Annotated in this window: 95 protein-coding genes and 1 riboswitch (2 of these 96 only partly in view); of the genes, 62 read left to right on the top strand and 33 right to left on the bottom strand. The window is 37.4% G+C overall.

Annotated features, from left to right (window positions below; translation table 11 throughout):
• On the bottom strand, window positions 1-1690 hold the beginning of the coding sequence (locus ACTJIV_RS02960; RefSeq protein ID WP_440625516.1) for a CusA/CzcA family heavy metal efflux RND transporter. The gene continues 2672 nt to the left of window position 1, outside the view; only the first 1690 of its 4362 coding nucleotides appear in the window; its start codon is at window positions 1688-1690; its stop codon lies beyond the left edge, outside the window.
• Window positions 1691-1825: 135 nt separating this feature from the next.
• On the bottom strand, window positions 1826-2149 hold the full coding sequence (locus ACTJIV_RS02955; protein ID WP_223558197.1) for a DUF6660 family protein: 324 nt from the start codon (window positions 2147-2149) through the stop codon (window positions 1826-1828).
• A gap of 132 nt (window positions 2150-2281) precedes the next feature.
• On the opposite strand from ACTJIV_RS02955, the gene ACTJIV_RS02950 reads away from it, so the two are divergent.
• Window positions 2282-2755: a hypothetical protein gene (locus ACTJIV_RS02950; protein WP_440625513.1), complete on the top strand. Its 474-nt coding sequence runs from the start codon at window positions 2282-2284 to the stop codon at window positions 2753-2755.
• Window positions 2756-2760: 5 nt separating this feature from the next.
• The gene (locus ACTJIV_RS02945) at window positions 2761-3372 is read left to right on the top strand and encodes a hypothetical protein (RefSeq protein ID WP_440625511.1); all 612 of its coding nucleotides are present in this window, start codon (window positions 2761-2763) and stop codon (window positions 3370-3372) included.
• Between the two features lie 61 nt (window positions 3373-3433).
• Here the strand turns inward: ACTJIV_RS02945 and ACTJIV_RS02940 are convergent, their stop codons facing one another.
• Complete coding sequence (locus ACTJIV_RS02940; protein ID WP_440625509.1) at window positions 3434-4927, bottom strand: RagB/SusD family nutrient uptake outer membrane protein; 1494 nt, start codon at window positions 4925-4927, stop codon at window positions 3434-3436.
• Window positions 4928-4945: 18 nt separating this feature from the next.
• Complete coding sequence (locus tag ACTJIV_RS02935) at window positions 4946-7876, bottom strand: SusC/RagA family TonB-linked outer membrane protein (RefSeq protein WP_440625507.1); 2931 nt, start codon at window positions 7874-7876, stop codon at window positions 4946-4948.
• An 83-nt stretch (window positions 7877-7959) separates the two neighbouring features.
• A riboswitch (SAM riboswitch) is annotated at window positions 7960-8056 on the bottom strand.
• 244 nt (window positions 8057-8300) lie between these two features.
• Here ACTJIV_RS02935 and ACTJIV_RS02930 point away from each other — a divergent pair.
• A complete protein-coding gene (locus tag ACTJIV_RS02930; RefSeq protein ID WP_336377768.1) occupies window positions 8301-8708 on the top strand; it encodes a type II 3-dehydroquinate dehydratase in 408 nt (135 codons plus the stop codon).
• A gap of 106 nt (window positions 8709-8814) precedes the next feature.
• On the opposite strand, the gene pckA is transcribed toward ACTJIV_RS02930, so the two are convergent.
• From pckA to rimP, 11 genes are all read right to left on the bottom strand, one after another.
• Window positions 8815-10431, bottom strand: coding sequence for a phosphoenolpyruvate carboxykinase (ATP) (pckA, locus tag ACTJIV_RS02925; protein ID WP_440625504.1), 1617 nt, complete (start codon window positions 10429-10431; stop codon window positions 8815-8817).
• 127 nt (window positions 10432-10558) lie between these two features.
• Complete coding sequence (locus ACTJIV_RS02920; protein ID WP_440625502.1) at window positions 10559-11464, bottom strand: GYDIA family GHMP kinase; 906 nt, start codon at window positions 11462-11464, stop codon at window positions 10559-10561.
• A gap of 10 nt (window positions 11465-11474) precedes the next feature.
• Window positions 11475-12350 carry an ACP S-malonyltransferase gene (fabD, locus tag ACTJIV_RS02915; protein WP_111956933.1) on the bottom strand — a complete coding sequence of 292 codons (876 nt, stop codon included), beginning with the start codon at window positions 12348-12350 and terminating at the stop codon, window positions 11475-11477.
• A 70-nt stretch (window positions 12351-12420) separates the two neighbouring features.
• A complete protein-coding gene (locus tag ACTJIV_RS02910; RefSeq protein WP_440625500.1) occupies window positions 12421-14367 on the bottom strand; it encodes a LysM peptidoglycan-binding domain-containing protein in 1947 nt (648 codons plus the stop codon).
• Window positions 14368-14405: 38 nt separating this feature from the next.
• Complete coding sequence (gene bshC / locus ACTJIV_RS02905; protein WP_440625498.1) at window positions 14406-15992, bottom strand: bacillithiol biosynthesis cysteine-adding enzyme BshC; 1587 nt, start codon at window positions 15990-15992, stop codon at window positions 14406-14408.
• Between the two features lie 14 nt (window positions 15993-16006).
• Complete coding sequence (locus ACTJIV_RS02900) at window positions 16007-17944, bottom strand: putative porin (protein WP_440625496.1); 1938 nt, start codon at window positions 17942-17944, stop codon at window positions 16007-16009.
• Window positions 17945-18054: 110 nt separating this feature from the next.
• Window positions 18055-19512 carry a RagB/SusD family nutrient uptake outer membrane protein gene (locus ACTJIV_RS02895; RefSeq protein ID WP_111956925.1) on the bottom strand — a complete coding sequence of 486 codons (1458 nt, stop codon included), beginning with the start codon at window positions 19510-19512 and terminating at the stop codon, window positions 18055-18057.
• 12 nt (window positions 19513-19524) lie between these two features.
• On the bottom strand, window positions 19525-22539 hold the full coding sequence (locus ACTJIV_RS02890) for a SusC/RagA family TonB-linked outer membrane protein (RefSeq protein ID WP_440625494.1): 3015 nt from the start codon (window positions 22537-22539) through the stop codon (window positions 19525-19527).
• Between the two features lie 573 nt (window positions 22540-23112).
• Complete coding sequence (gene infB, locus ACTJIV_RS02885; protein ID WP_440625492.1) at window positions 23113-26064, bottom strand: translation initiation factor IF-2; 2952 nt, start codon at window positions 26062-26064, stop codon at window positions 23113-23115.
• Window positions 26065-26141: 77 nt separating this feature from the next.
• The gene (gene nusA / locus ACTJIV_RS02880) at window positions 26142-27377 is read right to left on the bottom strand and encodes a transcription termination factor NusA (protein WP_111959002.1); all 1236 of its coding nucleotides are present in this window, start codon (window positions 27375-27377) and stop codon (window positions 26142-26144) included.
• 15 nt (window positions 27378-27392) lie between these two features.
• Window positions 27393-27860, bottom strand: coding sequence for a ribosome assembly cofactor RimP (gene rimP / locus ACTJIV_RS02875; protein ID WP_111959000.1), 468 nt, complete (start codon window positions 27858-27860; stop codon window positions 27393-27395).
• Between the two features lie 216 nt (window positions 27861-28076).
• On the opposite strand from rimP, the gene ACTJIV_RS02870 reads away from it, so the two are divergent.
• From ACTJIV_RS02870 to ACTJIV_RS02725, 30 genes are all read left to right on the top strand, one after another.
• A complete protein-coding gene (locus tag ACTJIV_RS02870; RefSeq protein ID WP_440625489.1) occupies window positions 28077-29393 on the top strand; it encodes a UDP-glucose dehydrogenase family protein in 1317 nt (438 codons plus the stop codon).
• Window positions 29394-30473, top strand: coding sequence for a dTDP-glucose 4,6-dehydratase (gene rfbB, locus ACTJIV_RS02865; RefSeq protein WP_440625486.1), 1080 nt, complete (start codon window positions 29394-29396; stop codon window positions 30471-30473).
• A gap of 10 nt (window positions 30474-30483) precedes the next feature.
• Window positions 30484-31347: a glucose-1-phosphate thymidylyltransferase RfbA gene (gene rfbA, locus ACTJIV_RS02860; RefSeq protein ID WP_111958994.1), complete on the top strand. Its 864-nt coding sequence runs from the start codon at window positions 30484-30486 to the stop codon at window positions 31345-31347.
• A gap of 199 nt (window positions 31348-31546) precedes the next feature.
• Complete coding sequence (locus ACTJIV_RS02855) at window positions 31547-31960, top strand: sugar 3,4-ketoisomerase (protein WP_440625484.1); 414 nt, start codon at window positions 31547-31549, stop codon at window positions 31958-31960.
• 53 nt (window positions 31961-32013) lie between these two features.
• A complete protein-coding gene (locus ACTJIV_RS02850; RefSeq protein ID WP_111958990.1) occupies window positions 32014-32541 on the top strand; it encodes a GNAT family N-acetyltransferase in 528 nt (175 codons plus the stop codon).
• A 4-nt stretch (window positions 32542-32545) separates the two neighbouring features.
• Window positions 32546-32776: an acyl carrier protein gene (locus tag ACTJIV_RS02845; RefSeq protein ID WP_223558163.1), complete on the top strand. Its 231-nt coding sequence runs from the start codon at window positions 32546-32548 to the stop codon at window positions 32774-32776.
• A gap of 10 nt (window positions 32777-32786) precedes the next feature.
• Entirely contained in the window at window positions 32787-33758 is a 972-nt protein-coding gene (locus ACTJIV_RS02840) for a 3-oxoacyl-ACP synthase III family protein (RefSeq protein ID WP_440625482.1), read from the top strand.
• A gap of 18 nt (window positions 33759-33776) precedes the next feature.
• Window positions 33777-34877, top strand: a complete 1101-nt coding sequence (locus tag ACTJIV_RS02835) for a DegT/DnrJ/EryC1/StrS family aminotransferase (RefSeq protein ID WP_440625480.1) — start codon at window positions 33777-33779, stop codon at window positions 34875-34877.
• A gap of 258 nt (window positions 34878-35135) precedes the next feature.
• On the top strand, window positions 35136-35981 hold the full coding sequence (locus tag ACTJIV_RS02830) for an ABC transporter permease (RefSeq protein ID WP_111958982.1): 846 nt from the start codon (window positions 35136-35138) through the stop codon (window positions 35979-35981).
• A 39-nt stretch (window positions 35982-36020) separates the two neighbouring features.
• Window positions 36021-37256: an ABC transporter ATP-binding protein gene (locus ACTJIV_RS02825; RefSeq protein ID WP_440625477.1), complete on the top strand. Its 1236-nt coding sequence runs from the start codon at window positions 36021-36023 to the stop codon at window positions 37254-37256.
• Between the two features lie 6 nt (window positions 37257-37262).
• Window positions 37263-38585: a glycosyltransferase gene (locus tag ACTJIV_RS02820; protein WP_440625475.1), complete on the top strand. Its 1323-nt coding sequence runs from the start codon at window positions 37263-37265 to the stop codon at window positions 38583-38585.
• Entirely contained in the window at window positions 38575-40431 is a 1857-nt protein-coding gene (locus ACTJIV_RS02815; protein ID WP_440625473.1) for a DCC1-like thiol-disulfide oxidoreductase family protein, read from the top strand. Before ACTJIV_RS02820 ends, ACTJIV_RS02815 begins: the two co-directional genes overlap by 11 nt.
• 38 nt (window positions 40432-40469) lie before the next feature.
• Complete coding sequence (locus ACTJIV_RS02810) at window positions 40470-41591, top strand: ATP-grasp domain-containing protein (RefSeq protein ID WP_440625471.1); 1122 nt, start codon at window positions 40470-40472, stop codon at window positions 41589-41591.
• A gap of 50 nt (window positions 41592-41641) precedes the next feature.
• Window positions 41642-42274 (top strand): acetyltransferase, encoded by a 633-nt coding sequence (locus ACTJIV_RS02805; protein WP_336377784.1) that lies wholly within the window; start codon window positions 41642-41644, stop codon window positions 42272-42274.
• A 4-nt stretch (window positions 42275-42278) separates the two neighbouring features.
• Window positions 42279-43418 (top strand): acyltransferase family protein, encoded by a 1140-nt coding sequence (locus ACTJIV_RS02800; protein ID WP_440625469.1) that lies wholly within the window; start codon window positions 42279-42281, stop codon window positions 43416-43418.
• Entirely contained in the window at window positions 43415-44566 is a 1152-nt protein-coding gene (gene rffA, locus ACTJIV_RS02795) for a dTDP-4-amino-4,6-dideoxygalactose transaminase (RefSeq protein WP_440625467.1), read from the top strand. Before ACTJIV_RS02800 ends, rffA begins: the two co-directional genes overlap by 4 nt.
• Before the next feature lie 11 nt (window positions 44567-44577).
• Window positions 44578-45192, top strand: a complete 615-nt coding sequence (locus ACTJIV_RS02790) for a DapH/DapD/GlmU-related protein (protein ID WP_440625465.1) — start codon at window positions 44578-44580, stop codon at window positions 45190-45192.
• A 3-nt stretch (window positions 45193-45195) separates the two neighbouring features.
• Window positions 45196-46320, top strand: coding sequence for a glycosyltransferase WbsX family protein (locus tag ACTJIV_RS02785; RefSeq protein WP_440625463.1), 1125 nt, complete (start codon window positions 45196-45198; stop codon window positions 46318-46320).
• Window positions 46313-47167: a glycosyltransferase family 2 protein gene (locus tag ACTJIV_RS02780; protein ID WP_440625461.1), complete on the top strand. Its 855-nt coding sequence runs from the start codon at window positions 46313-46315 to the stop codon at window positions 47165-47167. Before ACTJIV_RS02785 ends, ACTJIV_RS02780 begins: the two co-directional genes overlap by 8 nt.
• Window positions 47167-48033, top strand: a complete 867-nt coding sequence (locus ACTJIV_RS02775; protein WP_440625459.1) for a glycosyltransferase family 2 protein — start codon at window positions 47167-47169, stop codon at window positions 48031-48033. The genes ACTJIV_RS02780 and ACTJIV_RS02775 overlap by 1 nt, the downstream gene beginning before the upstream one ends.
• A gap of 14 nt (window positions 48034-48047) precedes the next feature.
• Entirely contained in the window at window positions 48048-48974 is a 927-nt protein-coding gene (locus ACTJIV_RS02770) for a glycosyltransferase (RefSeq protein WP_111958958.1), read from the top strand.
• Window positions 48975-49049: 75 nt separating this feature from the next.
• A complete protein-coding gene (locus tag ACTJIV_RS02765; protein WP_440625456.1) occupies window positions 49050-49718 on the top strand; it encodes a hypothetical protein in 669 nt (222 codons plus the stop codon).
• A gap of 7 nt (window positions 49719-49725) precedes the next feature.
• The gene (locus ACTJIV_RS02760) at window positions 49726-50646 is read left to right on the top strand and encodes a glycosyltransferase family 2 protein (protein ID WP_336377790.1); all 921 of its coding nucleotides are present in this window, start codon (window positions 49726-49728) and stop codon (window positions 50644-50646) included.
• A gap of 32 nt (window positions 50647-50678) precedes the next feature.
• Window positions 50679-51605 (top strand): glycosyltransferase family 2 protein, encoded by a 927-nt coding sequence (locus tag ACTJIV_RS02755; RefSeq protein WP_440625455.1) that lies wholly within the window; start codon window positions 50679-50681, stop codon window positions 51603-51605.
• Window positions 51606-51653: 48 nt separating this feature from the next.
• A complete protein-coding gene (locus ACTJIV_RS02750; protein WP_440625453.1) occupies window positions 51654-52442 on the top strand; it encodes a class I SAM-dependent methyltransferase in 789 nt (262 codons plus the stop codon).
• A 5-nt stretch (window positions 52443-52447) separates the two neighbouring features.
• Window positions 52448-54046: a hypothetical protein gene (locus tag ACTJIV_RS02745; protein ID WP_440625451.1), complete on the top strand. Its 1599-nt coding sequence runs from the start codon at window positions 52448-52450 to the stop codon at window positions 54044-54046.
• A 5-nt stretch (window positions 54047-54051) separates the two neighbouring features.
• Window positions 54052-55854 (top strand): asparagine synthase (glutamine-hydrolyzing), encoded by a 1803-nt coding sequence (asnB, locus tag ACTJIV_RS02740; RefSeq protein WP_440625449.1) that lies wholly within the window; start codon window positions 54052-54054, stop codon window positions 55852-55854.
• On the top strand, window positions 55854-57002 hold the full coding sequence (locus ACTJIV_RS02735) for a glycosyltransferase family 4 protein (protein WP_440625447.1): 1149 nt from the start codon (window positions 55854-55856) through the stop codon (window positions 57000-57002). Before asnB ends, ACTJIV_RS02735 begins: the two co-directional genes overlap by 1 nt.
• Complete coding sequence (locus tag ACTJIV_RS02730) at window positions 56999-57934, top strand: glycosyltransferase family 2 protein (protein ID WP_440625445.1); 936 nt, start codon at window positions 56999-57001, stop codon at window positions 57932-57934. Before ACTJIV_RS02735 ends, ACTJIV_RS02730 begins: the two co-directional genes overlap by 4 nt.
• Before the next feature lie 2 nt (window positions 57935-57936).
• Complete coding sequence (locus ACTJIV_RS02725) at window positions 57937-58875, top strand: glycosyltransferase family 2 protein (RefSeq protein WP_111958940.1); 939 nt, start codon at window positions 57937-57939, stop codon at window positions 58873-58875.
• A 71-nt stretch (window positions 58876-58946) separates the two neighbouring features.
• On the opposite strand, the gene ACTJIV_RS02720 is transcribed toward ACTJIV_RS02725, so the two are convergent.
• The 8 genes from ACTJIV_RS02720 to ACTJIV_RS02685 all read right to left on the bottom strand — a co-directional run bounded on the left by ACTJIV_RS02720 (window position 58947) and on the right by ACTJIV_RS02685 (window position 65747).
• Window positions 58947-59873 carry a hypothetical protein gene (locus tag ACTJIV_RS02720; protein ID WP_440625443.1) on the bottom strand — a complete coding sequence of 309 codons (927 nt, stop codon included), beginning with the start codon at window positions 59871-59873 and terminating at the stop codon, window positions 58947-58949.
• 1 nt (window position 59874) lies between these two features.
• A complete protein-coding gene (locus ACTJIV_RS02715) occupies window positions 59875-61293 on the bottom strand; it encodes an MBOAT family O-acyltransferase (RefSeq protein ID WP_440625441.1) in 1419 nt (472 codons plus the stop codon).
• Complete coding sequence (locus ACTJIV_RS02710) at window positions 61293-61673, bottom strand: VOC family protein (RefSeq protein ID WP_440625439.1); 381 nt, start codon at window positions 61671-61673, stop codon at window positions 61293-61295. Before ACTJIV_RS02710 ends, ACTJIV_RS02715 begins: the two co-directional genes overlap by 1 nt.
• Window positions 61673-61912 carry an acyl carrier protein gene (locus tag ACTJIV_RS02705; RefSeq protein WP_111958932.1) on the bottom strand — a complete coding sequence of 80 codons (240 nt, stop codon included), beginning with the start codon at window positions 61910-61912 and terminating at the stop codon, window positions 61673-61675. Before ACTJIV_RS02705 ends, ACTJIV_RS02710 begins: the two co-directional genes overlap by 1 nt.
• Window positions 61913-61919: 7 nt before the next feature.
• A complete protein-coding gene (locus tag ACTJIV_RS02700) occupies window positions 61920-63647 on the bottom strand; it encodes an HAD-IIIC family phosphatase (RefSeq protein WP_440625436.1) in 1728 nt (575 codons plus the stop codon).
• A gap of 8 nt (window positions 63648-63655) precedes the next feature.
• On the bottom strand, window positions 63656-63787 hold the full coding sequence (locus ACTJIV_RS02695) for a hypothetical protein (RefSeq protein WP_440625434.1): 132 nt from the start codon (window positions 63785-63787) through the stop codon (window positions 63656-63658).
• A gap of 30 nt (window positions 63788-63817) precedes the next feature.
• On the bottom strand, window positions 63818-64846 hold the full coding sequence (locus ACTJIV_RS02690; protein WP_223558139.1) for an acyltransferase family protein: 1029 nt from the start codon (window positions 64844-64846) through the stop codon (window positions 63818-63820).
• 130 nt (window positions 64847-64976) lie between these two features.
• Window positions 64977-65747: a class I SAM-dependent methyltransferase gene (locus ACTJIV_RS02685; RefSeq protein WP_111958926.1), complete on the bottom strand. Its 771-nt coding sequence runs from the start codon at window positions 65745-65747 to the stop codon at window positions 64977-64979.
• Between the two features lie 105 nt (window positions 65748-65852).
• On the opposite strand from ACTJIV_RS02685, the gene ACTJIV_RS02680 reads away from it, so the two are divergent.
• Genes ACTJIV_RS02680 through ACTJIV_RS02670 form a run of 3 tightly spaced genes read left to right on the top strand, consistent with a single transcriptional unit; the run spans window position 65853 to window position 68449 of the window.
• Window positions 65853-66395: an acyltransferase gene (locus ACTJIV_RS02680; RefSeq protein WP_223558138.1), complete on the top strand. Its 543-nt coding sequence runs from the start codon at window positions 65853-65855 to the stop codon at window positions 66393-66395.
• A 6-nt stretch (window positions 66396-66401) separates the two neighbouring features.
• A complete protein-coding gene (locus tag ACTJIV_RS02675) occupies window positions 66402-67241 on the top strand; it encodes a glycosyltransferase family 2 protein (protein WP_440625432.1) in 840 nt (279 codons plus the stop codon).
• Window positions 67241-68449 carry a glycosyltransferase gene (locus ACTJIV_RS02670; protein ID WP_440625430.1) on the top strand — a complete coding sequence of 403 codons (1209 nt, stop codon included), beginning with the start codon at window positions 67241-67243 and terminating at the stop codon, window positions 68447-68449. The genes ACTJIV_RS02675 and ACTJIV_RS02670 overlap by 1 nt, the downstream gene beginning before the upstream one ends.
• Here the strand turns inward: ACTJIV_RS02670 and ACTJIV_RS02665 are convergent.
• Genes ACTJIV_RS02665 through ACTJIV_RS02655 form a run of 3 tightly spaced genes read right to left on the bottom strand, consistent with a single transcriptional unit; the run spans window position 68403 to window position 70399 of the window.
• Window positions 68403-69161, bottom strand: coding sequence for an SDR family NAD(P)-dependent oxidoreductase (locus ACTJIV_RS02665; protein WP_440625428.1), 759 nt, complete (start codon window positions 69159-69161; stop codon window positions 68403-68405). The two genes, ACTJIV_RS02670 and ACTJIV_RS02665, sit on opposite strands and share 47 nt — an antisense overlap.
• The gene (locus ACTJIV_RS02660) at window positions 69161-69394 is read right to left on the bottom strand and encodes a hypothetical protein (RefSeq protein ID WP_111958916.1); all 234 of its coding nucleotides are present in this window, start codon (window positions 69392-69394) and stop codon (window positions 69161-69163) included. The genes ACTJIV_RS02665 and ACTJIV_RS02660 overlap by 1 nt, the downstream gene beginning before the upstream one ends.
• 30 nt (window positions 69395-69424) lie before the next feature.
• Window positions 69425-70399 carry a 3-oxoacyl-ACP synthase III family protein gene (locus tag ACTJIV_RS02655; RefSeq protein WP_440625426.1) on the bottom strand — a complete coding sequence of 325 codons (975 nt, stop codon included), beginning with the start codon at window positions 70397-70399 and terminating at the stop codon, window positions 69425-69427.
• Window positions 70400-70443: 44 nt separating this feature from the next.
• Here ACTJIV_RS02655 and ACTJIV_RS02650 point away from each other — a divergent pair, with 44 nt between their 5' ends.
• The 8 genes from ACTJIV_RS02650 (at window position 70444) to ACTJIV_RS02615 (ending at window position 81840) form a co-directional block, all read left to right on the top strand.
• The gene (locus ACTJIV_RS02650) at window positions 70444-71007 is read left to right on the top strand and encodes a DapH/DapD/GlmU-related protein (protein WP_223558133.1); all 564 of its coding nucleotides are present in this window, start codon (window positions 70444-70446) and stop codon (window positions 71005-71007) included.
• Window positions 71008-72159, top strand: a complete 1152-nt coding sequence (locus ACTJIV_RS02645) for a glycosyltransferase (RefSeq protein WP_440625424.1) — start codon at window positions 71008-71010, stop codon at window positions 72157-72159. It abuts the gene before it with no gap.
• A gap of 11 nt (window positions 72160-72170) precedes the next feature.
• Window positions 72171-72722: a serine acetyltransferase gene (locus ACTJIV_RS02640; protein ID WP_440625422.1), complete on the top strand. Its 552-nt coding sequence runs from the start codon at window positions 72171-72173 to the stop codon at window positions 72720-72722.
• A 438-nt stretch (window positions 72723-73160) separates the two neighbouring features.
• Window positions 73161-78092: a T9SS type A sorting domain-containing protein gene (locus tag ACTJIV_RS02635; protein ID WP_440625420.1), complete on the top strand. Its 4932-nt coding sequence runs from the start codon at window positions 73161-73163 to the stop codon at window positions 78090-78092.
• Window positions 78093-78440: 348 nt separating this feature from the next.
• Entirely contained in the window at window positions 78441-79109 is a 669-nt protein-coding gene (locus ACTJIV_RS02630) for a carbonic anhydrase (protein ID WP_111959041.1), read from the top strand.
• Between the two features lie 21 nt (window positions 79110-79130).
• Complete coding sequence (locus ACTJIV_RS02625) at window positions 79131-79430, top strand: hypothetical protein (RefSeq protein ID WP_040993425.1); 300 nt, start codon at window positions 79131-79133, stop codon at window positions 79428-79430.
• A 138-nt stretch (window positions 79431-79568) separates the two neighbouring features.
• Window positions 79569-81161 (top strand): SulP family inorganic anion transporter, encoded by a 1593-nt coding sequence (locus ACTJIV_RS02620; RefSeq protein ID WP_440625417.1) that lies wholly within the window; start codon window positions 79569-79571, stop codon window positions 81159-81161.
• A 43-nt stretch (window positions 81162-81204) separates the two neighbouring features.
• Window positions 81205-81840 (top strand): carbonic anhydrase, encoded by a 636-nt coding sequence (locus ACTJIV_RS02615; protein ID WP_111958902.1) that lies wholly within the window; start codon window positions 81205-81207, stop codon window positions 81838-81840.
• A 133-nt stretch (window positions 81841-81973) separates the two neighbouring features.
• On the opposite strand, the gene pth is transcribed toward ACTJIV_RS02615, so the two are convergent.
• The 7 genes from pth to mfd form a co-directional block, all read right to left on the bottom strand.
• Window positions 81974-82537, bottom strand: a complete 564-nt coding sequence (gene pth, locus ACTJIV_RS02610) for an aminoacyl-tRNA hydrolase (protein WP_440625415.1) — start codon at window positions 82535-82537, stop codon at window positions 81974-81976.
• An 85-nt stretch (window positions 82538-82622) separates the two neighbouring features.
• Window positions 82623-83555 (bottom strand): hypothetical protein, encoded by a 933-nt coding sequence (locus tag ACTJIV_RS02605; protein WP_111958898.1) that lies wholly within the window; start codon window positions 83553-83555, stop codon window positions 82623-82625.
• A 98-nt stretch (window positions 83556-83653) separates the two neighbouring features.
• A complete protein-coding gene (locus ACTJIV_RS02600) occupies window positions 83654-84526 on the bottom strand; it encodes a hypothetical protein (protein ID WP_440625413.1) in 873 nt (290 codons plus the stop codon).
• 151 nt (window positions 84527-84677) lie between these two features.
• On the bottom strand, window positions 84678-85421 hold the full coding sequence (locus tag ACTJIV_RS02595; RefSeq protein ID WP_111958894.1) for a hypothetical protein: 744 nt from the start codon (window positions 85419-85421) through the stop codon (window positions 84678-84680).
• A gap of 7 nt (window positions 85422-85428) precedes the next feature.
• The gene (locus ACTJIV_RS02590) at window positions 85429-86244 is read right to left on the bottom strand and encodes a hypothetical protein (RefSeq protein WP_223558126.1); all 816 of its coding nucleotides are present in this window, start codon (window positions 86242-86244) and stop codon (window positions 85429-85431) included.
• Between the two features lie 5 nt (window positions 86245-86249).
• Entirely contained in the window at window positions 86250-87068 is an 819-nt protein-coding gene (locus tag ACTJIV_RS02585; protein WP_440625410.1) for a hypothetical protein, read from the bottom strand.
• A gap of 355 nt (window positions 87069-87423) precedes the next feature.
• Window positions 87424-90792, bottom strand: a complete 3369-nt coding sequence (mfd, locus tag ACTJIV_RS02580) for a transcription-repair coupling factor (RefSeq protein WP_440625408.1) — start codon at window positions 90790-90792, stop codon at window positions 87424-87426.
• 255 nt (window positions 90793-91047) lie between these two features.
• On the opposite strand from mfd, the gene ACTJIV_RS02575 reads away from it, so the two are divergent.
• From ACTJIV_RS02575 to ACTJIV_RS02490, 18 genes are all read left to right on the top strand, one after another.
• Window positions 91048-91440, top strand: coding sequence for a hypothetical protein (locus ACTJIV_RS02575; RefSeq protein ID WP_111958886.1), 393 nt, complete (start codon window positions 91048-91050; stop codon window positions 91438-91440).
• 172 nt (window positions 91441-91612) lie between these two features.
• Entirely contained in the window at window positions 91613-91861 is a 249-nt protein-coding gene (locus ACTJIV_RS02570) for a hypothetical protein (protein WP_111958884.1), read from the top strand.
• A 130-nt stretch (window positions 91862-91991) separates the two neighbouring features.
• A complete protein-coding gene (locus tag ACTJIV_RS02565) occupies window positions 91992-93491 on the top strand; it encodes a GH3 auxin-responsive promoter family protein (protein WP_440625407.1) in 1500 nt (499 codons plus the stop codon).
• Between the two features lie 68 nt (window positions 93492-93559).
• Window positions 93560-93922, top strand: coding sequence for a hypothetical protein (locus ACTJIV_RS02560; protein ID WP_111958880.1), 363 nt, complete (start codon window positions 93560-93562; stop codon window positions 93920-93922).
• A 92-nt stretch (window positions 93923-94014) separates the two neighbouring features.
• On the top strand, window positions 94015-95250 hold the full coding sequence (locus ACTJIV_RS02555) for an MFS transporter (protein WP_440625404.1): 1236 nt from the start codon (window positions 94015-94017) through the stop codon (window positions 95248-95250).
• Window positions 95251-95341: 91 nt separating this feature from the next.
• Window positions 95342-97480 (top strand): T9SS type B sorting domain-containing protein, encoded by a 2139-nt coding sequence (locus ACTJIV_RS02550; protein ID WP_111958876.1) that lies wholly within the window; start codon window positions 95342-95344, stop codon window positions 97478-97480.
• 97 nt (window positions 97481-97577) lie between these two features.
• The gene (locus tag ACTJIV_RS02545; RefSeq protein WP_440625402.1) at window positions 97578-99698 is read left to right on the top strand and encodes a T9SS type B sorting domain-containing protein; all 2121 of its coding nucleotides are present in this window, start codon (window positions 97578-97580) and stop codon (window positions 99696-99698) included.
• Between the two features lie 275 nt (window positions 99699-99973).
• Window positions 99974-101563: a replicative DNA helicase gene (dnaB, locus tag ACTJIV_RS02540; RefSeq protein WP_111958872.1), complete on the top strand. Its 1590-nt coding sequence runs from the start codon at window positions 99974-99976 to the stop codon at window positions 101561-101563.
• Between the two features lie 85 nt (window positions 101564-101648).
• Window positions 101649-102125 (top strand): ribonuclease HI, encoded by a 477-nt coding sequence (gene rnhA, locus ACTJIV_RS02535; RefSeq protein ID WP_111958870.1) that lies wholly within the window; start codon window positions 101649-101651, stop codon window positions 102123-102125.
• Window positions 102126-102283: 158 nt separating this feature from the next.
• Entirely contained in the window at window positions 102284-104536 is a 2253-nt protein-coding gene (locus tag ACTJIV_RS02530; RefSeq protein ID WP_440625399.1) for a T9SS type B sorting domain-containing protein, read from the top strand.
• Window positions 104537-104784: 248 nt separating this feature from the next.
• Window positions 104785-107046, top strand: a complete 2262-nt coding sequence (locus ACTJIV_RS02525; protein WP_440625397.1) for a T9SS type B sorting domain-containing protein — start codon at window positions 104785-104787, stop codon at window positions 107044-107046.
• A gap of 125 nt (window positions 107047-107171) precedes the next feature.
• On the top strand, window positions 107172-107798 hold the full coding sequence (locus ACTJIV_RS02520; RefSeq protein ID WP_223558117.1) for an NAD(P)H-dependent oxidoreductase: 627 nt from the start codon (window positions 107172-107174) through the stop codon (window positions 107796-107798).
• 30 nt (window positions 107799-107828) lie between these two features.
• Window positions 107829-109400, top strand: coding sequence for an L-aspartate oxidase (gene nadB, locus ACTJIV_RS02515; protein ID WP_111958862.1), 1572 nt, complete (start codon window positions 107829-107831; stop codon window positions 109398-109400).
• Between the two features lie 10 nt (window positions 109401-109410).
• Window positions 109411-110271, top strand: a complete 861-nt coding sequence (gene nadC, locus ACTJIV_RS02510; RefSeq protein ID WP_440625394.1) for a carboxylating nicotinate-nucleotide diphosphorylase — start codon at window positions 109411-109413, stop codon at window positions 110269-110271.
• Window positions 110272-110480: 209 nt separating this feature from the next.
• The gene (locus ACTJIV_RS02505) at window positions 110481-113159 is read left to right on the top strand and encodes a TonB-dependent receptor (protein WP_336377816.1); all 2679 of its coding nucleotides are present in this window, start codon (window positions 110481-110483) and stop codon (window positions 113157-113159) included.
• Window positions 113160-113243: 84 nt separating this feature from the next.
• On the top strand, window positions 113244-113675 hold the full coding sequence (locus ACTJIV_RS02500) for a hypothetical protein (protein WP_111958856.1): 432 nt from the start codon (window positions 113244-113246) through the stop codon (window positions 113673-113675).
• A 75-nt stretch (window positions 113676-113750) separates the two neighbouring features.
• Window positions 113751-114743 carry an aspartate-semialdehyde dehydrogenase gene (locus tag ACTJIV_RS02495; RefSeq protein ID WP_111958854.1) on the top strand — a complete coding sequence of 331 codons (993 nt, stop codon included), beginning with the start codon at window positions 113751-113753 and terminating at the stop codon, window positions 114741-114743.
• A 53-nt stretch (window positions 114744-114796) separates the two neighbouring features.
• Window positions 114797-115343, top strand: partial view of a cation diffusion facilitator family transporter gene (locus ACTJIV_RS02490; RefSeq protein WP_440625391.1) — the 5' portion only. It continues 455 nt past the right edge of the window; only the first 547 of its 1002 coding nucleotides appear in the window; its start codon is at window positions 114797-114799; its stop codon lies off the right edge, out of view.

Raw genomic sequence — 115343 nt, 5'->3', positions numbered from 1 at the left:
GGATAAATTCGCCTCCCATATTTTTGAAAACAAAGGCGCTGATGACGAAAATGAAAATCGTGACCGAAACAATGATATATTTTACTTTAACAGCTTTCTGCAGCATCGGCTGATAGATCTTTTGCAGGAAGTTCATCATCTTATCTGAAAAGGTTTCTTTGTGCGAAATCTTTTTGGACAAGAACAGGGCGCTCATCATCGGAATATAAGTCAGTGAAAGGATTAACGCTCCTAAAATGGCAAATCCTACTGTTTTGGCCATCGGGGTAAACATTTTTCCTTCTACTCCGGCCAGTGTAAGGATCGGGATATAAACGATAAGGATAATAATTTCTCCAAAAGCCGCACTGCTTCTGATCTTTGATGCGGAGAGGAAAACTTCCTCGTCCATTTCATTTTGGGTAAGATTCCGTACCGATTTTCTTACACCTAAGTGATGTAAAGTGGCTTCAACAATGATTACGGCGCCATCCACAATCAATCCGAAATCTATGGCCCCGAGGCTCATCAAATTAGCACTGACTCCAAAAACATTCATCATTCCCAAAGCAAAAAGAAGGGATAATGGAATGGCAGACGCTACAATCAATCCTGCTCTCAGGTTGCCAAGGAAAACCACCAGGACGAAAATAACTATCAGCGCACCTTCAATAAGATTTTTTTCTACGGTATTGATGGCTCTTCCTACAAGATCTGTTCTGTCTAAGAATGGTTCTATCACCACATCATCGGGAAGTGATTTCTGAATAGTCGGAATTTTAGCTTTAATGCGGCCGACAACATCGTTACTGTTAGCTCCTTTCAACATCATGACAACACCGCCTACCGCATCTACTTTACCATTGTAGGTCAGTGCTCCGTAACGTACTGCACTTCCAAGATGCAAATCTGCAACATCTTTTATAAAAATCGGAACGCTTCCTGTTTCATTTTTAACAGAAATATTTTTAATGTCCTCCAATGAGGTTACAAAACCGATTCCACGGATGAAATAGGCATTCGGTTTTTTGTCTATATAAGCCCCACCGGTATTCTGATTGTTTTTTTCTAGGGCTGTAAAGATATCGGAAATGCTTACGCCCATTGCTTTAAGGCGGTCAGGATTTACCCCTACTTCATATTGTTTCAATTCTCCTCCGAAGCTGTTGATTTCTGCAACGCCCGGCGTTCCGTTCAGCTGTCTTTTGACAATCCAGTCCTGCATGGTGCGAAGCTCTTTGGCAGAATATTTTTTTTCGCTGCCTTTTTTCGGATGGAGAATATACTGATACACTTCCCCAAGACCTGTACTTACAGGGGCAAGTTCCGGCGTTCCCACTCCTTTGGGGATTTCTTCTACGGCCAGCTTCAACTGTTCATTGATCAGCTGTCTGGCAAAATAAACGTCTACATTTTCTTTGAATACCACAGTGATCACGGAAAGCCCGAATCTTGAAATACTTCTGGTTTCCTGAATATCCGGAACATTGGCAATACTCTGCTCTATGGGAAAGGTAACAAGCTGCTCCACTTCCTGTCCTGCAAGTGTAGGACATACTGTGATGATCTGCACCTGATTATTGGTAATATCAGGAACCGCATCTATGGGTAGCCTTGTAGCACTCCATACTCCCCAGATAATGAGAAGCAGGGTCATGATACCCACTACCACCTTGTTTTTGATACTGAATTTTATGATTTTATCTAACACGATCTGTATTTAATTTTTTATTGGTAATAACTGCATACGACGATAATGCCGTTGCAAAAATATCACGGAGACCTCTGCAATGGTATTGCAAAGTTCAATAGATAGAAAGCCTAACTTTCTAATAATCAATAAAAATTAAATTTTAGGAGGTTGCCAGATATGGTCGTACATCTGGTAAGCAAAATTGTTTTTCTGGAAAAGAATTTTCTTTGAAAAGTAAGCCTGAACATGACTCGGAATTTCAAACAATGGATCCATTTTGAAAGAAGATACCGTCATTTGACAGCAACTGCATGTACACATTGGTGAACAGATATCTCCTTTATCTTTTGAATGGGATTCCTGAATATTGAATGATAGTTTGATTTCTGAAGGCCCTGAAGGACGGTGCACATCTTCGCAGGGCATCAGTGATAATGCCATGAAATAGAATGCGAGTATCCATCTTAACAGGTTCATATGGACAAAGGTAAAGTTTTTTTCTAAAACGGGAGATTTATATGGGGTATTTAATATATTCTTGACATTGCAGTGTTTTTTGAAAGAGCGGTATATTTTCTTTATTTTTGGGAGTAATTATTCTCATCAGTTATGAAGAATTATATATACATAATAATTTTCTTTAATATTTTCCAAGCTTGTACAGCTCAAAATAAAGTAAATAAATACTTTATATATCATACGGCAGATTATGACTCAGGAATTGCTCAGGAAGAACGTCTTTACAACAGCTCAACAGGAATATATGAATACAAGAAATACTCTAAAAATAATTTAGAGAAAAATATAAAATTATATATAAGATTTACACGAGAAGATTTAGAAACCATTTACGAATTATATGCTTCTTCAAAGTCAAAAATGAGTGATTGCTATTTTGAGAATTATGTAATTGTACATAAATCAACGCTAACATTCAATTCAGAGAAGGATAATTTCAATAAAATAGAATGCGATAATAATGGTAATTCTATTTTTACTAAAATTGAAAATAAGATTGAAAGTCATATTACTTCTTCTGAAACCTATAAAACGAATTTTTACAGGGAGTTTTATAAAAAATAAAAATCATGATAAAACTTAGATGGAAAGATGAAACAATATTAAAGTTGAGGCTTCTGCTATTAGCCATTCTTAGCTTCTTTTTAGGTTGTAAAAAAGAACATAGCAGTATAAATAGACAGCAATCAAATAAACCTGTTGAACAAAAATTCATTCCAAAGCATGGAAAACTATACTTTGATTATGATGCGATAGATCATTATCATATTAGTATTGATGAAAATGCAGTTATGATTTTAGATAGTAGTCAGAATCGCTCAAAAAAAGATCAGTTAAAACTTGACATACTTATTAACAAGACTCCCAAGGATATAAATGATACGGAGTTTATAAAAAGTCTGGAAAAAATTGGTTTCAAAAAATCAGTAATAAAAACTCAAAGCTTTAAAAAAATCAATGAAATATTTATTGAAAAGACTGTAAGTGAAAATATTGAATATGCATGTGTTCCTATTTATCGGGATATTTTGATTTTCAAAAAACAAAAAGCAATTATTGGGATAGCAAAAATATGCTTTGATTGTCATCAAAAACATATCGTCGGAACTAATGCAAATACAGAAAATTTTGGACAAGATGGTGACTATCCAAAACTCCTTCAAGTTATTAATACCAATTAGTTTAATAGAAAAGCCGTAATGTTTGAACATTACGGCTTTTAAAAAATCAAATCTAAATAAACTACAAATTCGGATTATTCTCCACCTCCTTCTGCGGAATACTAAACAGATAATACTTACTGTTCGGTGCAAAAGCAGACTGATCAGGGAAATTAAAGACAGAATGTCCTCTACCATTCACCGTTTTTACCGTTCCGTCCGGAGTGGTAATCTGTACTTTTATCGGCTGGCCGCTGACATCTACATACGGTTTTCTTACTACGGTTCCCTGTGTTCTGATAATATCTGAAAGAGAGAATCCTTCCCCGAAAAGTTCTTTTCTTCTTTCAATCAGGATTTCTTTTACTACATCATTCTGGGCAAGAGTTCCAGTGTAAGGATTGGCATTTCTAGTTGTTTTCAATTCATTTAAAACTGTAACGGCATTGGTAATATTTCCGTTTCTTGCCTCTGCTTCGGCTTCAATCAGGTACATCTCTGCGGCTCTCATCAATACAATATCTGCAATGAGACCGGTTTTAAATTTAAATTTGGAATACCTCAGCAGACCTTCTCTGCCTGGAAGTCCATCCCACTGAAACAGCTGGGATCTGATATCATTGGTATCAAATAAATTTTTGAAAAACGGATCCGCCATGAAACTGTAGTAATAACTTCCCGAAGAAGATACATCCAGATAGTGGAAAGCATAGCTTGCCCCTGACTGTTCCTGAGTCTGTCCATGTCCCCAGATCCATTCACCATTGCTGATGTCATTGAAACCCTCCTTATATTTTTCAGCTGTCATTAGCGGATAACCTGTTCTGGCAACCTTTGCAGCCGCAACCGCTTTACTCCACTCTCCGGTATTCAGATAAGTTCTGGCTAAAAGTCCGTTTACCACAGCTTTGTTGATCTTATCTTTATTATTTCTGGTATAATTGGCTAATAAATTATCTGCTTCCGTAAGATCGCTTTTAATCAGGGTATAAATTTCCTCCAGACTTGCTCTCTTCTTCGGAACTGAGCTGATGGTTGAAGGCTCTGTGTAGATAGGTGCTGTAAGGGTTGTTTTGTCTTTTAAATAGCTGAACTGGTAAAAGCTGGCTAGGTTCAGATAACAGAAGGCCCGCAATGCTTTAGCCTGCCCTTTCACCTGGTTCTTTTTCTCCTGGCTCCCTTCGGTCTGGTCAATACGGGTAATCACATTATTCATATTATTTATGGTTGAATATAATGTCGACCATATGAACTGTGGTCTCGAAGCTGTATTGTTGATCATTTCCGTAAAAGCATAGGCAGACGGAAACCCATATTTATTGGTCAAAACCGCCACATCACTTCCCATGGCATCACTTGTCCTCAAGACTGTTGAGTAACCGATATTGGCATAAGTGGGCCCGTCATCATTCAGTTTTGCCCAGGCACCATTGATTACCGTTTCTGCGCTTTCGGCCGTTTTGAAAACCTCTGCACCGTTAGCCTGATCTGTAGGAGCCGTTTCCAGTTCGTTTTCACAGCTTGTCAGTGACCATGCTGCGATCAGGGCAAAAGATATGTATTTTAATTGTTTCATTGTTTCAATTTTAATAGGTTAAAGAGTCGCCTGAAGACCGAACGTTATCGTTCTCATGGCAGGATATCTGTAATAGGTGGTTCCATCCAGTGCCTGTTCCGGATCCATTCCTTTATGCTTGTAGAAAGTGAGAAGGTTTTCGGCCTGAACATAAATCCTGAATTTCTTCAATCCCAGTTTTTCAAAATAATCGGAAGGAAGTGTATAGCCCAGGCTCACATTTTTAAGTCTGGCATAGGTTCCGGAATATAAGAATCTTGAAGAAGTGGAAGTCCAGTTATTCGTTGTTGTACTTAACGCAGGAACATCGGTATTGGGGTTTTCCGGAGTCCATCTGTTCAGCATTTCTGCACTCCATGCGCGTCCCCCGGCGCTTCCGTTAGACATTAATGATGTATAATCCGTATCAAGGATTTTCCCACCGATACTGAATGTCAGCAATCCTGAAAGATCAAAGTTTTTATAAGCAATACTTGTGTTAACCCCTCCCATTACTTTAGGCAGTGCGGATCCCTGCACCGTTTTGGTTGCTTTGGCATACTCGGAAGTGGTTCCGTCCACTGTATTTCCATTCGCATCCTGGTAAATGTATCTCCAGAGAGGCTTTCCGTTGGATGGATCTACTCCCATCCATTCAGGAATAAAGAAATCATAAATAGAACCGCCTACTTCAAGACGTTTTGTTCCTGTAATGAAGGATCCTTTAGGAAGCTTTGTTATTTTATTGGTCAGGGTACTCAGGTTAACATCCACATTCCATTGGAAATTATCATTTTTAACCGGTGTTGTGAAGAGTGAAAATTCAAAACCGGTGTTCTGTATTGTTCCAACGTTAAAAGGAAAATCACTGATTCCCAGAGATGGGGCAACCGGCATATTAAACAAAAGGTCCTGGCTCTTACGTTTAAAATATTCTACATTCCCCTTCACTCTGTTATTAAGAACGGCAAATTCAAGACCTACGTTTAAATTAAGATTGGTTTCCCATTTCACATCATTGGTCTGTACTTTTTCCAGAACAGTTCCCGGCTCGCCAAGATTATTATAAAATTTATACAATTCCTGATAAGCATAGTAAAGAGAGGATCCGTTAGGTCTTCTTAATTTATCATTCCCCTGACCTCCATAACTTGCTCGCAGTGTCAACTGGTTGAATATATTTAAATCCTTGATGAAATTTTCATTTGAAACTTTCCATGAACCTCCAACTGACCAGAATTTCCCCCATCGGTTATCTGCAAAGAACCTTGAAGAGCCGTCTGCCCTTCCGGATACTGATAAAAAGTAAGTATTGTTAAAATCATATTCTGCTCTTCCCAGGAAACTCAACAAAGAGAATTTGTCGCTGTTGCCACTAAAGCTTCCCAACAGAGCTGCTGCATCAGGCTCATAATAATAAGGAAGCGAAAACTGGCTTCTGGAACCGGATATCGTCTGGTAATCATATTTATAGAACTCCTGTCCTCCTAAAACATTAAGGTGATGCTTCCCGAATTTTTTATCGAAAGTCAGAATATTACTGGTTGTATAAGATAATGTTCTACTGTTTGATTTCGTTACAGAACCACCGATCTCACTGCCTTCTCCGATAAGAGGATTTGAATAGTAATGACCATTATAATTCACCAAATCAACAGAAAAGCTGGTTTTAAATTTCAGTTCCGGAAGGAAAGTAAAATCTAAAAATCCTTTTCCTGAGAAATTGTCTTCTTTATTCTCGTTCTTGTCCAGAGGCAATGTTGCCGCTGCATTCTGGTTCTGCAATGCACTTGTAGGCCTGTATTTCCCGAAATCATAAATTCTATTTCCTCCAGCATCCAGCACATAGCTTCCATCTGCATTTCTTTCATAATATGGATAGAAAGACGGAATTACCCTGGCCGCATTAATGATATTGTCAGTTCTCGAATCTGAAGACGGCGGCGCATTCTGAATACTGTTGGTATAGCTTAAATTAGCACCTGCATTCAGCCATTTTTTTACTTCCGAATTAATTTTTAACCTGGTGGAAAATTTTTGAAATCCAGATTCAATAGCAATTCCTTTGTCATCAAGATACCCTAATGAAAAGAAATAATTGCTTTTCTCGCTGCCTCCACTGATATCAAAATCCACCTGGCTTCTGGAAGCTGTTCTTTGAAGAATATCTCTCCAGTCATCATTCCACAATGCTTTTGCTCCGAGAACAAGCTTTCCGTCTGTCCCTACAGGGTTGGGAAAACCGGCTCCGTAAGGATTGATTCCCAAAGCAGTTGTCAGGTTATCACTCGCCATCTGTGCTGCCTGCTGAGAAGTAATCTGTCCCGACTTATACCCGTTTCTCAATGCTTCCCAATACAGCTGAAAATATTGATCCGTGTTTACCTGCTTATAATCCTTTACCGCTCTGCTGGAAAATCCCTGACTGATATTAAAATTGATTCTTGATTCTCCTTTCTTACCAGATTTTGTTGTGATGATAATAATCCCGTTAGCTCCTCTTGAACCATATAATGAACTTGCCGTTGCATCTTTCAAAACACTGATGGATTCAATATCATTGGGGCTGATGGAATTGATGTTTCCGTCAAAAGGAATTCCGTCTACCACATACAACGGATCACTTGAAGCACTTATGGAGCCAACCCCTCTTATTCTCACAGAAGCAGTAGAACCCGGCTGTCCGGAGGCACTTACTGCCTGAATTCCCGGAACCTGCCCCTCCAGCGCTTTTGTAATATTGGTAACCGGTCTGTTATTGATTTTATCACTGGATATGGTAGCTACTGAACCGGTATAACTTGTTCTTTTAGCCTTACCATAAGCAATGACAACCACTTCATCGATTTCCTTTTCGTTAACCGTATCTTTTTTAGTTTGGGTCTGAGCCTGTACGCCCATTATTCCTAAGAAAAATACAGCAACAGGTGGAATCCAAACTTTAGAATTAATTAAATTCTTACTAATCATAATCAATTTTATTTATCATATATTAAAAAATCGCCCTTTGCAGAAAAGACAGCAAAGGGCATCGCTCAATACGATAAACCAAGTGCTTATTTTTCCTTTATAGGCTGAATGTAACACCTTGCTCAAGGCAGGTTGTTAAGATTTCACAGGGTCAGTTCCCTCCATCTTTCTTTATAAGCCGATCGAAATATGTTTGCAAATCTAAAAACAATTAGTCTACAAAACAAGTAGACTTTAAATTTTATTATGAAATATTTCCAAAAATTAACTTAATTTTTATTCAAAACTTAGAATTTCAAAGAGTTATAGAATTACGAAATATTTAAACATGACAAATATCATTACATATAATACAAAGAATCAAAATGGATAATTAGTACAAAAAAAAGTTCTATAATCAAACTAAACTATTTAAATTTATAACATGAAAGTTTTAATTATAAACGGCCCGAACCTTAATTTACTGGGAACAAGAGAACCTGAAATCTATGGAAATATTTCTATGGAGGATTATTTGGAAAAATTAAAAACTGAATTTCCATCTCATGAATTAAGCTATTATCAGTCCAACATTGAAGGAGAGATTATCAACAGGTTACAGGAAGATGACTTTGATGCTTTGGTAATTAATCCCGGAGCCTATACTCATTATTCGTATGCTATCTCGGATTGCCTGAAAAACATCAGAAAACTGAAAATAGAGGTTCATATCAGTAATATTTACAAAAGAGAGGAATTCCGTCAGAAATCTGTTACGGCAGCTAATACGGATGCAGTATTGTCCGGCTTTGGAATGGATGGGTACAGACTGGCGATTTTAAGCTTGAAATAATAAACAGAATTGCAATGTTTTTGGATAAGATGCTTCGGCGCTCAGCATTACATTTCTGATATCATTAAAATAAAAAGCCTCATCGGGTGATGAGGCTTTTGCTGTATTAAGTAGTCTGCTGCTGAAGCTGTGGTCCTGAAGCAATTAACTTCTTCCCTTCTTCAGTATCGCAGTACTGTTCAAAGTTTTTGATATATCTTGTCGCAAGATCTCTTGCTTTTTCTTCCCATTCTGCAGCACTGCTGTATGTTTCTCTAGGATCCAGGATGCCCTCAGAAACATTTGGAAGCTGTGTAGGAATTTCAAGGTTCATAATCGGAACCTGAGTTTTAGGAGCATTTTCAATAGAACCGTCAATGATTGCATCAATGATTGCTCTGGTATCTTTAAGGGAAATTCTCTTTCCAGTTCCGTTCCATCCCGTATTTACCAAGTAAGCTTTAGCTCCGTGCTCCTTCATTTTTCCGATCAATGTTTTAGAATACATGGTTGGGTGAAGGGTAAGGAAAGCTTCTCCGAACGCAGGAGAGAAAGATGGTTCCGGTTCAGTAATTCCTCTTTCTGTACCCGCCAGTTTGGAAGTGTACCCGCAAAGGAAGTGGTATTGTGCCTGGTTTTCATCTAAAATAGAAACCGGAGGCAATACTCCAAATGCATCGGCAGAAAGATAAACGATCTTTTTAGCATGTCCTGCCTTAGAAGGAAGAACAATTTTGTTGATATGATAAATCGGGTAAGATACTCTTGTATTTTCTGTGATAGATCCGTCTTTATAGTCAGCAATTCCGTTGTTTACCACTACGTTTTCAAGAAGTGCATCCCTTTTGATTGCTCTGAAAATATCCGGTTCTTTTTCTTCTGAAAGGTCAATAACTTTAGCATAACATCCTCCTTCATAGTTGAATACACCATTATTGTCCCAACCGTGCTCATCATCACCAATCAGGAATCTCTTAGGATCTGCAGATAAAGTTGTTTTTCCAGTCCCGGAAAGACCGAAGAAAAGAGCTACATCGCCTTCTTCACCTACATTGGCAGAACAGTGCATTGAAGCCATTCCTTTTAATGGAAGGTAATAATTCATCATGGCAAACATCCCTTTCTTCATTTCACCTCCGTACCAAGTACCTCCGATGATCTGTAGTTTTTCAGTAAGGTTGAACATAATGAAGTTCTCAGAATTCAGTCCCTGAGCTTCCCAGTTCGGGTTGGTGGTTTTGGAACCATTGATTACTGTGAAATCCGGCTCTCCAAAGTTTTCGAGCTCATAGTGAGACGGGCGGATAAACATATTAGTAACGAAATGCGCCTGCCACGCTACTTCTACAATAAATCTTACTTTTAATCTGGTATCTGTATTGGTACCACAAAAAGCATCAACGACATAGATTTTTTTAGCTTCAGAAAGCTGGTTCAGCACTAATCCTTTACAAGCATCAAAATTTTCTGCTGTAGTAGGAAGGTTTACTTTCCCATCCCAGAAAATTGTGTCTCTTGTAACATCATCCTGAACTATGTATCTGTCTTTAGGTGAACGACCTGTGAAAATTCCGGTTTTTACTGATATTGCACCAGATTCCGTAAGTTCAGCTTTCTCAAAGCCTTGATTTTCAGGAGCTACCTCAGCCTGATATAACTCTTCGTAAGACGGGTTATAGACGACTTCATAATTCCCTTTAATCCCTAATTTTTCTAAATCCTGGATGATTTTAGCGTGTTTCATTTTACTTATATTTTCTATTTCTTTATTGGGCTCAACAAAATTAATATTAATTATTTGTTAAAGGTGGTTTAAATATAATGATATAAGTCAGAATGACAAATAAAAAAACAGGATTGTAAATTATTGATTATAAATCAATTATATCACACCATTCGAAAACAGTATTGAAACCTTTTCCCCAAAAATAGTCCTCATAGCCGTGAAATTTGGCACTCATTACAAAATCTCCGCCCCAGGCTCCCAAACTTTTGACAAAAACGGGACAGTCTGAAAAAAACCTCTGCTTAACTGTGGGTATTTCAAGGAATTTTGAAATTTTTTGCTCATGAATCATCATCAGTTCAGAAAATTTTTCCAATTCATCGCATAACAAAACTTTTCTTGTGATATCCGAAAATTCTTCAACGAGTATCTGTGACTTTTGTTTTGACTTGTAAAAATTGATCCCTTCACGGCTGTCCTGCTTCTGATTTAGATGAATAAAAATCAGCTCATTTTTAAATGGTGGATTAAAGTCTGCTTTTTCATAGCTTACTTCAGGTTTACTTCTGAAAAGAACAGCAGATTTCTCTTTTGCAACCGCAATATCATAGCCGCTTCCGCCCAGACTTATGCTGTTGAGATGGAAAGGATCAATATCCGCCCACTCTGAAAGATTGTTCATTAAAGTAGAACTGCTACCCAGCCCGTAGTCTGCAGGGAACTGAAGATTAGTCTTCAGATAATAAGTATGATCGTTCTTAAATTTAGATTTAGAAAGCTGCTGAACATTTTGAAGGGTTCTCAGAATAAATTCAGCGCTTGAAGAAAGATTGGTTTCGAGGATCTGCCATTTTTTATAATCAATGACGGCCTTCAGCCATAACTTGTTTTGATGATGGGCTTCCCAAAAGATCAAGGATTTTTCGTCGTCTTTTTCATCAAAAAAAAACTCTTGTCCAAGCTTGGTTGGTACCGCCAGGACAAGAGCTCCGTCTATCGCGAAATATTCTGAAGTAAGCATAAGCTTTCCCGGTGAAAATATTCCGCTCATATTTTTTTAATTAGATTGCAGAAGCAACATCTACAGAAGCGTCAATTTTCTTGATCAATCCCTGTAGGGTTTTTCCAGGACCAACTTCTACGAAATTAGAGGCTCCGTCTTTGATCATATTCTGAACAGACTGCGTCCATTTTACAGGACCTGTAAGCTGAGCGATCAGGTTTTGCTTGATCTCCTCAGGATTAATCACGGCTGTAGTCGTAATATTCTGGTAAACCGGAATAGTTGCTTTTCTGAATTTTGTTTTTTCAATGGCTGCTGCCAGCCTTTCTTGCGCTGGTTGCATTAATGGAGAATGGAAGGCTCCATTTACAGGAAGTAACAAAGCTCTTTTTGCTCCTGCTTCTTTAAGCTTTATGCATGCTTCTTCTACAGCAGGCGTTTCTCCTGAAATTACCAATTGTCCGGGACAGTTGTAATTGGCAGGTACCACAATACCGCTGATCTGTGCACAGATCTCCTCAACTTTAGCGTCTTCAAGACCTAAAATTGCAGCCATAGAGCTTGGATTGGCATCACAGGCTTCCTGCATTGCTTTTGCTCTCTCGAATACTAATTTCAGGCCGTCATCAAAGGATAAAACTCCATTGGCGACTAAAGCTGAAAATTCTCCTAAAGAATGTCCTGCAACCATTTCGGCTCCAAGACCGTTCACTGCTTTTAAAGCAGCTACTGAATGTATAAAGATTGAAGGCTGGGTAACCTCTGTTTTCTTAAGATCTCCATCCGTACCATTGAACATCAAGGAAAGAATATCGAAACCTAAAATTTCATTGGCAGATTCCATTAAGTCCTTTATGTCTTTTCTAGAATCGTACAATTCTTTTCCCATTCCTACGAACTGAGAACCCTGCCCAGGAAATACAAGTGCTTTCATGTATTGAATTAAATATTATGCAAATATAAAGATAATGTTAAAAATATCCTTTTAAAAAGGCATAAATCGGTTAAGGAACTAATCTTATCACTCGGTAACCGGTGTTTACATAGGCCCCGTTTGCTTTAGATTTTACAAATTCAAACTTGGTAGCAAGCTGGGTCTGAACTTTATTCATCTGCTTAAAGATTTCTCCTTTTTTATTTTCTCTGGTCAGCATGTCATTCACGACATCAAAGCCTACGATGGCATATTTTGGAGGTATTTTGCAGTATTTACTTTTATAAGCAGCTAAGATTTCTTTCTCGAAACTACCATCTGCATTAATCTTTCTGTCCATCAGATATACAAGGCTTGCCTGGCTCAGCTCATCTACTTTCTTCTCGAAAACGGGAGAATAGTACATGCTGAATGCTTTTACTCCCTGTACTTCTTTGGAAAGAGCAATTGTTTTATTGGCAAAAGCTTCTCCGGCAGCATCGTTATCGCTGGCCAGGATTGCAATAACCGGAGCGGATTGTCCTGTCATCATATTCTGATCCAACTGAATTTCTGCGGGAGAGTTCACTACCATTATATTTGGATTTTTAACTGCTTTTTCAAGACCTCCTTTAATGTAGTTTGCAATTTCTTTTTTGCTGTCTGCCACTACATATATTTTCTGATCCGAATATACCGCTTTTACTTCTTCAACAATTTTATCTGCATAGGTCTGGTCATTGGTTTCAACGATGATCAGGTTATTATAATTGTAGAGTTCGGGAGAATTCGCAAAAGGTGCTACAACCGGTATTTTCTGATTTTTGGTAAAATCAAGAACATCAATCACATTGGATTTAAAGAATGGGCCGATGATAAGGTCTGTATTATCAGGATTGATCTGCGCCATTGAATTTTTAAATGAGGCTTCGTTTCCTGAATCCACAATTTTGATATCAAGCTTCTGACCGCCTCTTGCATTTCTTTCAATCGCCAGTTTAGCTCCGGTAAGGAAATCCAGCGCCATTGCTCTGTACTGGGTTTCGTTGGTACTGTATCCGAAAGGAAGCATTAAAACAACGCTCAATGCATCTCCACTCTTTTTCACGTAAGCCGGATCCTGCTTTTTGATCTTTAAGACCATTCCGGTTTTCAGTCCTTTGGAAAGATCGGGATTCAGAGCAATCAGCTCATCGATTGAAACACCGAATTTATTAACGATAGAGAATACAGTATCTCCCTGCTGAACGGTGTAGGTAACGTAATCATCTGCCACAGCAGTTACAGTTACTGTAGATTTTTCGCTTCCTGAATCTATTTTTGTTTTCGGATTTACGGGTTCGGAAACCACAGCTGCATCCGTATTTGTTCTTTTTATTTTGATGGTTTCGCCCGGCTTAAGGCCTTTTTCTTCCAATCCCGGATTCAAGACAAAAAGTTCCTGCTGGCTAATTCCAAACTGTTTTGTAATTCTGTAATAATTATCTTTTGACTGGATCACATACGCTTCTCCTTCTGCAGGTGTTGTAACTGCCGCGGATGTCTCTGTATGAGTTTCTGTAGATTTAGTAACTACAGCCGCAGGAACCGCCTGCTGTTCTCCGCCATACTTTTTGATACTTTCAAGAGGTAAAGTGATCTCATCCCCTATTTTCATATGGGCGTCAAGTTCCGGATTCAGCTTTCTTAAATCGGTTTCAGAAATACGGTATTGTTTTGTAATTCCGTAAATCGTTTGTTTAGGCTGAAGAATAATTTTTCCAACCTGAGCATTTGCATGACCTGGTTTTGCTTTTTCCACGACTGCAGGTTTGGCAGCCGGAGCAGTATGCTTTTCAGCTTTTACCATAACCACGTCTCCTATAGCCAGCTTACCGTCTTTGAATTTTGGGTTCAGCTTTAGCAGTTCATCTACAGTAATCCCGTATTTTTTTGCAATATTATAAGGATTGTCTCCTTTTACAACGGTGTGCGAGTTCTGGGCAGATACCCCCAAAACCATACATAAACTGGACAAAATAAAAAACCTTTTTATCATACTCGATAATTATAATTTACAAAAATACTTCTTTAAAATTAAATGGCAACAATTATTAATTTGGATTCTTGAACCACCATTTCTTCCCAACAATTTTCAAGCCATGAATAACCATAGTCTGAAAAGAATACGCTAAAATTAAAGACTCTTTCCTGCCATGTTTTTGAAGGATGAACATCTAAAAACAGGTTTTCCAGTCTTTCGAGCAGCTCCCCTTGCTTTATTTTTTCTGCATGCAAAAGACGTTTTTTCATTCTTTTAAATGATTTCAGCTGTCTTACTTCTTCTGCTTTTACCATGTTCCCAAAAGAGCGTTCTGTAGTTTCTGCTATCGTTTTGAGTTCGGAAAAGCTTTTTTCTAAAAGTATTTCTTTTTCTTCCAATATTGATAATACATTGCTGTCTTTTAGGATTTTCTGATTGGTAATAGCAGTGAAATTCCCAAAAAAATCTTCGATATTCAGATCCAGTTTTTCAATTTTCCCAACTGTTTTTTCTTTAATGAAAAGCATGGAGTTCCTTGGAATTAAAACAGGAAAAGGAATATTGACTGCTGTAAAATAGTCTTTAAGTTCCAGCCAATACATGATTTCCGCATTTCCCCCGATGTAAGCAAGGTTAGGAAGTACTTTTTCCTGATAAACCGGACGCATTAAAGCATTCGGGCTGAATTTCTCAGGATGGCTTTCCAGCTCATGAAGTATTTCTTCCTGCGTAAATCTTTTATTGGTGTCTACTGCAATATATTTTTCACCGTCAAAATCGATTCTGTCTCTGGTTTCAGAAAGATAAAAAAGATTGATATCACGGGGATTAACCTGTACTTTTCCGTACTTTTCTGTCAGAAAACTTACTTTTTCTTTTGAATTCTTTTGTAAGCTGAAATCCAGCAGCTCATCTTTGAAAATATCTTTGATCTGGCTTTTAAGTTCTTTGGAATCACCATCAATAATCAACAGTCCAAATTCAGAAAAAAGTCTGTTCACTAAAATTTTAATAGCTTCTGTCAATGTATTCCCAGGCTTATAAGCTTCTTTCATCATTAAAATCAGCTCTGTTCCGAATACGGAATCTTTAAATTCTTTTTCAAATTCAGAAATAAAGAATGTATCGCTGATCGTTATCCTGCCTACCGGTCCACCGGACTTCTCGTTGATTTCGTAATAATTGTGTTCTGTTTTAAAATGGTTGATCTCTGCAAAATCATGATCTTCAGAAGCCATCCAATATATTGGAACAAAATTAAAATCCGGGAAATTTTCCTTAAGATAAGTACAGGTTTTAATGGTCTGTAAAATTTTATAGACGAAAAAAACAGGTCCCGAAAAAAGGTTCAGCTGATGTCCCGTGGTAATAGTAAATGTATTGGGCAACTTTAGGTTTTCCAGGTTCTCTTTCTGTTTTGAAGAAAGGGTAAGTTCCGAAAGCTGCTTTTCCAGTACATCAGAAAGAATATTTCTCTGATCCTGTGTAAAAGAATTCTGTTTGAGATGAATCTGATCTTTAAAGTGATCTAAAGAAAAGGTATTTTTTTCAAAGCCTTCAATTTTCTGATTCAGGAAATCTTTTACCAGTTGTGGAATGCTTTCTATATCATTAAATGATATCTTATTTATTGTTTTCAACGTTGTTTTTGCTTTTAGTTGAACAAATACCACACAATACCAATATTCAATCTAAAATCGTAAACCGGATAGTGTGGAAATGCGTAAGCTTTATTATTGGAAATTACCGTTCCTATCTGCTGGCCTTCTACATAGAAGAACATTTTTTTAACCTTCATATTAATATACAGATCTACAATAGGCTGTCCTCCGATAGAAAATGAATTGGCATCTGGCAGAATATATTCGTTTAAAATCGGGAAGTAATCTCTTGAGGCAAATTTTGAGAAATAATATACCTTCAAACCTGCCTGAATTTCCGCCGCTTTTTTAAATGCCTGACTTTGGAAGAAGAAATTGGCTCTTCCTATAAAACTAGGCATTGGAAGAAGTTCTTTATTCGTCAAAGCATTTTGGAAATGAAGCCTTGTATTAAGATGAAATTTACCATAACTAAATGTAGCATCTCCCCCGATTTGGGAAATGTTTAATGAATTGCCACTTTGTTCCGGCGCTCCATCAGCATTGAAATAGGTGTAATTATCTATTCTGAAATAGTTGGCAAAAATTTCTGTTTTGAACCATTTTAGATTAACACTTCCCCCAATCTCTGTTACAGTCTGATTCTTTGCATTCTCCAGATAGTAGTTGTATTTATTGTAAACGGAAGTATTTAAAAGATAATTAAATGACGGATAAGCACTTTGAAAATTTACTTTTGCATTCACAAAATAATCTTTCACCGGCTCAAACTTTATGTTATTGGCAGTTCTTAGATAACTCCCGAACTGGCTTCCATTGGAAAATTCTAAAAAGGATTTCAGCTGGAACTTATCCCAAAGTTTCACCTGAAGATTTCCTACCGCTCCAATTCTATTTTCTTTAAATTCGCCAGGAAGAGCAACTCCATTTACAGTCGCAATGTCTCTCACTCCAAATTTCAGCATCTGATAACGTACTCCACCATCAAGCTTGAATTTTTCATTATTGAAAACAAGACTTAATGTATTGCTGAAGTTATCTGAATATTTTTTTGTGGTAAGAGGAAAACCGTTGGTTAATTCTGAAACGTTATCATACCAGTAAGGTTCTACTGCTCCCTGATTGTAAAAATATTTATTACCCTGATGAGACAATGTATGTCTTATACTGAATGGAAATTTTTCTGAATTGAACGGTGTAAACTGATGACTCAGATAGTATCTTCTGTATGAATACTGAGAACTTGATGAAGCCAGATTAACCTGAGCATTTTGCCTGTTCTTATAGTTGCTGTCACCATTCTGAAAAAGCTCATCTTCTGTGATTCCTCCACTTTCCTGATTGTTGACATTCTGGTGAAGATAATGAGCAAACAATTCATAATTTCCACTCTTGGAAACATAATGTCCGGAAAATAAAGTATTGTTATTCGACGCTAATGAATTTCTATAAAATCCCTGGGAACGAAGTCCCATATACTCAAGAGCAAAATTAAATCTTTTCCCAATATTCTGGGTATAGGTAGATTTCAATGCGGCACCATTTTTCATGGCAGTATGGTAAATAAAGGCGGCAGTAGGTGTTTTTACATCATAATATTTTACATCATCAGCTCCGATGATCATATATGACTTGTTGGAAGGAAGTAAGGCTAGGTTCTGCTCCGGATTCACTTCATACACCAAAGGATTGAATCCTGCTCCTATATTGGCTACCTGAGCTCGACCAAAATTATCTGTATTGTTATATTGTGAAAAGATATGGGTCTTATCAAAAGTCAGTACGGTATCAAAAACCTTCTTCTCAGAAAACTGGGTCTGATACTGATAATCATTAATAGTAGGCTTAAAGATTTTCAGTGAATCTTTTTTACCGGTGTCTATGACAAGGGTGTCTTCTTCTTTTTGCGGGCTTTTAATATCTGTTTTATTAACGACCTGGGCCTTCGCCACAAAACCTAAGAAGATTATTATAAAAAGGATGTACTTCATTATTCATTTTTGTATGGCAAATTTAATAAAAAAAAAGCGGTCTCAATTTTGAGACTGCTTTTTACTTAAATAAAAAAGAGACTGTCTTTTAGACAGCCTCTTTATATTTATTAGAAGTTAGGATTATTTAAAATTTCCTCTTGTGGAATTTTTAAAGATACCCTGTCATCATTATAAGGGAATGACTGACCTACATAGAACAAGTGGTTTGATCCTCTTGTAACTGTAGCTTTATTTCTCTTGAATGCTAAGTAAGATTTACCTTCACCCCAGAATTCTAAACGAGTATTTTTATAAATCTCATTCTGTAAAGCAGTTCCGCTTAATGCATCAATATATGAAACATCTGTCATTCTATTTGTCAAATAATTCTTCAGAATTGTTTTAGCTTCAGCTTCCTGGCCTGATTTAGCTAGTGATTCTGCTGCTAGTAAGTAGAACTCATCAACTCTCATATAGATATAGTCTGAAGTAATCTGTCTTTGTCCTTGTACAACTCTGTTTGGATCAAAGAATTTATTCCCTGGATAGTTTTGTGCAGGATTTGTTACAACAAATTGATTTCTTCTGATATCATCAGCTCTCATGCTATTATATAACCCTAGATCCATTCCTTTTCTAGTTCCAACAGAAGCATAACTATATGTGAAAACATCTACCTGCCCCCACCAGCTTACTAGGTCTAAACCATTAACAACCTCGATATCGAAGCCCCACATCCAACTTGGAGTCTCTAAAGAGTTAAATCCACCACCACTAGGCGTTGCACCTGGAGCCTGAACCATTCTTACAGCCTGAGTTTTAGAAGTTACAGGGTATCCATAATTAGCAATAATATCTTTAGATACGGTAGCAGCCTGTGCTGATTGTCCTGTAGCAGCATAAGCATAAGCTAAAAGACCTTTGGCAACACCCTGATCAATCATTCCTTTATTCGCTCTTTCGAAACCTTCCAAATATTCAACAGCCTTATTCAAGTCACTTATAATAAGATCATATACTTGCTGTTGAGAAGATTTAGGAGCTGCTGGCATTTGTGACTTTGTATATACTGGTATTGCAGCTTCCGATGGATTATATCCTTTCGTGTACAACTGCATTAGGTAGAAGTAAGCATAAGCACGAAGAGCTTTTGCTTGTCCCATAGCGTACTTATCCTCATCACTAGCTGGCACAGAGTCTGTTCCACCAAGTCCATCAATTACATCATTTGCTCCTGCAATAACTCTGTAATAATATCTCCATGGCTTATAGTTTACTGTATTGGTAAAGTCAGCCTGAGCTGCCATATTAGCTATATTTACATACCACCCGTAGCTTGTTGCTTCAAGTGCCATATCCTGTGAAAGTAGGTCACTATAAATATCATACCCTTTCTGACCAAAATCATCATGATCCAAATCAGTTCCCCCAGTTCCTGTATTGATCATCATCAAATACAAACCGTTTAATTTCGTTTGTACAGGTGCATCTCCTACAGTCTCAGTTGGTGTACTTTCAAGAAATTCTTCGCGACATGAAACAGTTAGGGTCGCTAATGCTATACTTAATAATAATATCTTTTTCATTTTATTTTCTTGTTAGAAGTTAATTTTTGCTCCAAATGTAATAGTTGATAATGGTGCATAAGCGTAAGTACTACTACTTCCAGTTTCTGAAACACTTGGATTAAACCCTTTTCTCTTACTTGCAATCCATAGGTTATCCCCGCTCACAAATAAGTTGAAACCTGTAATACCGATTGATTTTACAAAATCTTGAGGAAGATTATAACCTAAACGAACGTTATTAAGAGCAAGATAATCTGACTTAACCAAGAATCTGCTTGATCTTGATGCAGTATTAACGTCAGCTGCATAGTTTGAAGACATTCTTGGAACATCAGTAATATCTCCAGGATTTTGCCATCTGTTTAAAATATCTTTATGCCAGTTGTTAGTTCCGATTACACCGTTACCCATTAATCCAGCATATAGTCCATCATATGAATAACCTCCTAAGCTGTATAAAAACTGTACGCCTAATGTAAATGATTTATATCCGAAATCAAGATTAAATGCTCCTCTTACATCTGGTATAGCAGATTTATCTAAGAATTTCTGAGTCGCCTGAGAATACACTTCAGTAACACCCGTTCTTATATCTGCATTAGGATTTTGAGATTGGTATTCATAAAGTGATGTAATTTGCTCACCAACATCAAAAGTTCCATTTCCGTTATTATCGGTATAGTTTACATACCACTGAGCAGCACCAGTCGCAGAATTAACTCCTGCATATTCTCTCATATAATAATCATAAAGAGACTTTCCTTCAGCTCTACCAAAGCCTGCTTCAGATAAATCAAGAATTTTTCTTTGTCCTGAACCAGCATCCATTGGCATTCTTGTAAGTTTATTACGTAAGAGCTCTCCATTTACACCAAAGTCAAGGAACATATCTTCTTTATTAATGATATGAGCTTTTAAAGTAAACTCAATACCTTGGTTTACTAGGTTTCCATCATTAACTTTCAAAATTGCATTACCTGTAGATGGAGCAAGTCTGTTATCAAAAATCAGGTTATCAGTAGTTCTGTGGTAGTAATCAACGTCAAGTTCAATTGCTCTGTTTTTAAACAATCCTAATTCCACACCTGCCTGGAAGATTTTAGCTTTCTCCCAAGTTAACTCAGGGTAACCACTTCTGTCATATGTAGCTCCAGGAAGCCCCATAAAGTTTCCAGGGTTATATACATTATATCCAGGATAGTAACCTACTCCGGCCTGATCCCCTACCGTACCAAAACTTCCTTTTAACTTTAAGTTAGTGATGATTTTGTTATCTGATAAGAAATTTTCTTTGGTTACTAACCATCCTAAACCTGCAGAAGCAAATGTATCCCATTTGTCATTCAAGAATCTTGAAGATCCATCTCTTCTTACTGTTCCGTTAAAGAAATATTTCCCTTTGTAATCATATGTTAATTGACCAAAGAAACTCTCAAGAGCATAGCTGTTCAGATATGAGCTTGATAAAGATTCACCAATTCCTAAATTTAATTCAGGAATCATATCGATAATATTTGGTCTTCCTGCCGACATGAACTTCTGTTCCCAGCTGTTATTTTCATGAGCAACAAAAGCCATAATATTATGATCACCAAACTTTTTACTGAATCTTAACAACTGTAACCAGTTATAAGACATCAATTCTGTTTTAGTTTTATAGATATACCCATTTTGACTAGCTGCATTACCATAGAAAGGATTATCTACCTGATCATTACTATTGTTATAATACTGACCCCCAATTCTTGTTTCAAAGCTTAAGAATTTAGTGATGTCAGCTTTCAAGAACATGTTAGCATTGATCTCGTGCTTGTAGAATTTGTTAAGATTGTTAGTTGCATCTGCTATTGCATTTGTTAATGCTCCAAAACCTCTTCCTCCTTCACCATAATCAAACTGATTCCCTCCAAAATGAGGATCAGGAACTTTATTTCCTGCTGCATCACGTAAGAATAAAGGATAAATTGAAGGGATGTTATCTACGAACCAGAAGATACTTCCTGAGTCACTGCTTTGTCCATTTCTGTTTGCTTTTGAATAGGCATATCCTAAGTTAAAATCCCCTTTCAACCAAGGTCTTGCCTGGTGGCTTAGGTTTAATCTTCCGGTATATCTTTCAAAGTCAGAATTTATAGAATACCCTTTATCACTTAGGTAACCAATATTAGTATAGTATGTTGTTTTACCTGTACCTCCACTAATACTTAAATTATTTTCTGTTCTTGCAGAAGTTTGAAAAGCATAGTCTTCCCAGTTTTCCGGATCGTATAATCTATTAGTTCCAGGTCTAACCTGTCCTGTAGTTGGATCAATCAACTGAGCAGCTGAAACTCCCCACATATTATAATTTGGGCTAATACCCGCATTACCAAAAAGGTTATTATTTGCGTATGCAGTTGGATCAGCATTGCCTAATAATCTACCACGGTTTCTCATAGCTTGCCAGCTTAATCCAATATACTCCTCTGGAGATTTTATTGTTTCATATCTTGGAAGCAATGCCATGTTGAAACCTACTTTAGATTCAAGCTGGATAACAGATTTATTAGATCTTCCTTTTTTAGTATTAATAACTACAACACCATTAGCACCTCTTGCTCCATAGATAGAGGTTGCAGTAGCATCCTTAAGGATCACCATATTTTCAATATCCTCAGGGTTGATTGCACTAACATTCCCTGTATATGGCATTCCATCTAATACATATAGTGGACTTCTGTTTCCACTAACGGATCCAAAACCTCTGATACGAATTGTTGCATCTGTACCAGGTTGTCCTGAAGTGTTAATAACTCTAACACCAGCAGCTTCTCCTGCAAGTGCCTGGCTAACACTAGATACGTTTTTTGAATCAATCGACTTAGCATCTACTTTAGATGCAGTACCCACATAAGTTTCCTTTGGAACCTGGCTATAACCAATTACAACTACTTCTTCAATTGCTGTTTCCGTAGTTGTTGTATCTCCAGGCTTCTGCTGTGCGTAAGCAGCTTGTCCAAGAAAGAACAAGGCACCTGCACTTAATACACGTAGTTTAACATTCATATTAACAAATTTTAATATATTTAATTCGCAAATATGTTAATAAATATTAACACTCGCAAGTCTTTCATGTATATAAAAATTTGCTTTTTTCTTAATAGTGTTTTTAAAGATTTAGCGAAATAGCATAGTTTAAATAATTATATCAGCTTTATTTGTATAAATATTATTTTTTCATGCTTGTTATTTTTTTTAACAAATTATTACCAATATAAAAAATATTATTTAGAATAATTATAAATTAAATTATTAATAATATATCCAAAAAAAAATTATAAAAAAGTGGTTTTCATGCATTTATAATTATAAAATAATTTCTTCAATTTCTTTTAATAATAGATTATAAGAGCTAAAGATACGATTTCAATAGTATTCATAACTCACTATTATTTTACAAATAGCATTCATCAAATTTATTATTTAAAAGATTTAATTTGTTAAATTACTACTTAGTCCACCATATACTAGTTAACCTTAATTCATCTATATCAATTATATCAATAAAAAAATTCCATAATTGCCTAAAAAAAACCACTTTTCGAAAAAAGTGGTTAAAATTTTATGATTAATTAACTATTATTTCAGCTTCTTCTTAACAGCTACCTGTTCGTAAACTTCAAGAATATCTCCGACTTCAATGTCGTTATAACCTTTCAGGTTCAATCCACACTCGTAACCTTTGGTTACTTCTCTTACATCATCTTTGAAACGCTTCAAGCTTTCCAGCTCTCCGTCAAATTTAACGATACCATCTCTTAATACCCTTACTTTAGACTGCCTGGTTACTTTACCTGAAAGAACCATACATCCTGCAATGGTACCTACTTTAGAGATTTTAAATACCTCTCTGATCTCAACATTACCGATTACCTGTTCTTTGATCTCAGGAGAAAGCATGCCTTCCATCGCTTCTTTAACCTCATCAATAGCAGCATAAATTACTGAATAGGTTCTGATCTCTATTTCTTCTTTATCTGCTAATTCTTTAGCATTAGCACCGGCTCTAACATTAAATCCGATAATAATTGCGTCAGAAGCAGTTGCTAAGTTAACATCTGATTCAGTGATCTGTCCAACCCCTTTATGTAAGATATTAACGTTGATTTCTGCTGTAGATAATCTCTGTAACTGATCAGATAATGCTTCTACTGAACCATCCACGTCACCCTTAAGAATAATATTCAATTCTTTAAATTCACCTAAAGCAATTCTTCTTCCAAGTTCTTCAAGTGTAGTATGCTTCTTAGTTCTGATTGAAAGTTCCCTTTGTAACTGCTCTCTCTTATTGGCTATTATTTTAGCTTCGCTTTCATCTGCATATACCTTAAATTTATCACCTGCCGTTGGTGCTCCATCAAGACCTAAAATAGTAACAGGAATTGAAGGACCGGCTTCTTTAAGGTTTCTGCCTCTTTCATCAAGCATAGCTTTTACCTTACCGTGGTTCTTACCTGCCACTACATAATCTCCAACTCTTAGGGTTCCGGTCTGTACCAACATAGTAGCTACGTATCCTCTTCCTTTGTCCAGTGAAGCCTCAATAACAACTCCTTGAGCCGCTCTGTCAGGATTAGCCTTCAGATCAAGCATTTCTGCCTGAAGTAATACTTTTTCCAAAAGAACATCCATGTTGTTACCAAATTTCGCAGAAATTTCTTGCGCCTGAACATTTCCACCCCATTCTTCTACCAGGATATTCATCCCAGAAAGTTGTTGACGGATATTATCAGGATTAGCATTTGGTCTGTCCACTTTGTTCAAGGCAATGATCATTGGCACTCCTGCAGCCTGTGCGTGAGAAATTGCTTCTCTCGTTTGAGGCATCACATCATCATCAGCAGCAATTACAATAATTGCAATATCGGTGATCTGAGCACCTCTGGCTCTCATCGCGGTAAATGCTTCGTGACCCGGCGTATCTAAGAATGTAATTCTTTGTCCGTTCTCCAATTTTACGTTGTAGGCTCCAATGTGCTGAGTAATTCCTCCTGACTCACCAGCAATAACGTTAGTTTTTCTGATGTAGTCAAGTAAAGACGTTTTACCGTGGTCAACGTGACCCATTACCGTTACGATTGGTGCTCTTGGAGAAAGATCCTCCTCAGTATCCATATCCTCTTCAGATTCCACCTCTTCAAGGTCAGCATCTGAGAATTCTATTTTATAACCAAATTCATCTGCAACCAATAACAAAGTATCAGCTTCCAGTCTTTGGTTCATTGTTACCATTACACCTAAAGAGAAACAAGCAGAAATAACTTCTGTTGGGGAAACATTCATTAAACTTGCCAATTCACCTACTGTGATGAATTCGGTAACTTTTAATGATCTGTCCTGAGCATCAATTTCCTGCTGACGTTCATCTTGTTCTCTACGGTAGGTTCTTTTATCTTTTCTGTGTTTAGCAGATTTGGATTTACCTCCTTTATTGGTTAATTTTTCAAGAGTTTCCTTGATCTGATTTTTAACCTGTTCGTCGGTAAGCTCAACAGGCATAGTTCTCTGCCCTGGTCTGTTGTTGTTTCCGCCTGGACCTTTTTTGAATCCGCCTCCCTGACCTGGTGGACGGTTTCCTTGGTTATTTCCAAAACGGTTACCTCCCGGACCTCCTTGACCTGGCGGACGGTTCCCTCCCGGACCTCCCTGTCCTGGTGGACGGTTTCCTCCTGGGCCTCCCTGACCTTGCGGCCGATTACCCTGACCTCCTTGGTTATTGTTATTATTTCCTGAGTTTTGATTATTCCCTTGACCTTGTTGATTTGGTCCTCCGGGTTTCTCAATTCTCTTTCTTTTCTTTTTAGCACCAGAACCCGGTTTTGGTGCAAACTGTGTTAAATCAATTTTTTCACCAACGATCTTAGGACCGTCAAGCTTCTGATAAACAGTTTCTATTTTCTGAGGTTCCTGAGATTCAGGCTCAGCTGGTTTTTGAGGCTCTGCCTTATTTTCAGCAGGCTCAGGCTGCTTTGGAGTTTCTTTCACAGGTTCTGCCGGTTTTTCCTCTTCTTTTTTCTCCTCCATTTTGGGTTTATCTTTTTTTACAGGTCTATTTCTAGATTCTATTTGGGACAGATCGATTTTATCCAGAACTTTGAATTCCTGTTTTTCAGGAGCTGCTTTAACTTCCGGCTCAGCCACAACTTCTTCTTTCTTTTCTTCAACCGGTACTGCTACGGGTGCTGGCGCCGCAGGAGTTTCTTCAACTTCAGTAGTTTTAGATTCAAGATCTATTTTACCTAAAATTTTAGTTTCCGGTTTATTTGCTTTAGCTCTTATTACTTCAGGGGTTTTCTTTTCTTCAATTTCCAGTTTTTCTTCCGGAACTTTAGTGATCACCACCTCATGGGAAGCCTTTCTCTGTTCGCCGTCTTTGGCAAACTCAGCCTCCAATGCAGAATATGCCGCTTCTTCTAATTGAGCGTTAGGATTGTTTTCAACTTCGAAATCCTTTGACTGTAAAAACTCTACTAATCTGGACATCGAAATATTGAATTCCTTAACCGCTTTATTTAATCTTATTTTTGGCATCTATATTATTTACTATTTTTTTTAATTCTTAAAATTAAAGTATTCTTTTTTACTGTTTATTAAAATTCATTAAAATCTTAATCTTCAAATTCTTCTCTCAGAATACGTTTTACATCTTCGATGGTTTCTTCTTCAAGATCTACCATATTCAGAAGGCTTTCGGTATCCTTATCCAATACTGATTTCGCAGTAGTAAGACCTACTTTCTTAAATTCATCTAAAATCCACTGCTCAATATCGTCATTAAATTCTCTCAAATCAACATCGTCATCCTCGCTGGATTCTCTATAAACATCTATTTCATATCCGGATAACCAAGAAGCCAGCCTGATATTCTGTCCTTGTTTTCCGATCACTTTGGAAATCTCTTCAACCGGAGTATAAACCAGTGCATAGTTTGCATCCTCGTTGATATCAATTTTGTTGATGGTAACATTTCCTAAAGCTCTTTTCACCATGATTTCAGGGTTTTTAGACCACTGAATCACGTCGATGTTTTCATTTCTCAACTCTCTTACAACCCCATGAATTCTGGATCCTTTCACTCCCACACAAGCACCTACAGGATCTATTCTGTCATCATAAGCATCTACTGCAATCTTTGCCTTCTCACCAGGAATTCTTACTACTTTCTTAAGCATGATTGTTCCGTCCTGGATTTCAGGAATTTCCAGTTCCAGTAATTTCTCTAGGAATTTAGGTGCAGTTCTGGAAATAATAATCTGTGGTTTTGAACCTTTAAAATCTACTGTCTCAACAATAGCTCTGATATTTTCGCCTTTTTTAAAGAAGTCGGATGGAATCTGATTTTCTTTTGGCAAAATAAATTCGTTCTCCTCATCATCCAATAAGATCACATGTTTGTGACGGATGTGGTGAATCTCTCCAATAACAATTTCCCCAATTTTATCTCTGAACTGCTCATAAAGCATTGCATTATTATGTTCCTGAAGTTTTGTGGCCAGGATCTGCTTCAAGGTAAGAATATTTCTTCTACCCAGTTGGGCAACAGGGATTTCCATTGTAAAATCTTCACCTACTTCAAAAGTAGGGTCAATCTTCTTAGCTTCAGAAAGCTCAATTTCCAGATCGTCATCTTCAGACATTTCGTCCTCAACAATCGTTTTATTTAAAAATATCTGAAAATCTCCTTTATCAGGGTTCACAATTACATCAAAATGATCATCTGAATCGAATCTTTTTCTCAAAAGGGTCTTCAATGAATCTTCAATAATTGCCATAAGATCAATCTTACTGATCCCTTTTTCGTCTTTAAAATCACCAAAGGATTCAATCAACGCTATATTATCCATCTATTTTTTTTTCTTTTAAAATTTAATTATTACTAACGCTTTTTTTATCTCAGAGTAAGGAATTTCTTTTTCCTCCTCCACATCCACTTTCCCTTTTCCGACTTCTTTCGGCTTTCGGTAGCGTAAAATAAGTGTGATCTTTTCCTCATCCACTTTTGCCAGCTCACCTTCAATTTTGGAAGAATCATTCAGCAATACTTCTATTTCTCTTCCGATATTCTTCCTGAACTGTCTCGGAGCGGCGAGCGGCTCACTTAGTCCCGCAGACATTACCTGAAGGCTGAAATCATGTTCCTCACGATCCATGTTAAACTCTATCGCACGGCTTGCATCAAGGCAGTCCTGAAGAGTCACCCCATTATCACCATCCAAGATCACAGTAATATCATCTCCTGCAGAAAATTTCAGATCAACAAGAAATAAATCCTTTCTGGTCTCAAGGAATTCATTTAATAATTCTTCAATTCTTTTTCTAAACTCCATACATTAATTATCTTGATTTACCAGTACGAAAAAAGGCTTTCTTCCGAAGCCTTCCCATTTTTCCTGTAAATCCACTGCAAATATACGCATTTTTTCTAAAAAAGCAAAATCTACTTAATTATCAAGTAAATACCTTAAAATTTCGATTAAGGTAAATTAAACAGGCAGGTGAAAGTATTTTTATTATTTTTGTCCTGAAATTTAAAAACATACATTTTGAATATAACAATTGTAGGAACAGGTTATGTAGGGCTGGTTACAGGTACTACCCTGGCAGAACTTGGCAATTCAGTATACTGTGTTGATATTGATGAAAAGAAAGTAGAAGGTATGAAAAACGGCATTGTTCCCATCTATGAGCCGAACCTTGAAGAGATGTTTCTTAGAAACATTCAATCCGAAAGATTATTTTTCACTACCAATCTTAAAGAAGCCTTAGACAAAAGCGAAGTCATATACCTCGCACTGCCAACACCACCGGGAGAAGACGGCTCTGCAGATCTTTCATATGTCATCCAGGTTGCCAATAATATTGGAGAAATGATGACAGAATATAAGGTCATTGTAAATAAAAGTACTGTTCCCGTAGGAACCGCGGATAAAGTAAGAGAAGTAATTGCTTCTAAAACGAACATCCCTTTTGATGTAGTTTCCAATCCCGAATTTTTAAGAGAAGGGTTTGCCGTGGAAGACTCCATGAATCCTTCAAGGGTCGTTGTGGGTGCCAGCTCTGAAAAAGCAAAAACTATTATGGCTCAGATTTATCAGCCATTTACCAATACAGGAATTCCGATCATCTTTATGGATGAAAAATCATCGGAGCTTACGAAATATGCCGCCAACTCATTCCTTGCCGTAAAAATCACTTTTATGAATGAAATTGCCAATTACTGTGAGAAAGTAGGTGCTGATGTAGATAAAGTGAGACTTGGGATGGGAAGTGATGACAGAATAGGACACCGTTTTTTATTTCCAGGTATCGGATATGGCGGAAGCTGCTTCCCTAAAGATGTAAAAGCCCTTATCAAATCCGGAATCCAGGAGGATTTCAATTTCCAGATCCTTGAGGCTACTGAAAAAGTAAATACTTCACAAAAAGTAATTCTGGTTTCAGAGATTGAAAAATACTTCGGAGGAAATATCAGCGGAAAGAAAATTGCCATGTGGGGTCTGGCATTTAAAGCTAACACAGATGATATCCGTGAAGCATCTTCTTTGGACAATATTGCTCTTTTATTAGAGAAAGGCGCAGAAATTGCTGCGTATGATGCGGTAGCAGAAAGTAATGTAAAGAAACTTCTTGGTGATAAGATCCATTATGCGAAGGGAATGTATGATGCTCTTGAAGATGCAGATGCTTTATTCATTGCTACGGAATGGCCTGAGTTTAAAAATCCGAATTTTGAACTGATGGCTAAGAAAATGAAAAACAAAGTCATTTTTGACGGAAGAAATATGTATCCGTTAGAAATCCCACAACAGAATGGGTTTCATTATAAAAGTATAGGAAGAAAGACCATAGAAAATAAATAGATGAAAAATATAATTATTACCGGAGGAGCCGGATTTATAGGTTCTCACGTTGTAAGAGAGTTCGTAAAAAATAATCCGGAAACAACGATCATCAATCTTGACGCCCTTACTTACGCCGGAAATCTGGAAAACCTTAAGGACATTGAAAACGAGCCTAATTACGTTTTCGAAAAGGCAGACATTACAAAACCTGAAGAATTAAGAAAAGTATTCGAAAAATACAACCCTGACGCTGTAGTGCACTTAGCGGCAGAAAGCCACGTAGACAGAAGCATTACAGACCCAATGGCATTTATTAATACCAATGTGAACGGAACTGCCAATCTTCTTAATCTATGTAAGGAATTCTGGACTCTCAATCCGGATCACACGCATGGCAGATTTCCTGATGAGAAAAGAAATAATTTATTTTATCATGTTTCTACGGACGAAGTATATGGAAGTCTTGGCGAAACAGGATTCTTTTTGGAAACTACAGCTTATGATCCACAATCTCCGTATTCAGCTTCAAAAGCAGCGTCTGACCACCTGGTAAGAGCTTATGGAAATACTTACGGAATGCCATTCATCATATCTAACTGTTCCAACAATTATGGCCCAAATCATTTTCCTGAAAAATTAATTCCTCTGTGCATTTCAAACATTATTAATGAAAGACCATTGCCAATTTATGGTGACGGAAAATACACAAGAGACTGGCTATTTGTAATCGATCATGCAAAAGGTATTCATCAGATTTTTAATGAAGCTAAGACCGGTGAAACTTATAATATTGGAGGATTCAACGAGTGGCAGAATATTGATTTGGTGAAAGAATTGATCAAGCAAATGGATTCGAAGTTAGGAAAACCGGAAGGTCATTCTGAAAAATTAATCACTTTCGTAAAAGACAGACCGGGACACGATAAGCGTTATGCTATTGATGCGACTAAACTTAATAAAGATCTAGGCTGGAAACCATCTGTGACTTTTGAGGAAGGACTTTCAAAAACTATCGATTGGTATCTTGAAAATAAAGAGTGGTTAGAAAATGTTACCAGTGGCGATTATAAGAAATACTACGAAAATCAATATAATTAACACACAAAAGATGAAAGGCATTATATTAGCCGGAGGATCCGGGACACGACTTTACCCTCTTACCATTGCAGTAAGTAAACAGTTGATGCCTGTTTACGACAAACCAATGATATATTACCCTCTTTCAACTTTGTTGCTTGCTGGAATTAAAGATATCCTGATCATTACAACCCCTCATGACCAACCAGGATTTATCAAACTTTTAGGTGATGGATCCCAGATTGGATGTAATATAGAATATGTTGTACAGCCGAGTCCGGACGGGCTTGCCCAGGCCTTTATTTTAGGGGATACATTTATTGGCAATGATCCCGTTGCATTGGTTTTGGGAGATAATATTTTCTATGGCTCTGAAATGGGCACTTTGCTGAAGAATAAAACCAATCCGGATGGCGGAGTGGTTTTCGCTTATCACGTTTCCGATCCAGAGAGGTATGGAGTTGTAGAATTTGACAATGATTTTAAAGCTATATCTATTGAGGAAAAACCTTTAAATCCTAAATCGAATTATGCAGTTCCCGGCTTATATTTTTACGATAATGAAGTAGTGGAAATCTCAAAAAACATTCAGCCTTCTGCGAGAGGAGAACTTGAAATTACGGATGTCAATAATGTTTATTTAAGCAAAGGAAAACTTGAAGTAGGCGTTTTGGACAGAGGTACAGCCTGGCTTGATACCGGAACTTTTGACTCCCTGAATGATGCTTCTGAATTTGTAAGTGTTATTGAAAAAAGACAGGGCTTCAAAATAGGCTGTATTGAAGAAATTGCATTCCATAATAAATTCATCAACGAAGAAAAATTGCTTGAAACTGCTGAAAAATATGGCAAAAGCGGCTACGGCGAATACCTTAAGAAACTTGTCAGAAAGTAACATTATCATATTCTGAACTTTATAACAACTATTGGCTTTATAGCCGATAGTTTTTTAATGTAAAAAATCTTATATTTTCTTTAATCCGAAAGACTTATTTGATGTAAATTTCCATACATAATTACATAATATTAACAGGCTGTACTCCGATAGTAATTTTATAATTAACTTTGAGGGCTTAAAGAATTTTATAACATTAATGGAATACAATAAACCGCAAATTATTACATTCGATAAAATAGGATCATCCCATTTGGGTTATATTACTATAGCAGAGACTCAGAAAAATGTTCCTTTTGAAATAAAACGTGTCTACTGGACGTATTACACGCCTCATGATGTAACGAGGGGAGGACATGCCCATAAGGCGCTGCAGCAGTTCATATTTGCTGTTTCAGGAACTATTACCTTTAATACTGAGGATAAAGATGGTCATAAGGAAACTTTTACTTTAGACCATCCTACAAAAGGTTTATATATCCCCAAACTGGTATGGCGAGATATTCAGTTTTCCCATAATGCAGTTCTGCTGTGTCTGGCTTCGGAAGTATATGACGAAGAAGATTACTTCAGGGACTATGAAAGCTTTAAGGAAGCAGCGAAGAAGAAATAAGCTATCCTACACTTCACCTGGATGGTGGCGGTACTAAATATAAATAATATACGATGGTAATTGAATATAAAGGAATTAAACTAAGATTTGTTGAGGCTGATGATGCTTCATTTATAGTATCCATCAGGAATAATGAAAAAAAATCCAGATTTATCTCAAAAACTTCTCAGGATGTAGAAGCTCAGAAACAATGGATCTCGGATTATAAAAAACGGGAACAGCAGAAAAAAGAGTTTTATTTTATTGCAGTTGATGAAAACAATGAAGATTATGCAACCTACAGGGTTTATAAAATAGATTCCGGACTTCCCGAAATTGGCAGCTGGGTTTCCAAACCGGACTATTCCAACATCAAAAATTCAATAAAAGTAGATATTGCGGTGAAAGACTTTGTGCTGAACGAATTAAATTTTGACATCCTGCAGTTTGAAGTAAGAAAACAAAATGCTTCAGTCAACAGTTATCACAAACTCTTTCAGCCGGAGCTGATAAGAAGCGACGACGAAAATAATTATTACTTATTAAAAAGAGACACTTTTAATACGATACTTCCAGATATTCTGAAAAAATTTAAAATATAAACTTATGTCAATAAATGAATTTATAAAGAATTTCCAGTCACAGCTGGAAAATACAGATACAGTTATAGAACCTGAAACAGCATATAGCCAAGAAAGCTACTGGGACTCGCTTACCGCAATGGTGATCAAAGTAATGATAGAAGACGAATATGGTGTAGATATTGAGCCTGAACAGATTACCTCCTTTAAAGATATCAACGAACTATATTCTTTTATTGTTGAGAAAAAACAGTAAATATTAAATAATGGCTTTTATAAAACATATTTCAACATATATTCCTGAGAAGGTCATTTCCAATGAGGAGATTTCAAAAAAATTTCCTGACTGGGAAAGTGATAAAATTCTTGAAAAAATAGGGATCAGAAACAGGAATATTACCGGAGAGGATGAATTCACTTCAGATATTGCTGTTAAAGCTCTTAATAAACTTGTTGAAGAACATCAAATTGATAAGTCTGCGATAGATTATCTGATCGTATGCACGCAGAGTCCGGATTATTTCCTTCCCGCAACAGCCTGCCTTGTACAGGCTCAGGCCGGCTTAAATACAACTTGCGGAGCCATAGACATCAACCAGGGATGTTCAGGATACATTTACGGACTATCTCTGGCTAATGCCCTTATTGATTCTAAGATGATGAAGAATGTTGTTCTGATAACGGCAGAAACCTATTCAAAGCACATTCATGAAGATGACAAAGGAAATATCAGCCTTTTTGGGGACGCAGCTGCTGCAACCCTTATCTCCGAAGACGGGGACTATGAAATTCTGAAGTTCTCCGTAGGAACGGATGGAGAAGGTGCCAAAAACCTGATTGTTAAAAATGGTGCTGTCAGAAATAAAAATACTGGCGATCCGGAAGACAGGGATAATTATCTTCATATGAATGGTCCTAAGATCTTTGATTTCACTTCAAAAGCCATTCCCGGCCTTGTAGAAGAAAATTTAAAATTAAACGGATTTGAAAAAAGCGACATTGATACTTTTATATTTCATCAGGCCAATACATTCATGCTCGATTTCTTAAGAAAAAGAATTAAAATTCCTCAGGAAAATTTCGTCATCGACATGCTGGATTACGGCAATACCGTATCTTCTACCATTCCTATTGCTTTTAAAAATTCACTTACGGCAAGAGGTCCCAAAAATGTAATGCTTGTCGGTTTTGGAGTAGGATATTCCTGGGGAGCAGTGTGTTTAAGAAAAAATAATTGAGCGTTAAAAAATAGCATTATGATAAAATTTCTTGATCTTCAGAAGATCAATTTACAGCATCAGGAAGAAATTGAGAACAAACTTTTAAGTGTATTCCGTAGTGGTTGGTATTTGTTGGGAAATGAGCTTAAAAATTTTGAAACCAACCTTGCCTCATATATCGGTTCAGAATATGCTTTAGGTGTAGCCAACGGGCTGGATGCCCTTCGTCTTATCTTCCGTGCTTATATAGAACTAGGGGTAATGAAACCGGGCGACGAAGTGCTTGTTCCGGCCAACACATATATCGCTTCAGTTCTGGCTTTATCAGACAATGGGCTTATTCCTGTATTTGTAGAACCGGATGTCAATACGTATAATATTGATGTTTCAAAAATTGAAGAAAAAATAACACCGAAAACGAAAGCCATCCTCATTGTTCATCTTCAGGGAAGAATTGTTTTTTCTGAAGAGCTTAAAAATATCGCATCAAAGTACAATCTAAAGATCGTAGAAGACAATGCACAGGCAATAGGCGCAGAGTGGAACGGTATTAAATCAGGAAACCTTGGTGATGCTGCAGGTTTCAGCTTCTATCCCGGGAAAAACCTTGGAGCTTTAGGTGATGCAGGAGCCGTAACCACGAATAACAAAGAAGTATTCGATGCCATACGTGCTATAGCCAACTACGGTTCAAACCAGAAATATATTAACATTTATAAAGGATTAAACTCCAGGCTGGATGAAATTCAGGCCGCTGTTTTGGATGTGAAGCTGAAGTATATCGGCCACGAAAATGGTACCCGACGAGAAATCGCCAAAAGATTCATCGCAGAGATCAACAATCCAAAGATCATCCTTCCTGAAAATCCTGCAGACGAAAAAGAACACGTATGGCATGTTTTCGTCATAAGAACAGAAAAGAGAGATGAGCTTCAGGCTTATTTAACGGAAAAAGGTATCAGTACCATTATCCACTATCCTATTCCGCCTCACAAGCAGGAAGCATACAAAGAATACAGCCACCTTTCATTCCCTATTACAGAGAAAATGCATGATGAAGTACTGAGCCTTCCGATTTCTTCTGTTTTGGAAGAGGAAGAAATACAGGCTATTATCAAAGCTGTTAACGAATTTTAAATTAAAGAATATCTGTAATGCGTTTAAAACCTATTTCAGGCAAGATGCTTCACAATGAATATCCTAAACAATCCGTCAACAAATAAGATTCTTATTATAAATTTCAAGAACTATTAGCTTTATGGCTAATAGTTTTTTGTTCATAATAACAAATATTAATATATTAGTTGTTGTTTTCGGATTTATGTGAATAATTATTCACTAATTAAAAATACTAAATAAGAATTAAATATTTTAAATTTGCAAAAACTTACACAAATGAATGAACCACAGCAGAAGTGGACAGAAACGATTGATGCCGATCATTCTTTATTGGACTTAAAACTTAAAGAGGTCTGGAGATATAAAGATTTAGTCTATATGTTCATTAAAAGAGACTTTGTTTCCAGCTTTAAACAAACTGTATTAGGCCCGGTTTGGTTTTTTATTAACCCTATTTTGACTACGGTTGTATATCTTGTAGTTTTTGGTAAAATAGCTAAACTTCCCACAGATGGACCTCCCCTCTTATTTTACCTTGCAGGAGTTACCCTCTGGAATTATTTTTCGACCTCACTTATTGCAACGTCTAATACATTTGCCGGGAATGCGGGTATTTTTGGAAAAGTTTATTTTCCAAGACTCGTAACCCCTTTGTCAATAGTAATATCCAATCTGATGCGGTTTACAGTACAATTCCTTTTATTCATCCTGGCCTGGATATATTACCTTACCAAAGGAGAAGTTCATCCTAACATCTGGGTTCTTGCCACACCATTCCTTATCATCCTGATGGCTTTTTTCGCTTTAGGAGTTGGAATGATTTTTTCTTCACTTACTACCAAATACAAAGACCTCAGCATGTTGTTGGGATTCGGGATAAGCCTGTATATGTACGCAACTCCGGTAATTTATCCGGTATCTGCCTTACAGGGTATTTTCAGAAAACTGGCTTACTATAATCCACTGACAGGCATTTTTGAATGTTTTAAATATGCATGGATCGGTTCCGGAGATTTTTCACCTGCAATGCTGGGAGTCAGCTCAGTGATCATTTTGGTCCTTCTGATGATAGGCGTTGTTGTTTTTAATAAGGTTGAAAAAACTTTCATGGACACCGTTTAGGAACACCATCTTTTATTAATTTTAAATTCCAATTAAACTATGCTGGCTTTAAAAGCAGAAAATATATCAAAACAATACCGTCTCGGACAAGTGGGAACAGGTACGCTTTCTCACGACCTGAACAGGTTTTGGCACAAAGTAAGAGGTAAGGAAGATCCATATTTAAAAATCGGAGAAACCAACGACAGAGCAACAAAAGGAAATTCTGAATATGTATGGTCACTCCGTGATATCGATTTTGAAATCGAGCAAGGCAGTGCTGTAGGAATCATCGGAAGAAACGGGGCCGGAAAATCTACCCTGCTGAAAATCCTGAGTAAGGTAACCAAGCCTACCACCGGAAGAATACACACCAACGGCAGAATTGCTTCTTTACTGGAAGTTGGTACAGGTTTTCACCCTGAAATGACGGGGCGTGAAAATGTCTTTCTCAACGGTGCTATTCTCGGAATGACTCGAAAAGAGATTACCAGAAAATTTGACGAGATCGTTGCTTTCTCAGGAGTGGAAAGATATATAGACACTCCGGTAAAAAGATATTCTTCGGGGATGTATGTGCGTCTTGCATTCGCAGTTGCCGCACACCTTGAATCTGAAATCCTGATCGTTGACGAGGTTTTGGCCGTAGGAGATGCGGATTTCCAGAAAAAATGTATTGGAAAAATGGGCGATGTTACCAGAGGAGAGGGAAGGACCATTTTATTTGTAAGCCATAATATGGCTGCCGTAAAACAGTTATGTAATAGCGGTATTCTTATGAAGAACGGTATGCTTGCAGACCAAGGAAGTATCAATCAGGTTCTGGAAAACTATATCATCCATGAATTATCTCCAAACTCTGAATTCAAATACATTGAAGACCTGAGTAAAAAGGCTCAGATTCACAATGTCAAAATTTTCAATAATAAGAATATTGAGACCATGGAGTTCAGTCATACCGATGATATTAACATCAATATAGACTATATCAACAGAAGCGTTACTAAGGGAGTACGCGTCAATATTGCCATCTTAGACAAGTTTGAAAATGTTATTTTCATTACAAGAAAAACATTTGACGATATGCATGAGAACAGCCTGTCTATACAGATCGAGGGCAACAAGCTTATCCCCAACACGTATATACTTTCTGTAGCATTAGATACTCCGGGGGTCGAACTTTATGATTATATAAAGGGAGGCATCCAGATCAGTATCGTTGAAACAGGGCATGAAAACTTTCTTACGGGAGATACTGATAATGGCATCATTCATCCTCCTGTACTATGGATGTAAGTACTTATGAAAAAGATATTAGTTTTATCTACAGGCGATGTAAACGGCGCCTATGAAGCCATGTACAAAGTAGCTCATATTTTAAAAAATATGGGACATGAAGTGGTGATGTGTGTAAAGAATAAAACGAAAGCGGATGATTTTATAAAACCTTATATTCCTATACAGCATCCTCCTGTTACTAAAAATTTATCTTTAACAGAGAGGGCAATACGGAAAATAAAAACAAAATTGACACAGCCTCAGGCTGTAGTAAAAAAAGCATTGATAACAGAAAGTAAGTATTCTTTTTTGAGCAAAGATGAAATTACAGAACATATCAATGTGGAAAGTCTGTTAAAATCTGTGGGCTTCGTCCCGGATTATATTTTTACCGGTATGACCATTGATTTTCTTAACAGTACGGATCTTTTCAACATTCAAAAAGCCACGCGGGCAAAAATATACAATATCACAGTGGATATGAACCATTTTACAGGAGGATGTCATTTTTCCTGGGGATGTGAAGGCTATATGAACAATTGTGATCACTGTCCGGCAATTCCCGATGAATCTCAAAAACACGTGGCAAAGGATAATCTGGAAAGAAAATATCAAAATGCCCAAAAAGCTTCTTTTCAAATTATTGCGGGATCGGGTTTAACCCTGGAACAGGCAAAAAAATCAAAAATCTACAGGGAGCAGGAGATCATCTACAATATCAACAGCCTGATAGATACTACCCTGCTCAACGATAAGAACAAAAATATCGCTAAAAATATTTTCTCTTTATCGGAGGATAATTTTTATATCCTTACCGGAGCACAGAACATGGAAGATCCCCGTAAAGGTTTTAAATATCTTCTTGAAGCTTTAGAAATCCTGGATCAGGAGCTTCCGGAAGATCTGAAAAATAAAATAAATCTTTTAGTTGTTTCCAACAGTATAAATAAAGAATTCGACAGGGTTACTTTTAAGAAGCAGAAAATAGATTATATCAAGGATTACAGACTGTTATCATTATTGTATCAGGCAACGGACGTTTTTGTCAACTCTTCTATTGAAGATTCCGGCCCAATGATGGTTTCGGAAGCTTTAGCCTGTGGAACTCCCGTTGTAGGCTTCAACACAGGAGTATTAACCAATATGGTCATTGACGATTACAACGGATATAAAATCCCTATGAAAGACAGCCGCCAGCTGGCAGAAGGGATCAAAAAAATATTTGATCTGGATAAAAACCAATATGCAGCTTTTTCAAAAAATGCGGTACAGCAGGTTCAGGAATTTTCATCATATGAATATGCAGAAGAAATTTTTACAAAAATTTTAGGACAGAATGATCAATAGACTTTATAATAAAAAAATTTCCGGGCTTGGGCTTTCCATTTTCAGAATTGCCTACACATTGGTGTTATTCTGTGAAGTCGTCCAGTTCAATTATTTCAAACATCTGATCTTTGACAAGATTCCTTTTATAAGACCTGCCGAAATCGACTTTGGAATTCCTATAAAAATATGGATGATTGCCATTATTTTTGTCACGCTCGGACTTTTTACAAGATTGGCAACCATCATTAATTATTTAATGACCATTATTCTGTTGGGAAGCATAAATACTTATGAATACCATATGTTTTATGCTTATCTCGGAATGAATTTCCTCCTGATGTTTCTTCCTATATCCAGGAATCTTTCCCTGGACCGCCTTCTGCTGAAATATAAATATTCAAATACCAGGTTCCAATATAACCCTCCTAAAAAAGTAAGTGTTTTAGCTTACCTTATACCTGTTTTTGTTGGAATGGGTTTTGTGTATTTCGATTCCATATTTTATAAATTTACATCGGCATACTGGACAGTAGGGTTGGGAATGTGGTATCCCAGCAGTATTCCGTTTACCAATTATATCTCTATTCCCACTATACTGGATCAGAAATACCTGATGCTTTTCCTTGGGTACTTAACCATGGGTTTTGAATTAATTTTCATTTTTACTTTTTTTAGAAAGAAATGGCGGATCCCCCTACTCCTCATCGGATTAGGCTTACATCTGGGTATATTGATTTGTTATCCCATTCCCTGGTTCGGATTGGGAATGTGTGCCATTTACCTTCTGATGGTTCCCGTTTCCTGGTGGGAAAAATTATTTAAAAGCTCCGAAAAACCGGCAAAACTCATCTTTTACTATGATGGAGACTGCCCTCTGTGTAACCGTACCAAGATAACAATACAACATTTTGATGTTGCAAAAAGAATTGATTTCAAAACGGTACAGTATTATGCAGAACAAAATGAGTTATTGAAGAATATACCCACAGCTACTCTTCTGGATGACATTCATTCAGTACGAAATGGGAAAGTGTATAAAGGACTGGATACCTATATTCAGGTTTTAAATGCCATTACTTACTTAAAACCGCTAAGCTGGACCTTACGTATCCCCGGAATTTATCACACCGGAAGGGCAGTCTACCAATATATAGCCAAAAACAGAAATACAGAACGCTGTACAGAAGAAAACTGTGGCTATACCCCTCCAGTAACTCCTCCTGATGAAGATCAATTAAAAATCCTTCAGAATTATACCCTTAAAGACCTTAAAATTTCTCTTATCAAAACAGGTCTGTACATCATCATATTGCTGCAGGTGATTGTTTCTTATAATTCGATACAGAAAAAAGGAGGTTTTGAAAACACATTTTTAGGAAAAGAAATGGCCAAAACCTCAGATGCAGTAGAAAAACCATCAAAAACCTATCTGGGAATTACCCATCATGCTGTTTTTATGGATTATCATTTTAATGCATACAATCATATTATTTCCGTTGTTTACGTTGATAAAACAGGCCGCGAAGTTTGGCTGCCTATTATTGACAAAGACGGTACCGCCGGAAACTATCTTAAGGGGCCCACATGGATCAAGTGGTGCTTCCGTACTGCAGACAACAATATTAACCAGGAAAATCTAAAAAGGGGAATCAGAGACTTTACAGCATTTTGGGCTAAGATGAATGGAGTAGGTTTAAAAAATGCCAAGTTTATAATAAAAGTCAAAAAAATTGATACTCTGCCTAATCACTGGGAAAAAGGATTCTTAAAAAGACAAATGGAAAAGCCTTGGATGGATGTGGGTATTGTAACATGGCTTAATAAGAAATATTCTATAGACATTAAGGAAATTGAAAGATTATAACATTTTCTAAACATCATCTCAAATTTAAAAAATAAACAATGAAAAAAATCGCAATCTTAGGAGCTAGCTATTTACAATTGCCTCTCGTTCAAAAAGCAAAAGAAAACGGACTGGAAGTTCATTGTTTTGCATGGGACGACGGCAAAGCTGTTTGTAAAGATATTGCTGATTATTTTTATGATATTTCTGTTTTAGAAAAGGAAATTATTCTCGAAGAATGTAAAAAAATAGGAATACATGGAATTCTTACGATAGCTACGGACATCTGTATTCCCAGTATAGCTTATATAGCCAGCAATTTGGGATTACCCGGAAACAGTATTGAATGTTCATTGCTGACCACCAATAAATCCTTAATGAGGAAATGCTTTAAAGAAAATAATATAGAATCCCCTCAATCTGTTACTGTTTCCGAATTCAACATAACAGACTTTGAATCGTTCACTTACCCTATTATTATAAAGCCCTCTGACAGATCAGGAAGCTTGGGTGTGATAAAAGCAACCTCTCCAGAAGAATGCAAAAAAGCAATAGAAAATGCAGTACATGTTTCTTTTTCTAAAACCTGTGTAGCGGAGGAATTTATCAAGGGAAAAGAAGTAAGTATAGAAACAATTAGCTACAAAGGTAAGCACCTTATAATTACCATAACAGATAAAGAAATAACGGAAGAACCTTATTTTGTAGAGTTGGCACACCATCAGCCAAGTGCATTTTCTGAAGAAATTAAAAATAAAATCCATGAGGTCAGTTATCATATACTGAACGCTACAAAAGTTGAAAATGGAGCATCTCATATAGAACTTATGATTACTGAAGACGGAAAAGTTTACCCAATAGAAATAGGAAGCAGAATGGGAGGAGATTTTATTGGCTCCGATCTTGTTCAGCTATCCACAGGATATGATTATTTGCAGGCCGTACTGGATATAGCACTAGGTCAGTATATTTTACCTGAAAGCGTGCAGTCAATAGCTTATTCCGGTGTTTACTTTTTATCGGAGGAAACAGAGTTTCTTCTTCCTGTTATCAATAGTGATAATGTAGATTATATTGTCAAAAAAGAAATTTTATCAGACATTCTTAAACCCGCTCACTCTAGCAATGATAGATCCGGCTATCTGATTTACAAATCTGATCATAAAATAATTTTAGAATGATAAAATTGATGTAATTTACCACACAGTATCAATATAAATCTATAAACATCATGAAACGAATTGCCATCATAGGATCGGGACATTTAGGACAGCAGATTGCGTATCATATCCATCATGATTCCAGCGATAAGGTGGTTGCTTTCTTTGATGAGTTTCAGCCGCTGAATACTATTATTGATCAAATTCCAGTTATTGGAGGAAACCAAGATGTAATTACAAAATATCAGCAAAATGAATTTGATGTAATTCTAATCGCCATTGGCTATAAGCATCTTGATGCAAAAAAAGAACTGTTTCAAAGCCTTGAAGGAAAAGTTCCGTTTCATACATTTATTCATTCCTCCTGTTATAGAGATCAGTCTGCATCCATTGGACAGGGATCGGTCATATATCCCGGCTGTGTTATTGACCAGAATGTAACGATTGAAGATAATGTATTAATGAATATTTCATGCACAGTGGCTCATGACACAGTGATAGGAAAACATTCTTTTCTGTCTCCATCTGTTGCTATTGCAGGTTTTGTAAACGTGAAAGAACAGTGCATTATAGGTATTAATTCCACTATTATAGATAATATTACAATGACTGCCAAAACCCAGATCGGAGGCGGCGGTGTTGTTATCAAAGACATTGATGAACCGGGATTATATGTAGGAAATCCTGTAAAATTTATACGATAAGTAGATGGACTCAAAAAAACACATTTTTTTTGGTGGATTAAATGAATTAAGAGCAATTGCTGCTTTTTCTGTCATTATGCACCATATTGAGTTATTCAAATATCGGGACAAATTAGCTTCCTTATTTGATTCAAAATATACAGCCTATTTCATCGAACACTTAGGTAAGAACGGTGTACATCTATTCTTTGTACTCAGTGGTTTTCTGATCACGTATCTTTTGTTATCAGAAAAAAAGAAAAACAACCGCATAGATTTTAAAAAATTCTATCTGAGAAGGATATTCAGAATATGGCCTTTATACTATATTATCTTTCTTATATCTTTTATTTTAATACCCATTTTAGTCAATTCTTTTACACTATTTTCCAACACTTCCTCTTACTATAGTTTAGTTATTAGCTTATCGGATTATGATTTAAAAACGATACTTCTTTATGCTTTATTTCTCCCTAATGTTGCTTTACACCAAGGAAAAGTTATTGTAGGAGCATCCCAATCCTGGTCTGTAGGGGTAGAAGAACAATTTTATATAATATGGCCTCTCATCGTTTCTTTTTTTAGCCGGAAAATTATCGCAGTTGTTTTTGGAGCTATTTTGATAACCTTCATGATGATTAATTTTAAGTTTTACAATTCTATATTTAGTACAATAGCCGCTATTATTCCATTTGAATATATGGCCATTGGTTCATTGGGAGGTTATTTTTATTCAGAATATTCTGATTTTATAACAAAATATACAAAGAGTAGATTTATCTATATAGCTGCACTGCTGTTGATAGGATTCTTCATTACAGTTCCTGTTTTCAAACTGTATATTCAGAATCTTATTTTAGGGTTTATATTTCTACTGTTGATCCTAATAAGCATCAATCAGTATAACCCACTTAACTTTAGAAACAAATATTTTTCATATCTGGGAAACATTTCTTATGGAATTTATATGTACCATCCTTTTGTGATGTTTTTGCTATTCCCTATTTTTTATAAGATATTAGCATTTTATAATAATATATTTGCATTTAATATCGGAATATATATTGGTATTCCGGCTTTAACTGTTTTCATCAGTTACATTTCTTTCACCTATATTGAAAAAAGATTTATAAAAATTAAAGATTCAAAATTTAAAACACTATGATCCCATTTAATAAGCCATTTATAGTAGGAAACGAACTTAAATATATTGAAGAAGCGGTAAAAAGCGGTAAGATTTCCGGGGACGGAATTTTCACAAAGAAGTGCCATTCCTTTTTTGAAGAAAAATTTGGCTTTCAAAAAGTACTGCTTACCACATCATGTACCGATGCATTGGAAATGGCTGCTATTTTATGTGATATTCAGCCCGGAGATGAAGTAATTGTTCCCAGCTATACCTTCGTTTCATCTGCCAATGCTTTCGTTTTGCGTGGCGCCAGAATAGTTTTCGTAGATTCATATCCCGATAATCCCAATATAGATCCTGCAGAAATAGAAAAGTATATTACTGAAAAAACAAAAGTAATCGTTCCTGTACATTATGCGGGTATTGCCTGTGATATGGAAAAAATCATGGAACTGGCCAAAAAGCACAACCTTTTCGTTGTAGAAGATGCTGCACAGGCTATTGACAGTTATTATACTTTTTCCGACGGCACCAAAAAAGCATTAGGCTCCATTGGAGATTTCGCTGCTTTCTCATTTCACGAAACCAAGAATATCATTTGTGGAGAAGGGGGAATGCTCGTTATCAATAATCCTGAATATAATGTACGTGCTGAGATTATCCGTGAAAAAGGGACTAACAGAAGTGCATTTTTCAGAGGGGAAGTCAATAAATACGGCTGGGTAGATCTTGGATCATCATTTCTCCCGTCAGAAATACTCTCTGCTTTTTTATATGCACAGCTTGAAAACCTGGGTACCATCCAGGAAAAAAGAATCACGATCTGGAATGAGTATTACAGCAATCTATTACCGTTACAAGATAAAGGATTTATAACACTGCCGGAAATACCGGCTTATGCGACCAATAATGCACATATGTTCTTTATCATCTGCAGAAGCTATGAAGAAAGATCCAACCTCATTCAGTTCTTAAAAACAAAAGATATTCATCCTGTGTTCCACTATCTGAGTCTGAACAAAAGCGAATTCTTTTTAAAAGATAACTCTCCTATTGATATTCCGAACTCAGATCATTTTACAGACTGCCTTTTGAGACTTCCGTTCTATTATGAACTCGAAGAAGCAGAACAAAGAAATATCAACAGCCTGATTCACGAGTATTATTCATCACTGGAAAAGTAGACCTGAAAAATATGAGCTTTATAAAAAAACATATCATTAAATTTTTATTCGGAATTTTGCATTCTGAAGCTTATAAAAAATATAAACAGCAGCAGAATAACAATTGGGCAAAAACTCATTTCAAAGCTTTCGGAAAGCAATCAAGCCTTCCAGAAACATATTGGATCAAAAATCCTCAATATATTAGCATAGGTGATAATTTCAGCTCATTATTCAACTTAAGGCTTGAGACCTGGGACCGTTTTTACGGAAAATCTTTTCAGCCGGAAATTCATATTGGAAACAATGTGAATTTTAATTCTGATGTTCACATCGGAGCCATTGATAAGATCAGTATTGGCAATAATGTGCTTATGGCAAGCAGGATATACATTTCGGACCATTATCATGGAAATATCAGTGCTGAAGATCTGGACTGGGTTCCTGCTGAAAGACCTCTGTCTTCCAAAGGTCCGGTAATTATTGAAGACAATGTATGGATCGGAGAAGGAGTCTGCATATTACCCGGGGTTACTATTGGTGAAAACTCTATCATAGGAGCTAATTCTGTTGTTAACAAAAGTTTTCCAAAGAACTCTGTGATTGCAGGAATACCTGCCAAACTGATAAAAACACTAGAAAAATAATTTATGAAACAAATAAAAACGCTTGCATTTTACCTTCCTCAGTACCATCCCATCCCTGAAAATGATGAATGGTGGGGAAAAGGATTTACAGAATGGACCAATGTAGGAAAGGCGAAACCTTTATTTGAAGGACATGAGCAGCCTATCTGCCCTGCAGATCTGGGATATTATGATCTGCGCGTTCCCGAAGTGAGAGAACAGCAGGCCCAGATGGCACGCGATTATGGAGTACACGGTTTTATTTATTACCATTATTGGTTTGGAAACGGAGTACAGCTGCTTGAGCGTATTGCCAATGAAGTACTGGAATCCAGAAAACCGGACTTTCCATTCTGTTTCTGCTGGGCTAACGAAACCTGGTCGGGAATCTGGCATGGCTTAAAAAATAAAATACTAGCTGAGCAGGTATATCCTACCGATGAAGATTTAACAGCCCATTTCCAATATCTTCTGCCTTTCTTCAAAGATGAAAGATATATTAAAGTAGATAATAAACCTGTTTTCATCGTTTATGATCCAATCAACATCCATGAAAAGGCTCCGGACTATCTTGAAAAATTCAGAAGTCTCGCCAAGGAAAATGGATTTGATGATCTTTATTTAATAGGGAGCAACAAAACAGAAGACGATTACGGATATAAGACATTAGGATATCAGGGGAAGATATCAAATGCCTTTTTACGAGCATGGCGCCCGTACATGAATAAAAAGCCTTTAATTACTGCAAAACAGTATTACACCAACAGAATTAAAGGTCTTTTGGGACTTAAAACAACTGACTTTCAAAAACCTGTGGATATTCAGAATGCACCGGATGTAATTAATGATCTTCATTTTGATGAAACGGATGTTGATACTTTCCCATGTCTTATTTCCAATTGGGATAATACCCCGAGAAGTGGTAACCGCGGTATTATTTTAGGTAATAACAGCCCGGCACTTTTTGAAAAACAGGTAGAAAAAGCAACAACTTTTCTGAAAGATAAAAATTATCCCGAAAAATTTTTAGTGGTAAAATCCTGGAATGAGTGGGCAGAAGGAAATATCCTGGAACCGGACCGTAAAAATGGATTCGGTTATCTAGAAGCCCTGAAAAAAATATTATCAAAAGAAAGCAGCAATGACTAAAATAACTGTTTTAATCGCCAATTATAATAACGGACGTTTTTTCAAAGAATGTTTTGACAGTTTACTTTCCCAAACCCTTACAGACTGGGAAGCTATAATTTTAGATGATGCTTCTACAGACGATTCTCTGGAACTTATCAGAAATATAACTGAAAAAGATTCCCGCTTTAAGATTTTAACCAATGACAGCAATAAAGGAATAGGATTTACGAAAAGAAAACTTATTGAACTAAGCGGTTCCGAAATATGTGGTTTCCTGGATCCTGATGACGCACTGATCAGTACTGCACTCGAAACGGTATTTAATGTACACATACAGAATCCGGAGGTAGGTTTGGTATATTCCAATTTTGTTTACTGTGATGACCAGTTAAACAAGGTAAGAGTTCACAAGGCAGCTCAAATTACCGCCTTAGATAAAAAATACCTGAACTTTAATGCTGAGATCACCAGTTTTGCCACGTTAAAAAAATCTGTTTACAATAAAACATCAGGGATAGACCCTTATCTCAAAATTGCCGAAGATAAAGACTGGTACATGAAGATGTGTGAGGTAGCTCCCGTAAAATACATAGACGAAGACCTTTATCTCTACAGGGTGCATAAAGGAGGAATCTCCAACAAAAGTGAAGACCAGGCGGCTTTCTGGCATTGGGTGGCCCTTATAAAGATGGCCGAACGGAGAGGGATTAATATAGAAGAGCAATTTTTAGAAAGTTATGTACTCCGCAGAAAATACGATAAGGAAGTCACCCACAATACCAATCTGAAAAAGCAAATCAAAAACTCCCGATGGGTAAAGCTGGGCAACATGCTGGGTTTATGCAAATTTTATAAATACCTGTAATGAGCAATACTGCAATCTCCATAATCGTTCCTTGTTACAATCAGGCAGCCTATCTTGATGAATGTCTGCAGTCTTTGGCAGATCAGACCTTTACTGGCTGGGAGTGCATTATTGTGAATGATGGTTCCGGTGACAATACTGAAGAAATTGCCCAAAGATGGGTAGAAAAAGACAGACGTTTTCAATACATCAGTAAAGAGAATGGGGGAATTTCCTCCGCAAGGAATGCAGGGCTTCAACAGGCTTCAGGAGACTATATACAGTTCCTGGATTCTGATGACACTTTACACCGTGAAAAGTTTGCAAAAAGCCTTGCCGGTGCAAAAAAATATCCATTGATTCTAAGCCAGTTTACGATTTACAAAAACAAAACTCATTTTCCGGGATACAACCGCATTGAAAAAGATTTTGCCACCTTTGAAAATATCGTGTTCGGGTGGAACCTTAAATTTACAATTCCCATACACTGTGCTCTGATTTCCAGAAAACTTCTTGAAGGATTTACGTTTGATACTTCCTTAAGTATTAATGAAGACTGGCTGATGTGGATGTATATTACCAGAAACAATCCTGAGGTACTTCTGATTGATGAACCACTGGCCCATTACCGTAAAGAAGACGATAAAAAAAGTTTATCTTCCGATCCTTATAAAGTTCTGCGTCAAAGAACAAGCCTCCTTCCCATATTAAAAAAATTATATGGAGATGAGCTTCACGACAGGCTTGCCTATCATATGATTGACGTTCATATGACCCAGCTTTCACAGCTGAAGCATGAATTCAATAAAGCAACCGGTGGTAAAGTTGTTTCGGGATATCTTGCCCTGAAAAGATATTATTACACTCTTTTTCAGAAAAAAAACTGAGAAATCTATATACTATGACCTCATCTGTAGCACTATGTACCTATAATGGCGAAGCTTATATTGCCGAACAGCTGGACAGTATTCTGAACCAGGCTCTGTCGGTTTCTGAAATCATTATCTGTGATGATGGCTCTACAGATAATACATTGCCAATACTTTCCGGCTATGCAGAACAATACCCAGAGATCATCAAGGTATATCAGAATATGGAGAATCTGGGGTATGTACGTAATTTTGAAAAAGCCATGAGCTTATGTTCCGGTGATATTGTATTACTATGCGATCAGGATGACCGCTGGTATGACAATAAAACGGAAGTGATCACAGAAATTTTTGAAAAACATAAGAAGATCAATACGGTATGCCACAATATTAAACTTTTCGGTGAATCCCTGGATAACAAGGAAAACCTGAATTATTGGGACATCGAAAACTTTAACCCCGAACATTTCAGAGCCCTCCAGGAAATAGTCAAACGTTTGCTATATCAGGGAAATGTATTCCCCGGAATGAGTATGGCGGTCCGTAATACCTTTCTAAAAAAACATCTGCCGTTAAAAAGAGTAAATGAAACAATTATCCACGATTATGAACTTCTTCTTTTGGCTGCCGATACCAATTCGGTTTGGATAGAAGATTCGGTTCTGGGAGAATACAGGATTCATCCACAGCAGAATATCGGATTTAATAAATTTTCAAAGTTCACTGCCGAAGAAGAAAATCCATTGACCCGTGAAGAGGTTTTTGTTATATTCAAGAGGTATTCTTTTGTGAAAAATGCAGTTTCCGGATTAAATTTAAATACTGAACTGAGTAAAGAATACATCAATTACTGCCACAGGAAGTATAAAGACTATCTGATGAAACTCTCTTTTCCTGATCGTTTTATAACCAGGATAAAAATGAAATACTATTTTCATATCTTTGATTTTTTAAGATAAAGCCATTTGATTCACAAGTCATAATATGAAATTTTGCTCCCCTTATATAACACATTTAATGAAAAAACACAACGTATGATTATCGGAAATGGTATGATAGCCAATGCTGTAAAATCTTATGACAGAAACGACACGGTTTTCTTTGCTTCCGGAGTGTCAAACTCACTGGAAACAAGAGCTGCAGAATTTGAAAGAGAGTTTTCTCTTTTAAAATCTGTATATGAAGAAAATAAAGAAAAAAAATTGGTCTATTTCTCTACATTAAGCATTCATGACCAATCTAAACAGGACAGTGCTTATGTAATACACAAAAAGTCAGTGGAAAATTATATCGAAAACAATGCTGACAGCTTCCTTATCCTTAGGGTAGGAAATGTGGTAGGTAAAGGAGGAAATCCGAATACCCTTTTTAATTTTCTTAAAACACAGATTGCAGACAAAAAGGAATTTTCCCTGCATCTTAAAGCAAGAAGACTTCTTTTAGATATTGAGGATATTTCAAAATTTCTGGATTCCCACTGTTTAGGTTTTAGCAACAGAACAGTCAACTTTGCCTTTCCTTATTATTATGACCTGAAAGAGATTATCTCTTCCATTGAAAAAGAAACAGGAAATACAGCGCTCTATTCACAGGTAGATGAAGGAGATTTTTATAAAGTAGATTTTGATGAAGATACACAGACATTTTTCTCAGGAATACATCCCCAGGAATATCTGGAATCTATAACCCGAAAGTATATTTAGAACCGCCATGCTCAGTATTCACGTTATTATCGTTACCTACAATGCCATGAAATGGGCCGAAAGATGTTTTACCAGTTTAAGACAGTCATCAGTTCCGTTACAGTGCATCGTTGTGGACAACGGCTCTTCGGACGGAACTCAGGATTATATAAAAAAACATTTTCCTGAAGTACATTTCATACAGTCTGAGCAGAATCTTGGATTCGGGAAAGCAAATAATACCGGTATAGAAGCAGCCTACCAAAAAGGAGCAGATTTTTTTTACCTTATGAATCAGGATGCATGGCTCTATGAAGACAGCATTGAAAAACTTCTGGAAATATATCATGATCATCCCCATCAAGAAGAAGTTGGAATCATAAGTCCTGTCCATGTAGATGGAACAGAAAAGAAGCTTGATATATTTTTAGATAAATATATTGCTCATAACTGGGAAAAGACCAGACTGATATCTGATCTGTATTTCCAGACACTGAAACCTTACTATGAAATCAGTTTTGTGAATGCCGCACACTGGCTATTGCCTAAAAAAACGATAGAAACCGTTGGAGGATTCAACCCTTATTTCTTTCATTACGGTGAAGATAACGAATATGTGAACAGGCTACATTTTCACAAAAAGAAAGTGATTCTCGCCCCGGGCAGCAAGGTAGTACATGATGGTAAACAGTTTCTTGATAAAGTAGATTATACCCGATATAAAGATCTGACTCTTGAAACCAAAATCATGAATCCCAATCTTCCGGATGCACTGAAATTAGAAAAAAAAGCTTTGATCCAAAGTATCTTTAAAAATTCGGCACTGGGTAAACTTAGTGTTTCAAAGCAGCTGATGGAAAAATATAAAAAAATATCCGGAGAGGCCGATATTCTGAATAAAATAAAAGCAGAAGTAAGTCAGGAAGGACCTACGTTTTTAAAAATATAATTATTTTATGTATTTTTAAACTTTATTACACAATGAATCGAAAAATAACCCTCGTAATACCGGTTTATCGTTCGGCCAAATTTCTTCACAAAACCATAGAAGCCGTTGACATCCAAAAAAAGGAGTCCGGCTGGGATTTGGAAGTTGTTCTGGTAGAAGACGGAAGCCCGGATAATAGTTTCGAAGTGGTAGAAGAGCTTTCCAGGAAGTACCCCTATATCAAAGGAATTAAACTTTCAAGAAACTTTGGCCACCAGATCGCTGTAAAAACAGGTCTCCATTATGCTACTGGCGATTATATTGCTATTATTGATGATGATTTACAGGATCCCCCATCCTTGCTTCCCCGTTTTTTCACCCAACTAGATCTGGGGTATGAAGTTGCCTATGGCATTAGAAAAAAAAGAAAGGAAAGCAGATTAAAAAAATTGGCCTATACGGGATTTTACAGACTCCTTGATTCGATAAGTGAAACAAAAATACCCTTAGATTCCGGCGACTTCTGTGTCATGACAAAGAATGTAAAAGATAAAATGCTAACCCTTAATGAACAGAATCCTTATCTGAGAGGAATAAGGGCCTGGGTGGGCTTTAAACAGATCGGTCTGGAATATGACAGAAGTGGAAGAATAGAGGGCGAATCTGGCTATTCTTTAAAAAAACTTATTAACATTGCTAAAGACGGAATTTTTTCTTTTTCATCCCTTCCTCTTCAAATCATTAGTATATTAGGAAATATCGGTTTGCTGATCTCAATAGTATTCAGCCTTTTTACAATCATAAGATATTTTACAAATGAGATTGAAGTAGCTGGTTATACCACTATTATCATTATTATTCTTTTCTTCAATTCTATCCTGCTGATCAGTTTAGGAATTATTGGAGAATATATTTACAGAATTTATAATGAGGTGAGAAACAGGCCGTATACCATTATCGAAAAAACGGTCAACACTTAAAATTATCAGTATCCCCAATATTATATATCCCTTAAACGTTAAACACAGATGAAAGACAAAATAGAATCAATTATTGATACCGCTAAGTTTAATTATGAATACAAAAACGGAAAATTTGTATTTCTTGAATTCGATGAAGACATTGTTTCTGATTCTTTAGACAAGATCAAAACATTTTTCAAAAAATATGTATGGTTATATGAACTTCTCATTTATATCATTGCTCCTTTATATCCTTCAAGATATTTTTTCTTAAGTAGGGTTCTTAAAAAAACCAAAAATACTGATAAAGTTGTTGTCAATCTAGGAAGCGGATATACGGACCTAAGAGATGATATCATCAATGTTGATCTTATCCCCTACAATCCGGTAAATGTCGTTTGCGATATTACCAAGCTTCCTTTTAAAGATAATTCTATAGATCAGATCATCAATATTGCTGTTCTGGAGCACGTTCCGGATCCTCAGGCGGTAATTGCAGAGATCCACAGGGTTTTGAAGCCTGGCGGAGAACTCTTATGCGAGATTCCTTTTATGCAGGCTTTTCACGCCTCTCCATATGACTTCCAAAGATATACCTATGAGGGGATCAAAGTACAGTTCGCTGCCTTTAAAAACCTTAAAATCCACTCCATAAGCCCTACAGGAGGAATGCTCTGGCCTTTACAGGAATGGATTGTCATGTTATTTTCTTTTGGTATTAAACCTCTGCACAATATTTTACTAATCATTGTGATGTGCCTTACCTTCCCTATTAAATTTCTGGATGTAATTTTACAGTATCACCCGATGAGTAAGAATATTGCTTCCGCCTTTATTTTTGAATGTAAAAAATAGCCGGTATGAATAAATCACTTCCCAATCCCCTTCAGATACTTATTTATTTTGTATTTGCGGCTGGGGCCGTATTATTGGCATATCTTACCTATGCCAATCTTGACAAGGGATTTATTTTTAATGATGAAGCTTATTATTTGTCATATTATAAAAATAAAGGAGAGAGCCTAAGTTTTGACAGAACCAATTTTTTCAGAATATTTAAATTTCTCTATACCCCGAATATTTACCATTTCAGGATTATCTCTATAACCACGTTGGTGCTGAGCAATTTTTTGCTTTGCTTCTCCGTCTTCAGATACCTTAATTTAAAAGGCAACATTTTTATGGTAAGCCTTTTAGGTATTTTTCTCGGATTTGAAAGCTGGTCTATCAGTAACCTTATTATTCATCAGTATATTGGCAATACCATATTGGTCAATACCGGCGTTTCACTGATATTGATCTCATTGATGACCAAAAAACAGGTTATTCAGGTTTTAGCCGGATTTGTTCTATCCTTTGTTTTGTTCAACGGGAATTCTCACAGCATTGTTATAGCCCCTATATTTGTTTTTATCATTCTGTGTGACCTGAAGCGCTGGAAAGCTAATACCATCTGGTTCCTGGCAGGTTTTATTACCGGAATCATTGTATATTTCACTTTTCTCGATACTCTGGATAATTTTATTTATCAGTTCAGATTCCTTAAAGACTATCTTGGCTTTCATAAAAAGCAGCACTCTAAAACCTTCATGGTATTCTGGTGCATTTATCTTTTCCTGAATGCAGTATTACCTGCTGCAATAACTTATTTCTTATTATGGAAATCCAGATTTTCGGAGAATTCCGTTAAAATTCTGGATAAAGTTTTAGCAGTTATAGGGATCATTACTTTAGGATTATTTATATGCTCAAGCGAGTATTATATTTTTGCTTTTATTGTGTTCACCCACCTCCTTGTTGTAAGGTTCTGGACCAGCAAAACAGAATCCAGAGAAAACAAATACCTGGTTCTGCTAATTCTGATCATTCCTTATTGTCTGGCATTTGGTTCCCAAACCTGGTTTCATTTGCGGCTTCCTGCTTACAAATATTATTATTTCGTCCTTATATTCATATGCCTGATAAGACTGTACAAAAATATACTTTGGATTTCAGGCTACCTTCTTGCAGTTTCTTTTATGATCTATAGTTTTCCGGATACTCTTAAAACAAAAGGCTGGAAAGATTTCATATTTACGGAGCAGACAGAAAAGGTAAAAGTGAACGGCTACGATCTGTATCTGGATAAACAAAGGAAAAAAGACCTTGAAGATTTGCGTCCTTACCTGCAGAATCAGTCCAACGTAATTTATTCCAGCAATCACCTGATAGGATATCTGTATATTCTTGATGCTCATCCTCCTATCTTTTATTACTTCCCATTAAAAGATTATATGCATTATATCATTAAAAAAGTGGGGAAAACCCCGGACGATTATATTTATCTTGAAAGTAACGACTATCCTTTCAGCCCGAAAGAATTCGTACCTTTAAAATTTGTAAATCATCCTGAACAGTATAAAGTGATAAAAGCAGGTAGATTTACCTTATATCTTCCCTCTCAATATCAAAAAAAGTAAAACAAATGTGCGGAATAGCCGGAATCATAACCCATAATGCCAGAAACTATCAAAGTGAAATTCAAAGGATGACAGATGCCATCGCATATCGTGGTCCGGATTCTTCACACCATGAATTTTATGATAATGCGGCTTTAGGCCATCGCCGACTTTCGATTATAGATCTGTCTGAAAACGGAAAACAACCCATGTTTTCCAGTACAAAAAAAGAATGTATCGTGCTGAATGGCGAAATTTACGGTTATCAGGCCATAAAAGATCAGTATTCTGATTATTCTTATCACGGAAGTTCAGATACCGAAGTGGTGCTTGCCATGTATCAGAAAAAAGAGAAAAATCTGATCCATGATCTTCCGGGAATGTTTGCTTTTGCAATCTGGGATGAAGAAAAACAGGAATTGTTCTGCGCAAGAGACCGTTTCGGAGAGAAGCCATTTTATTATGCTGTCGGAAAAAACGGTGAGTTCATTTTCGCTTCCGAAATTAAAGCCATTCTTGCATCAGGATTAATAAAACCTGAGATTGATAAAGCACAGATCGCCTATTATTTAAAAAACGGTTACATTCATCCTCATAAAACCATTTACAAGAATATTTTCAACCTCAAACCTGCTCATACGCTGGTCTATAAAGAAGGAAAAATAGATATAAAACCTTACTGGACCATTCCTACCGAAACTTCCAAACTGAGTATGGATGAGAGTATTGAAAAATTTAAATATCTTTTAGATAATGCTATAAAAAAACAGATGGTAGCTGATGTTCCCGTAGGTTCTTTCCTTTCAGGAGGTTTGGATTCCAGTACCATTGTTGCCGTTGCCTCAAAATATAAAGAAAATATAAAAACATTGGTGTACGGTTACGAAAGTGGAGATCTTAACGAGATGCCTTATGCACAGGCTATTGCAGATAAATATAAAACCGATCATCATATTCTTTTAGATAAAAAACAGAAGATTTCCGAAACTTTACAGGAAGTTTACTCCTATATGGATGAGCCGCTAATGGACTCTTCCCTACTCCCTACCCATCTCATTTTCAAAGAAGCAGCGAAAGATCTTAAGGTGATCCTTTCCGGTGATGTAGGCGACGAGCTTTTTGGAGGCTATACTTTTTATAAATACAACATCAACCTTTCCCAAAAAGGCTTTTACCCGGACTATCTTTCAAAGATGATTCTTTTAGCCGGTAAATTCAGGGATATGGGTTCCGAAAGACGCATAAGGGCAGAATATCGCGACACTATAGATTACCATCAGAATAAGGTCCGGAATTACTTTACCGTTTCTGAAATCAGACAACTGGGAATTACCGAGGAAATTCCAGGACAGGAATTCAGCTTTAAGCCTACTAATACAGATTTTAATGATCTGATGCGAATCGATTTGGAGAAGTATGTTCCGGCCAATATGCTATTGAAAGGCGACAGAACTTCCATGTATAATTCTGTAGAGGTAAGGATCCCTTTTCTGGATATTGATTTTGCGGAATTCTGTATTCAAATGCCATGGCAATACAAAGTTAATTCTACAGAAGATAAAATTATATTGAGAAAGGCTTATTCCAAAGCCTGGACAGAAGAAATTGCAGTCCGCAAAAAGAACGGCTTTGGAGCTTCTGTAAAAGAATGGTTCAAAGAAACTGAACTTCAGGATCTAAGTAAAGAACTTCTTGAAAATAAGGAAAGCTATATATTTAATTTTTTAGATTTTAACGAAGTGCAGAAAAAGCTTAACAGACATCACCAACATTGGAATCTGTTGATTCTTGCGCTTTGGTTTCAGAACAATAAAAATCATTTACAGTAATGAAAATAGGACTGACACAAAATGACTATCCCATTAAAAGAAATATTTTAAATAAAGTTTCTGGATGTGAATATGTTTTTTTAAGAAAGAACAACAATCTTTTTCATTCACTGTCTACCGTAAAAAAAATCTTATTAAGAAAAAAGACGGATATTGAAGGAAGATATTTCTTTTATCAGAAACCTAAAATTGATATTCTTCACCTTTATAATGACATCAATTATTCTTCCCAGAAATGGGTGACTTCTTTTGAAACCCTGGTACCACGTTTTCCTGAAACCAAAAATGATCATCAGAAAACCGAACCTCAGCACATTCGCAATGAGAAAACAGAAAATGCTCTCAAACAGATTGGCAAAAGGAACTGCCTGGGAATTATCTCAATTTCAAATGCAGCTGCCAATATTCAGCTGGAGCTTCTAAAAAATTACCCTGAATTTCAGGAAATCATAAAATCAAAGCTTTCAGTAATCCACCCTTCTCAGGAAATTATTCCGAGAAATTCACAGGAGATTTACCAAAACACAGAAATCTTTAATCTTATTTTCGTAGGAACACAGTTTCACCTAAAGGGAGGCCCTGAAATGATAGAGGTTTTAAAGAAATTAAGACAGAAATACAATTTCAGGCTTAGTATTGTTTCGTCATTTAAAACAGACAATTATGTAACCAAGGTAACTGAAAAAGAAGCGCTGGAAACTAAAGAAATGTTGAAAAAAGAAGACTGGATTGAAATTTTTGAAAATATCCCTAATGAAAAAGTGCTGGAACTGATTAAGCAGTCTCATATTGGTCTTTTGCCCACCTGGTCGGATACCTATGGGTTTTCTGTTCTGGAGATGCAGGCAGCCGGCGTTCCCGTGATTACAACAGATATACGTGCCTTGCCGGAAATCAATAATGAAGACTGCGGCTGGCTTATTCATCTTCCCCAAAACCGTTTGAAACAAGCCCTTTACTTTACGGATGAACAGCGTGAAGAACTAAAAAGAACCTTGAAAGTACAGCTTGAAAATATTTTGGAGAGTATTTTTACCAACCCGGAACAGCTGCCTGAAAAATCAGCCAATTCTCTGGAAAGAATCAAAAAGAATCACGATCCCCTTATGGTCAGTGAAAAGTTAAAAGCCATATACAGCAAGGCATGAATATCTCTGTAATTATACCTGTTTACAATGCATCCGAGTTTTTGGGGAAAGCGGTAGATTCTGCTTTACAGTTTGAAGAAGTAAAAGAAATTCTATTGGTTGAGGATAAATCCACCGACAATTCATTAGAAGTCTGCCAAAAACTGATCTTAAAAGATTCAAGGATTCAATTATATCAACATCCGGACAAAGGAAATCATGGAGCTGGAGCCACAAGAAATTTAGGCCTTGAAAAAGCCGGCTGTGAGTTCATATCTTTTCTGGATGCTGATGATTATTATCTTCCCACTCGTTTTGATGTGGAAAAAGAAGCTTTTAAAGAACAAAAAACCGAAGGCGTTTTCGGAGCTATCGGCGTAGAATATTTATCTGAAAAAGGCAGAAAAGAGTTTCAGGATAAGTTTAAAGATGTCTCATTGACCACCGTTAATTTTCCTGCGGAAGGTGAAACTGTTTTGAAGGGATTATTAGGGCTGACTTCTCAAGTCTTTGGAACATTCTTCCATCTGAATACACTTACCCTCAGAAAATCAGTGCTGGTGAAGAACAATCTGCGCTTCAACGAAAATCTTCGTGTACATCAGGATTCTGATTTTATCATCAAACTGGCCTATCACGGTTATTTAAAATCCGGAATTATAGATAAAGCTATTGCCATAAGAGGGGTCCATGATCATAACAGGATTACAAAAATTATAAGATATTCACTGCAGTATAATCAGAGACAGTTTCTTTTATGGAAATCATTACATGAATGGGCAGATTCCAATCCATTGCCTTCAGACTGTAAAAGAAAGATTTATTTAACTTATAAATCATTTGATTTATCCTTAAAAACAGGATTAAATAAATATTTTTGTATCTTTTTAGAGGTAATCAAAAACCCTCAAATATTAAAAACACAATACCGTTTTACGTATCTTAACCGATAATAATGAAAATATCCGTAATCATTCCCGTTTATAATGCTGAAGAATATGTCTCACAGGCTGTAGAATCAGCTCTTCAGTTCGAAGAAGTATATGAAGTTGTTTTAGTTGAAGACAAGTCTCCGGATAATGCTCTTCATGTTTGCCGGGAACTCGCCGCAAAATATGACAGGATTAAGCTTTTCCAGCATCCTGACAAAGGAAATCATGGTGCGGGAGCTTCCAGAAATTTAGGAATGGAAAAAGCAACAGGAGATTTTATCGCCTTTCTGGATGCGGATGACTATTATTTGCCCAACAGATTCGATGCGGAAAGAGAGCTTTTTAAAAATCCTGATGTAGAAGGTGTGTATGGGGCAATCGGGGTAAAATATTATTCAGAAAAGGCCAGAGAACAGTACTACCCTATTTATAAAGATAAACTGGATACCGTATATAAAAAAACCAATCCCGAAGATGTTTATCAGGGACTGATAAGTTTACGCGGAACTTTCGGGCTTATTCACCTAGATACTTTAACTCTAAGGAAATCCTCATTGTCTAAAATGGACAGATTTTTCGAAACCTCTCTCCGACTTCACCAAGACTCGGAGATCGTGATAAGATTCGCTTATTACCTTAAGCTTTATACAGGTATTAATGATGAAGCTATTGCCTTAAGAGGCGTACATGAGAACAACAGAATTACTAAAGTAGATTCAGGGAAAATAAATCCTGCCAAAACGCGTGTTATGCTTTGGAGAGAATTAAATAAATGGGCTGAAAATGAGAAAACCGTTCCACAACATGTAAAAATTCACATCAATAGAATGCTTCGCAGTTTTGAGATCGCCATTGCACCGACTTTCAAAAAATGGGGAATGATTGCTAAATATCTGGTTACAGATTACCCAAGTATCCGTTCAGGCTTATTTAATATTAATTTCCGGAAAAACCTGTTTTAAGCAGGAAGCCTACAGTAACTTCCGGCATCCATCTTCACTCTTCCAGCCTTTATTCAAAATAGGATAGGATATCAGTTATTTTTTTTCTTATCCAGAAGAATAGAATCGGCTATCTGAGCAGTAAATATTTTACCGGATTCTTTGTACATATGATTTCCGTCTGTATAGACATACTTATCATATTGTGAAGAAAAGTCAAGAAATTTCACATTATTTTTCTTAGCGATAGATCCTATTATTTCATTAAAATCCGGAGAAAATGCATTTTCTATATCCATAACTCCCTTAAATCCTGGAATTCTGACAATATAAACAGTCCCTTTAGTCTCAAGGTATTGAATGATGTCTTGCAGGGCATCCAGTCTGTATTGTGATATTTTTTGGGTGCTTGCAAATTCTTTGTACTGGATTATTTTACTGGCCTCTCGTTTCCTTAAATCAGCAGGATTGATATCAACCGTTACTTCCATCCAACCATTTTTATGCAGATAGGTATTGGACCTTCCCCCTGCTTCCCTGTCTTTGTAGATATTAAACCAGCTTTTAGGATAATGCTTTAAAAGATACTCATAATTAGGTGCCATTTCATAAAAATGCATATCTGCCAATGCGGAAGTATTCTCAGTATATTCTTTAGCATCTTTTACATCTTTACCTGTAGATACATTCCAGGGATTAACAGTCAGGATGAAGATGCCATCCTTTGTATCAGGATGAAGCTTTTTCTTTACCGCTTCAAGATAGATCTGGCCGTAAGGTGACTCAGTAAGATTGAGAGAAAAATTATCAAATTTCCTGTCCTTAAATTTCCTGTCCAGAACATCCGGTACCAAAGCCTGGGAACCGCGGGAATCTCCCATAATTATATTGGAAGGTTTAGGACCTGTAAAATGTCTGTAATTATCATCCGTATTACCATCTGCATAACTTCCCAGCAACAATAGAACGGCAACAATTGCAACAATATAAAAGGATATTTTAAATAAAAACTTTTTCATATCAGAACTGTTCATAGATGAAACTACTATTACCAAATACACCGAAATATAAAATCATGAAAATAAGACATACGTAAAAAACTCTTCTCGTAACAGGCTTAAACCTGCTGATTTCAAGACCGTGTTCTTTATCTTTATTCAGCCAGTCCATCAATATTATAATTCCTATTAATCCTAAAATTTTAATTTTTATATACTCCGGAACTGAAAAAACGGATAAACTGAAAATTCTTCTATACATTCCCAATGCATCACTAAGTGTTGGGGCAACGAAAAGGACCAAGGCAAAACAAACCATCGTCATCGTCAGCAAAATATTTCCAAATTCCTGAAAGGTAGGAACAGTCTTTGAAAACTTTTTCTTCTTGTTCAGTTTATCTTTTAAAATCAATGGGACATAATAAAGCCCGTGCAGCAGTCCAAACAGTATAAACGTAAATCTTGGTCCATGCCAGGCTCCGATTAATATAAAGTTTAAAATAATGGCAGCAATCAGTCCCTTCTTTTCATAATCTCTGAACTGAATGACCAAGGGAGTAAAAACATATTCCGTCAACCAGGAAGTGAGTGAAATATGCCATTTTCTCCAATATTCAGCAATATTCTGCGCAAATAGCGGAAAGGCAAAGTTTTTCGTGATCTTGAATCCCAAAAGCTTGGCAAAGCCAATTGCCATATCAGAATATCCGGAAAAATCCGCATACATCTCAAAAAGGAATAAAATCATTCCATAAGCAACAGTACTGCCTGAAAGATGATCATAGTTCTGAAATATTTCCTGAGTAATGGGGCTGATACTGTTAGCAACAACTAATTTTTTAAATGCCCCCAAAAGAATCTGCCGGGCAGCATCTGAACCGTTTTCTAATGTAAAAACCCTATCTTTCTTCAGTTGTGGTAATAGCAAACCGGCCTTATCAATAGGTCCGGAAGTCATACTCGGAAAAAAAGCGATATAATTAAAAAATGCAAGCACATCTGTCTCTGCCTTCAATTTATTATTCTTGATATCAAGCAGATAGCTTATCATCCTAAAGGTATAAAAACTGATTCCCAAAGGAAGAATTATTGTTAAAGTAAGTGTACTTTTAATATTGAACAGCTGTGCAAAAGAATCTATGAAAAAATTAAAATATTTAAAGTAAAACAGGGTTCCAATGGAGAAAAGAAGCCCGAGATTAACTAAAAATTTCTTTCTTCCAGGAGTTTTACTCTCAGAGATTTTTAATCCCAAATAATAACTAACCCCCGAGCTTATGATCAAAAGTATTAAAAATCTCCAGTCCCAATTTGCATAAAATACATAGCTGGCCAATAATAAAAATATATTCTGAGCTTTAAGCTTTTTACCTAAAACCCACCAATACACAGCAAATACAACTGAGAAAAAGAGGATGAATACTAATGATGTAAACTGCATTAGTTACTGTTTAAAAGTTCAACAATTCCATAAGAAAGCATCAGGAAAGCCACTTTCCGGTTATTAAAAAGAATAGCTTCTTTAGGAGGAGAAATAAGCATGCCTCCGTTTTGGGTAAGATGTTCTATTGTTTTTTCAATATCTTCAACTTCATAGCAAATATGGTAATATGAAATTCTCTTTTTCAAAAGATTTTCTACAGGTTTTCCGGAAACCAACTCAATGTTTAAACCATCTTCCACGGTTACCATGCAAAGCTCCGCTTGCTGATTGACATCAAAAACCACAGGAGTTTCTTCAATAATTTTATGGAGCGTTCGTATATTCTGGAGCTCTGCCTGTATATTTTTACAGGCAACTCCAACATGATGAAATTTCATTATAGTTTTGAAGCTATAGAATCAGCCATTTCACCTACATTATTCCATCCCTGAATTTCAGAAGAGGTAAAACGGATTCCAAAAGCTTTTTCCACCGCAACAATTAACTGAATGTGGGAAAGGGAATCCCATTCTTCAACATCTTCGGCTGTAGTTTCTGCGTTTAATACAATATCTTCATTATCCAATTCGTCACGGAAGACATTGGTAAGCTTAGACAAAATTTCGTTCTTATCCATGTTTTATTTAATTTTTATTAATAATATATACTTCTTTTGACTGATATTCGTCGACATTTAGAATCCACTGTCCATTATGCTCGGTAAATCCTAATCTTTCATAATGATCTTTTACCATCTGGTTTTTTGCCGTAGGAAGATATTCTCCCACAACCTTTTTAAATCCATGTTTTCTTGCGGTTTCCACAATAGTATTGAGCGTAAAATCTTCCATTCCTCTCTTCAATACACGGCAGCTCATCAGCCACGTATCTATAAAAAGAGTTTCCGGATCTTTCTTTTCCAAAACAATTACACAGATCAATCCATTATCGCCATATTTATCTTCCAGTGTGAAGGAAATGGTGTAATGATTCCCGGAATTGATCAAGCTGTCGATATCCTGTTCCGTGTATCTCACCGTTCTTAAATTAAACTGATTGGAACGCTGTGTCAGCTGTGAAACTCTAGGTTTTGAAAAGCTGTTGAAAGATTTCACATCTGAAACCATATTCATGCTTTTCAGGAAATCTTTCACATTGGTAAAGCTGTCCAGATCAACCGCTCTCTGTGCTTCAACCTGGTATTGTTTGGTCCGTTCCGCATCATTCTCCGAGAAGCTGGATGTTTCAAAAAGGTTCAGTCCGTATAAATATTCCAGATATTCTGCCGGATCTTCAGGCAATTCGGGAACGCAGACTTCAGGAAGGTTTTCGCGTACGATATTTCTTTCAAACGGATTGTCATCAAGAAACACCATGGAATCAAATCCGATATTAAGAATACTTTGGATTTTCCTGATATTATCCGCTTTATTGTCCCAATTAGCCACAAAAACAGCAATATCATCCAGTTTAAGGACCATATCGGGATGCTTTTCAAAAGGCTCTTTAGCTTTATCTTCATCATTCTTGCTGCAAACAGCCAGGATTACACCTCTTCTCTGAAGTGCTTTGATCCAGTACTGAAACTCAGTGAATGCTTTTCCTATTCCCAAACTCCCTATCTGGATCTTTTCCAGGCCGTCATCACCAATAATTCCGCCCCATGTGGTATTGTCCAGATCCAGAATCAGACATTTCTTAAACTTTCCTTCAAGAGAGGAAATAATATTGTTAATATGGTGGGCAACAATTGGAAGGGCATCCAGAGAAAGTACCATTTCTGTGTTCACATAAATGTTCGGAGAGAACATAAAATCTCTTCCCCACTTATTCTGGATCGAAAGTAGATCTGCAATAAAAAAATTATCATTCTTGATCGCCAGTTCCGCCGAAAGCAAGTAATTGAGTTTATTCAGCTGAAAAACAAAGGATGACTCTACCTTATTGGAAAAGTTACCAAAGATCTGATTATTGATCGCCGGAAAATTACAGTAAATCACCCTGCTTTTAGTTCTGTTCTGAATCGTGCGGTAAAGATCCTCAATATAAGAAATCTTGGTTTCCGCAAAAGCAGTCTGTGTATCGTAGGACTTATAATATTGGTTCAATAATTTATGAGAAGACTCAAAGATGATGGTATAATCTGCGTTGAACTCATAATATTCCGAGGTAGGATCTAAGATCTGCCGTGAAATCTGACCGAAATCAGCTTCAAAAATTTCAAGTTCAAAGCCTTCGTTCATAGCGGTCCCTTTCAAAGCAACATTGAGAAACTGTGTAGCAGTATCGCCCAGTAATGCCACCTTGATCTTTTTAAGATGTGGGATATCTCTTCGGAGGCCTTTTTTCAGTTCTGAAAACGTTTTGTACATGAATTCTTTTATTTTATTAAAAATATGAATGTACCAGTTCTCAATGCTGCCAGTTCCGTATTATTTCTTTTAAAGGCTTCCGGATCTTTAGTGTATCTGTATACTCTACATGCTTTGGGAACATTCGTATTTTTTTTCATTGTGTTTGTTTTGCTGCAAAAATAAAGATTTTATCTGAGATTTAATTTTTTAAGATAATCTCTAAGTGGTTTTTCAATAAATTGATAGAACAGCATCGAGGTAATGATAAGTACAGCCAGATAAATCCAGAACACACTGTTAATATCAAATTTATAATTTTGTCGTTTCAGAATTTCCCTCAGAATATACAGAATAGGGATATGGGTAATATATACCGCATAACTCGCTTCACCCAAATATTCCAATGGTTTTAACGCCAAAATTTTTGTCACCAGCCCGTTATTCCAGGAAATTAAAAGAATCAGCGGAATAAAAAGCACTGCCATAAGTCCGTTATGATAAAAAAGAGGAACAAAGATGAGTGAAAGCATTACAGATGCAAAGACCAGAATGACAGGAATATCATAATTTTTCTGCTTAAAATTATTCACAAAGAATAATCCGGCAAGGTTTCCCACCAAAAATTCACTTACATGCATCAGCGGGAAATAATATAGAAATTCATGGCTTTCCGTATGTGGACCTTTGTAGGATGGTGAAGCTTCATAGAGATGGGAGAATACCTGGGTAATAATCCACAGCACGATACCTGCCACCCAAATGCTTTTATTTTTTTTGGAGTAAAAATAATTATACAGCGCCGGGAAAATCAGATAAAAAAGAAATTCCACAGAAATAGACCATCCCGGAAAATTCAGGATCATTGCCTTACCCGGAATCCAGCTCTGCAGCCCGAACAGATATAAAAAAACATTGATAATGCTGAAATTTGAATATCTGGTGACCAGGTAGAGCAGCAGTCCCACTACATATAACGGATAGATCCTTGCAAACCTGTTTTTATAATATTCAATATACTCTATTTTCTCTTTTTTATGATAGGCTACGATCATAATAAATCCAGAAAGAATAAAAAAGTAGCTTACCCCAACATTCGCCTTTAAAAAGATATTTGAAATATAATCTGTTTTATAAACAAACATATCTTTATTAAAATGAGAAATAACTATAGCTATAGCTGCAAGGAATCTGGTAAAGGTAATCTGGCTTATCTTCATTCACAAGAACTGTTCAACAGTTTTATAATAATATTAGTTAAGGATAAAAACATTAGAAGACCTTTAAACACTTTCCCGCCCGTCATGAAAATACGGCCGGACATCCCCGAACAATTAATCTTCTCTAAAACTATTTGACAAAAACCCCGATATACTTCCCTTCATATTCCACTACCGTTGTTTCTATACTGTTTTTTTCACAGAAATCCTGGTAAGCAGAATTGTCACCAATATCGTCACTGATGAAAACGCCTCCTTTTTTCAGATGCTTATACAGCTCATCATAGGCCCACATTCTCCCATTGTAACTCTTATCAGAATCGTAATGAAGGACATCAAAAACTGAGTTTTCAGCAAAAATCTTAGGCAGCGATTCTTTATCTGCAAAACGGAATAATTTCCAATTTTTTTTAAGGTTTTGCGGTACCACATAGCCTACATATTGATCTCCATCCTGTGCCAGGTATGGCATATCTGAACTATACAGTGTTCCGTCTCTTTTTGTAAGAGACAGAAGTGAGGCCAGCGATGACCATCCATATGCTACACCAGTTTCCACGACATGCTTTGCATTGGAAAATTCACATGCATAATACATCAGCTCCAAAGCACCGGGACCACCCATTTTTACAGGACATGCCTTTTCCTTTTGTTCTGCAGTTTTTAATACTTCTGCATAATCTTTACGAAAAGCATCTATATCAAACCCAAACAATTTTGAAACAGCCTCTGCCTGGGAAACAGCTTTTCCGGCAGCCCAGGAATTTGTTTTTTCCTTCCCTTTGAAAGCATTGCCTCTGTTGACTGTATTTTTAATTATTTTCCGGCCCAGTTCCGGATAAAGATCGGGTCTTTTCAAATACCCTATAAATGTCTTGAGAACCCTTGTTATTTCACTCACTGTGTTGTATTTAATACCGCAAAAATAAATATTTTTTTCTCAATTATGTAAAAACAGATTATATTTGTGAGGCCCAAGTGAAATAAAAAAATTAAAAACTCCTGTATGTTCTACAATTTTTTCGAAAAAATATACAGAAGGCAGCAGCTTTCTATTCTGAAAAAAAACCCTAAAGTATTTTTTGAAAATATCAGATTGGGCGTGGGTGGACGCTTTATCCTGGATAAGGATATAAAAAGCATGAGCATCGGAAAGTCTGTGGAATTCAGAAATTACACTTGTATCCTGATGATGAAAGATGCCAACTTAGAAATAGGTGACCATTTTTTTATGAATAACTTCTGCTCGATCAACTGCCTTGAACATATTTCAATTGGTGAAAATACATTGTTTGGTGAAAATGTCAGACTTTATGATCATAACCATACCTATGACACTTCTCCTACCTTCAAGCTCCATTCTTCTAAATTTACTAAAGCTCCCATAAAAATAGGCAGCAACTGCTGGCTGGGAAGTAATGTTACAGTACTGAAAGGTGTTACAATAGGTGACAACTGCATTATAGGAGCAGGATGTACCATATTCAAAGATGTTCCTGCCAATACGCAAGTTGTTAACAAGCAGGATTTAGTATTCAATTCCCTTTAAATTCAGATGAAATTCTCAATACTTATTGCCCATTACAATAATGCTATGCTGTTCAAAGACTGTTACAGCTCATTACTTGCCCAGACCTACAAAAATTGGGAAGCCATCATTCTGGACGATGCCTCGTCTGATGAAGAAAAGACACAGATAAAAGCCATCATTGCCGGTGACGAACGGTTTAAATTCTTCGAAAATGAACAAAATTCCGGCGTGGGAGTTACCAAAAGTAAACTTATTGATCTTGCTTCGGGAGACATCTGCGGCTTTGTAGACCCTGACGATGCTATTCTTCCTAATGCTATTGAAAAGGCAGTAAATGTATTCGTGCAGAAAAAGAACGTAGTATTGGCCTATTCGCGATTTATGAGCTGTGATAAGGATCTGAAGCCTATCGCTCCGTTTAAATCTGCCATGCAGGTTCAGAATAAAGATCCGTATTTTTTTAATTATCCTATTCAGATTGCTCATTTTGTGACGTTCAGAAAAGATATTTATGAACAGACTGAGAAAATGAATGCTGCGCTGAAGATTTCTGAGGATCAGGATCTCTATTTAAAGATGTATGAAAAAGGCGATGTTTATTTCATCGACGACACCAATTATCTTTACAGAACCCATACAGGCGGAATTTCACAAAACGAGAATAAAGCAAAATCTTACGAATATTTTGCCCAGGTGGTTTTCAATGCGATGAAACGAAGGAATATTAAAAGCATAAACGGGATGGAAATTCCGGAAACTTATACCGGACAGCAGGAAATTTTCAAACTATTGGAATACCAGAATTCGGTTCCATATAGGATAAAAAGAAAAATCTCTATTACTTTACAAAAACTTTTCAGGTAATGCCAGCAGAAAATCATAAAATAAAAGTCCTTTTCAGACACCGTTCCATGGAAATGGGCGGCGTGGAAAAAGTAATCCTCAGTATTCTTAATAATCTCAGTCCTGAAAAATTTGATATAACCGTATGTCTGAATCTGAATCAGGGTGAGCTAAGGGATGAATTCCCTAAACATGTTAAAAAGATATATTTTGCTGACGGAAAAGAAGATTTATCCAAAAATCCTTTGATCCAAAAAATCCAATTGATTCGCAGAAGGTTAAAACTTTCCCGCGCACTGAAAAGCCATACAATCTCTGACCGTCTTTTAGGAAACAAAAAATTCGATATAGAGATCGCTCCTACTTATTCAGCATTTTCATCTGTTATCAATTCCAGCAACAAAGCCTCTAAGAAATTAGGATGGTTTCACTCTGAAATTAATCTACCTAAATTACAGCCGCTGGTTCCTGATATTCTGGATAGTTTCTCACAGTTTGACCATATGATTTACTGTTCGCAGAAAATCAAAGATCTGATGCATACCTATTATCCGGAACTGAAGTATCCTGAAGAAAGTGTAGTGATCAATGCCATTCCTATTGACGAAATCAAGAGAAAAGCACAGGAAAAAATAGAACCTCTTCCTCAGGGCCCTGTTTTTGTTTCCGTAGGACGTCTTCACGACAGAAAAGGATACCATAAACTTATTGATGCCCACAAAAGATTAATTGATGAAGGCTACCATCATAATATTATCGTTATAGGCAGCGGTGAAGAAATGAAAAACCTTACCGAGCAGATCCGGATAAATAATGTTCAGGATACGTTTATTTTGAGTGGTAATAAGATGAATCCCTATCCTTATGTGAAAAATGCGGACTATTTTATTCTGCCTTCCGAATCCGAAGCCTGGCCGCTGGTAATCGCTGAAGCTTTAATCCTTCAGAAACCTATTATTGCTACCGATACAGGAGATGTAGGAGTGATGATCAAAGACCGAGAAACCGGTTACCTCATCAATTATGAAACGAATGAGATGTATGCTGCCATGAAGACTTTTCTTACAGATCCGGAGCTTATTGCCAGGATCAGAAAAAACCTGGAAACTATAGAAGACCAGTTTGACAATCAGAAAATCTTTAGTGCAGTGGAAGGAATTCTTGAAGATCTCTACAAAAAAATTAATGGGCGGAATATCCTCCGTCCACGACAAGATTCGAGCCTGTAATCCATTTTGAGGCATCCGAAAGCAGGAAAATACAGGCGTTGGCTACATCTTCAGGCTGCCCTATTCCCAACGGATGTTTTTTAATGATCTCTTCTGCAGCCTCCTCACCAACGTTTTCAAACATTTTTTCGAGCAACGGAGTATTTACCATAGCCGGGCTTATGCTGTTCACCCTTATTCCACTTCTTGAAAGCTCCATAGCCATGGACCGGGCGCCTGCGATCACGGCACCTTTACTTGCTGAATAAGCTGATTTTCCTATTTCGCCCACCATTCCTGCTACTGAAGAAATGAAGACAAAACTGGCAACTTCACTTTTATATTTTTTGAGGGATAAAATTTTGGCAATTTCAAAACCTGACATGACATTGACTGCAAAAATATCTGCATAAAGCTGGGGAGTATGTTTTTTCAGAGGAAGTGTTTTTTCTATCCCCGCACAGTGAATGAATCCTGAGATTTTACCTAAAACCGATACTTTTTCAGCGATCAGTTCTTCAAGATTTTCAGCTCTGGTGATATCTGCAATAATGGTTTCAGCTTTGCTATCCGGAGTCAGCAGAGATACTGTTTTCTGCAGCTCTTCTTCGTTTCTGGCAATAAGGATAAGATCTGCTCCGCTCTTGCTGCATTCTACAGAACAGCTTCTCCCAATACCGGAAGAAGCTCCTGTAATAAGAATTATTTTGTCTTTTAAAGAAAACTGATTCACTAATCTTCGAAGTTTTCTTTACCGATAATATTCATAAGATCAGAAACAGTTTCTATATCTTTAAAATAATTTGAATCAATTTTCTTATCGAAACTCTCATCAACAAATGCAATTACAGAAAGCAGGCTGATGGAATCATAGCTTTCCAGCTGTTTTAAGTTTGTTTCGATTGTTAATGTTTCCTTTTCTTCTAATTCTTCTTGCAATTTCTCTAAAAAAACGGATGTCTTCATATATTTTATTTTACTACATTATATTCTATTTCAAATTTCCAGCACGGTTGCTCCCCAGGAATATCCTACTCCAAAACCTGCCATCAATACCCTGTCTCCTTTTTTCAGCATTCCCTTTTCCATCATATCTTTCAGGGCAATTGGAATGGTTGCCGAAACAGTATTTCCAGTGTTTTCCATATCGATATAAAACTTTTCTGCCGGTATTTTAGTTTTCTTCCTTAAATAATTCAGCATAAAAGAATTGGCCTGATGGAAAACAAAATGATCAATATCTTCTATCGTCAGCCCATTTGTTTCCAAAGTTTCCTTTACCAGTCCCGGAATATTTTCGATGGTAAAATTAAAAATTTCGGGTCCGTTCATGTAAAGATTCTCCGGATCAAAATCATTTTCAGGATTAAGTACAAAATCTTTTTTGAAAGCTCCTTTCTTTACAATAAGATTTTCGGCACCACTCCCGTCTGTACCCAGGCAGAACTGATAATCCTTAGCATTTTCATCCTTCTCTACAATTACAGAAGCTGATGCGTCCCCGAATATGCTTCGGTTGGCTTTATCTTTTGGATTGATATGCTTTGTATAGGTTTCTGATGTGATCAGTAAAATACTTTTCGCAATACCGGCTGCTACCAATCCTTTAGCAAAAGCCAGTCCATAAATGAATCCGGAGCACCCAAGATTAAAATCCATTGCTCCGATATTCCTTCTAAGGCCCAGTCTATCCTGAAGAATACAGGCGGTAGTGGGAAGAAAATAATCCGGACTCTGGGTACAAAAGAGAATAAAATCGACCTTATTCCTGTCATAGTTCGCGAAAAGTTTTTCTGAAGATTTTACGGCAAGCTCAAGAACAGTTTCGTTGTCTGAAGAAATATGGCGCTGTCTGATCCCTATTTTTTCATGAATTCTATCAGAGCTCCAGTCAGGAAATTCTTTCTCAAGATCCTCATTGGTCAGAACCTTGGCGGGCAAATAATATTCTATTTTGGAAACTTTTATCATAGAAATTCTTTTTCTTTGTAAAAATAAAAAACAAATTCACAATAATGATGCTCCTATTTAGAATCATATTGAAAATCCGTTCCCTGTATGAAGACTTAGTGAAAAATGCTGCTATAAAAGTAGCCATTCATCGAGGAATGAAAGTTGGTGACAATCTGTATGTTCAAGGTATTCCAAACTTTGGCTCAGAATGTTTTCTTATAGAAATGGGTGATAATGTAACGATTGCAGAGGGTGTTTCTTTCATCAATCACGGTGGAGATGGCCGGGTAACCAAAAGAATTGAGAAATATAAAAACGGGAGAACTTTCGGAAGAATAAAAATCGGCAACAATACTTTTATTGGAAAAGGCACTATTCTTTTACCCGGGGTTTCTATCGGAAGCAATTGTATTGTAGGTTCATTAAGTGTTGTCAGCAGTTCCATTCCTGATAATTCAGTGTATGCAGGAGCTCCTGCAAAATTTATCTGTACCATTGAGCAGTATGGCGAAAAATTATTAGACAACAACACGGTTTACCCTTTAGAGCTGGAAGCTGACCGATCTGCTTTAGAAAAATACCTCATCAAAAATCTCCCTCACAATTATAAACCCGTAAAAAAATAAATGTCACAAAAAAAGAAAGTTCTTATTCGTATAGGCTCTCTCCGGCATGGCGGTGCAGAAAAAGTTCTCATCAACTTTCTCAAAAACCTTCCTGAAGATAAATATGAAATAGATCTGCTGATCAATCTTTATACAGGAATGTATATCAAGGAGGTTCCGTCATGGGTCAATCTGCAATATCTTCTTAAGGGCGAGATGATTACCACCAACAGACCTCACGAAATCCCTGTGAAAGCCTTCAGAGTGCTTTATCAGAAGCTATTTCTCTGGTTTCCGGCTCTTCTTTACCGGTTTATTCTGAAAAATAAAAAGTACGACGTGGAAATAGCAGCTATTCACGGAATGTACAGAGAACTTCTTTCCAGTCCTCAAAAGGATTCAAAAAAAATTATCTGGATACAAAACGACATTTTTAATCTGAAAGAATATACGCCGGATGTGATCAGACAGCTTTTCCGCTTTGACAGGATACTGGTTATTTCCAATAAACTGAAAGAGGAAATGCAGAAGGTGGCAAAAACTGATATGGAAAAGCAGGCGGTTATTAAAATTTATAACCCGATAGATAAAAATGATACTCTCAACAAGGCAAATACAGCAATTGATGATTATCCTTTTTCCAGTAGTCTTCCTACTTTTATCACCATTGGGACGGTTTATCCGCAGAAAGGCTACGACAGGCTTCTGGAAGTACATAAAAAACTGATCGACGAGGGACTTAAACACCAGATTATCATTATTGGTGATGGTTTTGATTTTGAGAATATTCAGACCAAGCTTAACCAATTGGGTCTTCAGGAAACTGTAAAAATGCTAGGCTTCAGAAGTAATCCCTACCCTTATCTGAAAAGGGCAGATTTTTATGTGATGTCTTCAAGACATGAAGGTTTCCCTACCATTATCGCGGAAGCTTTGATTTTGAACAAACCGATTGTTTCTACAGATGTTTCAGGAATAAAAGATCTTCTCCAGGAAGGGAAATTGGGTGTCATTATTCCAAATTCAGAGGATGGAATTTATGAGGGAATGAAGAAGCTTCTTACCAACCATGAACTTGCAGCCCATTATGAAAAAGAAATTGCAATGACTGATCTGCCTTTTGTACTGCAGAAATCTGTGGCACAGCTTCAGGAAATCATTGATGAATTATAAAAAAGCTTAAAATGGATTATACTGTCATACAAAAGGATTTTTACAGGGAAAGCGGAAAATGGCTCTCTTCATTTGATATCTTGAAAAAATGTATCAATCCGAATCTGCATTTTATTTATATCCTAAGAAAAGCTCAGAAATATAATAAAAAGCCTGTTTTAGGAATATTCTGGAAGTTTGTCCTCAGACATTATCAAATAAAATACGGCTATCAGATTTATCCCGAAACGGAAATTGGAGAAGGGTTTTACTTAGGCCACTGGGGAAGCTTAGTGATCAATCCTAAAGCTAAAATCGGGAAAAACTGCAATATTGCGCAAGGCGTTACGATCGGCCAACAAAACAGAGGTAAGCTTCAAGGTTTCCCTACAATTTGTGATGAAGTATGGATAGGAGCCAATGCCGTAATTGTAGGTGGAATTACTATCGGAAACAATGTTTTAATTGCACCCAATTCGTATGTTAATTTTGATGTTCCTGCCAATTCTGTGGTAGTTGGAAATCCCGGAACAATTTACCCGACAGAAAGTGCTACAGAAGCTTATATCAATAATAAAATATAAAAAATCCTTGTTATAAATTTATAAATCTATATAACATTTTCCTTAAAAATTAATTTCCCTATTGTAGGGAAATATTTTTTTATCGACTTTTGTTAAAAAGTTTTTAAGATTTGAGCAAGCTTAAAATTTTAAATTCTTTTTCAAAAAAACACAATATAACTTTAAAACACAACAACATGGAAAAAAATTCACTTTCTAAGCATGGCGCAGTTTTCTATATTGCCCCATTTTTATCATTCCTGAAACCGGTTTTCACGAATCTGATCTAAATCACCAACCTAGTCTTTAATATAAGAAACGGTAAATATTTTATTTATTGCAAAGCTCCATTTACCAATAACCAGGTTGGGATTGGAATATTGCTGTTTTTAGTTATTCACTACAGCTTATTAAGCCTAGTATCCTATTTCGCACAAAAACACTTTTAATTTTATACGTATGAAAAAAAAATCGACACTAAAGATTTTTGCTGCAGTATTTTGTATTGCATCGTCTCATGCTTTCCCGAGGGCAATTCCCGTCCCCGGACATCATGAGACCAGTATTGGATTCAAATACAGGGCACCTCTCCCACCGAGTGCCTATGATCTGGATCCTCTTATCGTCATTCCACAAAATGTGAATGAAAAGGGGTTAGTGGTTATTAAAGGAAACTTCCAGAAACCCAATACCGCCGGAGATGTAAAAGTTACCATCAAGTACAAAGACGCCCAAAACAACTGGGTCTCTTTATGGTGTAAGACTTTCGCCGGCAACTATGAATATAATGAAGAGCTTACAGCCAATTTTGAATTACCTCAATCGGCTTTGAATACGCACTCCGTTAAGGTTGAATTAAGCTCAGACGCCACCATTACCAACTGGCAGTCCGTCATTTGGGACAAAACTGTAAGCCATTACAAACAATCGAATTATGCTTACGCCAATTGCGACCTGGATGAAAATCAATACACTATTCTATTCACGCCTAAAAAAAACGGAACCGTTTTATACAACTCTAACGGAACCGTTTCGGGAGTAAAAGACAGGGTGACTTCCCAGCATTTGGCAAGAAAACTGGATGATATTGTTTTATCTTTCCAGGGAAATGCAGCATTGGATAATGCCAACGCCAATTCACCCGTTGTTAATATTACAAACCCTAATAATCTTGCTACTATTGCAAGTTCCCAAAAATATATTTATCAGAATAGTGATACAAGTCCCTTTGAGTTCTCTTATCACGATCCTGTTTATATGTTTGCAGGAAAATTTTCTAATGAAAGTTTCTTTATTAACTTCAGTAACTGGTTCTTACCTCCGGAAGAAGGAGGAGAAGACTGGGGAAGAGGATATTTAGACTTTACCAATCCTAATTCTCTTCTTAACAGATACTACAATCTTTATAATTACATCAATGAAAAGCTGGGTGATGTTTTCGCCAATCAGCAGCCGGTAGTTATTGTAATCAGTAAGATTACTGGATTAAGAGTTTATAAAGCTAATGGACAATACGTTTCCCTTACTGCCATAAGCAACTATAATACTACTGATGATTTTGGCTACCCTCCACTTAATAACAAACAAAGAGGGCCGGGTTCTGAGAACTTTTCATTAAGTAATACTTCCCAGGCTTCGCTGTATGGTGTTGGAGCTATTAGAAACCGAAAAGTGATCACTGGCTGGAATGGTCCGTCCAGACCTTTGATGGATATAGAAAGTGAGATCAACAAATTTATAAAATATGTAGGAATTTTCGGAAATCCAACCACGGAGGATTGTCCTGTTACCTGCTTTACTATAAATGCCGGCGCTCAATCTGATTATGCAGACTGGACCAAAGCTCCGAACAGTTATATCTTCACAGGTAAGGATCCAAAAAACAATACTAATGTGGACGGTCTTTATATTCCTGTGAAAAAAGCTCACGAAATGTGGTCCAAAGGTGGAGATTTTATGAAGGATGACAGTGGCAACTATACACCTATTCCTGAGCAGGGACTTGCAAAGGCAGGACTATATTGGGAAGATGAACCAGGACTTATAAAATCCGTTGCTTTAGAAGGGACAGGAGAAAATGCCAGGATCAAGGTAGTGGTCAACAAAGTAAAAGAAGGTAATGCAGTAATATCATACAAAGTAAATGACAAAATCTACTGGTCATGGCACGTATGGGTTACCGATGATCCGGGAATCAATGGAAGTACCTACCATCATGGATTTGAAAAGAATAAAGATGGAAATACCGTGACAAACTGGAAATGGATGGACAGAAACCTGGGTGCTACCAATGCAAGTTTCGTTGGAAACGACTGGCATAAATCCGCCGGACTTCAGTATCAGTGGGGAAGAAAAGACCCGTTCCCGCCATTCGGACTTAAAGACTTAAGCTTATACCCTATTAGCGGAGAGATTAATCTAAATTATAATGATCCGGCATTCCAGTCTAAATTCATAAAAGTAAGAGGTAATAAATATTCTACCCAAATCAATACAGGGACAGATACGCCAAACGGAAACATCCGGTTTTCCATTCAAAACCCTATCAGCTTTATTGCAACACCAATTTTTGTTGCTACAAAAGACCAGACATTATCAAATGATGGTGAAGACTTTTTAAAACAGAACGGTGATAACAGCTGGACATCAGTAGGAATTACTACATGGTTCTCGAAACAAAAATATAAGAAATATGAACCTCCTTACCGTGAAAATATAATCGCGTGGGATCTTTGGGGAGATACACGTCAGGGTAACTATTCCGATATAGACGATGCTGTTGTTGGGGAAGCCAGTACCAGATACGCATTGAAATCATCATATGACCCATGTCCGTGTAACTGGAGAGTCCCTTCAAGTTATTTTTCAGGAGGAAGAAATTCCGGAACTCCAATGCCGGATGAAAACAGATACAGCCCTTGGGGAAAACATACCGGAAATACCGTTAACCCGGAATTCAATGCTACTACATTAAATGCAGACTATCCGGGCATAAAGGTTTATCCTCAGTTTGGATTCGATTTTTCAGGGGTTTCAGGAATGAATCTGGGCAAATTCCCTATTAATGGAAATTATGAATCATATCCAAATGGAACAGGTCCATTAAAATACGGAACTGGATGGATCACACCGGTTCTTAATTTCCAGGACCAAAGTGCTGATGGAGGTTTATTAACTTCTACATTCATGACTGCCTCTGAAGTTATCAATGGCGTACGTTATCCTTCATTCGGAGCTGCCGGACTGGCTTTAATATCAGATCCTTTGAGCGGATCCAAGCCAAGACCGGGATGGCACAGATTCTCAAGCAGTGCTTATACAGGCAGCGGTGGTGTTCGTTGTATTTATGACCCTAACGCCGCCTCTATGTCGCAGGAATTTGACACTCAATATGTTTATTCAGGAAGCGAGATTTATTCTACTGAAACTTTAAAATCATGGACCAAACTTCCAAACAGTTATGTAGAATATACCAATTCTGACCTGGTAACACCCAATCCAAACGGAAATAATATAGATCCAAACAGGGATAATGACAGGATTATTGATATCCCTTTAAGAAAGGCATATGCAATGTATAAACTCCATTTAAGTACGGACTTCTCTTTCCCGGCAGACGGCACGAAAACCTCATCCGTAGTCTGGACCACCAATACGGGTCTGATCAAAACAATGGAAATTATAGGTGGAGACGGCCCTATAGAGAGCGCCATATTAAGAGTTACCTTAAATTCAAAAACATATGGTAATGCTGTGGTTGCGTTCCACATGGGTAGTGGAACCTGGTCAGCAAACAAGCATAATGATCCGGTATTATGGAGCTGGCATATATGGGCACCAAGATCTATAATCACAAAGTATGATGTAGATCCTGAAAACGCTGGGAATGGAGGGGTTATTCCTGCTAACGAGCAGTTTGTAGATCCAATGACCAGTGCAGGTGTACCTATGAAAACGACCTTTATGGACAGGGATCTCGGAGCCAAAGATAAGCTGGTGAATGAGCATATTTATGAACCTTCCGGTTCCGTATTTGCATCAGGTCTGGCTGCTCCTACTACAGCTAGCTTTCCTACAGGAAATCCTGCCGTACTAGCCAGATTAGCTCAAATCAGTGAAAGTGGAGGTTTACACTATCAATGGGGCAGAAAAGATCCATTGCCAGTGTTTTACAATCCGGGACCGTCTTATTATAACTATGGGACCAATTACGCTGCATATAATGTATTCAGACAAAATAACCCTGCCAATGCTACTACCGGGGCAATACCTTATACAGCTAATATGCCTGAATCAGATTATTTAACTTCTTATACTCAGGCTTATCCTACCTATTCAGCTGCCGCTAATGTTTCCACATCCGATTCAAAAGCAGATAAACTGAAGAAAATAGTAAAGTATTCTGTTAACAACCCACTAAATTATCTATATCAAACCGATACAGCAAAATTAGACTGGGTTTCTGATGAGAATGGAAACATGCCGGAAAGATGGGGGCATGCTACCGAAAAATCTGCATACGATCCATGTCCTGCAGGCTGGAGAATAGTAGATCTTGAAAGCGTTTCCACTGGAATTATCCTTGGTAATTTTATTTCAAAAGGAAATACACCTTGGTTCTATAATAAGCAATTTAATACTGCTTATGGTATAGATCCGGGAGATATCAATGCACTGGTGAAGTATGAAAATTATGACCCGGCTAAATATAACTATATCGGCGGTACTCTATATGCCTATTATTCAGGAAAAGGGGCCGTAGCTTATGGATTTATATTAAATAGACCAGAATACAATATAGGTTTATTTCCTAATACGGGTATAAGAGGTTTTAACGGAGGTAATGCGATGAGCGATTATCTTAATGGCACCTCAGGTTTAAAGGCTTTCCAGTATTCTGGTATCTGGACATCCGCCAGCCAAGGTAGTGGTGGAAGCTCTTTAGGGATGCTATTTAAAACAACTTCCAATCCTTATTATTTCTTAACGCCAACTTTCGGTTTCCGTCCGCAGGCAGCTATGTCCTGCCGTTGTGCTGAAATTAAATACGATGCCAATGGAAATGAAATAGGAAGGTATGAACCCTTCACCATCCCAGTTGCGCCAAATGCTTTAGCTAAGGCAAACAATGTTCTTGCAAAATCAGTGATCGAGGAAAAAGTAGCTCAGAACAAACTTGAGTTCTTCCCGAATCCTGTGAAGAATATGCTGTATATCAAAGGAAATGATATCGCTAAAGAATATTATTATCAGATTTACAACCTATCCGGTCAGCTGATAAAATCAGGTAAGTTTGAAAACGAAAGAACAGATCTTTCATCTTTAATATCCGGAATTTATTTAGTAAGAATCAATAATTCTGAAACAATAGTGAAAATTATTAAACAATAACAGATAACAACTGTTTAAAATTTGAACCGCCTCAAAAATGAGGCGGTTTTTTTATAGAATTAAGAATATTTTAATCCTCAATTTTAATTTTTATCATTTATAGTTTGTAATTTTATCAAAGTTTCTTGAAGTGTGAATAATCATTTTTTCTAAAGAAATTGTATGGAAACACCATGTAGCAGCCATTTTAAACATGATTTTAAGCATATTTTAATATTAAATTTTGTTAAAAGTAGCTGCTTTTTCGGCAAAAATTATATTTTTGCATAATTATTGATTTAATCTATTGAATTTGAAAATAATTTAAACGAAATAAATAATTATAAACCTTTTTTAATTTTTAAAATTATGTCACAGTCGTACGAAATTATTTTCGAAAACAATAGAAAATGGGTAGAGTCTAAAATTTCACAAGACCCGGAATTCTTTCACGAGCTGGCAAAAACTCAGAATCCTGATTATTTATATATCGGATGTTCAGACAGCAGAGCTACAGCGGAAGAGATTATGGGTGCAAAACCTGGAGAAGTTTTTGTCCACAGAAACATTGCTAATGTTGTAAATACTTTAGACATGAGCTCCACAGCCGTCATTCAATATGCTGTAGAACACCTTAAAGTAAAACACATTATCGTATGTGGACACTACAACTGTGGCGGAGTAAAAGCAGCGATGACCCCTCAGGATCTTGGGTTATTAAACCCTTGGTTAAGGAATATCCGTGATGTTTACAGATTGCACCAGACTGAATTAGACGCTATCGAAGATGAAGGAAAACGTTATGACAAGCTTGTAGAACTGAATGTTCAGGAGCAGTGCATCAACGTGATTAAAATGGCCTGCGTACAGGAAAGATACATCATAGATGAATATCCTATTGTACATGGCTGGGTATTTGACCTTAGAACAGGTAAGATCATTGATTTGGAAATTGATTTCGAGAAAATTCTGAAAGACATCCAAAAAATCTACAACCTTACAAGTTCTGATTGGGTAATGAGCAGAAAAACAGATTAGTTTTTCTAAAATGAATGTAAGATGAAATTCTGGAGTATTATTGTATTGACCTTCTTCCTAAACTTCACAGCACTGCCGGGCATTGCTGCGGTTGCAGGCTGGGATATAGCAAGGACCAATGTAATCATCAATGAAGAAGAACCACATTCTCACCCATCATCCTTTATTGTTTACGAAAAGACCCTTCCGAAAACTTTGGACGTATTCGATTACGTGAAGTTTTCAGAACCTGATCTTCAGGGCGTATCTTTTGAGCTGATAGATGATTCCTTTCATCTGTCGCCACTACTTACCATATTTTCTCCGCCTCCGGAAGCTTAATTTTTAAGTATCATTAGATTTCATAGTATTCATATCAACGCTGATATCGTATACCTGTGCTTTAAAATTAAATTTCCAATCTTTTATAATTGATTATCTGAAGACAGATCAATCAGTTATAGTATTTTTCAAAACATCATGAAAAAAACATCATTTATAGGAGGAATCAAGGAGAATTTCCCTTCAGGACTCGTTGTATTCTTAGTCGCACTTCCATTATGTCTCGGAATCGCTTTAGCATCAGGGGCACCACCTTTGTCGGGTGTAATTGCCGGAATTGTAGGGGGAATAGTAGTGGGATTTCTCAGTAATTCAAATATATCGGTATCTGGTCCTGCAGCCGGTCTTACAGCTATTGTTCTAACAGCTATTACAGATCTGGGAGCTTTTGAGCTTTTCCTTTGTGCAGGAATCATTGCCGGACTTATCCAGCTAATCCTGGGATTCATCAGAGCCGGAAGTATATCCAATTACTTCCCGAATAATGTCATTGAGGGAATGCTTGCCGCTATCGGTATCATTATTATTTTGAAACAAATCCCTCATGCCATGGGATTCGATCAAGATTACGAAGGTCATGAATCTATTTTTGACAATGGTTTAAATCTCGGATACTTTACAGAATTATTCGGAGCCATACACGTGGGAGCTATCCTGGTAACGCTGGTTTCTGTAGGTATCCTTATTGCATGGGATAGAATTCCAGCTTTAAAAAGAATGAAAATGCTTCCCGGAGCATTGGTTGCAGTAGTGGCAGGAATACTTCTGAATGAAGCATTCAAACTGTCCGGCAGCTCTTTGGCGATCAATACTCAGCATTTGGTTTCATTACCGGTTCCGCAGTCCTTGGATGATTTCAAAAATCTTGTTACGATACCTGATTTTAATGGGTTCACCAATCCTAAGGTATGGATAGTAGGAGCAACTATTGCCATTGTAGCTTCTATTGAAACCCTGCTTTGTATTGAAGCCTCAGATAGGTTAGATAAGCAGAGAAGAATTACCGACACCAATCTTGAGCTTAAAGCACAGGGAATCGGAAATTTAATAAGTTCATTTATCGGAGGACTGCCAATGACATCTGTAGTGGTAAGGAGTTCTGCCAATGCCAACGCCGGTGCCACTTCAAAACTTTCAGCTATGATCCACGGTGTCCTTTTATTGGTATGTGTGCTTACTATTCCATTCATACTGAATTTAATACCGCTTGCTACACTTGCTGCAGTATTGATTCTTGTAGGATATAAACTGGCAAAACCTGCTACATTCAAGCATTTCTGGCATTTGGGTAAATTCCAGTTCATTCCTTTTGTCGCTACTGTTGTAGCTGTTGTAGCAACCGATCTTCTTAAAGGAGTGGGTATTGGCCTGGCTATTTCCGTATTCTATATCCTACAGGGAAATATGAAGCGTGCTTATTATCTGAGCAGAGAAAAGCTGAATGATGCCGATGAAATCAATATTAAGCTTGCTGAAGAAGTTTCTTTCCTGAATAAGGCAGCCATCAAAAAAACATTAAAAAATGTGAAGCCTAATTCTACTGTGACCATCGATGCAAGGGGAACTTCATACATTGCTACAGACGTACTGGAAATGATCCAGGATTTCGCCAATATCCGGGCCAAAGAAGAAGATATTAATGTGGAACTTTTAGGCTTCAAAACTTCATACAAGGATTATGAAACAGATGAAGACTCTCACATCCTTATCACCCACAGAAGAGCTATGTAAGCTCATTACAGTAATTTTTAATTTAAAAGAATAAATCAATCATATGAAAGCACATACATACGAAACCCAATCTACCATTAATCCTGAAAAAGCATTAAATTTTCTAAAAGACGGAAACCAAAGGTTTGTGAACAACCTAAAAGCAAACAGAGATCTTTTAGAACAAGTTAATGCAACACGTGAAGGCCAGTGGCCTTTTGCAGTAGTTTTAAGCTGTATAGACAGCCGTACTTCTGCGGAACTTATCTTTGATCAGGGATTAGGAGATATTTTCAGTATCAGAATTGCCGGTAATTTTGTCAATCAGGATATTTTAGGCTCAATGGAATTTGGCTGTAACGTTGCAGGTTCCAAGCTTGTTGTCGTTTTAGGACACACTAAATGCGGTGCATTAAAAGGTGGTCTGGATGCTGCACAAATTCAGGGGATGGGAATGGATAATCTCAACCACTTAATCAATCATTTCGATCCCATCATTAATGAAATCATTGAAGAAGGCGAAGAACGTTCATCAAAAAACGGTTCACTTTTGGAAAGACTGAATCAGCAAAACGTAAAAAATGCCATCGAAGATATCCGTACGCAAAGTTCAACACTTAAAAAGCTTGAAGACGAAGGTAAAATCAAAATAGTCGGAGCCAATTATGATGTTGAAACCGGAGTTGTTACCTGGCTTTAAGAAATAGAAATCTGTACATTTTTATTACATATAAATAAAAAATCATGTTATAGTTAGATTGGAAATTGATTTTTAAAATACAACAAAAGACCATCGGAACATCCGATGGTCTTTTGTTGTATTTTAGTTATTCCTATTTTCCGTTGAATGCTGACATTGTATTGTTAATTCCGGCAAATACAAAAGACAGACTGGCCTTAGAAAATTTTTCAATTCTTTCGCTCAGCTTTTCAGATTCTTCCTCATTCCAGGTCCCCAGCACATAATCTACCTGGCGGCCTTCGGAAAAGTCTGCAGAAATCCCGAACCTCAGCCTTGCATAATTCTGGGTATTAAGTGTTTCATTAATACTTTTCAGTCCGTTGTGGCCGGCATCAGAACCTTTCATCTTCATCCGTAAGGTCCCGAACGGAAGGGCCAGATCATCTGTAATGATCAGCACATTTTCCAATGGGATATTTTCTTTCTGCATCCAGTATCTCACAGCGTTTCCCGAAAGATTCATATAGGTATCCGGCTTTAGAATGAGAACCTTTCTTCCTTTATATTTCCCCTCTGCCATCCAGCCGAAATTGGTCGTATTAAATGAAGCTTCCAATGTTTCAGCTATTTTCTCAGCTACTTTGAATCCTATATTGTGGCGTGTATTTTCGTATTCAGGACCTTTATTTCCAAGTCCGACTATTAAATATTTCATTCAGAAATTTTTTGCAAAATTAAGGGATAAAAAATAAAAAGCCCAATCTTACAAAAGATTGGGCTTATATATTGTAAAGATTCTTTTAAAAAGGTTTATAAATGTAGTTTACACCAAATCCTTTTGTCATATAAGTCTGCGGATCGTAGTTGTAGTTGGTTGTCCAGTTAATCGGGGACGGAATAGGAGGTATAAGATCTGTTACCGATCTTTTCTTAGGGTTGTTCGGGGATAAGATATGACTTTCCTTATCATTAATTTCAGTTGATAAAAGCCTTGAAATTTTGTATGCTGAAGGAAGCAGTGTAAATGGACTGATCTCAGTATCGTAATTAACAAAATCGTATGCAAATCTGGTGGTAGGTCTTCCAAATACCCCTGCGGCCATAGGTCCATAATTTCTTACTACCCTAGATACATTATCTCCCAAATAAGTATACCCGGTTTTAGAATAACTGATAAATGCAAACTGCGTTCCTGAAACATCAGGACCATTTTTCATAATAATAGAATCCAGTTTAGCAGTAGAACCGTTATACTTTAGCTCATAATGGGTTTTTGTTTTTCTTAACAGAGTCTGTGGACCAGGATTAGTTGCCGGTGGCACCGGTGGAGGTCTTCTGAAAACAGAACGGTTTTCAGAAATAACTACCAGTTTATCATTAGGCCCATAAGTAAATAACTGGCTGTAAGAAACGCTATCTTTATCAAGCTTTCCGTTTCCATCCAGATCCAAAAATCCATTGAAGTCAATTTGGCTTACTTTGTCGCCGCTGTATGCAATATTGGTGATTGAAGCACTGTCTGTGATTACTTTCGTTACCAAAAGTCCACTGTAGTGATATTCTGCTAATGTATCCTTATCTGTAATTTCTCTGTATAATGCTCTTGGACCAATAAGCCCTCCTGTTTCATTCAGGTCCAATAAAGGATCTCCGTCTTCGTCTAGCATGTCTTTACAGGAATGTATTGATGAAAATCCTGCTATTAATAAAATAAAGTAGAAAAGCTGTTTCATTTCCAGGTAATTGTTTATTTTTTGACAAATATAACTTTTTTTTGAACAAAAGTTATGTTTTTATTTATATTCCAGTAAAACTGATAACCAATTGGGCTTTACAGAGTTCTGTAAGTATATTTAAGAACTTGATCTTTATCCGAAATGGGATAGTTATAACCATCGTAAAGATAGGTCATAAGTGTATTTACTGCCGGTGCGGGAGATGGCGGCATCACATATACCGAGGTCGGGTTATTCGGAGAAATTCTATAAAAATTCTCAGGGCGGACAAGACTCCAGGCAGTAAAGAATGTTTTAGGAAGCGTAGAGAACGGGTTAATTTTAGAGTCATAGTTCTGATAGCTGTAAACAGTCATTTTTGCAGTAGCCATATTAGGCGCTCCGGTTGCTGTCAGTGTTCCTTTCGCACATTCAGCTTTAAAAATATTATCTCCCATATAGGTAAAGGTGCTTTCCGTGAATAAGCTGTATGCTGTATTTCCAGCCACCTTTCTTTTTTCAAGGATTTTCACAAGTTTTTTACCGCTGGCATCATAAGTAAATATGTAATCACTTACAAAAGAGTCTATTGCAGTAGCAGCGGTACCGGTACACGTTGCACTGTAAACATTGCCTTTACTGTCTTCACTTACGCTAAAATCATAAGTCATGCTTCCTGCCAGACTTCCAAGGAACTTTATTTTTCCAATTTTATTGCTGATGTAGGTTACAGTGCCCGTATAATAATTACTGGTATTCCCATCTCTAAGCATGCCTTTCTGAAAAGCAGTACCGTTGACTGTATATTCTTCCTGGATAGCACCATTTAACGTAATCTTTTCCAGAACTCTTGCTGGAGGGGGTGGTGTATTCCCATTGTTTCCTGTATTGGCACTGGGCTCGAATTGATCTGAAGAAGAATTGTCACATGAAACCATTAGTCCGAAAAATACCCCGGCAATGATTTTAAAAAGGTAGTTTTTTCCCATGAAAAAATATTTTAGTGAGTTGACAAATATAATTCATTTTTTTGACGAAAACATTTACTTATTCAACAAATTCATAACAATCTATATCTTTTTACAAAAAAAACCTAAAAACATAGTGTCTTCAGGTCTTTATTTATGATATATCATGAAATTAATAAGGCTGCAGGACAGATGTCGTTAAAACAGACTGAGCCATTTCATTGTTCAGGTAATCTGTGTTTACTGCCCTTCCTATTCCCAATGTTCCTGAATTAAGGTTTCTTTTTGTACAGGCCACCTTCACGTTATAATTATTTTTAGGTGTAAGGTTGGTAAGTGTTGCGTTAAGGTTGAAAATCTTATAACTTCCTTCCGAGCCTATTAAAACATCTGTCCTCACTGCTCTGAGTGAATTGTCTACGAAGATACCGCATGCAAAACCTGTTGAAGCATTCGAGTTTCCCGTTTTTTGGGCGGTGGTCTGAAAGGTAAACGCCACTTTATTCACAGCATTGGTAATGGAAAAAGTGTCAACAGTTCCCGGAAGAACCGTCCATTCAGAGGTAATCGTTGTCCCTTCCGAATAAGGAGAGGTGGAACCGTTAGGATTAGAAAAGCTTGCTCCAGTCTGATCTGCAACGGTATTCAATGAAAACACAGACATACTTCCCTGCCCATCGGCAATTTTTATACTTTTCCAGTCATTCACATTCAGCTCTGAATTGTTATGAAGAATAGTTCCCGCAGATCCGGCAGATCCTCTCAGCAGATTCGTTCCACCGGTTCTGATTTCTCTTGTAACATTTAAGTCGCCGTTTATATCCAGCATGTTCACAGGATTTGGCGTGTTCACTCCTACTTGCGCAGTTGCCCATACTGCAAAAAATAAAGACTTTATGATAATAATTTTTTTCATGCCTGGATTAATTTATAATTGGATTAAATACCTGAGGAACCTCATACACATCAACTTTCAGGGAAGACTGAGTAATAAAACTGTTAATGTTGGTATCTGCATTTATTCCTATAGCCAATACAACATCACTTGCTGTTCTGTAAGATCCTAGCCTTGAGCAGGCAACACTTACATCGTGCTGTCCTTTGGAAAGATTGGTTACTATCCCGATCTGATTGTGAGTAATAAAGGTACTTCCGGCACTACTTGCCTTTAGGTTTCTCTGTCTGAGATTAACCAGCTTATTATCCACAAAAATACCGCATGCATAATCTATGGAAATATCGGGTGTCCCGTTTACAGGAAGATTAGCCTGTACCACAGTTTCAAACTGAAAATACGTTTTACTTTCCGTACTGAATACACTGATAGGCTGTGACAGGCCTGTGATTTTCTTAAATCCCGGGAGGCTTGAAATGTCTGCTCCTTTAGTAAAAGCCGTATTTTTGGCAGTAATACTGGATTGTTCACTATTGGTAAATTTTACTCCGGTTCTGTCTGAAAAGGAGTTATTGAAGATAAGATAAAACTTATTCGGCTCATATTCAGGAATACGCAGTGACTTCCATATCGGAGGATAACCTTCTCCCTGAGAAACAAGAATCTGGTCATTATTACCCTGAGACAGAGTATTATCTGTAACGTTAAGAACAACGATTTTATTCCTTAGATTCATATCACCGTTTACATCAAGCTTCGCTTTTGGTGAATCCGTTTTAATTCCCACTTGAGCAGAAAGAGATAGCCCTGTCATAAAAAACAGGATCGAAATAATATTTTTCATCACAATTAATTGCTTTTATAAGTTACGTATTCAATAACATCAATCTTCATAATAGACTCAAGAGTAAATGCATTGGAAACCGTATTGGTATCGGATACATTACGCCCAATTGTAAACTGTGAACTTAGATTTGAGGAATTGATTTTTCTACAGGCCACCTCAAGCTTCTGTGCGCCTAGCGGAACATTCTGCTCTGTATAATTAAGGGTGAAAATATAATCCTGAATCCCCAGCTTCTCTGTATTATTGTTCGAAACGATCTTATCCGGACGTACCGCTACCAATTTGCCATTTCTGAAAACCCCACAGGTAAAAGTGACAGACTGGGAAGTTGTTGCAGATGGAGCCTTCATTTCAATACCTGTCTGAAACTGATAGGTAAGCCTGTTTCTTCCGTTTTTGATAATAAAATTGTTTTCAAGTCCGGCAATTTTTGACCATTTCCCTTTCGTGACATCGGTAATATCATCCCCAACATTGTTCTTGTAAACATTATCTGCTGCAATACCATTTGAAAGTTCTGTAATACCAGCCTGATCGGATGACAGGTATGAATTGATCAGTTTGTACTGTCCTTCCTCCATAAAGGAAACATTCAACGATTTCCAGGCTGGGGGCAGACCTTCTCCCTGTGACACCAAAACCTGGCCGTTCAGTCCTGCATTTCCAACCTGGGCGGATGTGCCGCCTACTCTAAGTTCTTTTCTTAAGGTGGTTTTCCCGTTGACATCGAGAGTAGATTTAGGAGCAGATGTCCCAATTCCCACCTGCGCGTTCACACAAAGCGATAAAAGCCCGGCTGCGCAATAAATAATTCTTTTCATAATAAGGGCTGCAAAGGTATGAATTTAAATCATAAAAAACCATTTACAAACCCGTAAACCCGTACTAATAAAGCGATTATGCTGTAGAATTTAATGTACTAAAAAGTAGAATTATTACTACAAAAAATACTTTTAAAACCGGTCCTGATGAGATTGCATCAGTTAAACCCAATGTCAGCCGATGATTCAGCATTATTTTTTATCATCATATTGTGACTTCAAATGCTTCTAAATCCGCATGATACCCTATTTTTTTCGTGTAAAAATCATGTTTTTTTTCAATAAAAAAAGACCTTAAAAAGTAAATTTTCAGGTCTTCCTTGTTTTTTGATTATTAAAATGAGGTATTTCCCTTTTAATTATGTCCGATAATCGTTTTCAAAAGTACATTAACCTCATCTACATTTTTCACTTTTTCCTTTCTCATCATCAGCAGATTTCCATCTTTCCCGATCTTCTCTTTAAGCTGAGCTTCCTTTGGATTTTGGGTTAAATAACTGATAATATGCCTGAACCTGTCTGTCTGATAGAACTTATCCTGGGGATTTGCAGGAAAATATCCTAAAAACACACCATTTTTCATGACGATCTTTTCAAATCCTATGTCTGCAGCAAGCCATTTCAAGGCAACACTCTTCAATAGATTCACCGCTTCTTTTGGCAAAGCTCCGAAACGGTCGATCAGCTCAAGCTCAAATTTATAGAGCTCCTTTTCATTATCAATCTCTGCAAGCTTCTGATACAGCAATAACCTTTCTTCCGTATTGGAGATATAAAAATCCGGAAGCATTAGTTCAAGGTCAGTATCAATATTGACATCTTTTACAGATTTGAACAGCTTCTGTCTGTCTTCCTCATTATCGAACAGGTTTTCAAAATCCGCATCATCCTTTAATTCTTCCAATGCTTCCTGCATCAGTTTCTGGTAGGTCTCAAAGCCCATTTCATTAATAAAGCCACTCTGTTCAGCCCCGAGAAGATCTCCCGCTCCACGGATTTCAAGATCCTTCATAGCAATCTGGAAACCGCTTCCAAGGTCTGAAAACTGCTCAATAGCCTCAAGACGCTTTCTGGCATCAGAGGTTATCATATCATAAGGAGGCGTGATTAAATAGCAGAAAGCCTTTCTGTTGCTACGCCCTACCCTTCCCCTCATCTGGTGAAGATCTGCCATTCCGAACCTTTGGGCATCATTAATGAATATGGTGTTCGCATTAGGAACATCCACTCCACTTTCAACAATCGTTGTAGAAACAAGAACATCATATTTGCCTTCCATGAAATCGAGCACATTCTTTTCCAGCTGCTTGCCCTCCATCTGCCCGTGCCCTGTAATAACTCTTGCATCCGGAACCAGCCTCTGGATAAGTCCGGCAATATCTTTAAGGTTTTCAATCCTGTTATTGATAAAATATACCTGCCCGTCCCTCTGAATCTCATAAGAAACAGCATCCCTGATGGTTTCCTCATTAAAACCTATCAGCTGTGTATCAACAGGCTGCCTGTTAGGCGGTGGTGTTTTGATCACTGAAAGATCTCTAGCCGCCATCAGGGAGAACTGCAGTGTTCTCGGGATGGGAGTAGCCGTTAGCGTAAGGGTATCTACATTGCTTTTCAGTGTTTTCAGCTTATCTTTCACCGAAACCCCGAATTTATGTTCCTCATCAATGATCAGCAGTCCAAGATCTTTGAACTTTACGGAACTGCTTACCAGCTGATGGGTTCCTATTATAATATCCACCTTCCCGTTTTTAAGGCCGTCTAAAGCCTCTGCTTTCTGTTTGGCTGTTCTGAATCTGTTGACATAAGAAACGTTCACCGGAAAATCTTTCAGTCTTTCTTTAAAGCTTCTGTAATGCTGAAACGCCAGAATCGTTGTAGGAACCAATACAGCGACCTGTTTCCCATCTGTTGCCGCTTTAAATGCGGCACGGATTGCTACTTCAGTTTTTCCGAAACCTACGTCACCACAAACCAGCCTGTCCATTACTGTATCAGCTTCCATATCCCGTTTTACATCTATGGTTGCTTTTTCCTGGTCCGGAGTATCTTCGTAAATAAAACTGGCTTCCAGCTCATTCTGCAGATAGGAATCCGGAGTATAGGAAAATCCTTTTGCCGTTTTCCTTTCAGCGTATAATCTTATAAGGTCAAAAGCAATCTGTTTTACTTTTGCCTTTGTTTTCTGTTTTAATGATTTCCAGGCCGGAGATCCCAGCTTACTCAGCACAATTTCTTTTCCGTCCGGACCGTTATATTTTGAAATTTTATGCAGGGAGTGAATACTTACATATAATAAGTCTCCGTTTTTGTAAGTCAATTTGAAGCATTCCTGGATTTTTCCATCATTATTTACTTTGACAAGCCCCATGAATTTACCGATTCCGTGGTCGATGTGGGCAATATAATCGCCTATTTTCAGAGACATCAGATCCTTCAGGGTAAGCTGTTCGGATTTTGCAAAGGTGTTTTTTGCTTTATATCTTTGATAACGGTCAAAAATCTGATGGTCGGTATATACTAAGAGCTTGTGGCCATTATCTACAAAACCTTCATGCAGCTCGGATTTGAAACTTTTAAAAGGAAGTTCGTGCTCAAGCTCTTCAAATATAGATTCCAGTCTTTCTTTTTGTTTTTCTGTAGAGAAAGAGATCCAGGTATCAAAACCTTCGGCCTGTCTTTCTTCAATGTCTTCTATCAGCAGTTCAAAGTTTCTGTGAAAGGAAGGCTGCGGAACCTGCTCAACTTTTATTTCAGTGATTTCTTTAAGCCCTTCAATAGGAATTCCGGCAAAATCAATTGTTTTAAATTTTTTAAAATCAAACAGAAAATCCTGATCTGAAATAAAGAGGTCCTGTGGTGCCTTGTGAGCAATATCTTTATTCAAAGTATCATATTTTTCCAGTGCTTTCTCATAGAAGTTTCTGATCTTCTGCATTCCAACGGCACCATTTCTGGAAACAACAAAGCTTTCTTTAGGCAGCAGCTCCAGCAGCGAAACCCGGGTTCCGGTTACTGAAAAATTCATATTGGAAACCAACTGAAAGTCTTTCACCTTATCTATGGAAAGCTGTGTTTCTATATCAAAGGTTTTAATATTCTCCACTTCATTTCCAAAGAAAGTAAGACGGTAAGGCTTTTCATAGGAATACGAAAACACATCAACGATTCCTCCTCTTACCGAAAACTCTCCCGGTTCGGAAACAAAATCTGCCTGCTGGAAGTTATAATGATTCAACAGCTCATCTACAAAATCAAAATCCAGCTGATCACCTACTTTTATGTGATGGGAGATCGCCTTAAAGTCTTCTTTTTTCAAAACCTTTTCAGACAAAGAGCCCGCATAAGCCACAATAACTTTAGGAGCTTTCCCGGAATTGATTTTATTCAGAACTTCAGTCCGAAGTACAAGATTTGCATTCTGTGTCTTTTCTACCTGATAAGGTTCAAGATGTGTTGCCGGAAAGTACAGCACTTTGTCCTTTCCAAGCAGATCTTCCATTTCAGTATTGGCATACAGGGCATCTTCTTTATCATCCACCAGATAAAGAATGGTCTTCTTCTGAGTTAGAAAAAGTTCGGCAACAAAAATAGAAACCGAAGATCCTGCACTTCCTTTCACGGAAATATGCTGGCTTTTCTCTAACTGGGTAAAGATCTCTTTTCCAAATTCTTTTTGAAGCAGGTCGGGAAGAAACTTTTCGTGAATAGGTTTTAGCTGCATAAATAGTAATAGTATAAACGACAAAAGCGATTTCGGGAGTGTTCCGAAACCGTTTGCTTACAACAAAGATAAGGATATTTTTTTCTTCCCTCAGAAATCAGGGATTACTAAAAACACAATCAAAATACGCAACACCTACCCAAATCTTAATTTTTTACCAATTTATCTAATTAAAAGTTAAAAAAATACGGATATTCTGGCATGGCATAGTGTTTGAAAATTTCAACCTATCAAACTTTTTAAAGAAATAAAATTATGAAAAAAGCAATTAAAATCTTAGGAATTTTTATGTTGGTCTTTGTTACCGCATTATCTTTTGCATCTTGTAGTGATGATGATGATCCAGTAAACAACGATTTCTTCGCAGGAACATATAAGGGAAGCATTTCTTATAATGATGGATCTACCAACAACAGCACAGATAACGGAAGTGTATTTGTAACCAAAATCGCGAGCGGTACGAAATATAATTTCGCATTCTCGAACGGCATTCCGGATCTTAACGGAGTAGAATTTCAACAGCAAGGAGACCATACGCTTGTAATGGTTGGTTCCAATGCCACAACTTATATTAGAATTGACAATAATGAATTGAAAATTCTATACAACAAGGACGGTAAAACCTGGACTGCCAACTGTACACGTTAACCCAACTATTCATACACATGAAAGCCTGCTTTATGAAGCAGGCTTTTTTTCTTTTAAAAGCTTTCATTAAGTTTTTTTTAAGCAGTAATAAACTTTAGTTAAGGTTGAAAATTCTGGATTTCCAGCCTGCTTTTTGTATATCTTTACTCAAGGAAAAACAAACCGTACACCTATGAAAAAATTATTAACAGCAATGTCCCTGGCTCTAGGACTAGGCTTTGCAACTGCTCAACAGACTGCTCCGGCAACACCTGCTGCCCCTCATCATCAGACAGCAAAAACAGTAAAAGCTCCTGAAGCTAAAACTGCAAAACCTGCAGCAAAAATGAAAAAGGACGGAACCCCTGACAAGAGGTATAAGGAAAACCAAAAACTTAAAAAAGACGGCACTCCAGATAAGAGGTACAAAGAAAACAAGTAAACTTTAACATATAGTTGTTATTTTCATAATCAAATTTCGAAGAACCGGTGAACTCATTCGCCGGTTTTTTTTGTGGCATATATGGCTGAAAAATAATTTTATATTCTATACTTATTTATAAATTTGAGGCATGTTAAATTTCTTCAAGAAAAATGTGGCACTTGTCTGGGCAAAAAAGCATGTTCAGAAAACCGGGGAATTCAAAAAAAACTCAGTAAAAAATCAGGAGGCCCTTTTGCTGGCTTTGGTGAAAACAGCTCAGAAAACTCTTTTCGGAAGGGAACATGACTTTGAAAACATTCAGTCCATCAAAGAATTCCAGGACAGAGTTCCTGTTTCGGATTATGAAGATCTGAAACCTTATATTGAGAGGGTAAAAAAAGGACAGGCCAATATTCTCTGGACGGAAACTCCTGAATATTTTGCAAAGACATCAGGCACAACCTCCGGTTCGAAATATATTCCCATCTCAAAGGAGGGAATGCCTTTTCAGATTGCAGGTGCACAGAGTGCACTGTTCCATTATATCGCCCAGAAAAACAATGCTGATTTTGTGAACGGAAAAATGATCTTTCTGCAGGGAAGTCCTGAAATGGAGGAAGTTTTCGGTATTAAAACGGGACGGCTTTCCGGAATTGTGGCTCACCATATCCCAGCCTATCTTCAAAAGAACCGCCTTCCAAGCTGGAGCACCAATATTATGGAGGATTGGGAAGCGAAGGTAGATAAGATTATTGAAGAAACAGAACACGAAAATATGACGCTGATCTCCGGAATTCCGCCATGGCTGATCATGTATTTTGAAAAGCTTACTGAAAAACACGGTAAAAAGATCAAGCAGCTTTTCCCCAACCTCCAGCTTCTTGTAACGGGAGGTGTCAACTATGAGCCGTACCGGGATAAAATGAATGACCTGCTGGGTGGAAAAGTGGATATCATCCAGACGTTTCCGGCATCTGAAGGCTTTTTTGCTTTTCAGGATGACTACACTAAGGAGGGCCTGCTTCTTTTAACGGATCATGGAATTTTTTATGAATTCATTCCTCTGGAAGAGTATGGCAAGCCTGCTGCAAGAAGATTAACATTAAAAGATGTAGAGCTTAATAAAGATTACGCACTGATCCTCTCTACGAATTCAGGTTTATGGGCTTATTCAATAGGTGATGTTGTAAGGTTTATTGATAAAGATCCATACAGAATCCTGGTGAGTGGCAGAACCAAACATTTCACCTCTGCTTTTGGAGAACATGTGATTGCCTTTGAGGTAGAGGAAGCAATGAAGGCTACTGTAGAAAAATATACATCACAGATCACAGAATTCCATCTTGCCCCACAGGTAAATCCTACGGAGGGTCTTCCATATCATGAATGGCTGATAGAATTTGAAAGGGAGCCGGAAAATTTAGAATTGTTCAGAAATGAACTGGACCGCCAGCTTCGGGAGAGAAATACGTACTACGATGATCTTATTACCGGAAATATCCTTCAGCCACTGCATATTACCCCACTTAAAAGGAATGCTTTCCATGAGTATGCAAAATCGCAGGGCAAACTGGGAGGCCAGAATAAAACACCAAGACTTGCCAATGACAGAAAAATTGCAGATCTGTTGGAAATTTACAAACTTTAGAGATATTTTTTCAATTCCCAAAACATATATTCGAAAAAAATTATAAATTTGAAAAAATAAAAATAATAATGAAAGCATCTGTACTTTTAAAGTCATCTTTACTAACATCCTTATTTGTCATTTCATCCTGCGCTACAACAAAGTACAGCGAGGACATTTCAAAAAACAATTATTCTAATCTTCAGGCTGGAAAAATGTATGTTGTTACCATGAAAGATGGTTCTGCCAAACAGAAAATGCTATTCCGAAACATAGATGGTGACAACCTTATAGGAACTGCAGGCAAAAAGGACAGTACAGAGGTAATTATCCCGAAATCCAATGTAGCTGCCGTAAAAGACAGATCTAAAGCAAGAGTAACAGCAGGCGCTACTGTTATTGGCGCAGCCGGTGTTGCAGCCATCGTGATCAGTGCATTGAGAGCTGACTAAATAGATTTTATCTTTCGGTACCTATTTGATTTATCATTCAGAAAAACAGTATATAAGCAGCCTTAAATAAATATTTAAGGCTATTTTTGTGCATGATTTCCTTTACACCGTTAAAAACATTGCAAAATGTTGAATTCAGGAATCTTCTTACGGGAAGATTTTTTATTGTTTTAGCCTTCAGAATGCTCGCGACTTTATTGGGATGGTGGGTGTACCAGTTGACAAAAGATCCTTTTTCAATAGGCCTTATCGGACTTTCGGAAGTAATTCCTGCGGTAAGCTGTGCTTTATATGCGGGCCATGTCATTGATATGAATGAGAAAAAAAAGCTGCTCCTGATCTGCAATTATGCATATATTTTCCTGATTGGCCTGCTGCTGATCCCTGCATTTTTCAATGTCGAAATGCATTTTAACGGACATGAAATCACTTATTTTATATACACCGTTATATTTTTCACCGGAATTGCAAGAGCCTTTATTGGGCCTATCGTTCCTTCAATGATTCCTAAAATAGTAAAGAAGGAAAATCTTCCGAATGCAGTAACCCTGAACCAGGCTACATTTTTGATCTCTTCTGTATGCGGGCATGCTGCGGGAGGACTTCTTATAGGATTTTTCGGTGTAAAATGGACATTAATAGTTATTATCTCTTTAATATTTATCGCTTCTCTGTTCTTCTGGCAGCTGAAACAACAGCATTCCGAGTATATAAAGGCGAATGTAAATGTGGTGGAAAGCATGCGTGAGGGTATTTCCTATATCTTTAAGACGAAAGAAATTTTAGGGGCATTATGCCTTGATATGTTTGCCGTTCTGTTTGGTGGGGCCGTTGCTATGATTCCGGTATTTGCCACTGATATTTTAGATGCAGGAGCAGAAGGTTTCGGTCTTTTGAATGCTGCTTCAGATATAGGTTCTATGTGCATCATCACTCTTCTGGCGGTTATTCCGTTAAGGAAAAATCAGGGAAAAATTCTTCTTGCCGTTGTTGCCGGATTTGGACTTTGCATCATTGGTTTTGGCTTATCCAAACTGTATTGGCTCTCATTTATGTTCCTTGTCATGAGCGGAATGCTTGACGGAATTTCGGTGGTAATCAGAGGAACTATAGTACAGCTGAAAACTCCTGACAATATCAGAGGACGCGTACTGAGCGTCAATTCTATATTCATCATGTCCAGCAATGAAATGGGGCAGTTTGAAAGCGGACTCATGGCAAAACTACTCGGTGTGGTGCGGTCTGTAGTCTTCGGGGGAACTATGACGGTGTTGGTAGCCCTTCTTGTAGGGAGCACAAATCCCAAGCTGAGAAAAATGAATTATTAGACAATAATATATTGATTCTATTAAATATATCACAAAAACTTTAATTTAACTTTAATAATTTTTTATATTTGTCTTTTTTAAATCCCCCTTTATGAAAAAAGCATTACTCGTTTTCCTAATCATCTGCTCACGCATCTTATATGCCCAATCAGATTGTATTAGTGCAATATCTATTTGTGGAAACTCGGACATCTCTTACACCCCTTCGGGACCAGGGAATGTCCTGGAAGGTATTGGTGTCAATTCCTGCCTGAGTGATACGGATAACGAACACTTTTCTGTATGGTACAGCTTCACAGCGTCAACATCAGGAACATTAGCATTTGTGATTAATCCGACCATTGATACTGATGACTATGACTTTGCTGTTTATGGTCCTACTACAAACGGATGTACTTCTTTAAATAACAATAACATTTTTGTAACGCCACTAAGATGTAACTTCAATGGTACAGGTTCATCTCAGGGAAATACAGGTTTACTTCTGACGATACCGCCACCACCACCGCCAAACACCAATGGAAGTGCCGGAAATCAAGCTGAATGGAGTCCACATATGGTCGTACAGGCTGGTGAGACTTATTATCTTGTGGTAGATAACTATAGAAGTTCACCAGATGGATTCTCGCTAACGTGGACAGGTACTGCAAGTTTAAGCTCTGCATTCAACGATCCTACCTTGGCTCCGTTTCCGTTTGTTACTCCAGGACTTCCTGCAGCTAATCCTGCAGACCCGAATGAAGTAACGGTATGTTCACTTGCCACTCCATTCAATTTTGCTACTCTAAGCGCAGGAATCATCAATGGCAACAGTCCAAATTTCAAAGTATCTTACCATAAAAATACGAATGATGCCATTACAGGAGGAAATCCTGTTACTTCAGAGGTTGTAAACCTTACATCAGTTTACTACTACAGGATCGTATATCAGGATCCTGCGAATCCTACAAACCCCATGAATGGCTGTTTTATTACAGGAAAATTCAAATTCAGGGACGGCGGATTTACATTAACCAATGCCACGCTTACAAGTTGCAGCAACAACGGTTCCGGAACAGCCATGTTCGATCTTACCACTGCCGCTATAGGAGCCGGTCCCACTCATACTCTCCAGTATTATCCGACCTTGTTTGATCTGAACGCTGGAACGAATGAGATCACCAGTCCTGCTATCTATCAGTTTGTTTCTGCTGAAGGAAAAATCTATGTAAAAGCAACCAATGAATTCGGATGTACGGCAACAGCGCAAATCACCCTGAAGTTTCATCCCCTGGTAGCTGTCACTGATGCTTCTTTAAGATCTTGTTTCCTTGAAACAAATCCTTCACTTGGAACATTCAATCTAAGCAATGCCACAGTAACAACTGTAGTAGGGGCAGTCAAAAAATACTATCCGTCTCTAACAGATGCGGTAAACGGAACCAATGAAATTCTGAGTTTCTTAGCCTATACTGCTCCAGCCGGAGTCATTTATGTAAAAGTATTTAATGCACAGGGATGTTATTCTATTGCAAAAGTAACATTAACTGTACTTTCTCCTGTTTATTCGAATGTTCTTCAGGACAAGATCATCTGTGTTGAGGATAAAACAACACTGGATGCGGGGCCTGGATTCAATGGTTACGAGTGGAGCACGGGAGCAACTACGCAAGCTATCAATAATGTAGGGGTAGGAACATATTGGGTTAAATTAAAAACCGGCGACTGTATCACACTACAGGCCGTAAAAGTATATGCTTCTGAACAACCGGTTGTTTCAAGCATTGATATTTCCAACACTACTATAACTGTAAATGTTATTGCCGGAGCACCTGAATACAAATATTCTATGGACAACATCAACTGGCAGGACTCTAATGTCTTCACCAATGTTTCAAGAGGAGACCATACTGTATATGTAAAAGATGCTTACGACTGCGAACCTATTGAGATAACAGTTGTGGTGCCTAATCTTATCAATGTGATCACTCCAAACGGAGACGGTGTAAATGATGTAATAGACTATTCAGCATTATCTGGCAAAAATGGACTTATATTCAGCATCTTTGACAGATACGGAACCAAGATCCACCAGGCAGATAAGTCCAATGGATATAAATGGGACGGAACAGTTGCCGGCAAAAAAATTCCTACGGGAACATACTGGTACTCTGTCACTTGGAATGAAAATGATAAAAAGAATACGCCATTCAAGTTCTCAGGATGGGTAATGGTAAAAAATAGAGAATAACTCTTGTTAAAATAAAACCGCTCTACGGGGCGGTTTTTTAACATAAATGCTGATAACTTTATTTACTCAAATCTTGTTTCACAAAATCATTTTAAACATGAAAAAAACATTACTTCTTTTAATTTTATTTATAGCTCAGGTATTTTACGCACAGTCCGACTGTGTTACAGCCATTCCGCTCTGTGGAAACTCGGATATCTCATACACGCCCTCAGGGCATGGAAATATAGAAGAGGAGCTGTCAGCAAACGGATGCCTGGGCAGAGATGAAAATTACTCAGTATGGTATACTTTTACGATAGCAACATCAGGAACTCTATCATTCACTATCGATCCAAACGTTAATTCAGATGATTACGATTTTGCAGTATACGGTCCTACCACCAACGGGTGCACATCTCTGAACACCAACAACACCTTTGTAACGCCAATCAGGTGTAATTATGCAGGAAGGGTACCCAATGGGGATACCGGACTCAGCATGACTATCCCGCCTCCAGGAGCCCCCAATGGTACCGGAACGGCAGGAAACCAGGGAGAATGGAGTCCTTATATGCAGGTACAGGCTGGAGAAACCTATTATCTTATTGTTGACAATTTCGAAAGTTCTGACGACGGGTTCAAGCTGATCTGGGGCGGTACAGCTACCTTAAGCTCTGCGTTCAATGATCCGGTTCTTGCTCCTAATCCTTTTATCCCGCCAGGAATTCCTGCGGCTAACCCGACAGATCCTTCAACGGTTATGGTATGCGGACTGCCATCACAATTTAACTTCACTACGCTTACACCTGGTATTATCAATGGAAATAATCCCAATTTCCTGGTTACTTACCATGACAATACCAACGATGTTGTAACAGGAGAAGATCCTCTTACCATTGCTACAGTAAACGGAACGACCACTTATTACTACAGAATCCGTTATTTTGACCCAAACAACCCGAATAGCGCCGTCAACAAATGTTTTATCAGTGGTAAATTCAAATTTGTAAACGCCAGCATTACCGGGAAAAATGCCAGTATTTTTGCATGTAACAATAATGGCGAAGGAACAGGAAAATTTGACCTGACAACAGCAGATGTATTTACCGGCCCTATTACTAAGAAATACTACCCTACTCTTGCTGACCTGAATGCTGACACTAACGAAATCACCAATCCTACCGATTACGTTTCTGCTCCTACAACAATATATGTTAAGCTGATTTCCGCATTCGGATGTACAGCTATAGCAACAATAACATTAACATATCATCCGGTTGTTGCCCTAAGGGATGCACTACTGGAAGAATGTTATATTGAAAATGATATCATGCAGGCTAAATTTGACCTGACAACAGCTAATGTAGGCGCTGTAGCAGGACAGACAAAAAAATTCTATAAGACCTTAAACGACGCTAAAGCCGAAACTAATCCTATTGGTAATTCGACCGCTTACCTTACGACAAGTACTGAAGTGTATGTAAGAGTTACCAATGCCAATCAGTGTTATTCTATTGCCAAAATCACACTGAAAGTTCTTCCTCCGGTAAAATCTGCCGTGCTGAAAGACAAAACGATTTGTGCGGAAGGAAAAACAACACTGGATGCAGGGCCTGGATTCGATGGATACGAATGGAGCACCGGCGCTACCACACAATCTATCAATAACGCAGGAATAGGAGTTTATTGGGTAAAGCTGAAAACCGGGAAATGTTTTACACTTCAGACTGTAACTATTTTTGCCTCTTCGCAACCGGTAATCTCCAGTGTAGATATCAGCAACAATACTATAACAGTGAACGCTTCAGGTGGAACTCCTCCTTATATGTATTCAATAGACGGTACCAACTGGCAGTCGACTAACACATTCAGCGGGCTTCCTAGAGGGGATAATAAAATATTCTTAAAGGATTTTTATAACTGTACCCCTGTTCAGATCACCATTACTGTACCTAATCTGATCAATGCGATCACTCCAAACGGGGATAAGATCAATGATGAGATCGACTACTCTGCCCTGTCTTATAAGAAAAATCTTGTTTTCATTGTCTATGACAGATATGGCAATAAGCTTTATGAAGCTAATAAAATGAGAGATTATAAATGGGACGGAACAGCTTCCGGCAAGAAAATCCCTACCGGCACTTACTGGTATACGATCTCATGGAACGAAAACGACAAGAACAATACTGAGACGAAATATTCAGGATGGATACTGTTGAAGAATAAAGAATAAGATTATTTTTAGCTATACAAAAAAAGACTGCCAGTTGTGGCAGTCTTTTTTTGTATTTCATTATTAACCAACCATTCAATTTCATTATTCAATAAAAAATCATTAACTATTTTCATTCTGATGGATAGTACTTATTGAAATTTTTCTATTTTTGATCCCCACATTTTTACTAACATTTATTTTGAGTTCTACTGCTATAGGTTACAGCAGGATTGCTGATAACTTGTTAGTTACTATTTTTTAATTATTTTTTTTAAATAAGCTATCTTTGCATCATGGCGCAGAAAGAAACATTATCATCCCTTACGCACGGAAATTTTGCAAGAGAACTGTCTATTGCGGATGGAAAAATGCCACCCAATGCTGTAGATTTTGAAAGACTGGTTATAGGAACTTTTTTGATAGACAAAAAAGGTCTTGACCATTCTATTGACCTCCTTACTCCTGAAGTATTTTATGATCCCAGACATCAGGTTATTTTTGCCACAATTCTAAAACTTTACGAAGGCAACCATCCTGTAGACCTTATGACCATTATCCAGGAATTAAAAAAAGAGGATAAATTAAGCCAGGCCGGAGGCGATCATTATATTATTGATCTTACCATGGGAGTAAGCTCCTCCGCTCACATTGAATATCATGTCCGAGTTATTCTTGAAAAATATATCTTAAGAAGTCTGATTAATGTTTCTGCCAACGTGATCGATTCATCCTATAAAGAATCTACCGATGTATTCGAACTTTTAGATAAGGCTGAACAATCTTTCTTTGAAATTACCAACGGTACGATCAAAAAAGGGTTCGACACCGCCAATTCATTGGTAAAGCAGGCTATCGATACTATTAAATCTTTGAAAGATAAGGAAGGGCTTTCAGGAGTTCCTTCCGGATTCAGGGATATTGACAAAGAAACGGGAGGCTGGCAAAATTCTGACCTCATCATTATTGCAGCCCGTCCGGCGATGGGTAAAACAGCATTCCTTCTGTCGATGGCCAGAAATATTGCCGTTGGCCATAAGATTCCGATGGTGCTTTTCTCCCTGGAAATGGCATCTGTACAGCTTATTACGAGGATGATTGCTTCAGAAACGAGAATTTCTTCTGAAAAACTGAGAAAGGGAACTTTGGATGATGAAGAATGGCAGAGGCTGTTCTCCAACGTATCCGAGCTTGAAAATGCCCCACTTTTTATTGACGAAACCCCCTCTCTTTCCATATTCGACTTCCGCGCAAAGTGCCGAAGACTGGTGATGCAGCATGGTGTAAGGCTGATCATGGTGGATTACCTTCAGCTGATGACTGCAGGAGGTGGAGGTAAAGGAGTCGGAAACCGTGAACAGGAAATTTCCATGATCTCGCGTTCATTAAAGGCTATTGCCAAAGAACTGAATGTACCTGTTATTGCCCTTTCACAGTTATCAAGAAGTGTGGAGGCACGCCCAGGAAAAAGGCCTCAGCTTTCTGACCTTAGGGAATCCGGAGCGATTGAGCAGGATGCGGATATTGTATCTTTTATTTTCAGACCTGAATATTATAAAATTGCCGTTTGGGACAATGATGAAGAAGGCCAGGAAACTCCAACGGAAAATCAGGCTGAACTGATCATCGCAAAGCATAGAAATGGTGCTACAGCCGATGTCAGATTATCATTCTTAAAACATTTTGCAAAATTCGGGGATATTGAAGCAGCATTAGACGGTGGTATGGGAGGTTATCCTTCTAATTTCGGATCTAACGAGCCTAGTGGTTTTGATAAAATAAGAACTACTATTCAACCTGGAGCTGCATTTGATTTACCAGACAGTTCAAAGCTTTCAGGATCTTCAATGAATGATCTTGATGATGATGACGATTTCCCATTCTAGAAACATACTATTTTAAATTAACAACAGCTTGGCATTCTTCAAACTTAGTTTTTACAGAATACCAGTTTTTATATAGACTTAACTTTTGAGAATAGAAATATACACCGACGGTGCATGCAGCGGAAACCCCGGCAAAGGAGGCTATGGAATTCTTATGCGTGTTCCTGAAAAAAATTATCAGAAGACATTCTCCAAAGGATTCAGAAAAACCACCAATAACAGAATGGAGCTATTGGCTGTTATTTCCGCTATGGAAAAACTAAAGTCTTCGGAGAACGATATTCATATTTACACAGACAGCAAATATGTAGCTGATGCCGTGAACCAAAACTGGATTGCAGGATGGATTAAAAGAGGATGGAAAAATGTAAAAAACCCCGATCTCTGGAAAAGATTTATTGAAATGTACAACAAACACAACCCAAAAATGCATTGGGTAAAAGGCCATGCAGGGCACTTTGAAAATGAGCTCTGCGATAAACTTGCCGTAGCAGCTGCAAGCTCACCTGATCTGGAAGTCGATACTTATTTTGAAGGGCTGGAAAGCAATTCTCTTTTTTAAAAATCTAAATTAACATCTTTATAATTCTCTATTCGCCTATTCATTTTACAATTCATTGATAAATCATTAATATTTTCAGTTAAATTAACATTAAATACATATTAATCGGTTAGGATTTAATATATTTACAACGTCTAAAATAAAGTAATTCCACTTCAATGAATAAATCTTTACTGTCTTACATTTCTCTCTTTCTGTTTTTTTTGTCAGGGGGAGTGTTTTCTCAAACTTACCAGTTAACCGGAAACCCTGTAAATACTACAGGATGGTCCATGGTTGCTCCAACCCAGGTACTAGGCGATTTTGTCCAGCTTACTCCGGATACCAATAACCAATCCGGATCTATAAGACTGAATGATCAGATTAATTTAAAATATTGTGATAAATGGAGAGTGGAATTCGACTTCAGAATGGACTCTAACCAAACTTCCAACGGAGACGGAATTGCATTTTGGTATCTGGCGAACCCGCCTGTTGCAAGTGTATTGGGTTCCGGCCTTGGAGTTTCCCAAAATGCAGTCGGTTTTATTGTAGGTTTTGATACTTACAACAACACCACTACCGCTACAATGAGTAAGATACATGTTGCTTACGGGCAGGTTGCCAATACAACAGATAGCAACAATGTAGAATTCTTCAATGTTCCGGGGAGCTCTTTTCACTCACCAGACCTGAATACCACCCAACCTTTTCAGGGAACAACTTATAAGCATGTTGAAGTAACAGCTCAGGTAGATCCGGCTATTCCTACGAATTGGATTGTAAAAATAACACTTGACGGTACGACCATCTGTAACCAGTCTTTTGCCCCGTCGGGCACAGCAGCTGCTATGACCATTGGATATTTTGGATTTTCGGCTTCTACAGGAGGGGCAAGGTCAAGACATTCTATTAAAAATGTAAAAATCTACACCGATAAAGTTCCTATTTTACAAAGTACAGCGACACAGACTTTCTGTCCAAATCCGACTACAGGGTTTGCATCTGTAAATTTGACAACTTTCAATTCTCAATTCGTTAGTAACCCTTCCAATTATACATTCACGTACTTGCAAGGCTCAACACCTATTACAAATCCCACTAATTTCCAATTCAATGCCAATACTACGGTTACTGTGATTGTAAAGGACAATGCAGGAATATTATGTGATAATCCGGACGGAAAAATACAGCTGGTTCTGGCTCCTCTTACACTTACCGATAAAACTTTAACAGCATGTAACAACAATAAAGCAGGAACAGGGTTATTCAACCTTAATACTGCAGATGTAACAAATGTACTTGGCGCCACTAAAAAATATTATAAAACACTGAATGATCTGAATGCCGGAATCAATGAAATCACGAATCCCAATTCTTACACTTCCGCACCCGGAATAGTCTATGTAAAAGTGACTACGCCGCAGGGATGTACCGGTACGGCAAAAATTACCTTAACATTCTATCCTGAAACTCCGGTAAAAGAAGCCACGCTACAGTCATGCTTTCTGCAGGATAATATTACGACTGCCATATTTGACCTTACTTCAGCCAATGTGACGACACTGACGAGCGGGTTTACAAAGAAATATTATTTAAGCGTGGCAGATGCATTAAGCGGAACCAATGAGATTGTCAATCCATCTCAATATATGTCTGTGAGTACTGCAGTCTATGTAAAGGTAACAGACTCAAACGCATGTTTCGCTATAGCAAAAGTTAACCTCGTTGTACTTTCACCAGTGAAATCAAACGTTTTAAAAGATAAAATTATCTGCATTGACGGAAGAACTGATCTGGATGCAGGTCCGGGCTTTGATGGCTACGAATGGATTACCGGAGCAACCACTCCTTCTATACAGGGAGTAGGTGTCGGTCTTTATTGGGTAAAGCTAAAAACTGGAAACTGTATTACATTGCAGACCGTGAAGGTTATTGCTTCGGCAAACCCTGTTATTTCAAGCATTGATATTCATAATACAACGGTAACTGTGAATGTTTCAGGAGGCACTCCACCATATAAATATTCTTTAAACGGTATCGATTGGCAGGATTCAAATATATTTACAGGCTTGCACAGAGGAGAGGTAAAAGTTTTTGTCAAAGACTTTTACAACTGTTCACCCGTTGAAGTTCAGATCACTGTTCCCAATCTGATCAATGCCATTACACCGAACGGCGATAACGTGAATGACTTTATTGATTATTCCGCATTGGCCTATAAGAAAAATCTGGTTTTTATAGTATATGACAGATATGGCAATAAACTTTATGAAGCTGATAAAACAAGAAACTTCAAATGGGATGGAACTGCCTTCGGCAAAAAGATCCTCACAGGGACTTACTGGTATTCTATTTCATGGAATGAAAATGATAAAAACAATACTCCTACGAAATATTCAGGCTGGGTATTGGTAAAAAACAGAGAATAATAGCTTTTCATACAAAATCACTCCTTCACCGGAGTGATTTTTTTAATAGGATTGGGCTTGGGGATCAAGGCTTATCATATCTTAACTTAATAAATAAGATATATTTTATTTTTAACCATTTCATATAAATTTTAAAAATTACTTATAAAATTGACAATTTTTGTTAATCATTTGACAATTATACATTATATATTAGAAAATAAAATAAATATATTTACAGGAATAACCTCAAAAACTAATCGCTTCATATGAAAAGAAAACTACTCCTTTATTATTTAACTATTTTTCTATGCTTTTCAGGTCAGCTGTTTTCACAAACATATCAGCTTGCAGGAAACCCTGTCAACACAACGGGCTGGGACCTTGTTTCAAATGCGGCTGTTGATACAGATTTCATCAGGCTTACAACCGATAACGGAAACCTGTATGGCGCTATAAAACTGGCTACCCCTATCACATTAAGTTATTGTGACAAATGGAAGGTAGAATTTGACTTTAGAATTGACGGAAACGGAACAACACAATTCGGAAGAGGAGACGGATTTACTTTCTGGTATCTTGCCAATCCGCCGACAGGATTCGTATCCGGTGGTGGACTTGGAATTCCCGGAAATGCTTCCGGACTGATGGTAGGATTTGATATTTTCAATAATACCACGGAAGGACAGATGAGTAAAGTACACGTTCTTTATGGCACCAACAATACAGCCGGAAACAATATTGAATATAACACAACGCCCGGCAGCACATTTCATTCTCCGGACCTCAACCCTACTCAGCCATTCGTAGGACCAAACTATAAACACGTAGAAGTAAACGGGGAAACAGACCTTACCAACCCTACGAACTGGATCATTAAAATAAAAATTGACGGGGTTCTTATTGCAGACCAGTCATTCGCTCCTTCGGGCGCTGCCATTGGAATGTCACAGGGATACTTTGGATTTTCGGCAGCTACAGGAGGTGCCAGCGCAAGACATTCTATCAAAAATGTAAAAGTGTTTGTAGACAAAGTTCCCATTCTGAATGCTACAGTAACTCCATTTGTATGTACCAATCCTGCAACCGGTACCGGAACTGTGGACCTAACGTCTTTCAATGCTCAATTTGTCAATAATCCGGCAAATTACATATTCACCTATTATGTTTTAGGAAGTTCAACACCTATTGCCAATCCTTCAAATTTCCCGTATTCTGGCAACACTACAATTAAAGTAGTCATTAAAGATCCTAGTTCTACACTCTGCGATAATGGAGACGGAGTCATACAGCTGAACCCCACTCCGTTTGCAGCCACTGATGCTTCGCTTACGGGATGTAACAACAATAATGCAGGTACTGCAACATTTGACCTTACCACAGCTGCTTTAACAACAGTTCCTGGTTGTACAATGGAATTTTACAATACAATGTCAGACCTGAATGCAGGGATCAACCAGATTCCCAACCCTACAGCTTACGCATCAGGAGCGGCCATATTATTTGCAAAAGTGACCACTCCCCAGGGATGTGTGAGTGTAGCAAAAGTTACCCTGAATCTCAATCCGGTTGTGGTCGTTACCGATGCATCATTAAGAACATGCTTCCTTGAAACCAATCCTTCACTGGGAACATTCAATTTAAGCAATGCACCAGTAACAGTATTGACGGGAGCAATAAAAAAATATTATCCATCCCTTACAGATGCTGAAAACGGAACGAATGAAATTTTAAATTTCTTAGCATATACTGCTCCATCCGGAGTCATTTATATAAAAGTATTCAATGCGCAGGGATGTTATTCTATTGCAAAAGTTACCCTCACCGTCTTATCTCCGGTTTCATCCAGCGTATTAAAGGACAAAATCATCTGTATTGAGGACAAAACCACACTGGATGCAGGCCCTGGATTCAATGGTTACCAATGGAGCACAGGAGCAACGACACAGGCCATCACCAATGTAGGTGTAGGAACTTACTGGGTAAAATTAAAAACCGGAGACTGTATTACACTGCAGACCGTAAAGGTATATGCTTCAGAACAGCCCGTTGTTACCAATATTGATATTTCAGGAAGCACCGTAACTGCCTTTGTTAACGGAGGAACACCGCCTTACCAATATTCAATGGATAATATACAATGGCAGGATTCCAATATATTTTCAAATGTTCCCAGAGGTGAAGCTAAGATTTATGTAAAGGACAACTATGATTGTGAGCCTATTCAGATCGACATCACGGTTCCTAATATTATCAACGTGATCACTCCAAATGGAGACGGCGTAAACGACGCTATTGATTATTCAGCACTTTCCAATAAAAAGAATCTGGAAATCGGAATTTTCGACCGATATGGATACAAGCTTTTCCAGGCTGATAAGTCCAACAGATATGTCTGGGACGGCACCACTAATGGAAGCAAAAAAGTTCCGACAGGAAATTACTGGTATTCTATCACATGGAATGAAAATAACAGCAAGAATACTCCAATCAAATTCTCAGGCTGGATTATGGTAAAAAACAGAGAGTAAATTAAAATTGATTATTTTTTAAATACCGGGATCACTCCAAATTTGGAGTGATCTTTTTATTTTTATAAAAGGATATATTTCATTATAAGCGCACTTTATTCGCATTCTATTCTTAAATTTGCCCTATGAATTATTTGGAAGCTTTAAGCAGAAGATATTCTGTGAAGAAATTTAATCATGAGATTATTCCCCAGGACATCCTGCACAATATTCTAGAGTCAGGAAAGTTGTCTGCCAGTTCACTTGGGCTTCAGCCATACAAAATACTGGTAGTGGAAAGCGAGGAAATGAAGCAGAAATTAATTCCGGCTTTTTATAATCCTTCACAGATTTCCACCTGTTCACACCTTATTGTTATCATTTCGAAGAAAACTATTGAGGAAAGCTATATTCACGGTTATTTTAATCATATTTCTGAGGTAAGGGAAACTCCTGTTGAGAAACTCGACCTTTTCAGAAAAAGTATTAACCAACATATTACCCAAAAAACACAGGATGAAATTTTCAACTGGGCAGAAAAGCAGTCTTATATCGTACTTGCCAATCTAATGTATACCGCCGCTATTGAAAATATAGATTCCTGCCCTATGGAAGGCTTCCGGCAGGAGATGATAGAGGAAATTCTCAACATCAATTCTGAAACAGAAAAAGTAACTGTCACTCTGGCTTTAGGCTACCGTTCTCAGGAAGATCATTTTCAACACATGAAAAAAGTAAGAAAACCAAACGAAAAATTGTTTAAATTTATTTAATATTTAAACGATCGTACCTAAAGCAAGCATATGATAAAAGCGGATGTATTAGTAATTGGTTCCGGCATCTCGGGACTTTCCTATGCCATTAAAGTTTCTGAACAACTCCCTGATGCCAAGATCATCATCGTAACAAAATCCGACGAAGACGAAAGCAATACCAAATACGCACAGGGCGGACTGGCCGTAGTCACCGACTTTAAAAACGATAATTTCGAAAAGCATATCGAAGACACCATGCGTGCCGGAGATGGGGAAAACAAACGAGACGTGGTAGAAATGGTCGTAAGGGAAGCTCCCACAAGATTCAACGAAATTGTAGAATGGGGTGCTAATTTCGATATGAAAAATGGAGAGTTTGCCTTGGGAAGAGAAGGCGGCCACACGGAAAACCGAATCGTACACCATAAAGATATTACCGGATTCGAGATCGAAAGAGCTCTTCTGGCAACAGCCAACAGCAGCCCGAATATTGAGATCCTCGACCATCATTATGTTATTGATATCATCACCCAGCATCATGTTCCAGGAAAGGAAGTAAGCGAAGGTGATATCAACTGTTACGGCGCCTATATTCTTGATGAAAAATCAAAAAAGATCAAAAAGATCACTTCCAAAATAACACTGGTTGCTACAGGAGGTGCGGGACATGTTTATAAAAACACAACAAATCCTACTATTGCTACCGGTGACGGAATTGCTTTTGTAGCCCGCGCAAAGGGCAAAGTTTCCAATATGCAGTACTATCAGTTCCATCCAACGGCACTGTACAGCAAGATTAACGGAATGCTTTTCCTGATTTCTGAAGCAGTCCGGGGAGATGGTGCCAAATTAAGAACCAAAAACGGTGAAAAGTTCATGCATAAATATGATGTGCGTGAAGAATTAGCCTCAAGAGATATTGTAGCCCGAGCCATTGATAATGAAATGAAGATCTCCGGTGATGAATTTGCCGGTCTTGACTGCCGCGATATGGATCATGAAAAATTCCTGGAACATTTCCCGAATATTTATAAAAAATGTAAAGAAGAAGGAATTGATCCTTTTATCCAATTGATTCCTATAGTACCGGCATGCCATTATCTGATGGGCGGTATTGAAGTCGACAGGGACGGTCAGTCTTCCATCCGTAATCTTTTTGCAGTAGGAGAATGTACCAATTCCGGATTGCATGGTGCGAACAGACTTGCATCAAACTCATTATTGGAAGGCTTGGTTTTCGGACATAATGCCGCTATAAAAACAGTTGCTCTCCTCAATGAAAATAACTTCAACTTCGATGATCTTAAAGCCGTTCCGGAATGGAATGAGGAAGGAATGAAGATCATGGACGAAATGGTGATCATAAGCTACCTCAGAAAACAGCTTCAGGAAATGATGAGCGATCTGGTAGGTATCGTAAGAAGCAACAGACGTCTGAACATGGCTTTACAGAAGCATCAGGAAATCGCAGCAGCCGTGGACGAGATTTACCACTATTCTATTCTTTCGCCACAACTATCTGAATTAAGAAACCTGACAACCGTTGCCCACCTCATCATTACCCAATCTATGGAAATGACTGAAAATAAAGGGGCATTTTATAATAAAGACTTAGCTTAAAACATACATAATGAAAAGACCAGCTTACGCTACAGATAAAGTATTAAAAACATTCATCAAAAACGCCCTGGAAGAAGACATTCAGGATGGTGATCACTCTACCCTTTCCACAATTCCAAAGGACCTGAAGCAGAGTGCCAAACTTCTGGTAAAGCAGGACTGTATTTTGGCAGGTGTTGAGTTGGCGGAAATTATTTTTAAAACTTTTGATAAAGATCTGAAAGTTGAAATTTTCATTAAAGACGGAAAAGCAGCGAAAGTTGGTGATGTAGCTTTAATAGTAACCGGCAGCGCAAGATCTATTCTTTCCACCGAAAGACTTATTCTGAACTGCATGCAGAGAATGAGCGGTATTGCTACCCTTACCCACGACTGGGATTCACGATTGATAGGAACAAAAACAAAACTTTTAGATACCCGAAAAACAACTCCTAACTTCAGAGTATGTGAAAAATGGGCCGTTGCTATAGGTGGCGGAACCAATCACAGATATGGACTCTATGACATGATCATGCTGAAAGATAACCACATCGATTATAATGGGAGTATTACGAATGCCGTAAAAATGGCAAAAGATTATGTTAAAAGTGCTAAGAAAAAATTAAAGATCGAAGTTGAGACAAGAAACCTTGAAGAGGTAAAAGAAGCCATCAAAGCAAAAGTAGACAGAATCATGCTCGACAATATGAGCGTATCTATGATGAAGCAGGCAGTAGAAATGATTAACGGCTCTTGTGAGTCTGAAGCCTCAGGTGGAATTACCCGTGATATGTTAAAAGAAATTGCATCTACCGGGGTCACTTATATCTCTGCCGGTGCCCTTACCCATTCGGCTGAAAATATTGATTTGAGTCTCAAAGCCGTGAAATAGCGTTATATTTTTAATAAAAACAGCCCCTATTTGTTAAAAACTCAATAATATGATTTTTTTCATGTAAAAATTCAATTTTTATTTATAAATCTGAAAATCAATAAGTTAAATCTTATTAAGATTGAGTAAAAATTAACATACAGTTAATATTAGTTAAATTTTATTTCGCGAATTTTGCAGAAAATTAAATCTAACTATTACTAACGATTATGAAATTAATCAACAAATCGATGCTATCTGTAGTAATTACATTATCTACAGCAAGTGTTTATTATGCTCAAGAAGTTCAGGATACGGTGAAAACCAAATCCAATGACATTGAACAAGTTGTAATCACTGGTGTTGCTGATATTGCTAAAGATAGAAAAACACCGGTAGCAGTTTCAACCATTAAGGAAGCACAAATTGTACAACGATTAGGAAATCAAGAATTCCCGGAAATCTTAAATTCTACTCCTTCTATCTATGCTACAAAAGGTGGTGGTGGTTTCGGTGATGGCCGTGTTAACATTCGTGGTTTTGATACTAATAACACCGCAGTAATGATTAACGGTGTTCCTGTAAACGATATGGAAGGAGGAACAGTATACTGGTCAAACTGGCTTGGTTTATCAGATGTTACTTCTGCTATGCAGGTTCAAAGAGGTTTAGGATCATCTAAATTAGCTATTGCATCTATTGGAGGAACCATTAACGTTATTACAAGAGCTGCTGATAAAAAGAAAGAGGGTAATGTAACTTTAGGTCTTGGTAATGACGGATACCTGAAAACATTATTTTCATACAATACTGGTAAATCTGCAAACGGGTGGTCTACTTCATTCTTAATGGCAAGAACTGCTGGTGCAACATATATAGATGGTTCTGATTTTGAAGCATACAACTATTATTTTGCTCTTGGATGGCAGCCAAATAAAAAGCATGATTTCCAATTCACGTTTACTGGGGCTCCTCAATGGCACAACCAAAACTTTAACGGAAGTATTGCTACATATTTAGATATGGGTGATGGTAAATTGGATAAGGTTTTTGGGGATGAGCCAAACAGAAAATATAATTCTAACTGGGGATATTTGAATGGAAGACAATATTCTCAATCTGTAAATTATTATAGTAAGCCTGTTGCATCCATCAACTGGGATTGGACAATGAGCGAAAAATCTAAATTATCAACTGTTGTTTATGCTTCTTGGGGACGTGGAGGAGGGACCGGAGTTATCGGATCCATTAATGGAACAAGTATAAACAGCCTTCCGAAAACTCAAGATGGTTTAATCCGTTTTGATGACATTGTTGCGTGGAACCAAGGACAATCAGTATTATGGAACCCATCAAATCCTGCTGCTCCGATCAATAAAGTTAATGCAACGCCAGGAATTGCACAAAGAAGCAATGGTCTAGTAAGAAGAGCTTCAGTAAACTCTCACGATTGGTACGGATTCCTTACCAATTTCCAACATAAAATCAATGATAATTTTAATTTTTCAGTTGGTTTAGATGGAAGATACTACTATGGTTATCACCCGGGAGTTTTAACTGATCTTTGGGGAAATAACAAATTTATTGAAAAAGACAACAAGAATAATCCTAATATGGATGTAAACCTTGTTTACAATGCAACACCTTCTGCTAACCCGTTTATTAAAGCCATAAAAGATAAAGACCAGATTGTATACAGAAACTATAACGGAGAAGTTCTTTGGGGTGGGGTTTTTGGACAATTAGAGTATTCTAAGGATAATCTTTCCGCATTTGTACAGGGTTCTGCTTCTGAACAAGGATTCTCAAGAATTGACAATTGGATTATAGATGGTGTTACCGAACAATTAGGAGAAAAGGTAAACACAAAAACAGAGATGAAATATCTGTTTGGTTATAATGTAAAGGCAGGTGTTAATTACAATATCAATGATAATCATAACGTATTTGTGAACGCTGGTTATTATTCTAAACAACCAAACTTCTTTGCAGTTTATCCTTACTCGGTTTCAGATGGTAGACAGACAGGCAACCAGCAAGTCGTGAATAAGGATCTTCAGAATGAAAAAATTGCTTCTGCAGAATTTGGTTACGGTTTTAGATCTTCTAAGCTTAGAGCTAATCTGAACTTATATTATACTTCATGGGATGATAGATTCGTTCGTCTTACAAACCTTACTATTTATGGTTTGGAAAGAGCAACTGTTAGCTTAAATGGTGTAAAGCAGGTGCATATGGGTGCTGAGCTAGAGTTATTCTACAAGCCTTTGAACTTTTTAGAATTTAACGGAATGTTATCTATAGGAAACTGGAAATATAAAAACAATCCTACAGGTCTTTTAGTTGATGAAAACGGAGCTCCTATTGTTGGCTCAAACGGAAAAAACGAGGTTACATTAGCTTTAGATGGTCTTAAAGTATCTGATGCTGCGCAAACCACAGCAGCTATTGGAGCTACTGTGAAACCAGTTAAAAACCTTGATATTTACGGAACTTGGAGATATTATGACAACCTTTATGGAACATTTAGTATCAACAGTGGCTTTATCATTGGAGAAAATGGACAAATTCCTGCAGCCAGAGCAGAAAAAGGTTCTTTAAAAGCACCTTCTTATAACCTCACTGATGTTGGAGCATCTTATACATTTGATCTGAAAAATGGACAGAGATTGATTTTATCTGCAAATGTTTACAACTTATTTGACACTACATACATTTCAGATTTAAGATCATCTAACAAAAAAACAATATCTGATTATAAAGATATTGCGGGTGGGCAGACTGCTCAACAGCAATTAGATGCTTACAACGCAAATCCAAATAACTTCTACAAAGGTTTGGATGTTAGCAACAACGTTTATTTCGGATTCGGAAGAACTTGGTCAGCTTCACTTTCTTACAGATTCTAATAAGATCACAATATTAGATTTTATAAATATCAATCCCGGCTTTTCGCCGGGATTTTTGCTATATTTGTGTACAAAAAATTGAATATGGATTTTTACAAGATTTTGCTTAATGCACACAAAGGATTCGGGTATCTTGAACTTCTTTTGGTCTCATTATTTATTATTGCCCTTTTAGCCACAATGTTTGGCTTCAGTGGTAAAGTGAACAAATTTTTAAAGAAGACGACTCTCTTTACGATGATTTTCTTCCATGTTCAGTTTTTAATAGGGATCGTCATGCTGGTGATTAATTTCACAAAAGGATTGGATATGGGATCAGTAATGAAAAATGCCGATTTAAGATTCCAGTATGTGGAGCACCCATTTTCTATGCTGATTGCAGCAGTATTGATGACCATCATCAACAAAAAAGTGAAATCCAATGACACAATTTCTTTAGGTATTGTGATCATGGGTCTTATCGCTGCAGGTCTATTTGCATTTGCATTCCCTTGGACGAGAGTCTTTGGGGCTTAAAACATAAAATAATAAGTTATCAATGATGAGTTATAACTTTGTAATAGTTTAACCTTAAATTTTTTAATTAAATCAATGAAAGTAGCTGTAGTCGGTTCAACAGGAATGGTTGGACAAGTTATGCTTAAAGTTTTGGAGGAGAGAAACTTCCCTGTAACAGAATTAATTCCGGTAGCATCCGAAAGATCTGTAGGTAAGAAGGTGAAGTATAAACAGGAAGAATTTACCATCGTAAGCATGAAGGACGCTATAGCTGCCAAACCGGATATTGCTATTTTTTCTGCCGGAGGAGACACTTCTCTTGAATTTGCACCTCTTTTTGCGGAAGCAGGCACCACAGTGATTGACAATTCTTCAGCATGGAGAATGGACCCTACCAAAAAACTGGTTGTTCCGGAGATCAATGCTAATGTTTTGACCAAAGAAGATAAGATCATTGCCAATCCTAACTGCTCTACCATTCAGTTAGTAATGGTTCTGGGGCCACTGAATAAAAAATATGACCTGAAAAGAGTGGTTGTTTCTACCTACCAGTCTGTAACAGGAACAGGAAAAGCTGCCGTGGATCAGCTCAATGCTGAAATAAGCGGAGATGACAGCGTTGCCAAAGTATATCCTTATCAGATTTTCAAAAATGCTCTTCCTCACTGTGACGTATTCAGTGATGATGACTACACGAAAGAGGAGATCAAATTGATGAAAGAACCTAAGAAAATTTTAGGTGATGATACATTCAATCTTACAGCAACTGCAGTGAGAGTTCCTGTTCAGGGAGGACACTCAGAAAGTGTAAATATTGAATTTGAAAACGAGTTTGACCTTGACGAAGTAAGAAAGATATTATCCGAGACACCAGGCGTAGTGGTAATGGACAACGTGAAAAACAACGAATATCCAATGCCGCTGTACTCCGAAGGGAAAGACGAAGTTTTCGTCGGCAGGATAAGACGGGATCTTTCACAGCCCAAAACGCTGAATCTCTGGATCGTGGCAGACAATCTGCGAAAAGGAGCCGCAACGAACGCTGTACAGATTGCAGAATACTTAGCAGCCAACAACTTAGTTTAAACTAACAAAATAAAAAAGAGTCTCAGAATTGAGATTCTTTTTTTTATCAAACTATGGAAAATAAAAAAACCATTACCCGCAAAGACAAAATAGGATTCCAAAAGCTGATTGCCGCTTTCGGGGTCATTTTATTCATAGGAAAGATTATTGCCTGGAAGCTCACCAATTCCGATGCCGTGTTTTCTGATGCCATGGAAAGCATCGTCAATGTCATCAGTGCATTTATGGGGCTCTACTCCCTTCATCTTGCCGCAAAACCTAGAGACGAGGACCACCCATACGGCCACGGAAAAGTAGAATTTGTAACATCCGGTATCGAAGGGGCTTTAATCGCCATTGCCGGTATTATGATCATCTATGAAGGTGTCAACAGCCTTATTGTAGGGAAAACCCTGAGCAAAATAGATATGGGAATATGGATCATTGCTGCAACCGCTATTGTTAATTATCTCCTGGGATATATTTCCATTAAAAAAGGGCAGGCAGAAAACTCGCTGGTTCTTGTATCATCAGGGAAGCATCTTCAATCCGATACCATCACGACATTGGGTGTCGTAATAAGCTTAATGATTGTTTACTTCACTAAAATCTACTGGCTGG

It is taken from the genome of Chryseobacterium sp. 22532, from assembly GCF_052044665.1.
GTDB lineage: Bacteria > Bacteroidota > Bacteroidia > Flavobacteriales > Weeksellaceae > Chryseobacterium > Chryseobacterium lathyri.
This window is presented reverse-complemented; position numbering and strand designations above follow the sequence as displayed.

What these genes read in the sequence shown, in the direction of transcription:
- ACTJIV_RS02955 (WP_223558197.1), bottom strand. Translation starts at nt 2,149, where the DNA reads ATGAACCTGTTAAGATGGATACTCGCATTCTATTTCATGGCATTATCA.
- ACTJIV_RS02950 (WP_440625513.1), top strand. Translation starts at nt 2,282, where the DNA reads ATGAAGAATTATATATACATAATAATTTTCTTTAATATTTTCCAAGCT.
- ACTJIV_RS02945 (WP_440625511.1), top strand. Translation starts at nt 2,761, where the DNA reads ATGATAAAACTTAGATGGAAAGATGAAACAATATTAAAGTTGAGGCTT.
- ACTJIV_RS02940 (WP_440625509.1), bottom strand. Translation starts at nt 4,927, where the DNA reads ATGAAACAATTAAAATACATATCTTTTGCCCTGATCGCAGCATGGTCA.
- ACTJIV_RS02935 (WP_440625507.1), bottom strand. Translation starts at nt 7,876, where the DNA reads ATGATTAGTAAGAATTTAATTAATTCTAAAGTTTGGATTCCACCTGTT.
- ACTJIV_RS02930 (WP_336377768.1), top strand. Translation starts at nt 8,301, where the DNA reads ATGAAAGTTTTAATTATAAACGGCCCGAACCTTAATTTACTGGGAACA.
- pckA (WP_440625504.1), bottom strand. Translation starts at nt 10,431, where the DNA reads ATGAAACACGCTAAAATCATCCAGGATTTAGAAAAATTAGGGATTAAA.
- ACTJIV_RS02920 (WP_440625502.1), bottom strand. Translation starts at nt 11,464, where the DNA reads ATGAGCGGAATATTTTCACCGGGAAAGCTTATGCTTACTTCAGAATAT.
- fabD (WP_111956933.1), bottom strand. Translation starts at nt 12,350, where the DNA reads ATGAAAGCACTTGTATTTCCTGGGCAGGGTTCTCAGTTCGTAGGAATG.
- ACTJIV_RS02910 (WP_440625500.1), bottom strand. Translation starts at nt 14,367, where the DNA reads ATGATAAAAAGGTTTTTTATTTTGTCCAGTTTATGTATGGTTTTGGGG.
- ACTJIV_RS02900 (WP_440625496.1), bottom strand. Translation starts at nt 17,944, where the DNA reads ATGAAGTACATCCTTTTTATAATAATCTTCTTAGGTTTTGTGGCGAAG.
- ACTJIV_RS02895 (WP_111956925.1), bottom strand. Translation starts at nt 19,512, where the DNA reads ATGAAAAAGATATTATTATTAAGTATAGCATTAGCGACCCTAACTGTT.
- ACTJIV_RS02890 (WP_440625494.1), bottom strand. Translation starts at nt 22,539, where the DNA reads ATGAATGTTAAACTACGTGTATTAAGTGCAGGTGCCTTGTTCTTTCTT.
- infB (WP_440625492.1), bottom strand. Translation starts at nt 26,064, where the DNA reads ATGCCAAAAATAAGATTAAATAAAGCGGTTAAGGAATTCAATATTTCG.
- nusA (WP_111959002.1), bottom strand. Translation starts at nt 27,377, where the DNA reads ATGGATAATATAGCGTTGATTGAATCCTTTGGTGATTTTAAAGACGAA.
- rimP (WP_111959000.1), bottom strand. Translation starts at nt 27,860, where the DNA reads ATGGAGTTTAGAAAAAGAATTGAAGAATTATTAAATGAATTCCTTGAG.
- rfbB (WP_440625486.1), top strand. Translation starts at nt 29,394, where the DNA reads ATGAAAAATATAATTATTACCGGAGGAGCCGGATTTATAGGTTCTCAC.
- rfbA (WP_111958994.1), top strand. Translation starts at nt 30,484, where the DNA reads ATGAAAGGCATTATATTAGCCGGAGGATCCGGGACACGACTTTACCCT.
- ACTJIV_RS02855 (WP_440625484.1), top strand. Translation starts at nt 31,547, where the DNA reads ATGGAATACAATAAACCGCAAATTATTACATTCGATAAAATAGGATCA.
- ACTJIV_RS02850 (WP_111958990.1), top strand. Translation starts at nt 32,014, where the DNA reads ATGGTAATTGAATATAAAGGAATTAAACTAAGATTTGTTGAGGCTGAT.
- ACTJIV_RS02845 (WP_223558163.1), top strand. Translation starts at nt 32,546, where the DNA reads ATGTCAATAAATGAATTTATAAAGAATTTCCAGTCACAGCTGGAAAAT.
- ACTJIV_RS02840 (WP_440625482.1), top strand. Translation starts at nt 32,787, where the DNA reads ATGGCTTTTATAAAACATATTTCAACATATATTCCTGAGAAGGTCATT.
- ACTJIV_RS02835 (WP_440625480.1), top strand. Translation starts at nt 33,777, where the DNA reads ATGATAAAATTTCTTGATCTTCAGAAGATCAATTTACAGCATCAGGAA.
- ACTJIV_RS02830 (WP_111958982.1), top strand. Translation starts at nt 35,136, where the DNA reads ATGAATGAACCACAGCAGAAGTGGACAGAAACGATTGATGCCGATCAT.
- ACTJIV_RS02825 (WP_440625477.1), top strand. Translation starts at nt 36,021, where the DNA reads ATGCTGGCTTTAAAAGCAGAAAATATATCAAAACAATACCGTCTCGGA.
- ACTJIV_RS02820 (WP_440625475.1), top strand. Translation starts at nt 37,263, where the DNA reads ATGAAAAAGATATTAGTTTTATCTACAGGCGATGTAAACGGCGCCTAT.
- ACTJIV_RS02815 (WP_440625473.1), top strand. Translation starts at nt 38,575, where the DNA reads ATGATCAATAGACTTTATAATAAAAAAATTTCCGGGCTTGGGCTTTCC.
- ACTJIV_RS02810 (WP_440625471.1), top strand. Translation starts at nt 40,470, where the DNA reads ATGAAAAAAATCGCAATCTTAGGAGCTAGCTATTTACAATTGCCTCTC.
- ACTJIV_RS02805 (WP_336377784.1), top strand. Translation starts at nt 41,642, where the DNA reads ATGAAACGAATTGCCATCATAGGATCGGGACATTTAGGACAGCAGATT.
- ACTJIV_RS02800 (WP_440625469.1), top strand. Translation starts at nt 42,279, where the DNA reads ATGGACTCAAAAAAACACATTTTTTTTGGTGGATTAAATGAATTAAGA.
- rffA (WP_440625467.1), top strand. Translation starts at nt 43,415, where the DNA reads ATGATCCCATTTAATAAGCCATTTATAGTAGGAAACGAACTTAAATAT.
- ACTJIV_RS02790 (WP_440625465.1), top strand. Translation starts at nt 44,578, where the DNA reads ATGAGCTTTATAAAAAAACATATCATTAAATTTTTATTCGGAATTTTG.
- ACTJIV_RS02785 (WP_440625463.1), top strand. Translation starts at nt 45,196, where the DNA reads ATGAAACAAATAAAAACGCTTGCATTTTACCTTCCTCAGTACCATCCC.
- ACTJIV_RS02780 (WP_440625461.1), top strand. Translation starts at nt 46,313, where the DNA reads ATGACTAAAATAACTGTTTTAATCGCCAATTATAATAACGGACGTTTT.
- ACTJIV_RS02775 (WP_440625459.1), top strand. Translation starts at nt 47,167, where the DNA reads ATGAGCAATACTGCAATCTCCATAATCGTTCCTTGTTACAATCAGGCA.
- ACTJIV_RS02770 (WP_111958958.1), top strand. Translation starts at nt 48,048, where the DNA reads ATGACCTCATCTGTAGCACTATGTACCTATAATGGCGAAGCTTATATT.
- ACTJIV_RS02765 (WP_440625456.1), top strand. Translation starts at nt 49,050, where the DNA reads ATGATTATCGGAAATGGTATGATAGCCAATGCTGTAAAATCTTATGAC.
- ACTJIV_RS02760 (WP_336377790.1), top strand. Translation starts at nt 49,726, where the DNA reads ATGCTCAGTATTCACGTTATTATCGTTACCTACAATGCCATGAAATGG.
- ACTJIV_RS02755 (WP_440625455.1), top strand. Translation starts at nt 50,679, where the DNA reads ATGAATCGAAAAATAACCCTCGTAATACCGGTTTATCGTTCGGCCAAA.
- ACTJIV_RS02750 (WP_440625453.1), top strand. Translation starts at nt 51,654, where the DNA reads ATGAAAGACAAAATAGAATCAATTATTGATACCGCTAAGTTTAATTAT.
- ACTJIV_RS02745 (WP_440625451.1), top strand. Translation starts at nt 52,448, where the DNA reads ATGAATAAATCACTTCCCAATCCCCTTCAGATACTTATTTATTTTGTA.
- asnB (WP_440625449.1), top strand. Translation starts at nt 54,052, where the DNA reads ATGTGCGGAATAGCCGGAATCATAACCCATAATGCCAGAAACTATCAA.
- ACTJIV_RS02735 (WP_440625447.1), top strand. Translation starts at nt 55,854, where the DNA reads ATGAAAATAGGACTGACACAAAATGACTATCCCATTAAAAGAAATATT.
- ACTJIV_RS02730 (WP_440625445.1), top strand. Translation starts at nt 56,999, where the DNA reads ATGAATATCTCTGTAATTATACCTGTTTACAATGCATCCGAGTTTTTG.
- ACTJIV_RS02725 (WP_111958940.1), top strand. Translation starts at nt 57,937, where the DNA reads ATGAAAATATCCGTAATCATTCCCGTTTATAATGCTGAAGAATATGTC.
- ACTJIV_RS02720 (WP_440625443.1), bottom strand. Translation starts at nt 59,873, where the DNA reads ATGAAAAAGTTTTTATTTAAAATATCCTTTTATATTGTTGCAATTGTT.
- ACTJIV_RS02715 (WP_440625441.1), bottom strand. Translation starts at nt 61,293, where the DNA reads ATGCAGTTTACATCATTAGTATTCATCCTCTTTTTCTCAGTTGTATTT.
- ACTJIV_RS02710 (WP_440625439.1), bottom strand. Translation starts at nt 61,673, where the DNA reads ATGAAATTTCATCATGTTGGAGTTGCCTGTAAAAATATACAGGCAGAG.
- ACTJIV_RS02705 (WP_111958932.1), bottom strand. Translation starts at nt 61,912, where the DNA reads ATGGATAAGAACGAAATTTTGTCTAAGCTTACCAATGTCTTCCGTGAC.
- ACTJIV_RS02700 (WP_440625436.1), bottom strand. Translation starts at nt 63,647, where the DNA reads ATGTACAAAACGTTTTCAGAACTGAAAAAAGGCCTCCGAAGAGATATC.
- ACTJIV_RS02695 (WP_440625434.1), bottom strand. Translation starts at nt 63,787, where the DNA reads ATGAAAAAAAATACGAATGTTCCCAAAGCATGTAGAGTATACAGATAC.
- ACTJIV_RS02690 (WP_223558139.1), bottom strand. Translation starts at nt 64,846, where the DNA reads ATGAAGATAAGCCAGATTACCTTTACCAGATTCCTTGCAGCTATAGCT.
- ACTJIV_RS02680 (WP_223558138.1), top strand. Translation starts at nt 65,853, where the DNA reads ATGTTCTACAATTTTTTCGAAAAAATATACAGAAGGCAGCAGCTTTCT.
- ACTJIV_RS02675 (WP_440625432.1), top strand. Translation starts at nt 66,402, where the DNA reads ATGAAATTCTCAATACTTATTGCCCATTACAATAATGCTATGCTGTTC.
- ACTJIV_RS02670 (WP_440625430.1), top strand. Translation starts at nt 67,241, where the DNA reads ATGCCAGCAGAAAATCATAAAATAAAAGTCCTTTTCAGACACCGTTCC.
- ACTJIV_RS02660 (WP_111958916.1), bottom strand. Translation starts at nt 69,394, where the DNA reads ATGAAGACATCCGTTTTTTTAGAGAAATTGCAAGAAGAATTAGAAGAA.
- ACTJIV_RS02655 (WP_440625426.1), bottom strand. Translation starts at nt 70,399, where the DNA reads ATGATAAAAGTTTCCAAAATAGAATATTATTTGCCCGCCAAGGTTCTG.
- ACTJIV_RS02650 (WP_223558133.1), top strand. Translation starts at nt 70,444, where the DNA reads ATGATGCTCCTATTTAGAATCATATTGAAAATCCGTTCCCTGTATGAA.
- ACTJIV_RS02645 (WP_440625424.1), top strand. Translation starts at nt 71,008, where the DNA reads ATGTCACAAAAAAAGAAAGTTCTTATTCGTATAGGCTCTCTCCGGCAT.
- ACTJIV_RS02640 (WP_440625422.1), top strand. Translation starts at nt 72,171, where the DNA reads ATGGATTATACTGTCATACAAAAGGATTTTTACAGGGAAAGCGGAAAA.
- ACTJIV_RS02635 (WP_440625420.1), top strand. Translation starts at nt 73,161, where the DNA reads ATGAAAAAAAAATCGACACTAAAGATTTTTGCTGCAGTATTTTGTATT.
- ACTJIV_RS02630 (WP_111959041.1), top strand. Translation starts at nt 78,441, where the DNA reads ATGTCACAGTCGTACGAAATTATTTTCGAAAACAATAGAAAATGGGTA.
- ACTJIV_RS02625 (WP_040993425.1), top strand. Translation starts at nt 79,131, where the DNA reads ATGAAATTCTGGAGTATTATTGTATTGACCTTCTTCCTAAACTTCACA.
- ACTJIV_RS02620 (WP_440625417.1), top strand. Translation starts at nt 79,569, where the DNA reads ATGAAAAAAACATCATTTATAGGAGGAATCAAGGAGAATTTCCCTTCA.
- ACTJIV_RS02615 (WP_111958902.1), top strand. Translation starts at nt 81,205, where the DNA reads ATGAAAGCACATACATACGAAACCCAATCTACCATTAATCCTGAAAAA.
- pth (WP_440625415.1), bottom strand. Translation starts at nt 82,537, where the DNA reads ATGAAATATTTAATAGTCGGACTTGGAAATAAAGGTCCTGAATACGAA.
- ACTJIV_RS02605 (WP_111958898.1), bottom strand. Translation starts at nt 83,555, where the DNA reads ATGAAACAGCTTTTCTACTTTATTTTATTAATAGCAGGATTTTCATCA.
- ACTJIV_RS02600 (WP_440625413.1), bottom strand. Translation starts at nt 84,526, where the DNA reads ATGGGAAAAAACTACCTTTTTAAAATCATTGCCGGGGTATTTTTCGGA.
- ACTJIV_RS02595 (WP_111958894.1), bottom strand. Translation starts at nt 85,421, where the DNA reads ATGAAAAAAATTATTATCATAAAGTCTTTATTTTTTGCAGTATGGGCA.
- ACTJIV_RS02590 (WP_223558126.1), bottom strand. Translation starts at nt 86,244, where the DNA reads ATGAAAAATATTATTTCGATCCTGTTTTTTATGACAGGGCTATCTCTT.
- ACTJIV_RS02585 (WP_440625410.1), bottom strand. Translation starts at nt 87,068, where the DNA reads ATGAAAAGAATTATTTATTGCGCAGCCGGGCTTTTATCGCTTTGTGTG.
- mfd (WP_440625408.1), bottom strand. Translation starts at nt 90,792, where the DNA reads ATGCAGCTAAAACCTATTCACGAAAAGTTTCTTCCCGACCTGCTTCAA.
- ACTJIV_RS02575 (WP_111958886.1), top strand. Translation starts at nt 91,048, where the DNA reads ATGAAAAAAGCAATTAAAATCTTAGGAATTTTTATGTTGGTCTTTGTT.
- ACTJIV_RS02570 (WP_111958884.1), top strand. Translation starts at nt 91,613, where the DNA reads ATGAAAAAATTATTAACAGCAATGTCCCTGGCTCTAGGACTAGGCTTT.
- ACTJIV_RS02565 (WP_440625407.1), top strand. Translation starts at nt 91,992, where the DNA reads ATGTTAAATTTCTTCAAGAAAAATGTGGCACTTGTCTGGGCAAAAAAG.
- ACTJIV_RS02560 (WP_111958880.1), top strand. Translation starts at nt 93,560, where the DNA reads ATGAAAGCATCTGTACTTTTAAAGTCATCTTTACTAACATCCTTATTT.
- ACTJIV_RS02555 (WP_440625404.1), top strand. Translation starts at nt 94,015, where the DNA reads ATGATTTCCTTTACACCGTTAAAAACATTGCAAAATGTTGAATTCAGG.
- ACTJIV_RS02550 (WP_111958876.1), top strand. Translation starts at nt 95,342, where the DNA reads ATGAAAAAAGCATTACTCGTTTTCCTAATCATCTGCTCACGCATCTTA.
- ACTJIV_RS02545 (WP_440625402.1), top strand. Translation starts at nt 97,578, where the DNA reads ATGAAAAAAACATTACTTCTTTTAATTTTATTTATAGCTCAGGTATTT.
- dnaB (WP_111958872.1), top strand. Translation starts at nt 99,974, where the DNA reads ATGGCGCAGAAAGAAACATTATCATCCCTTACGCACGGAAATTTTGCA.
- ACTJIV_RS02530 (WP_440625399.1), top strand. Translation starts at nt 102,284, where the DNA reads ATGAATAAATCTTTACTGTCTTACATTTCTCTCTTTCTGTTTTTTTTG.
- ACTJIV_RS02525 (WP_440625397.1), top strand. Translation starts at nt 104,785, where the DNA reads ATGAAAAGAAAACTACTCCTTTATTATTTAACTATTTTTCTATGCTTT.
- ACTJIV_RS02520 (WP_223558117.1), top strand. Translation starts at nt 107,172, where the DNA reads ATGAATTATTTGGAAGCTTTAAGCAGAAGATATTCTGTGAAGAAATTT.
- nadB (WP_111958862.1), top strand. Translation starts at nt 107,829, where the DNA reads ATGATAAAAGCGGATGTATTAGTAATTGGTTCCGGCATCTCGGGACTT.
- nadC (WP_440625394.1), top strand. Translation starts at nt 109,411, where the DNA reads ATGAAAAGACCAGCTTACGCTACAGATAAAGTATTAAAAACATTCATC.
- ACTJIV_RS02505 (WP_336377816.1), top strand. Translation starts at nt 110,481, where the DNA reads ATGAAATTAATCAACAAATCGATGCTATCTGTAGTAATTACATTATCT.
- ACTJIV_RS02500 (WP_111958856.1), top strand. Translation starts at nt 113,244, where the DNA reads ATGGATTTTTACAAGATTTTGCTTAATGCACACAAAGGATTCGGGTAT.
- ACTJIV_RS02495 (WP_111958854.1), top strand. Translation starts at nt 113,751, where the DNA reads ATGAAAGTAGCTGTAGTCGGTTCAACAGGAATGGTTGGACAAGTTATG.